This is a genomic window from Sphingobium sp. YBL2 (assembly GCF_000943805.1).
Classification (GTDB): domain Bacteria; phylum Pseudomonadota; class Alphaproteobacteria; order Sphingomonadales; family Sphingomonadaceae; genus Sphingobium; species Sphingobium fuliginis.
The window spans coordinates 2,873,871-2,985,541 of sequence record NZ_CP010954.1 but is presented as its reverse complement, the minus strand read 5'-3'; the positions used below and the strand labels follow the sequence as shown (position 1 = coordinate 2,985,541).

Genomic DNA, 111,671 nt, shown 5'->3' with positions numbered 1-111,671 from the left:
GATCCCATGGATGCGGCGGGCGGCGCGGGGGGTGAGGAAAGCGCGACGGGAGGAGCAGGCGGCGCAGGCGGCACGATCTCGGGCGTGGTCGCCACGGCCGGCGCCGGCGGCTGGGGCACTTTCACCAATGGCGGCGGCGCGACGATCTTGGTCTGCGGCGGGGGTGGCGGGGCCTCCGCGGATGGAGGCGGAGGAGGCGGTGGCATGAGGTTCACGACCGACAGGCGCGCCTCTCGCACGCGCTGCGCATGATGCCGGACCTGGACCAGCGCGGCGATAAGGACGGCATGAAGCAGGATGATAACAAGAATGGCTGGAACATTCGGCCCACGCCGCGCGCCGTAGCGGGCGGGAGCAGCCTCGAATCGAACGGGTGCGCTGGGGACGGAGAGCGGAACGGCGGGGGATGGGACGATCGCGTCATCCGCCGCCTCTTCAACATATCCATCTGCTACGCGAAGCATGCCAGATCCCCTTTGCCGCCCTGCCGGCGAAACCGGTCCATAACGCGAATCCTAATGCTACTCAATCGCATCTTTACCATGGGACCGTACGGGTGGCGACCCGAGGAGGATAGGAGTGCATCGCCACCCGCCCGTTTCCCCCGGCAAGGGACGAGTGCCGGGGGATAGGGATCGGTCAGAACATATAGTTGAGGCTGAACACCGCCGACCGGGTCGGGGCAGGCTGCGCCCAGCTGTTATTGATGTTGTTGCGCACCGTCGTCACATATTTCTCATTGGTGAAGTTCTGCACATTCACCTGCGCCTTCAGATTCTCCGTGATCGGGTAGGAGGCCATGAAACGGTGGATCGTGTAGCTTGGCACCCGGTAGCCGACATAGCTGTTGGCGACCAGTTGGGCGAGCGACGGCTGGTTCAGCAGGAAGCTGCCCTGATAGGTCAGGCCATAGCCCAGTTCCAGGCCGAAGCCGAAGCGGTAGGTCGTGAACAGACTGCCCGAATGCTTCGGGGTATTGGTCAGCGCGTAACCAGCCGTCGGATCAAGGAAGGTCGTGCTGTTGGCGCAGGTGCCGGCGGCCGGGTCGGTCGCGCCCGGATGAGCGAGGCAATAGTCGGAAACGCCCTGCTTGATCTTGCTCTTGAGATACATGTAGTTGGCGGAAATCGTCCAGTTGCTGGTGATGTTGCCCGACGCGCCGAAGGACACGCCCTCCACCCGCTGGCGGCCGTCCGTCGCCTGATCGGGCAGCAGCGGATCGCCCGACACCACCTTGATCTGGTTGCGGTCGTTGCGGAACAGCGCGAGTGTCAGCAGCAACTGCTTGTCGAACAGGTCGGCCTTGGCGCCGATCTCGTAATTCTTCGTGGTTTCCGGCCTGACATTGCAGGTGCCGCTGCCGCCCGCGGCATTGTCCGCGGTGCAGCTTCCGTCGACCGACGATTTGGACGGCAGCTTGGAGTTGCCGAAAGCGACATAAAGGCTGGTGTCCGGCGTCGGCTTCACGACCGCGCCGATGCGGAAGGAAAAGAGATTGTCGTCCACCTCCAGCCGAGTGCCGACCGTGCTGATCTGGCCAAGCTGCGCCGAACCGCCCGTCGTGTTGTAGGTGAAGGTGCGGTTGAAGCCCTTGACCTTCTCATAGCGGACGCCGCCGTTGATCTCGAACCAGTCGGTGAACTTCATCGTATCGAACAGATAGGCGGCATAGCTGGTCTGTTCCCCGACATTATGCGTGCCCAGGATGAAGTTGACCGGCCCGACATAATTGTTGCTGCCATAGACGCGGGCTAGGCCGGTGGTGGCCGCCGGGCCGACGATGCCGGACGACGGATCGGCGATGTTCACCAGCGGCAGGTAGAAACCAAGGCTGGCGGCGGCGCTATAGGCCGGATTGGCGGCGCCGGCGCCGGTGGCAGGCGCGGTGAAAGGCGCGGCATAGGGATCGAATCCGTTGGCGCTGCGGCCCAGGCTGCCCTGCAACTGGTCGTAGCGCTCCCACAGGGCCGAACCGCCGACGACCAGCGTATGGCCGATGCCGCCGGTGCCGAAATCGGCGCTGAGGTCGATCTGGTTATAGGCGGTTTCATTGGTGATGAAGCGCTGGTTGCCGCGGCCGCCGATCGGCAGGTAATAGCCGACCGGAATGGTGAGCGTTTCGCCGGCGGCGGTCGTGCCGATGCGCTGGGTGCATGCGCCGCCGGTGTCCGGATTGAAGCCGCCCGCCGTTCCGTTGTCGAGGCAGAAGACGCCGTTCGGCTGGCTGGTCACCGTATCCTGGCGGATATGTTCGTACCGCGTCAGGTTGCGGACCTTGACCGTATCGCTGAAGGCATGGCTGAAGATCGCCTGCAGCGACTTGGTCTTGCTGTCCTGGCGGTCGATATTGGCGAAGCCGTAATAGCCCGACCGGTCGAACTGGTCGACGATGCCCCCCAGCGCCGGGAAGTAGCGGATGCCATATTGCGGCATCGCCTTGTCATCCAGATATTCGCCCTGCAGCGTCAGGCTGGTGGGGCTGTCGATGCCGATGGTGATCGCGGGCGCCACGCCCCAGCGCTCATAATCCTCGACATCGCGGCCCGGCACATCGTTGCGGTGATAGACGGCGTTGAGGCGCACGGCGATCAGGTCGTTGACGCGCTTGTTCGCGTCGATGGTCGCCCGATAATAATTGTCCGTGCCGATCCCGGCGTTCAGGATCGTCTTGTCGTCGGCCAGCGGACGCTTCGTCACCAGGTTGATCGTGCCAGCGACCGAACCGCCGCCGTTCATGACCGAATTGGCGCCGTTGGTGACTTCGACCTGCTCGATATTATAGACTTCGTTGCGGTTCAGGAACGCGCCGGAACGCACGCCGTCGACCGTGACGTCGTTCTTCGCGTCCTGCCCGCGCAGGATGATGCGGTCGCCATAGCCGAAGCCGCCCTCGCCCGCGCCGAAGGTGATGCCGGGAACGGTCGACAGCACGTCGCGCAGGGTCAGCAGGTTCTGCTGCTGGATGGTTTCCTTGCCGATCACCGTGATGGTCTGCGGCGTATCGAGCAGCGGCCGGGTATATTTGGGCGATTCCGCCTTTTCGACCTTGATGGGCGATTCCTCGATCGCCGTGTCGGTGACCGTCATCCCGCCAAGCTTGGCGCCCTGCGCTGCATCCTGCGCCTGCGCCTGCGCCTGCGCCTGCGCCTGCGCGGACGAGGCAAAGGCAATCGCGCCGACGCAACTCAGCGCCAGGAAGGACGGTCGTGACAGTGCTTTGGACATGGAAACAGAACCCCTTTCTTGAACCTTGAGGGGTCTGCTATTGCGACTTGTTCGCAGAGTCAACGCTATTGCGAGTAATTATTATTTTATGATCGTATATTATCGTTGAAAAGCCAGCATCTTATCGCGCTCGCCAGATTGGGCGGATCGGCCGCAGCCATGCGCGCGACATCGATGCGCGCGATCAAGGCGTTGACGGGCAAACCCTCCCGCAGGGCGGCCGCGCGCAGGGCTTGCCAGAATATCGGTTCCAGGCTGATCGCGGTCTGATGGCCCGCAATCGTCACGCTGCGCTTGACGGGCGGAGCGAAGGGCGATGCCGCCGGCGCCGAAGCGTCAATGGAAGGCCCCTCGCCTTCCATCAGTACATATGCTGGCCGCCGTTGATCGACAGCGTGCTGCCGGTCACGAAGCCCGCCTCCTCGCTGCAGAAGAAGGCGACGCCGCGGGCGATCTCATCGGCATGGCCCAGACGGCCGACCGGGATCTTGGCGACGATCTTTTCCAGCACCGCCTGCGGCACCGCCGCGACCATGTCGGTGTCGATATAGCCCGGCGCGATCGCATTGACGGTGACGCCATATTTCGCGCCTTCCTGCGCCAGCGCCTTGGTGAAGCCATGGATGCCGGACTTGGCGGCCGCATAGTTGACCTGGCCATATTGGCCCGCCTGCCCGTTGATCGATCCGATATTGACGAAACGGCCCCAGCCGCGCTCCCGCATCCCGCCGAAGGTCGCCTTGGCCATGTTGAAGCAACCGCCCAGATTGATGCGCATCACCTCGTTCCAGTCGTCGAAGCTCATCTTCGCCAGCACGCCGTCGCGGGTGATGCCCGCATTGTTGACGACGACGTCGATCGGCCCCAGCGCCTCGGCCACCTGCGCGCAACCGTCCAGACAGGCCTGGTGATCGCCCACGTCCCATTTGAAGGACGCTATGCCCGTCTTGTCCGAAAAGGCCTGCGCCTTGGCGTCGTTGCCGGCATAGTTGGCGGCGACCGTGAACCCCATCTCCTTGAGCGCCAGGCTGATCGCCTCGCCAATTCCCCGCGTTCCGCCCGTGACGACTGCAACCTTGCTCATAGTGGCTCTCCTCAAAGAATATTGACGGGACGAAACTTACCTCTCCAACCAGCCGGCCAGTTCGCGACGGGCCAGAGTCTCGTACAGATTCATAGCGTCCGGGGAGGCGTTCAAACAACTCAAATGGACAAAATTATTGCCACCGGAAGCGATAAAATCCTCTTTGCCGCGAATGGCGATTTCCTCTAGGGTTTCCAGGCAATCCGCCGAGAAGCCGGGGGTCAGGACGGCAACATTCCGGACATTTTCCGAAGGGAGCTGCCGCAGCACCGCATCGGTTGCCGGGCCCAGCCATTTCGCGGGGCCGAAACGCGATTGGAAGGTGACCCGGACCTCCCGCCCCAGAGCCTCGCCCAGCAGCCTTGCGCTTTCGACGCACTGGTCGCGATAGGGATCGCCCAATTGCCGCGTTCGCTCCGGCATGCCGTGGAAGCTGGCGATCAGCAGGTCCGGCGCGAAATCCAGGTTGGCGAGCTGCGCCTGGGTCGATGCGCGCAGCGCCTCGATATAGGCGGGATCGGCATGATAGGGCGGCAGCGTGCGGATCGCCGGCTGCGCCCGCATCTTCGCCAGAGCCGCATAGGCGGCATCGAGCGCGGTGGCCGTCGTCGCCGCGCAATATTGGGGATAGAGCGGAGCCAGCAGGATGCGGTCGCACCCTGCGGCGACCATCGCCTCCAGCCGCGCGCCGATCGCCGGATTGCCATAGCGCATCGCCCAATCGACCATCGCGCCGGCGCCCATCCGCTCCTGAAGCCCGCGGGCGGCGTCGCGCGTATAGACGGCGAGCGGCGATCCCTCCTTCATCCACACCTGCCGATAGGCATGGGCGGATTTCTTCGGACGGGTCAGCAGGATCGGGCCGCGCAGGATCGGCTGCCACAGCAGTTGCGGAATTTCCACGACGCGCCGGTCGGAAAGGAATTCGGCCAGATAGCGCCGCACCGATGCCGGGTCGGGACCGTCGGGCGTGCCCAGATTGATGAGGAGAAGGCCGATCTTGCCCAAGAATTTCACCCTTCCATCAGCAGGGGCAGGGTGCGGAAACGCCGCCCCGCCGTGGTGAACAGCGCATTGGCGACGGCGGGCGCCACCAGCGGCGCGCCCAGGTCTGTCAGCCCGGCGGGAGGCGCGGTGCTGCGGATCAGTTCGACCGTCACTTCCCCGACATCGCCCAGCCGCGGCAGACCCATGCGGCCCAGCATCGCCCGCGTCGGCATGCCCTTCGCATAGGGGACGGACGCCCCCATGGCGAATGCCAGCCCATGGATCAGGCCGCTTTCGACCTGCTGCCGGGCAATGTCCGGATTGACCTGATCCCCGCCGTCCACCGCGGCGACGATCCGTGAGACCTGCAACTTGCCCTCCGCCATGCCCGCCTCCACCATCACGGCGATGAAGGCGCCGTTCATCACATGCGCCGCCAGTCCCTGCCCGCTTCCTTCTATGCCGCCCTGCCAGCCGCCCATGGCGCCGACGGTGGTCAGGCAATGCGCCAGCCGGGGATTGCCGCCCAGCATCTGGATACGAAAGGACATCGCCTCCATCTGCGCCTGATGCGCCAGCTCGTCCATGAAACTTTCGGTGAAGAAGGCGCCGTGCAGATGCGCGTTGCCACGTGCGAACCCCAGCGGCAGGCCGACATCGGCGGGGAAGTGATCGACCGCCCAGTTGGGCACCGCATAGGGCAGCTCCATGCCCGCCACCGCCAGCCGGGTGGACGTGCCTGACGCATCGGCGCCGGCCTCGTGCGGCAGCTTGCCATGGGCGATGCGCGCCCATGTCTGGGTCAGGGCGCAGGGGGCGGCGACCTTCGCGGACCAGCCTTCGATCGCGCCGTTGCGGCCCAGCTTGCCCGCCATGCGCGCATGGGCGGGGGCGCTGGGCCTGTCCTGGATCACATCCTCCAGCCGCGACCAGAGCAGTTGCACCGGCCGCCCCATCTCGCGGGAGAGGAGCGCGGCCTGCACGCCGGCCTCGAAATCCATGCGGCGGCCATAGCCTCCGCCGGCATGCAGCGGGTAGAGCGTCACCGCTTCCGCCGACAGCCCCAGCGCGCGGGCGATGGCGGCACGGGCCAGGCCGGGCGCCTGCGTCGCCATCCATATTTCCGCGCTGTCCTCGCCGATCCGGGCGGTGGCGCACATCGGCTCCAGCGCCAGATGCAGGCCCGGCCGCACCCGATATTCGCTGGCAAGGATGGTCGCATCCCCGAACAGCGGCTGCGGATCGCCCTGCGCATAGAGCCGTTCGCCGGAGCCGGAAAAGGCCTGCTCCAGCGCCGCCTCCATCCCGGTGCTGTCCACCGGCCTGCCGGAAAGCGCGAAGACCGGATCGGCCAGATCGAGCGCCTTGTTCGCCGCCCACCAGTTGCTGGCGACCGCCGCGACCCACCGGTCCCGCCGCACCAGCTTCAGGAAGCCGGTGACGGATTTCGCCGCGCCCTCGTTGACGCTTTTCAGCACGGCATCCCCGATCGGCCCCTGCCGGATGGAGGCGAAGACCATGTCGGGCAGGCGGATGTCGGCGGCGAAATTATGGCTGCCGTCGATCTTGGACGGGGTGTCCAGCCGGGGAAGCTCCTGCCCCGCCAGCCGGTCCACCTCCGCCTGGCGGAAGGGCAATATCTCGGGCAGGTCGAAGGTCGCGGCATCCTCCACCACCTCGCCCAGCTTCAACCGGCGCTGCCCGCCGTCGGAAATGATGCCGTTCTGGATGTCGCAGCTTTCCCAGGCGACGTCCCAGCGCGCCGCCGCCGCCTTGCACAGCAGCACCCGCGCCGCCGCGCCTGCCTCCCGATAGGGCTGGTGGAACATCGGCACCGACGTGCCCGCGCCCGTCAGCATCAGGGCGCGGCGGGTCGCATATTGATCGATGGTCCATTCGCCCGCCTCGCCCGCCAGCCGGCTCCAGTCATTGGCCAGCCATTCGCGCGCCAGCAGGATATTGGCGTAGAGCGGCCCGATCGGCGCGCTCTGCACGCCGACGGTCCGCCAGTCCGCGCCCAGTTCGTCGGCCAGTATCTGCGGCAGAAGGGTCGTGACCCCCTGCCCCATCTCGGTCTGGGGCACGATGACGACGACCTGGCCAGACCGGTCGATCTTCAGGAAAGCGTTGAACGCGGTCTCGCCCGGCGCGGTGTTGAGACTGGCGCGATAGGAGCGCGGCCATATGGCCCATGCCAGCAGCAGCCCCACCGTGGCACCCCCGCCGACCAGCAGGGTGCGCCGGTCCAAACCCTTTTTCGTCTGCTGACCCTGCTTCCGCGGTGCGCGCCCCATGCCATCGCTGATAGAGGGGCTTGGAAGCTCTGCAAAGCCCTATTGCGCCCGAAGGTTCAGGCGACGGGCCTGAGCTGGAGCCGGCGTATCTCGATGGCGGGGCAGCGATCCATCACCACCTTGAGCCCGGCCGCCTCGGCCCGGGCCGCCGCGGCCTCATCGACCACGGCCAACTGCATCCAGACCGCCTTGGCCCCTGCCGCTATGGCATCGTCCACGACCTCCCCCGCGGCGTCGCTTCGGCGGAAGATGTCGACCATGTCGATCGGCACGCCGATGTCGGACAGGCTGGCCCAGACGAATTCGCCATGGACATGCTCGCCCGCGATCTGCGGATTGACGGGCAGCACGCGATAGCCGTGATCCTGAAGGGTCTTCATCACGCCATAGCTCGGCCGGTCGGGCCGGTCGGAAATGCCGACCAGCGCTATGGTGCGGGTTTCGTTCAACAGATCGGCTATATCCTGCGCATCGGTAAGCGGCATGAGGGGTCCTCCATATTCGCGAGACATGGGAAGGACGCTGGAGAGGCGCAAGCCGTTCCCTCCAACCCCTTCATCCCCACGGAAGCCGGGATCTCAGGCGATAGGGCATGGAGTAGTCTCACGAGGTCCGGCTATCGCCGGGATGACGAAAGAAGGAACAGGGTGAAGACGTCAGCGCCCACCCCGCAGCCACGCAACGACCTTCTCCGCAATCGTGCGGAAAGCCACACCATGCGCGTCGTCCCCCGCCGCCGGAGGATCGCCCGCATCGGACCGGCGGCGAATGTCGATGGCGAGCGGTATCCGGCCAAGGAAGGGCATCCCCATTTCCCCGGCGGCCGCTTCCGCGCCGCCCTGACCGAAGGGGTCCGACACTTCCCCGCAATGGGGGCAGGCATAGCCCGCCATATTCTCGACCAGGCCGATCATCGGCACCTGCGTCTGCTCGAACAGGCTCACCGCGCGTACCGCGTCGATCAGCGCCAGGTCCTGCGGCGTCGAGACGATCACGGCCCCGGCCGGCTTGTGCTTCTGCACCATCGACAGCTGCACGTCGCCCGTGCCCGGCGGCATGTCGACGATCAGCAGCTCCGCATCGCCCCAATCCGCCTCGATCAGCTGGGCCAGCGCATTTCCCGCCATCGGCCCGCGCCAGGCGAGCGCCTTGCCCGGCTCGACCAGATGGCCCATGGAAAGCATCGGAACGCCAAAGGGGCTCTGCACCGGGATGAGCTGCTTGTCCTTCGCCTGCGGCTTCCTGTCCTCGCTGGCCATCAGCCGCGCCTGCGACGGGCCGTAAATATCGGCGTCGACCAGCCCGACCTTCACCCCCAGCCTTTGCAGCGCGACGGCGAGATTGGCCGACAGCGTGGATTTGCCCACCCCGCCCTTGCCCGATGCGACGGCGACGATCTTCAGCGGCCTGCGCTCGGCCGTCATGGCGATGCGCACATCCTCGACGCCGGGCACGGTCAGCGCGCCCTCCCGGATCGCGGCGGCCACGGCGTCGCGCTGATCGGACGACAGGCCCGCCACGTCCAGCACCAGCGACATCACCCCGTCCTTCAGGCGCGGCGCGCTGGCGCGGCCGTCGGTCAGCGTTTTGAGGCGAGCGGCGAAATCTTCAAGCTGGGTCATGGCAGGCCATCTAGGGACTTTCCCCGTCCGGCGAAACCGGCAGGCCGCCGTTTTTCTTGGCCATCGACATCATTCGAAACAATAATCGTTGCGAAGGGCACTGTTTTTCGCCGGAGAGCCTACCTATAGAGAAGGCATGAAGAGATTTTTCGGGTGGATGCCGGGCATAGCGAGCGCCATGGCCCAGGGTCCGTGGGGCGGCAAGAGCGACGGTCCGGACGGCAATGACGGCCAGGGCAAGGGCGGCGAAGGCAAGGGCAGCGACGGGCCGCGCAACCCGTGGACCCAGCCGGGACGCCCCGGCGCCAAGGGCCCTTCCGCGATCGAGGAACTGCTCCGCCGCAGCAAGGAAAGCTTCGGCCAGGGGGGTGGCGGCTTCGGCAATCTGCCGCCCCGCCCATCCGGCAAGGCGCTGTGGCCGGCCGCCATCGGCATATTGGTGGTGCTGTGGCTGGTCCTGACCTGCTTCCACCGGGTCGGCCCGCAGGAACGCGGCGTCGTCACCCTGCTGGGCAAATACAGCCGCACCCTGTCCCCCGGCATCAGCCTGACGCTGCCTGCCCCGCTGGAAAATGTGACGACCGTCGACGTCGAGGAAATCCGCACCATCGACATCGGCTCGACGCGGGCGGAGAGCGAGAATCTGGTCCTGACCGGCGACCAGAACATCATCGACCTCGCCTATTCCGTGCGCTGGAACATCCGCAGCCCGGAACTCTATCTGTTCCAGCTTTCCGACCCTGACTCATCGGTGCGCGAAGTCGCCGAAAGCGCGATGCGCTCCGTCGTCGCCAGCGTCAGCCTGGAGGATGCGCTGGGCGCCGGCCGCACGGAGATCGAGCAGCAGGTCGAACAACGAATGCAGGAGATATTGGACGGCTACCGCTCGGGCATCCGCGTGCAGGGCGTTGCGATCAAGCAGGCCGATCCGCCGACCGCCGTCAACGATGCGTTCAAGGCGGTGTCCGCGGCGCAGCAGACGGCCCAGACCTATCTCAACGAAGCCCGCGCCGCCGCGCAGCAAGTGACCGCCAAGGCGCAGGGCGAAGCCGCCGCCTTCGACAAGGTCTATGAGCAGTACAGGCTCGCGCCCGACGTCACCCGCCGCCGCATGTATTATGAAACCATGGAGGGTGTCCTGTCGAACGTCGACAAGACCATCGTCGAAAGCGGCAATGTCACGCCCTATCTGCCCCTTCCCGAACTCAAGCGCCGGGCGCAGGGCGGCACCGCGCAGGGCAGCGCGACCGTGGAGGGCCAGTGATGCAGAACCTCGTCCGCCATCCCGTCGCGCTGGCGCTGCTGGCCATCGCCGCGCTGCTGCTGATCGGCAGCACCATCGCCATCGTGCCTGAAACCAAGCAGGGCGTGATCGTGCGCTTCGGCGATCCCAAGAAGATCATCAACCGCTATCGCCCCAGCGAGGATTTCGGCAAGACGGGCGCGGGGATCATCCTGCGCTGGCCGTTCATCGACCAGATCGTCTGGATCGACAAGCGCGTCCTGTCGGTGGAGATGGAGCGGCAGCAGGTGCTGTCCACCGACCAGCTCCGGCTTCAGGTCGACGCCTTCGCCCGTTACCGCATCGTCGATCCGCTGCGCATGTATATCGCGGCGGGCAGCGAGGAGCGGGTGTCGGACGCCCTGCGCCCGATATTGGGCTCCGCGCTGCGCAACGAACTGGGCAAGCGGCCCTTCGCGGCGCTGCTCTCCCCCGAGCGGGGCCAAGTGATGGACAATATCGAGGCGGGCCTGAACCGCGTCGCCCGGCAATATGGCGCGCAGATCGTCGATGTGCGGATCAAGCGGGCCGACCTGCCCGACGGCGCGCCGCTGGAAAGCGCCTTCACCCGCATGCGCACGGCGCGGGAACAGGAAGCGCTCACCATCCGCGCTCAGGGCGCCAAGCAGGCGCAGATCATCCGCGCGGAGGCGGACGCCAACGCCGCCCGCATCTATTCGGAAAGCTTCGGCAAGGACGCCCAGTTCTACGATTTCTATCGCGCCATGCAGGCCTATCGCTATACTTTCGCTCCGGACCGGCAGGGGTCGACCACCATGGTCCTCTCCCGCGACAATGATTTCCTGAAGCAGTTCCAGGGGCGTTGATTTCATTACGGAACCAGCGTCATTCAATGAGGGTTAAGGCAAGACGGCGCATCCCGCTCATCGCAGAGTCCCGCCTTTCCTTCGCAAGTTCATGAGAGGACCGTCACGAGTGCGTTACGCTTATGCCATTACCGGCGCCCTGCTGCTCGGCGGCACGGCCATCGCCGTCACGACCAGTTCCAATGTCGGCGCGCAGGTCGCGCAGAATGAAGGCATGCAGGCCGCCGCCCCCGCCGGCGCCCCGGCAAGCCTGGCCGACATGGTCGAGAAGCTGCAACCGGCCGTGGTCAACATTTCCACCAAGCAGCGCGTGCAGGTGCAGAATCCCTTCGCCGGCACGCCCTTTGGCGACCTGTTCGGCGCTCCGGGCGGAAGGCCGCAGACCCGTCAGGCGCAATCGCTGGGGTCGGGCTTCATCATCTCCGCCGACGGCTATATCGTCACCAACAACCATGTGGTGTCCGCCGGCGCCGAAGGGGCCAGCGTCGATTCCATCACCGTCACGCTGACCAATAGCGAGGAATATCCCGCCAAGCTGGTGGGCCGCGATCCCGCGACCGACATCGCCGTGCTCAAGATCGAGCCGAGGAAAGCCCTGCCCTTCGTGAAGTTCGGGGACAGCACCAAGGCGCGCGTGGGCGACTGGGTGATCGCCATCGGCAATCCCTTCGCCCTGTCGGGCACGGTGACGGCCGGCATCATTTCCGCCGTGCATCGCGGCACCGGCGGCACCTACGACAAGTTCATCCAGACCGACGCGTCGATCAACCAGGGCAATAGCGGCGGCCCGATGTTCGACATGCGCGGCAATGTGATCGGCATCAACAGCCAGATCCTTTCGCCCTCGGGCGGCAATGTCGGCATCGGCTTCGCCATCCCGTCGGAACAGGCGGCGCCCATCGTCGACACGCTGCGCAAGGGCCAGGCCGTCAAGCGCGGCTATCTGGGCATTCAGATCAGCCCGCTGGGCGAGGATCTGGCCGATTCCCTTGGCCTCGCCAAGAATCGCGGCGAATTCGTGCAGGGCGTGGAGCCTGGCAAGGGCGCCGACAAGGCCGGGATCAAGGCGGGCGACGTGATCGTCAGCGTCGCCGGCCAGGAAGTGACGCCGGACCAGAATCTCTCGTCCATCGTCGCCAACCAGCCGATCGGCGGACGCGTGCCGATCGTGCTGCTGCGCAATGGGCAGCGGCAGACGGTGACGGCCGTCGTGGGCGAACGCCCGTCCGAAGACGAACTCAACGCCTTCGCCCAGAGCCAGGATGAGGATTTCAGCCAGCAGCAGGAGAACCCCTCCAATAATGGCCAGGCCAGCCAGCAATCGCTGGGCATTTCGGCCATTCCGCTGACCTCGACCATCATCCGCCAGCTCGGCATCGCCGCCGATACGCGGGGTATCGTGATCACCGCCGTCGACGGCTCGACCGATGCAGGCGCCAAGGGCCTGCGCCGCGGCGACGTCATCATCACCGCGAACAACCGGCCCGTCGCGACCCAGGCGGACCTCGACGCGCAGGTGAAGGCGGTGTCGGCGCAGGGCCGCAGCGCGATCCTGCTCCAGGTGCTGCGGCGCGGCCAGCCCGCCGTGTTCCTGCCAGTGCGGCTGCGCGACAAATAAGCGCGCGCGCCGCACGACAGGCCCAGAGCTGAAAACCAGCCGATCGTTACGGGTCGCGCTTGCCGGAAGCCCTGCCTCGCCTCTACAAAGGGGACGGCAGACTCCGGTGGGCGCGGCCCGTCACCTTTTTGGGAGAATGACGCGAGATGAGCGACGGCATTTTCATCGGCCTTGGCGCGCCCGACAAGGACGGCGGCATCCCCCAGACGCTGAACCTGCGCCGGGCCAATCGCCATGGCCTGATCGCCGGCGCGACCGGCACGGGCAAGACCGTGACGCTCCAGGGCATAGCCGAAAGCTTCTCCGCACTGGGCGTGCCCGTCTTCCTCGCCGACGTGAAGGGCGACCTGGCGGGCATTGCCATGGCCGGCTCCCCCACCGCCAAAAATGCGGACAAGCTGGTGGCGCGGGCCAGGGAGATCGGCCTCGACAATTACAGCTATGCCGACAATCCCGCCATCTTCTGGGACTTGTACGGCGAGCAGGGCCATCCCGTCCGCACCACCGTCAGCGAGATGGGGCCGCTGCTGCTTTCCCGGCTGATGGACCTCAACGAAACGCAGGAGGGCGTGCTCTCCATCGCCTTCAAATATGCCGATGAGGAAGGGCTGCTGCTGCTCGACCTGGGCGACCTGCAGGCGATGCTGGCTTATTGCGCCGAAAATGCCGACAGCCTGTCCGCGCGCTACGGCAATGTGACCAAGGCCAGCGTCGGCGCGATCCAGCGGCAATTGCTCCAGCTCGAAAGCCAGGGCGGCGACCATTTCTTCGGGGAACCCGCGCTCGACATTCACGACATGCTGAAGGTCGATGAGAAGGGGCGCGGCTATGTGAACGTCCTCGCCGCCGACAGGCTGATGCAGAGCCCCAAGCTCTACGCCACCTTCCTGCTCTGGCTGCTCTCCGAACTGTTCGAGACGCTGCCCGAGGTGGGCGATCCGGACAAGCCGGTCCTCGTCTTCTTCTTCGACGAGGCGCATCTCCTCTTCGACGATGCGCCCAAGGCGCTGACCGACAAGATCGAACAGGTGGTGCGCCTGATCCGTTCCAAGGGCGTCGGCGTCTATTTCGTGACGCAGAACCCGATCGACATTCCGGAAGATGTGGCGGGCCAGCTTGGCAATCGGGTCCAGCACGCCCTGCGCGCCTTCACCCCCCGCGACCAGAAGGCGATCAAGGCAGCGGCGGAAACCTTCCGCGTCAATCCGGACCTGAACGTCGAAACCGCGATCACCGAACTCAAGGTGGGCGAGGCGCTGGTGTCGCTGCTGCAGGAGGACGGCTCGCCCGGCATCGTCCAGCGCACGTTGATCGCCCCGCCCCGGTCGCGCCTGGGCCCGCTTGATGCCAGGGAACGGGCGATCATCCAGTCCATATCGCCCTGCGCGGGCAAATATGACGCGACCGTCGATCGGGAGTCGGCCGAGGAAATCCTCGCCGCCCGGGGTCAGGCCGCCGCCGCCGCCGCGCAGGCCGCCAAGGCGCAGGCCGAAGCGGACAAGGCGGCCGCCGCCCAGGCCAAAATAGAGGCCAAGCAGCGCGAGGCCCAGCTAAAGGAACAGGCGCGGCAGGAAGCCGCCGCCGCCCGCGAAGCCGCCAGGCCCTCCTCCTTCGACAAGGCGATCCAGTCCGCGACCAGTTCCGCCGCCTCGTCCGTCGGGCGTCAGGTCGCCAATGAAATCGGCCGGGCGGTCTTCGGCGGGTCCAGCCGCAGGTCCGGCGGCATTGCGGGGCAACTGGTGCGCGGCATATTGGGCAGCCTGTTCAAATAATCGGGGAGACATGCCATGCGAAAGAGGATCATCTTCACCTTAGGCATCTTCACACGGGGCACCTTCACCCTGGGCATCTGCACCCTGGGTCTGGCGCCTGCCCTGCCCGCCCATGCACAGGATTATCGCGACCTGCGCCGCGCCACGGACGCCGCCATCGCCAGCGACATCGCCCGCGACCGTCAGGCCGAACGCGATGCCAGACGCCAACCCTATGTGTCGCCCGGCTACGGCCCGATCCAGACCGCCACGGCAGCCCGCAATGCCTGCGCGGCCAAGGCGCGGGAAGAGGCAGGACCGGGCGCGAAGGTCCTGGGACGGATCGCCGCCAGCACCATGTCCACCGGTTGGGAAGTGGAAGGCGAAGTCGGTCCGTTCGACGGCCGGCGGTCGGTGCCCTTCGTCTGCTCGGTGCGCAATGGATCGGTAAGCGGCATCCTGTTGCAGCCGGATCGATAGGGTTCGACCCCACCGACACGGAAAGCCTGCCCAGCCGAAAGCCGCCATGCCCAAGCGCATGGGGAACAGGCCCGATCTCCTCTAAAGCCAGACCATCACCGCCCCAAATATTGCTGCGCCTTTTCTCTACCGCCGCGGTTGCGAGGATCATTGTGCAGGCGCTAAGGAGGGCGCATGCTTAGCCCCCCGGTTCCCGCCCATCCCCTGCGCTTCGGCAATTTCCGGGCCTATCTGCTGGGGCGGCTGGCGACGGTTCTGGCGCAATATAGCATGATGATCATATTGGGCTGGCAGGCCTATAATGTCGCCCGCGAAACGATGAGCACCGCCGCCGCCTCGGCCCAGCTCGGCCTGATCGGGCTGGCGCAGTTCCTGCCCCTCTTCTTCCTGACGCCCGTGACGGGATGGGTGGCCGACCATTTCGACCGGCGCCTGATCACCCGTTTCACCCTGCTGCTGCTGGTGCTGGCGTCGGCCGTCCTCGCCTTCGCCACCTATGAGGGCTGGGTCAGCCTGCCGCTGATCTTCGGCATCGCCGCCCTGGTCGGCGTCGCGCGTGCATTCAATGGCCCGGCCTATAGCGCGCTCGCCCCCAATCTGGTCCCGCGCGAACTGCTGCCCAACGCGATCGCCATTTCCAGCGTCGTGTGGCAGGCGGGCATGATCGCGGGCCCGGCGCTGGGCGGCTATGCCTATGCGATGCAGCCTTGGGGGGCCTATGCGCTGGCGTCGGGGCTGTTTACGGTCGCCCTGCTCTGCATGATGCTGATCGGCCCGGTGCCTCAGCCGCCGCGCGACACCAGCCGGCACCCGGTGCGCCAGATGATCGACGGCCTCACCTATGTCCGCACCAACCGGCTGGTTCTGGCGACCATCACGCTCGACCTGTTCGCGGTGCTGCTGGCGGGCGCGACGGCGCTGCTCCCGGTCTATGCCCGCGACATATTGCATGTGGGTTCGGCCGGCCTCGGCCATCTCGCCGCTTCCCCCGGCATCGGCGCGGGGGTCACGGCCCTTTTCTTCTCCTTCCGGCCGATGAAGACGGAAGTCGGACTCAAGATGCTGGGCGCCGTCATCCTCTTCGGCATCGCCACGATCGTCTTCGGCTCGACCGCCTTCCTGCCCCGCGCCATCGCGCCGGAAGTCGGCATCGGCGCGCTGATCCTGCTGGGATCGGCCGACATGGTGTCCGTCTATGTCCGCCAGTCGCTGATCCAGCTTCACACCCCCGACGAGATGCGCGGCCGCGTATCCAGCCTGTCGCAGCTCACCATTTCCGCCTCCAACGAACTGGGCGAGGCGGAGTCCGGCTTCCTCGCCGCGCTGGTCGGGCCGGTCGCGGCGGTGATCGGCGGCGGGATCGGCGCCATCGTGATAACCCTTATCTGGGCGAAGCTCTTTCCAGAACTCCGCCTTGCCCGTACCTTCGACCCACCCGAAACAAGGGCGGCCGAGCCCACGCAGGAGAAAGTGCAATGAAGGCATCCAGTATCTTGGAAACCATCGGCAACACGCCGCATATCCGCGTCAACCGGCTGTTCGGTGATGCGGAGGTGTGGATCAAGTCCGAACGGTCCAACCCCGGCGGGTCGATCAAGGACCGAATCGCCCTGTCGATGATCGAGGCGGCGGAGGCGTCGGGCGATCTCAAGCCCGGCGGCACCATCATCGAACCGACATCCGGCAATACCGGCGTCGGCCTGGCCATGGTCGCGGCGGTCAAGGGCTACAGGCTGATCCTGGTCATGCCCGAGAGCATGAGCCTGGAACGCCGCCGGCTGATGCTGGCCTATGGCGCCAGCTTCGACCTGACGCCGCGCGAAAAGGGCATGAAGGGCGCGATCGAGCGTGCGCTGGAACTGGTCGAGCAGACCCCCGGTTCCTGGATGCCGCAACAGTTCGAGAACCCCGCCAATATCGACGTGCATGTCCGCACCACGGCGCAGGAAATCGCCACGGATTTTGCCGACTCGCCGCTTGACGCGCTGATTACCGGCGTCGGCACCGGCGGCCACATCACCGGCGTCGCGCAGGTGCTCAAGCAGCTCTGGCCCCATCTGAAGGTCTATGCGGTCGAACCGACCCTGTCCCATGTCATCAGCGGCGGCCAGCCCGGTCCTCACCCGATCCAGGGGATCGGCGCGGGCTTCATCCCCGCCAACCTCCACACCCAGTTGCTGGACGGCGTGATCCAGGTCGATCCGGCCGACGCCAAGGAATTTGCCCGCCGCGCCGCGCGGGAGGAAGGCGTGCTGGTCGGCATCTCCTCCGGCGCGACGCTGGCCGCCATCCATCAGAAGCTGCCGGAACTCCCGGCGGGCAGCCGCGTTCTGGGCTTCAACTATGACACCGGCGAACGCTATCTGTCGGTGCCCGACTTCCTGCCCGAATAAGGCCAGACACAGGCTAGAGCCGGAACGGGCATGACCGACGCAAACCCCACCAGCCAGCCGCATCGTTCGATGTGGCTGCTCTGGCTCGTGCTGTTCGTCGGCCTGCCCGCTATGGTTTCCGCCTGGGAGGCGCGGGTGCCTCCCGGCAGGCCGCGCCCGGAAGCCGTCGCCGCCGCCCGGCTCACGCGCCCCGCCACGCCGCCGCCGGCAGTCGCGCCGGTGGAGGTCTATGCGCTGGAGCGCGATCAGGCGCGGGCCTTCAACGCCGCCATTCCCTTCTCCCGCCTGCCCAATCCGGCGGCGCGGCCATTCCTCTTCTCAGGATCGCCCATCGACCTCGCCCGCGCCACGGACTGCCTGGCCGCCGCGCAGCTTTACGAGGCGGGCGACGATGCCGTGGGCGAGCGGGCCGTCGCGCAGGTGGTGCTGAACCGCGTGCGGCATCCCGCCTTTCCCAAGACGGTCTGCGGCGTCGTCTTCCAGGGGCAGGAACGGGCGACGGGGTGCCAGTTCACCTTCACCTGCGACGGCGCGCTCGCCCGCACGCCGACACAGGCGGCCTGGGAAAGGGCGCGGGACATCGCGCGGGCGGCCCTGGCGGGCAAGGTGTACAAGCCGGTCGGCTACGCCACCCATTATCATACCGATTGGGTCGTGCCCTATTGGAGCGGCAGCCTGGACAAGATCACGTCCGTGGGCACCCATCTCTTCTTTCGCTGGCGGGGCTGGTGGGGCACGCCCCCCGCCTTCCGCCGCGCGGGCGAAAGCGGCGAGCCGCTGGTGCAGCGCATCGCGCGCCTGTCCGCCGCGCACCAGGGCGATCCGGATGCGCCCGCCGGTCTGTCCCCGCCTGCCCTGACCGGCGGCACGCTGGCCGACCTCGCCGCCCGGCCGCAGCAGGCGATAGGGGCGGATTCGCTGGGCCGGACGATGGCCGGCGTCCGGCTCATCGCCATCGCGCCGGGGGCCAGGAGTTTCCTGGTCGAACTGGGGCGCGCCATCTCCCCCGACAGTTGGCCGACCATGGCCCAGACCTTCTGCGCCGGGCGCCCGGAATGCCGGATCATGGCCTGGCGAGCGGGAACCGCGCCGGGCGGCCTGCCTCTGTCGGGCGACCAGATGGAAAGCATGGCCTTCGCCTATATCCACAACAGCGCCACGGGATTGCAGCGCTCGCTCTGGAACTGCTTCCAGACGCCGCGCGGCAACAAGGATGAATGCATGCTCCAGCGGAACCCCAGGGCGGCAGCCCCGCCGCCGCCCGCCGCCGCGCCGGAACTGGCGGGCGTGCGCCGCAAGGAACGCTTCGAAGTGGTGAAGATCGCGCCGCCGTCGCCGGCCGTGACGGCGCCCGCCCAACCCTGAAGGGCGCTCCGCCTCGCCTGCTATTCCATGTCCTCGAACCCGCTCAGGCGCGGCAGCGCGCCGATGCGGGCGACCAGTTCGGACTGGCGGCTGCAATCCAGCTTCACATAGATATTCTTGATCTGCGTCCGCACGGTGTTGAGCGCCACGCCGCGTTCCTGCGACAGGTCTTCCAGGCCCCGTCCCTGGCAAAGCGCTTCGGCCACCTCCGCCTCCGCCCTGGTGAGGCCGTAAAGCGATCGGATGCGGCTGGCGAGGCTCTGGTCCCGGTCCGCGGGATCGGTGGCGATCGCGACGATCTGCCGCTCCATGCCGACCCGCACCGCGGCGATCGACAGCACATAGGGCGCGCCCCGTTCGCGATGGACGAAGATCGCGCTCGCCTGTCCACCCTGCCGGGCCGTCGCGGCCCTGAAGGCGGCCTGCAACGCTTCGTCGTCGCGGGGATCGCGCGCCTTCAACTGCCGCTGACGCAAGCTCAGCGCATCACCCCGGCGCAGCAGCGCGTCCGCCATCCGGTTGCAGTCGATCAGCGCGCCGTTGGCGCGCAGGGTGAAGACGGCATGGCCCACCATGTCGAGCGTGGCGTGCAGCGAACGGCCATAATGGTTGGCGCGGTCCAGCTTGCTGCGGATCGCGAACATGCGGCCGATATGATCGATGCTGTCCTGCATCGCCCGCACTTCGTCCTCGTTGAACGGCTTTTGCGCGCGGCCCCGATGCAGGCCGATATGGCCGGTCGTCCCGTCCTTCCGGATCACGCCGCCCAGGCAACGGAAAGTATCGTCGCCCATGCCCTTGATCCACTCATTGTAGATGCGGCTGCCTTCATAGGCATGGGTCGGTACGAGCGCTTCGACATTCCAGACGCGATTGACCGCCTCTGCCCGGTCCAGCGCAACGCCCCAAATGTCGTCGTCCTGAAACTCCTCGTCGTAAAGCGCCATTTGCGCATCGGTGAAATAGCCGGAGTAGGAGATTTCCGCGACATGCTGGGGCGTGCGGCCCCAATGCAGAACGCCCGAGCGCGCGCCGACCGCGTCGGCCAGCGTCGAAGCCAGCCGGTCGAACGCGCCGTCGTCGGTCGCCGCGTCGTAAATATCCTCCGTCCGGATCACAGCTTTGCCCCGATCTCTCCACGTCCCCATGCGGAATATACGCAATTGCGCCCTGCCGCATTGCACAAATCGGACACCGATCCATTCAAATTGCTGGAAAAACGGATAAAGCTGCCGTCGTGCCGCGTCCCTTGCTCCTCCTCCCCCGCTTTTCCGCAGACGGGGCCTGGCTTCCGGTCCTCGCCCTGTCGGCCATGACGCTGCTGGTCCAGGGGTGCACGCTGATGTCGCTGGGCGTGCTCCTGCCCGGGATCGCGGCCGATTTCGGGGGGCAGGCGGGCGGCGGCGCCACCGCGTTCCTGCTGGCGATGAGCCTTGCCAGCCTGGCGGTCGGCTCGTCCATGGGAAAAGCCGGCGTCCGGCCGGTGCTGCTGATCGGCGTTCTGCTCAGTGCGGCCGGCTTCGCGCTCGCCGCCATCGCGCAGCAGCGAACGGCCTTGATGGCGGGCATGGCGCTGTCGGGCTTCGGCGCGGGCGCATCGACCATCGTGCCCGGCATCGCCGTCATCACGCGGCATCATGTGGCGCGGCGAGGCCTGGCGCTTGCGGTCTTTCTGGGCGCCGCCGTCGTCGCGGGCGCCGTCGTACCGCCATTTGTCGCGGCGGCCATGACCTTCTGGACCTGGCGCATGGCCATGCTGTTCTGCTCGGCGGCGATCGTGCTGGCCTGCCCCCTGCTGGTGCTGCTCGTCCCCGGGGACCGGACGGATGCCGGGCCGATGCCGGTGGAGCGGACCGCGCTCCCGGCAGCCATCCGGACGGGGAATTTCCTCCGGATCGTGCTGGCCATGACCCTGTTGCAGCTCGCGATCAACGGCGTGCTGTTCGCGGCGGTGGACAGCCTGATGGCGGAGGGCCTGAGCCAATCCACGGCGGTCCTCGCCTATAGCAGCGCCAATCTGCTCGGCCTGCCCGCCCTGTTGATGGGCGGCATGCTGGCCGACCGGCTCGGCGCGCGGCACAGCCTGACCGCGACGGCGCTGCTGCTGGCCGCGGGGACCATGGCGCTGCTGGGCGTCCGCATGATGGACATGGCCGGGGTCTGGCTGTTCGTCCTGCTCTGGGGCGTTGCGAGCGCGCTGCCGGGCCAGTCGGGATCGATGCTGCTGGCCGACGCGGTGGAGGCGGAGGTGTTCCCCCGGCTGCTCGGCCTCAACACCGCGATCATCAGCCTGGTTGGCGCGCTGGCGCCGCTCTGGACAGACCAGATGCGCGCGGCGGGCGGCGGTTACGGCTTGCCCGTCTCGGTCTATGCGGCACTCGCGCTGGCCGCCGCGCCGCTTATCGCATCGGTTCGTTCGTCACAGGCCGAAGCTGGCTGACAGACCGACAGTGCGCGGCCGTTGCGCCATTTCGCGCAGCGGCGATCCGGTTACCGGCACTAGCTCCGCATTGCGGTAGAGCAGCGCGCGGCTGTTCAGCAGATTGTCGGCAAAGGCGGACAACTGCCAGCCATCGCGGCCAAGCCCCATGCGCAGGAACAGCAGTTCGCTTCCCTCGCCCGAATAGACACGCGGATCATAGGCCACCGACCGGGTCGAAGGTGCGCGGCGATAGCGCCCTGCCTGCCGCCATTCGGTCCGCACGAAACCGTCCAGCCGCCCCGGCAGCGTAAAGCCATATTCCGCCGCCAGCGTCCCCGACCATCGCGGTACATAGGGTATCCGGTCGCCCGCCGCGACGATAGTCGAGCCTGGAAGCCCAACATCGCGGCGGAAACGCGCATCCACGAAGCCGAACGAGAAATCCAGCACCAGCCGCCGCAGCGGCTCGCTCCGTAACGCCAGCTCGACACCCTGATTGCGAGCCGCCCCCAGGTTGTCGACATAGGAAAAGCCGCAATTGGGCAAGGTGACGGACTGCTGTATGCGTCGCCAGTCGATGCGGAAAGCGGCCAACGACAAGTGAAGCCGCCGAGCGGGCAATCCCGCCTTTACGCCCACCTCATAACTCCAGAGCGAGTCGGAGCCATAGCTGTCCGGTGCGGCAGCGCGGCCCAGCGCCGAAAGATCGGCCGCGCAACTGTTCGCCGGCACCGCTCCATTGGTCCCCCCGCCGCGAAAACCCTTGCCGGCGCTCAGATAGACAAGACTGTCGCCCCCCGGTCGCCAGGACAGCCCGGCATAGGGAATGAGGGGCGTATCGCTTTGTCCCCGGGGCCCGACCGCGTTGCTGCCGCCCGCAAAAGGCCCCTCCGACATCAAGCGGAAGCGCAATGGATTATAGGACAGACGCAGGCCTCCCGTCACTTCCCAACGGGGCGCGAAGGTCCAGTTTGCCTGCCCGAAAACCGCCAGCGTGCGCTCGCGAATTTGCTGCCGGCTTTGATAGCTCAGCCCGCCGGGCAGCAACGGCAGGCCGAAAATCTCCTCGATCGACAGGCCCAGTTGCGACTGCGCGAGATCGGCGATCCCAGGCTCGACCACATGCTGTTCCATGGCGATCCGCGATCGGCTGTAGAAGCCGCCGACGAGCCAGCGGACGGACGCACGAGGATCGGCGGATGCAATGCGCAACTCCTGCGTGAAAACCGTTTGATCGACCGTCGTCCGGCTATAGCTGCCGCCGGGCGTACGGATTCCCGGGACCATGCCACCCAATATGATCTCTCCGAAATATCCCGAATAATCCACTATCTGGCGGTTGCGGCGGTCCAACCAGGCGGTGACGCCGGTGAGCACGGCGCCGCCCAGGTCCAGCCGCGCAGTGAGGCCGGGCAAAAGGAAACGATCATGGCCCGGCTGGCGGAGGCTGGCGGTCTGACGGAAGAGACCCAGGCTGCTTTCGTAAAAGGGCAGGTCGCCCCGCTTCGCCCTCTGGAAGAAAAGCGACGGCGTCAACTCCAGGCGCTCGCCAAGAGCCGCCTTCAACGCGAAGCGCAGACCCAGCGCCGCGTCGTGATCGATATTCTTCGTCAACAGCCCGCCGGAAACAGGGCCGAACCGGTCGATAACGCCGGCATCGCGGCGATAATAAGCGCTGACGCGCATGCCGATCTGGCCGGGCAATATGGCGCCGCCCAGGGCCGCCTGCATTTCGCGGCTGAATCCCCCTCTCCCGACCAACGCAAACTCGCCGCTGGCCTGCCCATCCAAGCCTTCCAGTTGAGGCTGCCGGGTCAGGGTGCGGATGGTGCCGCCCATGGAATCCGCGCCGAACAGCGTGCCCTGCGGCCCGCGCAGCACCTCGACGCGGTCGAGGTCGAAACGGCGCAGGTCGGGATTGCCCGCCACCTCCAGCGACCGGATCTGAATAGGCACGTCATCGACATAGAGGCCAATCGTGGATGCGCCGATGGGAGAAAAGACGCCGCGCATGATCGGCTGCTGCGCACCAAAGGCACCTATGGTCGGCATGGTGAGATTAGGCACGACGCCAGCCAGATCGGCCAGCCTGGCAATACCGCGCCGTTCCAGATCGGCCGCATCAAGGCGGTCAAGACTGATCGGCACCCTCTCCTGCGCTTCGGCCACGCGACGGGCGGTGACGAAGACGGCATGCTCGCCGGCGGAAGGTTCCCCGGCTTCATCGTCCTCCTGCCCATAGGCAGGCGCCGCCATGGCCAGTGCGAAAGCGCAACACAGACGCGCCCATGGCTTCACGACAGACGAGCAGACGGCAGAAGAGGTTGAATCCCGGCAAAAGCCATCCCATCTCTCTACAGCAACGACCTGACGCGGCAACCAGCCAGAATCAACAGACCTGCCCCCTTCACAAGAGCGGGCATAGAGCCTATATGGGTCTTTCAAATCCGGCTCTTGCACTGCCCTCGGGCGTGCGGGAACCGTCCCCCGGATCGCCCGGGGACCGGCTTCGTTTAGCGCACGGGACCGGCGGGATTGGGCGAAAACGGCGGGTCACAAGACGCTGACAGTGCGGATCGGACAGTCCCGGCCCGCACTTTTTTGCGTGGCGGTGGAGGGGCGAATCACCCCTGAAACCGACAGGCCAGGCTGAATTTTCGCTGCGATGCGAAAAAATGCGACGAACAACCAGGCAGGATACGCAATGGCGACCAAAGCTCTCCCCACGATCAGCAATACCGGCGCGAAGAAGCGCATCAGAAAGGTATTCGGCGACATCCACGAAGTGGTGCAGATGCCGAACCTGATCGAAGTCCAGCGGGAGAGCTATGAGCAGTTCCTCCGTTCCGATCCGTCGATCGGCTATGTCTCCGGCCTGGAAAAGACCCTGCGCTCGGTCTTCCCGATCCGCGATTTCGCCGGCACCGCCGAAATGGACTTCGTCCATTACGAGCTGGAAGACCCGAAATATGACGTCGAGGAATGCCGTCAGCGCGGCATCACCTATGCGGCGCCGATGCGCGTCACGCTGCGCCTGATCGTGTTCGAGGTGGATGCCGACACCGAAACCCGCTCCGTTTTGGACATCAAGGAGCAGGACGTTTACATGGGCGACATGCCGCTCATGACGCAGAACGGCACCTTCATCGTCAACGGCACGGAGCGCGTCATCGTGTCGCAGATGCACCGCTCGCCGGGCGTCCTGTTCGACCATGACCGGGGCAAGACCCACTCTTCGGGCAAATATCTGTTCGCCGCCCGCGTGATCCCCTATCGCGGTTCGTGGCTCGACTTCGAATTCGACGCCAAGGACATCGTCAACGTCCGCATCGACCGCAAGCGCAAGCTGCCGGTCACGGCGTTGCTCTATGCGCTCGGCCTCAATGCCGAGGACATTCTGGGCTATTTCTACAACAAGGTGACCTTCCTGCGCGGCGAAGGCGGCTGGCAGATTCCCTACACCGCCGAAGCCTGGCGCGGCCAGAAGCCCGCCTTCGACATCGTCGACGCCAAGTCGGGCGAGGTGGTGTTCGCCGCCGGTCACAAGATTTCGCCCCGCGCCGCCAACAAGGCGGAGAAGGACGGCCTTGAAACCCTTCTGATCCCGACCGAGGAAGTCTATGGCCGCTACAGCGCCTATGACCTCATCAACGAGTCGACCGGCGAAATCTACATCGAGGCCGGGGACGAAGTATCGCCGGAAAATCTGGAGAAGCTGGACAAGGCGGGCATCGACCGCCTCGAACTGCTCGACATCGACCATGTCACCACCGGCCCGTGGATCCGCAACACGCTGAAGGCCGACAAGGCCGAGGAGCGGGACCAGGCGCTGGCCGACATCTATCGCGTGATGCGCCCCGGCGAACCGCCGACGAAGGAAACCGCCGAAGCCCTCTTCGCCGGCCTCTTCTTCGATCCGGAACGCTACGACCTGTCGGCCGTGGGCCGCGTCAAGCTCAACATGCGCCTCGACCTCGACGCCGAGGATACCGTCACCACCCTGCGGACCGAGGACATCCTTGCGGTCGTCAAGGAACTGGTGAACCTGAAGGACGGCAAGGGCGAGATCGACGACATCGACAATCTCGGCAACCGCCGCGTCCGCTCGGTGGGCGAACTGCTGGAAAACCAGTATCGCGTCGGGCTTCTCCGCATGGAGCGCGCCGTCAAGGAACGCATGTCGAGCGTCGACGTGTCGACCGTGATGCCGAACGACCTCATCAACGCCAAGCCCGCCGTGGCCGCCGTGCGTGAGTTCTTCGGCTCCTCGCAGCTTTCGCAGTTCATGGACCAGACCAACCCGCTGTCGGAAGTCACCCACAAGCGCCGCGTGTCGGCGCTTGGGCCGGGCGGCCTGACCCGCGAGCGCGCCGGCTTCGAAGTCCGCGACGTTCACCCGACCCATTATGGCCGCATCTGCCCGATCGAAACGCCGGAAGGCCCGAACATCGGCCTGATCAACAGCCTCGCGACCTTCAGCCGCGTGAACAAATACGGCTTCATCGAAACGCCCTACCGCAAGGTGATCGACGGCAAGGTAACGAACGAGGTCGTCTATCTGTCGGCGATGGAAGAAGCCAAGCACACGATCGCGCAGGCCAACGCCGAGCTGACCGAAGAGGGCACGCTGGCCGAAGACCTGATCTCGGCGCGTGAAGCGGGCGAATTCCTGATGGCGCCCAAGGACCACATCACCCTGATGGACGTCAGCCCCAAGCAGCTGGTGTCGGTCGCGGCCTCGCTCATCCCGTTCCTGGAAAATGACGACGCCAACCGCGCGCTCATGGGATCGAACATGCAGCGTCAGGCCGTGCCGCTGGTCCGTGCCGAGGCGCCGTTCGTCGGCACCGGCATGGAAGGCACGGTTGCGCGTGACTCGGGCGCCGCCATCGCGGCGCGTCGCGCGGGCATCATCGATCAGGTCGACGCGACCCGCATCGTGATCCGCGCCACCGGCGACATCGAACCCGGCCAGTCGGGCGTCGACATCTACACGCTGCAGAAGTTCCAGCGCTCCAACCAGGACACCTGCATCAACCAGCGCCCGCTGGTGAAGGTGGGCGACCTGATCGAAGCCGGCGACGTCATCGCGGACGGCCCGTCGACCGAGTTCGGCGAGCTGGCGCTGGGCCGCAACACGCTGGTCGCGTTCATGCCCTGGAACGGCTACAACTACGAGGACTCCATCCTGATCTCCGAGCGGATCGTGAAGGATGACGTCTTCACCTCGATCCATATCGAGGAGTTCGAGGTCATGGCCCGCGACACCAAGCTGGGTCCGGAAGACATCACCCGCGACATTCCGAACGTCGGCGAGGAAGCGCTGCGCAACCTCGACGAGGCGGGCATCGTCTATATCGGCGCCGAAGTGGAGCCGGGCGACATCCTGGTCGGCAAGATCACCCCCAAGGGCGAATCGCCGATGACCCCGGAAGAAAAGCTGCTCCGCGCCATCTTCGGTGAAAAGGCGAGCGACGTGCGCGACACCTCGCTGCGTCTGCCGCCGGGCGTGGCCGGCACGGTCGTGGAAGTCCGCGTCTTCAACCGCCACGGCATCGACAAGGATGAGCGCGCCATGGCAATCGAGCGGGAGGAAATCGACCGCCTCGCCAAGGACCGCGAGGACGAACGCGCCATCCTGAACCGCGCGACCTTCAACCGCCTCCAGGAAATGCTGCTGGGCCAGACCGCCACGGCCGCTCCCAAGGGCGTGCGCAAGGGCGTGGAAATCGACGAAGCCCTGCTGGCTGAGGTCGAGCGTCATGAATGGTGGAAGTTCGCCGTTGCGGACGACGCCCGCCAGGCCGGCATCGAAGCCGTCAAGGCGCAATATGACGAAGCGGTGAAGCTGATCGTCGAGAAGTTCGAGGACCGCGTCGACAAGCTGCAGCGCGGCGACGAACTGCCCCCGGGCGTGCTCAAGATGGTGAAGGTCTTCGTCGCGGTGAAGCGCAAGCTGCAGCCGGGCGACAAGATGGCCGGCCGTCACGGCAACAAGGGCGTCATCTCGCGCATCCTGCCGATCGAGGACATGCCGTTCCTGGAGGACGGCACCCATGTCGACATCGTGCTGAACCCGCTGGGCGTGCCGTCGCGCATGAACGTCGGGCAGATCTTCGAAACGCACCTCGGCTGGGCCGCGCGCGGCCTGGGCCAGCAGCTCAAGCATGCGCTGGAGGAATGGCGCGAAGCCAACCCGAACGCGCAGGGCGGTGAGATGCCGGATGCGGTGAAGACCCGCCTGCTCGAAACCTATGGGCCGCAATATGCCGACCAGATCGAAGGCCGCACGGCCGACCAGATCGTGGACCTGGCCGAACATCTCGCACGCGGCGTGCCGATGGCGACCCCGGTGTTCGACGGAGCCCGCGAAGCGGACGTGTCGGCGATGCTGGAACTGGCGGGCCTGCACTCGTCGGGGCAGTCGGACCTGTTCGATGGTCGCACGGGCGACAAGTTCGACCGCAAGGTGACTGTCGGCATCATCTACATGCTGAAGCTGCACCACCTGGTCGACGACAAGATCCACGCACGCTCCATCGGCCCCTACAGCCTCGTCACTCAGCAGCCGCTGGGCGGCAAGGCGCAGTTCGGCGGCCAGCGCTTCGGTGAGATGGAGGTGTGGGCGCTCCAGGCCTATGGCGCCGCCTACACGCTGCAGGAAATGCTGACGGTGAAGTCGGACGACGTGGTCGGCCGCACCAAGGTCTATGAGGCGATCGTCAAGGGCGACGACACGTTCGAGGCCGGCATTCCCGAAAGCTTCAACGTGCTGGTCAAGGAAATGCGCTCGCTGGGCCTCAATGTCGAACTCGCGTCGATGGACGAGATCGAGGACGATGACGGCTTCGCGCAGGCGGCGGAATAAAGGGAACTCCGGAGCGCTGTCTCCCGAAGACGGCGCTCCCTCCCTGCCCCGCCCCGAACAATTTACCCTCTAGAGGGACTGAAAAATGAACGAACTGACGAACTTCGCCAATCCGATCCAGAAGCCGGAAACCTTCGACCAGATCCAGATCGGCCTTGCCTCTCCGGAGCGCATCCGCAGCTGGTCCTTCGGCGAGATCAAGAAGCCGGAAACCATCAACTACCGCACGTTCAAGCCGGAACGTGACGGCCTGTTCTGCGCCCGCATCTTCGGTCCGATCAAGGACTATGAATGCCTGTGCGGCAAGTACAAGCGCATGAAGTACAAGGGCATCGTCTGCGAAAAATGCGGTGTCGAAGTCACGGTGTCGAAGGTCCGCCGCGAACGGATGGGCCATATCGAACTGGCCGCGCCCGTCGCGCACATCTGGTTCCTGAAGTCGCTGCCCTCGCGCATCGGCCTGCTGCTCGACATGCAGCTCAAGCAGCTTGAGCGCGTCCTGTATTTCGAAAGCTACATCGTCACCGAGCCGGGCCTGACCCCGCTGGAGAAGTATCAGCTCCTGACCGAGGACGAACTGCTCGACGCGCAGGACGAATATGGCGAAGACGCCTTCTCCGCCGGCATCGGCGCGGAAGCGGTCAAGCAGATGCTGATGGACCTCGACCTTGAGGGCGAGAAGCAGGCGCTGCTGGACGAACTGGCCGTCACCAAGTCGGAACTGAAGCCCAAGAAGATCATCAAGCGGCTGAAGGTCGTCGAGTCCTTCCTGGAATCGGGCAACCGGCCGGAGTGGATGATCCTGGACGTCGTGCCGGTCATCCCGCCGGAACTGCGCCCGCTTGTTCCCCTGGACGGCGGCCGCTTCGCGACCTCGGACCTGAACGACCTCTATCGCCGCGTCATCAACCGCAACAACCGCCTGAAGCGGCTGATGGAACTGCGCGCGCCGGACATCATCGTCCGCAACGAAAAGCGCATGCTGCAGGAGGCCGTCGACGCCCTGTTCGACAATGGCCGCCGCGGCCGCGTCATCACCGGCGCGAACAAGCGTCCGCTGAAGTCGCTGTCCGACATGCTGAAGGGCAAGCAGGGCCGCTTCCGTCAGAACCTGCTCGGCAAGCGCGTCGACTATTCGGGCCGCTCGGTCATCGTGACCGGCCCGGAACTCAAGCTGCACCAGTGCGGCCTGCCCAAGAAGATGGCGCTCGAACTGTTCAAGCCCTTCATCTACGCCCGCCTCGACGCCAAGGGTCTCTCCATGACCCTGAAGCAGGCCAAGAAGTGGGTCGAGAAGGAGCGCAAGGAAGTCTGGGACATTCTCGACGAAGTCATTCGCGAGCACCCGGTCATGCTGAACCGCGCGCCGACGCTCCACCGCCTCGGCATCCAGGCGTTCGAACCCGTGCTGATCGAGGGCAAGGCGATCCAGCTTCACCCGCTGGTCTGCTCGGCCTTCAACGCCGACTTCGACGGCGACCAGATGGCCGTCCACGTGCCGCTGTCGCTGGAAGCCCAGCTTGAAGCCCGCGTGCTGATGATGTCGACCAACAACATCCTCAGCCCCGCGAACGGCAAGCCGATCATCGTCCCCTCGCAGGACATGGTGCTGGGCATCTATTATCTGTCGATGGAACGCGAAGGCGAGCCGGGCGAAGGCATGCTGCTGGCCGACATGCAGGAGGTCCATCAGGCCCTCTATGCCAAGGCCGTCACCCTGCACTCGAAGATCATCAGCCGCGTGCCGCAGACCGACGAAGCCGGCAATCAGTATATGAAGCGCTTCGAGACCACGCCGGGCCGCATGCTGCTGGGCGAATGCCTGCCCAAGTCGCACAAGGTGCCCTTCGACGTCGTCAACCGCCTTCTCACCAAGAAGGAAATCGGGGACGTCATCGACCAGGTCTATCGCCACACCGGCCAGAAGGACACGGTGCTGTTCGCCGACGCCATCATGGCGCTGGGCTTCCGCCACGCGTTCCAGGCGGGCATCAGCTTCGGCAAGGACGACATGGTGATCCCGGATTCGAAGACCGCGATGGTCGACGAAACCAAGGCGCTGGTGGCCGACTATGAGCAGCAATATCAGGACGGTCTGATCACCCAGCAGGAAAAGTACAACAAGGTGATCGACGCCTGGAGCCGTTGCGGCGACCAGGTCGCGAACGCCATGATGGACGAAATCCGCGCCCAGCCCAAGGACCCGAATACGGGCCGCATGGCGCCGATCAACTCCATCTACATGATGGCGCATTCCGGTGCCCGTGGTTCGCAGGCGCAGATGAAGCAGCTTGCCGGCATGCGCGGCCTGATGGCCAAGCCGTCGGGTGAGATCATCGAAACGCCGATCATCTCGAACTTCAAGGAAGGTCTCACCGTCCTTGAATATTTCAACTCCACCCACGGCGCCCGCAAGGGTCTGGCCGACACCGCGCTCAAGACGGCGAACTCGGGTTACCTGACCCGCCGTCTGGTCGACGTCAGCCAGGACTGCACCGTCGTCGAGGAGGATTGCGGCACCGACAAGGCGCTGGAGATGAAGGCCATCGTGCAGGGCGGCTCGGTCATCGCTTCGCTCGGCGAACGAATTCTGGGCCGCACCACGGCGCAGGACATCGTCGACAGCAAGGACGGTTCGGTCATCGTGCCGATCGGCACGCTGCTCGACGAAGCGCTGGTCGCGCAGATCGAGGCCATCGGCACGCAGGCCGTGAAGATCCGCAGCCCGCTGATCTGCGAAAGCAAGATGGGCGTCTGTGGCAAGTGCTACGGCCGTGACCTCGCCCGTGGTACGCCGGTCAATATCGGTGAAGCGGTCGGCGTCATCGCGGCGCAGTCCATCGGCGAGCCGGGCACGCAGCTTACCATGCGGACCTTCCACATCGGCGGCGCGGCGAACTTCAACGAAACGTCGAACCTGGAAGCCATGTCGGACGGCACGATCGAGCTGCGCGACATGCCGACCATCACCGACAAGAATGGCCGCCGCCTGTCGCTCGCCCGCAATGGCGAGATCGCGATCATCGACAGCGAGGGCCGCGAGCGCGAAACGCACCGCCTGCCTTACGGCGCCACCATCCTGTTCGCGGATGGCGACACCGTGAAGAAGGGCGATCGCTTCGCTGAGTGGGACCCCTTCACCATGCCGGTGATCACCGAAAAGCCGGGCATCGTGAAGTATCAGGACCTGATCGACGGCAAGACGCTGACCGAACAGACCGACGAAGCGACCGGCATCGCGCAGCGCGTCGTGACCGAGCATCGTGGGTCCGCCCGCACCAAGGAAGACCTTCGTCCGCGCCTCACCCTGCTCGACGACCAGTCGGGCGAAGCCGCACGCTATATGCTGGCGGTGGGGGCGACCCTGTCGGTGGACGACGGCGCGCAGGTGCAGGCCGGTGACGTGCTGGCGCGTGTCAGCCGCGAAGCGGCCAAGACCCGCGACATCACCGGCGGTCTGCCGCGCGTCGCCGAACTGTTCGAAGCCCGCAAGCCCAAGGACAATGCCATCATTGCCAAGGTGTCGGGCCGCGTCCAGTTCCTCAAGGATTACAAGGCGAAGCGCAAGATCGCCATCAATCCGGAGGATGGCGGCGAGCCGGTCGAATACCTCATCCCCAAGAGCAAGGTGATCGACGTTCAGGAAGGCGACTATGTGAAGCGCGGCGACAACCTGATCGGTGGTTCGCCCGACCCGCACGATATTCTCGAAGTGCTCGGCATCGAGCCGCTGGCCGAATATCTGGTTGCCGAAATCCAGGAAGTCTATCGACTGCAGGGCGTGAAGATCAACGACAAGCACATCGAAACGATCGTTCGTCAGATGCTGCAAAAGGTCGAGATCACCGTGTCCGGCGACACCACGCTGCTGGTGGGCGAGCAGGTCGACCGCGAGGAGATGGAGGAGATCAACGCCAAGCTCCAGCCCGGCTTCCAGCCGGCAGAGGGCAAGCCGGTGCTGCTCGGCATCACCAAGGCGTCGCTCCAGACGCGCAGCTTCATCTCGGCGGCCTCCTTCCAGGAAACCACCCGCGTCCTCACGGAAGCGGCGGTCCAGGGCAAGAAGGACACGCTGGTCGGGCTCAAGGAGAATGTCATCGTCGGCCGCCTGATCCCGGCGGGCACCGGCGCCGGCATGAACCGCATGCGCGTCGCCGCCTCGTCGCGTGACGCGGCGATGCGGGCGGCGCTGCGGGCCTCCAGCCAGGTCGACCTGATCGCGCCCAAGACGGCTGCCGAAGAGCATGCCGCCGAACTGCGCCAGGGTCCGGAAGCCGCCATTGGCGACGATCCGCTGGCCGTCGTCCAGGGTGAGGATTTCACCACCGAGGACATGGAATAAGCGCTTTGAAATAATGGGGTCCGCTTCCTATCTCGGGAAGCGGCTCCCAGCCTTCGTACCCCATCGGGGATCGATGAAGAGCCCGCCGGAAGCGACAGCCTGTCCGGCGGGTTTTCTTTTATGGTTGCGCCGGGCAGGGCATGAAATTGTCCGGCAGGCCTGTCGCAAAACTCTTGACCAATCCGGAATCGCCGCCTATTTGCGCCTCTCCGGTGAGCCGCTGGCTCATCCTGATGCCCGATCCTCTAATGGTAAGAGAGCGGACTCTGACTCCGTCAATCAAGGTTCGAATCCTTGTCGGGCATCCACACTTTCCACGAAATCACGGGACCCACGGCAAGGCCGGGGGCGCTTTGGGCTCCAAGAATGCCGCGCCCGATCACCGCCTTGTCAGGAAACGGCATTCCCTGGCCAGCCGGCGCCCCATGTCCCATGCCGGCCTATAGACGGCCATGCCCTTGCGAAGCTGTTCGCACGACATGTTGAGCCCACCGGCATAGACGATGGCCACGGTGCGCCCATACGCGTCGCGCGCCACGGGGACGATGGTGATGGGATCGCGCAAAGCGTGCTTCAGGCTTTCCTTGCTCCGGCGCGAACTGTCCTCCGGGCAGGCCTTGCCCTTGCGGCAACGGCCGACAATGTCGGGGGCTTCGATGCCGATCAGCCGGATCGGCTCGCCATTCACGCGCAGCATGCCGCCATCGACCACCGTCAGGGCGGACGCCAGGAACAGGGCGCCGATCATTCCCTCAACCTCGGACCGGGAAGGGAAACGCCCAGGCTAGCAATCATGTCCTCTCCCCATCGTCCTTGCCCCGCGCGGGACAGTGGCCCCATCGCCCGGAGCCGTTGCGGGAACCTGCGGGGGAAATGGTGCCAGAATCCCGCCGTCCACGACCTTGGGAAAGCTGGCGCTGGCACGGGAGCGACCTCTACGGGCCCCTCACCGACTGCCTCCATTCTCCACCGGAGACCTGTCCCCATTGCGTATGTTTACGCATTCATAATTGATCCTCCAACCTATTTTGCCTTTCCCCGCGAATATGTATCGCTTTGATACAGAATGGTAAAATATCCGATCCGACGCCATATGACTTCCGACATATAGGGCGGCCCGGGCATGCAGATGTCATGGCGCATCGCCGCCACCGGGGATTTTCGCCGGCGCGTCGGGGCAGGGCGCGATACAGGATATAGATCGTCCGCTATTGGACGCAGTTGCCAATGCAATAAGCAATAATGGGCAAGCATTACCCATTTTCGCAAATTGTCCCCCATGGCCGGTCCAGATTAAATTCCCGCGATGAGATCAAGCGCCCATGCAAAGCCTGCAATGGGCGCAGTCTGTCGGGGAGGAGAGGATGCGCCCTGCATGGACATTCCTGCCGCTCCCCTGGGCTCTCTGCATCGCCCTGACGCCGGCGGATGCGCAAGACGTCCGCCCGGATGAAGCGGTCCAAACGGCCCTGCTGGCAACACCTTTCGACCTCCGCGCCATGACGCCGGAACCGCCCGAGACCGGCAACAGGGTCCAGGGGCCGGCCGATCCGCGCATCCCGCCTCCTCCCGATCCCGTCATGGAAGGGCGTTACCATTCGCTGGGCAGCCGCATCGGCGCCGCCAGATGGGAGACTATCGGCCTGTTCGCCTATATCACCGCGACGCAGGCCTATTGGACCGACGGCACGACCCATTTCCATTTCAAGGATGAGGGCTGGTTCGGCAAGAACACCCATAATCTGGGCATCGACAAGCTGACCCACGCCTTCAATGCCTATCTCTTCGCTGAATTTCTGGGCGCGCGGATCGCCCGCAGGACTCATGACCGGGCGCGGGCGGCGGCGCCCGCGGCGCTGCTTTCCATGGGCCTCATGCTCTATGGCGAGCTGTGGGACGCGCATAAGAAGGACAGCGGCTTTTCGATACAGGACGTGGTCTTCAACAGCGGCGGCGCGGCCTTCTCGGTGCTCCGCCACACCGTGCCGGGGCTGGAGGAGAAGCTCGATTTCCGCCTGCTGATGATGCCCAATTCAGAGGTCTACAGCTTCAAGGGAAAGCGTCATTATGAGCAGCAGCGCTTCCTTCTGGCGCTCGAACTCTCCGGTTTCAGGGGATTGCGCGACAGCCCGCTGCGCTTCGTCGAACTGCAGGTCGGCTATCGCGGCAGGAATTTCACCAATGCCGACCGCGCCGCCGGAAGAGAGCCGGAGCGCGACATCTTCTTCGGCGTCGGCCTCAACATCAAGCAGCTGTTCTTCCGCGACAGCCGCTCGCGCCTGGGCCGGGCGATCGGCAGCGGGCTCAACTATTTCCAGCTTCCCTATACCGCCGCCTATTTCCATTGACGGGCAAGGGAAGCTGGAAGAGCGAACGGGGCGGATGCGCGCAGGCTGACCCGCGCCGCATCGAACCGCCCGGCCGCTCCTCCAGACTCCGCATCGCGCAACGCCGTCCGGGGGGAAGGACGGCGCTCAGCGCGACGCAATCAGGACCGGCCTGTCGCCGTCGGCCTGCGCCATCGTCCGGGCGCGGTGGTCGGTGCGCAGCCGGCGCAACATGGCGTCGCGTTCCAGCGCGTCGCTGGCGACGACGATCCAGGCTTCGAACCGGGACGAGGCGGCGATCTGCGGCGGCAGGGGCGTCAGCCGCCCCATCCGCTTCACCGCCCGCAGGGATATGCTGTCGACGGCGGGCGACGATGAAGGCTGGGCCAGCGAGACGGCTTGCGGCCGCCCCTCCCCGTCCAGACGGAATTCGACGCGGGTATAGCCGGTCGCATCCCGGTCGAAATTCTGATCGGCGGCGCGGCGGATGCTGCCGGTCAGCCGGGTCGCGGTCCGGCTCTGCCATTTTTCAAGGGTCATCTCCTTTTCGGGAGACGCAATGACGGTCAGCTGGTCGCCGGGCTGTCTGGCGCTAACCCCTGTCGACAGCAGCAGGGACGAGCAAAGCACCAAATATCTGGCACGCATAAGGGCCTCCTCTGCCAGGATAATGATGTCGTGGATTGCGGCTGCGGCTGTGTCTGACTGGCCGAAAGCAGCGCGAAGCTATATATTACAAAATCGATCCTGCTGGTAATGAATATAAACCAGCAATCTCATCGACATGCATAATATTTCACGATTGTGCCTTTGCGCCGGCGTGGCCGCATGGCTGCCGGGCGCGCGGCGGGGATGGCGGCCAACCCGTTGTCGTTGATCGGTTTTGGTGAACGGGACCGAAGCTCGCGGCGGCGACTCGGCCTTTCCCCGGACGTCCCGTCACCCCGAGCCGCTCCACAATATCCGTCCAGCCCGCCATCGCCCTCTCCAGGCTGAACGCTTCGATCCTGTTGCCCGGCAGGATGGCGCTGGCGGGTTCGATCTGGCCCAGCAGCGCATCCGCCATGGCCGTCGCATCCGCCGGGTCGACCAGCCGCCCGAACCGCCCGCCATCCAGCAGATCGGCCGCATTGCCCGCCGTGCGGGAGGCGACCACGGGAACGCCCACGGCCATCGCCTCCAGCAGCACATTGGGCGATCCTTCCCACCAGCTCGGCAGGACGAAGGCGTCGGCATGCGCCAGCCAGGGAAAGACGTTCGCCACCACGCCGGGCAGCGCCAGATCGTCCGCCATGCCCAGCCTGCGCGCCTGCTCCATCAGCCGGTCGCGCATCCGGTCCCGGCTCTCGCCCAGGATGATGAGCCGCGCCCGCCGGCTTTGCCGCAAGGTGGCGAAGGCGCGCAGCAGCGTCTCGAAATTCTTCTGCTTCGCCAGCCGGCCGATGGCGAGGATGACCGGCGCATCCTCGGTCATCCAGCCATGGGGCGCCGGACCTTCCGCCCTTGCGCGCGCCGCGGCGGCGTCGATGCCGTTGGGAATGACCGCGACCCGCCCCTCGCGCGCCGCCGCCGCGAAGGCCGGCGCGGCGGCCAGCGTCGGCGACACCAGCACGACCCGGTCGGCGTCGGCGGCGATCAGGCGGGTCATGATCCGCCGCTCCCACCCCGCCGATCCGCCATGCGGGGCGCCCGGAACGGCACGCACCATGTCGTTGCTGATGCGATAGACGCGGCGCAGGCCGCCAAGCCCCCTGCTGGCCGCCCAGGCGACGAAATGACCGTGATTGCCGGCGGAGATCAGCAGGCCCGGCGCGCGCCGCCGCAAATGGCGGTGCAGCGCGTGGATCGCGATCAGCTTTTCGATCAGGCGGGAGGCATGGCTTTGCTGGAGCAGCGCATGGTGGCGCACGCCCGGAACGCCCTCCCCACCGGGCGCGGCCGTCACCAGTTCCACCTGATGGCCGCGCTCCGCCAGGGCGGCCGCCAACAGCCGCGCATTGCGCACCACGCCGGTCGCCGCCAGGGCGTGGACGTAGAGGACGATCACCGCCGCGCCTCCGTTTCGATGGCGCGGGCCGTGCGCCAGCGTTGATCGGGCAAACGGTCGAGATGATGGCGGTATAATGCGCCCATGCGTCCGGTCCCGACGCCTCGCCCGCTGACAAGTTGCACAATGTCCGTGCCGGGGTTCCAGTTCCCCTCGATCAGCGCCGGTCCCTGCGCGGTCAGGCCGATGTCCCAGCCGATGACCGCGAAGCCCTCGCGAAAGCGCCGGTGCGCGGCCAGCGCCAGGGCCTCCGCCGCATCCCGGTCGGGAAGCATCATGCCTTCCAGCATCGCACCGGTGGCGGGGTGCCGGCCCGGACGAACCCGTCCCATGCCTCCGCGCCACGCAGCGCCGCAGCGCCCCGCATCGTCCACCGCCAGCACCAGATTGCCCGCATTGAAATTGTCGACCGGCCGCCCCTCCCCCGCCGACAGGCGCAAGGCCAGCGCGCAGGCCTCCGGCGCGCCCCGCTCATCAAGGACGGTCACGACCCGCAGGGTCGGCAGCGCGCCGGGCGACACCGGCTCCAGCGCCGGATGGGTGGCCAGCCGCTGCTGGATGACGCCGCCCCGCGCCCATTGCCGATGCAGCCGGGCGAGCAGCGCCGTTTCGGACAGGCGGCGATGGCCGCCGCGCCAGCGGTCCCCGTCCCGGACGAAACGCTCCACGCCCCGCCCCCTGGACGTGTAGCTGGGCTTGGCGATGATGTCATGATGGCGGCCCAGCCATTGCGCCAGCGCCTCCCGCTCCGGATCGTGGCTGTCCGGCGCGGGCAGGCCCGCCTCCCGCACCAGCCGGGCGAACAGGCGCTTGTTCTTGAGCGGGTTGGCGGCAAGCGGAAAGGCGCCCGGATTGAGCAGCCGGTGCAGCCCCTTGCGGTCGCGCATCGACAGGCCCTGGGCGCGCGTTGCTTCGCTCAGCATCGCCCGCTCGGCGCGGCTCCAGCCGCCCTGCCCCGCCTCCGCCAACAACCGCGCAAGGACCCATCGGCTCAGGCTCCAATGGCTGCGCAGCCCCCGGTGATAGGCGGCCATCAGCTCATTGTCGCCCGATCCGGCGGGCAGGGCGCGCAGGGTGAACAAGGCGGCTACTCCGCCGCCTGCGCCACCGCCATGCGGGCGTTCAGCAGTTCCGCCGCGACGGCGCGGGTGCGGCTGTTGTCGACGTCGATGGCGACCGCGCCGTCGCTCAGGATCACCGGCGCGATGGTCATGCCGAACCGCCGGGAAAAGCGGGCGAAGGTCTCCGCCAGCGTGCCGATGCCAAGGCGGAGACGGACGAGGTTCAGGAAACCGAAGGCGTTGACGATGCGCATCGGATGCTTGACGAACTGACCCCCCGACCGGAATGTCTCCGCAGCCGTCAGGGCTGCGCGGTCCTTCAGCCAATAGCTGTTGCAGTTGGAATAGCTGCCCTCGGCAAAGCGGTAGAATTTGCGCTGCCCCTCCGGATGGGCGGCCAGCACGGACTCGCGCCGGGCGAAGGCGACCGCCGCGTCGGTTCCCGGCGTCCCGCATTGGCCCAGCATGTCGGCCACCGCTTCGGGCGTCAGCAGCACATTGTCGGCGGTGGTGATGAACAGCGGGAACTGCGCGCCCTGCGCGGCGGCAAGGATGCTGTCGACCAGATTGGGCCGCGCGGCCACCGGCATCATCCGGCCGCTGTCGAGCAGGCGGCGCAGCAGCGGTACGCCCGCCAGCACTTCGGGATCTTCGATGGCGACGCGGATCTCCCCGATCCCGTCGCTTGCCGCCAGTGCCGCGGCCACATGGGTCAGCATCGGGCTGCCGGCGACGGGCGCCAGGCATTTGTGCGACACGCCCGCTTCCAGCGCCAGCGGATCGGTCAGGCCGTCGCGCCTGCCCGCCAGGATCAATGCCGTCGTCATGCCGCCGCCCGGTCCGGCACGTCGGCCGACAGCCCCTGCCGCAACAGCCCCTGCCGCAACAGGCTGTGCGCGACGATGGTCTCGACCAGCGCGGGATGATCCACGCCCAGCGAACGGGCGGAACGCGAAATGGTCTTCTTCGACCAGAGATTGCAGGACAGGTTCAGTTCCATGAACAGCAGCGCATCGGTCGCCGGATCGTAGCGGAACTCGAACCGGCCATAGTCGAACGGCCAGAATTCGGGCAGCAGGCGGCGGGTCAAATCCTCCAGCCGCTCGCGCAGGTCGCGATCCTCGACCAGCACCAGCGGATCGTCGCCCGCATCCACCAGGCCGCGCTTTTCCTCATAGCTGCGCTCGCGATGCGGGTCGGCGGGGACGTACATCATCGGCGGCAGCACCCAGGGGGCGTTGCCGCTGCCGCCCACCACCGGCACCGCCACGTCCAGCAGCGGAGCCCAGGCCTCCACCAGCACGTCATGGCCCAGGTCGAACAGACGATCGGCATGGACCAGCGCCTCGGCCCAGCCGTCGACCATGGCCAGCCCCCAGGAGGCGGAGGATGCGTTCGGCTTCACCACCAGCCGCTCGGCCGCGAAAGCGGGGCCGCCGGGCAGGCCGCCGCGCCGGAAGAGCTGCGCCTTCATGGTCGGCACGCCGCGGGCGCGCGCGATCAGCTTGCTCAGATATTTGTCGTCCGACACGCCGCGCACGATCGGGCTGGCGCCCAGAAAGGGGACGTCGCGCCACGACAGCAGCAGGGGCGCCAGCATCTCGCTGTTCTGGAAGCCGCCGCGATTGAGCAGGGTGACGACGAAATCGGCATCGGGCCGTTCGAACAGGGCATCATAGCGGCTGGCGGCGGCGACATGGAGGCCGATGCCCTCCAGCGTGGAGCGCATCTCATGATGGTAGATGGCGTGATTGCCGTCCACTGCGTCCGGCCGCCCGCCCGCGCAGGCATGTTTGGCAAGGAAAAGGACGCGCAGCCGCGCCTTGTCGGCGGCCGGAATGCGCATGCAGCGGTCGGGGCTGGTCGTCATGCCACGACTGCTAACGCGGCTGCATGACGGCGCCTTGACGCTGGAGTTACGGCAGAGCGTCGGTCAGGAGACGACGGGATGACGGGCGCATGACCGCTTTGTTTCACCCCGCCAAAGCGGCAGGTCGCGCATGGCTGCGCAATCGGGAAGGTGCGACGTCATGTCGCCGCGATGCCCAGCCCCACCGCTTCCGCCACCTTGATGCCGTCGATGGCCGCGGAAAGGATGCCGCCCGCATAGCCTGCCCCCTCGCCCGCCGGATAAAGCCCCGCGACATTCAGGCTCTGGAAATCCCTGCCCCGCGTGATGCGGATGGGGGAGGAGGTGCGCGTCTCCACCCCCGTCATCACAGCGTCCGGATGGTCGTAGCGCGCGATCTGCCGGCCGAAGACCGGGATAGCCTCGCGGAACGCCTCCAGCACGAATTCGGGAAGGCAGCGCGACAGGTCGGTCAGGGTGACGCCCGGCTTGTAGGAAGGGACGACCTCCCCCAACCCGGTCGAGGCGCGGCCGGCAAGGAAATCGCCCACCTTCTGCCCCGGCGCATGATAGCTTTCGCCGCCCGCGACGAAGGCCATGCTTTCCCAATGGCGCTGCAATTCGATCCCCGCCAGCGGCCCGCCGGGATAGTCCCGTTCCGGATCGATGCCGACGACCAGCCCTGAATTGGCGTTGAACTCGGCCCGCGAATATTGGCTCATGCCGTTGGTGACGACGCGCCCCTCCTCGGACGTCGCGGCCACCACCCGCCCGCCGGGGCACATGCAGAAGCTGTAGACCGTCCGCCCGTTGGCGCAATGATGGGCCAGGCTGTAGGCCGCCGCCCCCAGCACCGGATGCCCCGCGCAACTGCCATAGCGCGCCCGGTCGATCCAGCTTTGCGGATGCTCGATCCGCACGCCGATGGAAAAGGGCTTCGCCTCGATATGCACGCCCCGGCGGTGGAGCATCTCGAAGGTGGGCCGGGCGCTGTGGCCCACCGCCAGCACGACATGGTCCGCCTCGATGAAGCCGCCATCCGCCAGATGCAGCCCGCGCAGCTTTTGCGTGCCGTCCGCCTGCCGCTCCAGCTCCAGTTCGTCGACCCGGTGCTGCCATCGATATTCGCCGCCCAGCCCCTCGATCTGCCGCCGCATCGCTTCCACCATGGAAACCAGCCGGAAGGTGCCGATATGCGGATGCGCCTCGGTCAGGATGTCGTCGGGCGCACCGGCAGCGACGAATTCCTCCAGCACCTTGCGGCCCAGGAAGCGCGGGTCCTTGACGCGGCAATAAAGCTTGCCGTCGGAAAAGGTGCCGGCCCCGCCCTCTCCGAACTGCACATTGCTGTCGGGGTTGAGTTCGGCCCGCCGCCAGAGGCCCCAGGTATCCTTGGTCCGTTCCCGCACCACCTTGCCCCGGTCGAGGATGATCGGCCGGAATCCCATTTGCGCGAGGATGAGGCCGGCGAACAGCCCGCACGGACCCGCGCCGATCACGATGGGGCGCTTGCCCGACCAGCCCGGCGGCGCACTGGCCACGAATTTATAACCGGTGTCCGGGCGCGGGCGGACGTCATGATCCTTCGCGAAGCGCGCCAGCACGCCCGCCTCGTCGGCCAGTTCGACATCGACGGTATAGACGAGCTGGATCGCATTCTTCCGCCGCGCATCATTGCCCCGGCGCACGACGACATGGGCCAGCAATTCCTGCGGTTCGAGGCCCAGCCGCTCGCAAATGGCGGCGGGCATAGCCCCGGCGGGATGGTCGAGGGGCAGTTTCAGTCCGGAAAGGCGCAACATCCGCCTGCCCCTAAACCTATTACCGAGTCGGCTCCAGTGCTGTTAGAAGCGGGCCCTTAGCCCGCCATAAAGAGCCCGCCTTTCGATCGGATAGAAGATCGCCCGGCTCGCAGGCGTCAGCTTCGAATAGTCGACCACGGCGCTGATGTCCCCGACCGCCCGCTCGCCGGTCAGGTTGCGCGCATCGAGGAACAGGGTCAGCCCCTTCCGCACTTCCGCCTGCGCTCCCAGGTTCAGCGTCGCGTAATCGCCCACCCGCTTCGTGTTGGCATAGTCCACCCAGGCACCCTGCGGCAGCCACTCGACGGCGGGCGAAATGCTCAGCCGCTCCGTCCCCAGCTTCAGTTCCGCCCGGTAGAAATGGCGCGGCGCCACCGGCAGGCGGTTGTTCCCGAACTGCGCATCGCCCCGGAAGCGGAAATCGCTATATTGATAGACTTGCCGCAGCGTCGCCCAAGGCGTCAGCGTCAGGTCCAGTCCTGCCTCGACGCCCTGATGGCGCGTGCGGCCCGCATTGAAGGTCGCCGCCGGAATGGCGCTGTCGCCCGCGCCATATTGCAGCATCTCGCCGCGAAGATCGGCCCGGTAGATGCCGATGTCCCAACGGGCTATGCCCAGCGTCCCGCGAGTGCCGACCTCCGCTGTCCATGCCTTTTGCGGCTGGAGCGGGACGAAGCCGACGGCCAGCGTATCGAACTGCGTCTGGCCAAGCTCGATAAAGCCGGGCAGTTCCACCGACCGGCTATAGTTCGCATAGAATTGCACCGCCTGCGCCGGCTCGACCAACAGCCCGAATTTCGGCGCGAAGGCGTCAAAGGACGCATCCCCGCTCCGCGCCGGAGCGAAGCGGTTGTCCAGCCGCCGCTCGCCATGGGTGTAGATGCCGCCCGCGATCAGCCAGAGCCCCGCAAGCGGCGCGATCCGCGCCTCGCCATAGCTGTTGATCGTCTGCGCCCGCGCCTTCTGATAGGATGTCGGCGCCCCCGCCCTGCCGTTCGCATTGACGAACTGCCGGAACCGGCCCTGCCCGAAACGCGCCTGCGTGCCCAGCGTCAGCCCGACCGGAATCCCGCCAAGGTCACCAGCCAGGTCGAGGCTGGCAAAGACCCCGCGATCCTCCGATTTCTGGTCCACGACCTGATAGATCGGATGATCCAGCGCCTTGGCGTTATAATAGACGCCGAACGCCAGCTCCCCGCCATCCAGCGCCACCGTGGTGCGGTTCTGCAAGCGGATCGAATCGATGTTGCGCGCCTGATCGCCAGTAAAATTGCCCTTCGCCGGATGATCCAGCGCGTCGCTTTCATTAAGCGCGCCGGACAACTTCTGCCGGATCGTCTGCACGCTGGCACAGAAGCGCGTTTCGACCCGCTCACTGAGTTTCAGCCCGACATTGCCGTTGAAGCGCAGCGCCCTGCGCCGTCCATGGTCGCGGTCGCCGTCGGACCGGTCGGCGGTCACCGCGGCCCAGGCGTCGCCCCGCGCGTCGGCATGGCCATAGGCCGCCTTCGCCCGCAACGTGTCGAACGACCCGCCGTCGACCCGCATCTCCACGCCCGGCGCCGTGCGCCCGGTCGGCGTCACCGCATTGATCGCCCCGCCCAGCGTCGACCCGCCCAGCCGCAGCGCGTTGCCGCCGCGATAGACCTCCAGATGCTGGAAGACCTGCGGGTCCAGTTCCTGGAAGTCGCCATTGTCGTCGGCCATGTTGATCGGAATGCCATCCTGCAACAGCGTCAGCCCGCGCATATGATAGCCGCGCGACAGGCCCGACCCGCGAATGGAGATGCGCACCTCTTGTCCGAAGCGCGGCTGGGTGTAGACGCCGGGCGAGAAGCTCAGCGCATCGCGCAGGGAGATGGCGAGCCTGTCCTCGAAATCCCCGGCCGACACCACGTCGACGCCGCCGGGGGTGCGGACGACTTTCGCCGCGGCTTCCTCCACCACGGGGCTGGCGGTGACGATGATCCGGCTCTGCTCGGCCTCCTCGGCCAAAGCGGGAGCGGACAGGGAACAGGCAAGCGCGCACAGCGAGACGCCGCGCGAAACGGAAAAGACTGGCATGAAATGATAACCTTACTGAAAAATCGCGGAAAAATGGCGGATTTTCAGAAGGCGGGCGGCCCCGAGGAGGGCGGCGGCGGCGCGGCCAGCCGCGCGATCAGCCCGGTCTTGAGCGCGAAGGCGATGGGCCCGAAACCAAGCTGCCAGGCGGGCAGGGGCAGATCGGCCAGAGCCAGCGGCGGAACCAGCGGCTGCACCGATGCGGCAAAGGGGCAATGCTGCTGCCCCGGCGCACCGTCGTCCGGACGATGCCGGCCCGACTCGCCATGCCGGTCGAAGGCGCCCCGGTCGACCACGACATTGACCGCGCCCTGCCCGGTGCAGAGCGTCACGACGACGCCCCGTTCGGTCCGCACCGGCATGAAGCCCGAAGGCGCGACAAGCTGGATCGCGAGGACGAGCAGGGCCAGCGCAGCCAGCAGGCCCCTTGCCGATTCCGATCGTCTGACTGCCCCCATCATGGCCCAGGCCCTAGCGGCGGCGGCCCGCCCTGTCACTAGGACAAAAGGGCCAGGGGCCGCACACTCACCTTGACGTAAACGTAAAGCACCGTTACATCAGCCGGCATGGACAAACACACCAGTATCGCCGGTATCGAACTGCCCGATCACAGCGACCGGCAGTCTTATACCATCACCGACCTGTCGGAAGAATTCGGCGTCACCGCCCGCGCCCTGCGCTTCTACGAGGATGAAGGGCTGATCGCCCCGGAACGGCAGGGCCTCGCCCGCATCTATTCGCGCCGCGACCGCGCCCGCCTGGCCTGGATATTGCGCGGCAAGCGGGTCGGCTTCAGCCTGTCCGACATACGCGAGATGATCGACCTCTATGACGCCGACGAGGAGCATGAGGAACAGCGCCGCGTCACCATAGAAAAGTGCAGGGCGCGCATCGACCTGCTCACGCGGCAGAAGGACGACATCGACGCCGCCATAGCGGAACTCTCGCAGTTCGTGACCGTCCTCGACAGATAATCCCCCACCAGAACAGAACCGTCCGGAGAAGATCATGCCCAGCTATACCGCCCCCGTCCGCGACACCCGCTTCGTGCTCGATCACATCGTGGGGCTGGACCGCTACACCAACCTCCCCGGCTTCGAAAATGCGTCGGCGGACCTGGTCGACGCGATCCTGACCGAAGGCGGCAGGATCGCCGCCGAAGTCCTCTTCCCCCTGAACGCCGTGGGCGACAGGGAAGGCTGCACCCGCCACCCCGACGGCAGCGTCACCACCCCGACCGGCTTCAAGGCGGCCTATGACGCCTATGTCGAGGGCGGCTGGACCACGCTGCACGCGCCGGCCGAATATGGCGGCCAGGGCCTGCCCCATGTCGTCGCCACGGCGGTCAGCGAATATATCCTCTCGGCCAATCACAGCTTCGAAATGTATCATGGCCTGACCAGCGGGGCGGTGGCCGCCCTGCTCGCCAAGGGCAGCGAGGAACAGAAGCGGAAATATCTGCCCAATATGGTGTCGGGCAAATGGACCGGGACGATGAACCTGACGGAGCCGCATGCCGGCACCGACCTTGGCCTCATCAAGACCAAGGCGGTTCCGAACGCCGACGGCAGCTACGCGATCAGCGGCACCAAGATCTTCATTTCCGCGGGCGAGCATGACCTTGCCGAAAACATCATCCACCTCGTCCTTGCCAAGACCCCCGGCGCGCCGGACAGCAGCAAGGGGATTTCGCTGTTCGTGGTGCCCAAGTTGCTGGTGAACGAGGATGGATCGCTGGGGCAGCGCAACGCGGTCTCCTGCGGATCGCTCGAACACAAGATGGGCATTCACGGCAACGCCACCTGCGTCATGAACTATGACGGGGCCACCGGATGGCTGGTGGGCGAGGAGAACAAGGGCCTGGCCGCCATGTTCATCATGATGAACGCGGCGCGGCTGGGCGTCGGCCTCCAGGGCCTGGGACAGGCGGAGATCGCCTATCAGAACGCCGCCCATTATGCCCATGACCGCCGTCAGGGCCGCGCCCTGACCGGCCCCAGGGACCTGGAGGAAAAGGCCGACACGCTGTTCGTCCATCCCGACGTCCGCCGCATGCTGATGGAGGCGAAGGCGCTGACCGAAGGGCTGCGCGCGCTGATGCTCTGGGGCGCGCTCCAGGTCGACCTTTCCCATCAGGCCGCCACCGAAGAGGAACGCCAGGCCGCCGACGATCTGGTGCAATTGCTGACCCCCGTGATCAAGGGCTATGGCACGGACAAGGGCTTCGACGTCACCGTCATGGCGCAGCAGGTGTTCGGCGGCCATGGCTACATCTGGGAAAATGGCGTCGAACAATATGTCCGCGACGTCCGCATCGCCCAGATCTACGAAGGCACCAACGGCGTGCAGGCGATGGATTTGGTCGGGCGCAAGCTGCCGATGAACGGCGGCCGCGCGCTTCAGGCCTTCCTGAAGATCGTCGCGGATGAAGTGGCGCAGGCCAAGGGTGACGAGAAGCTCGCCGGCCTTGCGGAGGCGCTGGAAAAGGCGAGCGGCCAGCTTGGCGCGGCGACCATGTGGCTGATGCAGAATGCGATGAAGAACCCCGACAATGCCGGGGCGGGGGCGGTGCACTATATGCACATATTGGGCATCGTCGCGACCGGCCTGATGTGGCTTCGCATGGGCAAGGCCGCGGCGGCCCTGCTCGCGGCGGGGGAAGGCGACGCGAAATTCCTGGAAGCCAAGCTGGTGACCGCCCGCTTCTTCGCGGAACGCATCATGCCCGACGCCGGCGCGCTCCGCCGCAAGATCGAGGGCGGCGCCGACAGCCTGATGGCGCTCGACCCGGATATGTTCCTGGCGGCCTGACCGCCGGGGCAGGCAAGGCGCTCCATCCGGCCCAAGCCGGACGGAGCGTCCCTGCGTTTCAGGCGGCGAGGGGCAGTCGTTCGGCCGGACGCCGCGCCGCCGGGGCGGCAGGGCGGGCTTCGGCCCTGGCCAGTCCGGCGACATAGCGCTCGGCAACGACGACATCGCGGCGATAGGCAAAATATAGCGACAACAGGGAGAACATGGCGACCTCTTGATAAAAGGATTGCTGCGTTGCAGCATCGACGCCCATCTGGGGTCAGCGGGAAAAATCCGCAAATGCAATGGCTTCGAACGCGATTGCAGAAAGCTCATCCTCATGACCGCGCGCATCATGGCTGGATTTTGAGCGGCGCGATCCCGCTTGCAGGCCGATGCTCCCGCTTTCGGCAAACCGTCCCAGTCAATCCAGCGAAGGCGGAAAAGCCGCGCCCTGCCTTCGCAGGCGCCCGTCGCGCATAGCGCCCGCAACGGACCGTCCACCGCCCCCCTTCATCGCCACCGACCATTGACCCATTGCGCGCGGCGCGGCATGGGCCCATCAAACGGGACATGATGCAGCGAGCCGCTTCGTGAACGGGCCAGTGCCGGCAAGCCGCACGCTCGGCCTGCCCGCCTGCATTGCGCTGGTGATGGGCAACATGATCGGGTCCGGCGTGTTCCTGCTGCCCGCCTCGCTCGCGCCGTTCGGCTGGGATGCGGTGGCGGGCTGGATATTCACCATCGCCGGCTCCCTCCTCCTTGCCTATGTCATCGCCCGGCTGACGGTGCGGATGCCCGACGCCGGCGGCACGGCGCAGTTCATCACCCGCGCCTATGGCCCGTCCGCCGGCTTCGCGATCGGGTGGATATACTGGATTTCGGTGATCTTCACCAATGTCACCATCGCCGTCGCCGCCACCGCCAATCTCAGCAGCATCCTGCCCGCGCTGCACCGACCCGGAATGGGGGCGCTCCTTTCCATCGGTTTCCTCTGGGCGACGACCGGCATCAACCTGGTCGGCGCACGCGCCGCGGGCGCGACCCAGCTCGCCACCACCGCGATCAAGCTGATCCCGATAGCGGTCGTCTTCGTCCTGCTCGCCCTGACCTTGGGCCATGGCCGGGCGCAGGTCGCGCCATTCCCCGCGCAAGGCTTCACCAGCGCCGGCATCACCGCCTCGGCCGCGCTGACGCTCTGGGCGCTGCTCGGCTTCGAATCGGCCAGCGTCGCCGCCGACAAGGTGCGCGATCCCGCCCGGACAATCCCGCGCGCCACGCTGATCGGCACGGCAGTCACCGGCCTCATCTACCTGCTGGTCTGCTCCGGCATCGCCCTCACCCTGCCGGCGGAGGAAAGCCGGTCCGGCTCCCCCTTCGCCGCCTTCGTCGCGCATTACTGGTCGCCCGGCCCGGCGGGGCTCATCGCGGTCTTCGCCACGATCAGTTGCCTGGGGGCGCTCAATGGCTGGACATTGTTGCAGGGTGAAGTGCCGCTTGCCATGGCGCGGGGCGGCGAATTGCCGCGCTGGCTGGCCGGGACCAACGGTCGCGGCACGCCGGTCCGCGCGCTGCTGCTGTCCTGCCTGCTCGGAACGCTGATGCTGATCGCCAACAGCCTGCAGGGGCTGGTGGCGCTGTTCACGGCGATGGCGCTGCTGTCGACCTCGGCCACGCTCTGGCTCTATGTCGGCTGCGCGCTGGCGGCGCTCAGGTTCCAGCTGGCGGTGCCCGCCGCTCTGCTGGGGCTCTGCTATGCGCTCTGGACATTATGGGGCGCGGGGCTGGTGCCCAGCGGAGCAAGCTTCCTGCTGATGGCGGGGGGATTTCCCTTTTACGCCTGGGCGCGGCGGGACCGAAAGTCCCTGCCCTGTCGCCATTCAGGCTGAGCCCGGCGAAGCCCTTCCCTTCTCCTCGAAGAAAGAAAAGCCCCTCCACCAGCTCGGGGCGAACGAAGGCAGGGAAGACCATCCGAAGGGTGGAGGGAAAATCAGTCCCCCCACAATTCCTTGAGCTTGCTGAAGAAGCCGGTCGATTGCGGGCATTCCTCGCCGGTTTCCGTCTCGCGAAAGGCTTCCAGCAGTTCGCGCTGCTTGGCGCTCAGCTTGGTCGGCGTCTCGACGTCGACCTGGATCACCAGATCGCCCTGCCCACGCCCGTTCAGCACAGGCATGCCCGCGCCGCGCTGGCGAATCTGCTTGCCCGACTGGATGCCGCTCGGAATCTTGATCTCATGCCGCCGGCCATCCAGCCCCGGCACCTCGATGACCCCACCCAGGGCGGCGGTCGTGAAGCTGACCGGCGCGCGCGCGAACAGGGTCGTGCCGTCCCGTTCGAAGATCGCATGCCGCTTCACATGCAGGAAGATGTAGAGATCGCCGGCCGGCGCGCCCCGCGCCCCCGCCTCGCCCTCACCCGACAGGCGGATGCGCGTGCCTTCGTCGACGCCGGCGGGGATGTTGACGGAAAGCGTCTTGGGCTTGTCCACCCGCCCCTCGCCCCGGCAGCTACGGCAGGGGCTTTCGATCACCTGACCCGCGCCATGGCAGGACGGGCAGGTCCGCTCGACCACGAAAAAGCCCTGCTGCGCCCGCACCTGGCCATGGCCATGGCAGGTGCCGCAGCTCTTGACCCCGGTGCCCGGCTGCGCGCCCGAGCCGTCGCAACTTTCGCAAGGGGCCGAAACCTCGATCTCGATCTCGGTCTTCTTGCCGTGATAGGCGTCGTCCAGCGTGATTTCCATGTCGTAGCGCAGGTCCGCCCCGCGCCGCTGCGCCTGCCGCCCGCCGCCGAAGCCGCCCGCCGCCTGACCGAAGATCGTCTCGAAAATATCGCCCAGATCGGAAAAGCCGCCCGCGCCGCCGCGCCCGCCGCCGAAACCGCCGCCATTCTGGAACGCCGCATGGCCGAACCGGTCATAGGCCGCGCGCTTCTGCGGGTCCTTCAAACATTCATAGGCTTCCGAAACGGCCTTGAACTTGGCCTCGCTGTCGGTGCAGCCCCCGGTCTTGTCCGGGTGATATTTCATCGCCAGCTTGCGATAGGCGCTTTTGATCGTGGCGGCGTCCGCCGTGCGCTCGACTTCGAGCAGTTCGTAATAGTCGATTTCGGTGCTCATCTCGCCCCCGGCGTCCCTGCCCCGTCAAGGCCATAACAGTCCTGACGGGGCAAGCACATCAGCTTACGCCTTGTTATCGTCCACTTCGGAGAATTCGGCATCGACGACATCGTCATCCGCCTTCGGCGCGTCCGCGCCCGGAGCAGCCGCAGCCGCCTGCTCCTTCTCGTAAATGGCCTGCCCCAGCTTCATCGCGACCGTGGCGAGTTCCTGCGCCTTCGCCTTCATGGCTTCCGCATCGCCGCCCTCGACCGCAGACTTGGTGGCCGCGATCGCGGTCTCGATCTCCGACTTCAGGCCAGCATCGACCTTGTCGCCATGCTCGGAAAGCTGCTGCTCGGTGGTGTGGATCAGGCTTTCGGCATTGTTCTTCGCCTCGGCCGCCTCGCGCTTCTTCTTGTCTTCCTCGGCAAAGCGCTCGGCATCCTTGACCATCTGGTCGATGTCGGCGTCCGACAGGCCGCCCGAAGCCTGAATGCGGATCTGCTGTTCCTTGCCCGTGCCCTTGTCCTTGGCATGGACATTGACCAGACCGTTGGCGTCGATGTCGAACGTCACCTCGATCTGCGGCACGCCGCGCGGCGCAGGCGGGATGCCGACCAGATCGAACTGGCCGAGCAGCTTGTTGTCCGCCGCCATCTCACGCTCGCCCTGGAACACGCGGATCGTCACCGCCTGCTGATTGTCGTCGGCGGTCGAATAGACCTGGCTCTTCTTGGCCGGGATGGTGGTGTTGCGGTCGATCATGCGGGTGAACACGCCGCCCAGCGTCTCGATGCCGAGGCTCAGCGGGGTCACGTCCAGCAGCAGCACGTCCTTGACATCGCCCTGCAGCACGCCCGCCTGGATGGCGGCGCCCATGGCGACGACTTCGTCCGGGTTGACGCCGGTGTGCGGTTCCTTGCCGAAAAATTCCTTCACGGCCTCGCGCACCTTGGGCATGCGGGTCATGCCGCCCACCAGCACGACTTCGCTGATCTCGCTCGCGCTCACGCCCGCATCGGCCAGGGCCTTCTTGCAGGGATCCATGGTCCGCTTGATGAGGTCAGCGACCAGCCGCTCCAGATCGGCGCGGGTGATGGTCTTGACGAGGTGCTTGGGACCGTTCTGGTCCGCGGTGATGAAGGGCAGGTTCACTTCGGTCGACTGCGCCGAGGACAGCTCGATCTTGGCCTTTTCGGCCGCTTCCTTCAGACGCTGCAGCGCCAGCTTGTCCTTGGTGAGGTCGATGCCCTCATCCTTCTGGAAGCCCGAAGCCAGGAACTCCACCAGCTTGGCGTCGAAATCCTCGCCGCCCAGGAAGGTATCGCCATTGGTCGACTTCACCTCGAACACGCCGTCGCCGATCTCCAGGATCGAGATGTCGAACGTGCCGCCGCCAAGATCATAGACCGCGATGGTCTTGCCGTCCTGCTTCTCCAGCCCGTAGGCGAGCGCGGCCGCGGTCGGCTCGTTGATGATGCGCAGCACTTCCAGACCGGCGATCTGGCCGGCGTCCTTGGTCGCCTGACGCTGGGCGTCGTTGAAATAGGCGGGCACGGTGATGACCGCCTGCGTCACCGTCTCGCCCAGATAGCTCTCGGCGGTTTCCTTCATCTTCTGCAGGATGAAGGCGGAAATCTGCGAAGGCGAATAATCCTTGCCGCCGGCATTGACCCAGGCGTCGCCATTGGGACCCTTGGCGATGCTGTAGGGCACCAGCTCCATGTCCTTCTTGGTCATCGGATCGTCGAAGCGGCGGCCGATCAGGCGCTTCACGGCGAAGATGGTGTTGTCCGGATTGGTCACGGCCTGACGCTTGGCAGGCTGGCCGATCAGGCGCTCGCCGTCCTTGGTGAAGGCGACGATGGAGGGCGTCGTCCGCGCGCCTTCCGCATTTTCGATCACCTTGGGCTTGCCGCCGTCCATCACAGCGACACAGCTGTTGGTGGTGCCCAGGTCGATACCGATTACTTTTGCCATTGTGTCCTCTTTGAACCCCAAATCATATTCAGCGGTTGACGGCCCCATACCTCACGAAAGCGCCAAGGCAAGGGCGTTTGCGCAAGGGATATAGGCGTGCTTTCGCTTGGCACAAGAAGCTGTGACGATTACCTCCAGGAAACGATCGGAAACGGGACATTGAGGAAGCCTTTGCCCATGCGCGCATTTTACCCCCTAATCGCCCTTGCCGGCCCGCTTGCGCTCACGGCGTGCGGCGATCCCGCGCCCACCTATGTCGATCAGGCCTGGGTGCGGCTCAGCCCCAACAAGGACATGCCGTCCTCCGGCTATTTCATCGCCCATGGCGGCGACGCGGACACGGCGCTGCGCGGCGTGCTCACCGACTATGCGCTGAAGGTGGAGATGCACGAGAGCATGAGCGAGGGCGGCAGGATGACGATGAAGCCGCTCGACAGCGTCCCCATCCCCGCCAGGTCCACGGTCGCCTTCGCGCCGGGCGGCAAGCATCTGATGCTCTGGGGCGTCAACGACACGGCGATCGGCCGCGGCAGGATGACGCTCACCTTCCTGCTCGCCAATGGCGACCGCCTGCTGGTCGACGCCATCATCCAGAAGCCCGGCGCGGCCGCTCCCGTTCCCCCGCAAAAGGAGCATGAGGCGCATTGACCGGACGTCCGCTGACCGAGGCTGAAACCGCCCTGGCCCGGTCGGTGTTCGCCGCCGCCATCGATTATCGGCGGGTGCGGGTGCATAATCGCAAATGGTGGCCGTTCCAGCCGCGGCAAGTCACCATGGCGCCCGACGGCGACCTCTGGTTTCATCCGGAAAGCGCCCTGTTCTGCCCTGATTTCTGCGACAGCCCCCTGCACGTCCAGGGACATTTCATCCATGAAATGACCCATGTCTGGCAGGCGCAGCGGGGCGGCAGATGGTATCTGCCGCTGATGCGCCATCCCTTCTGCCGCTACGGCTATGAGATCGTGCCGGGAAAGCCGTTCCGCCGCTATGGCCTGGAGCAGCAGGCGGAGATCGTGCGGCATGCGTTCCTGTTGCGCCGCGGGGTTTCCGTGCACGGCAAGCCGCCGCTTCCGGTCTATGAGGAGCTGCTGCCCTTCGCCGGCCGGCAAGGGGTCGACGACGGACCGTGATTCGCGCCATGTTCCGGCGAAGGCGCTCCAGCGAGACGGGCGGCCCGGTGCGATGGACCGCCCGGCGACCCTCGCGCTTTCCAGAAGAAAAGCCCGGCGATCCTCGACCGCCGGGCAAAGGGGCATGGCTGGGAGCCGCCCTGAGGAAAGCCGCTCAGCCCTTCTTCTCGGGCGGCAGCGTGATCTTCACATTCTCGCCATTCTGGCCCGGAAAGCCGGTGAACATCGCATCGATCAGGTTCGGCACCAGATAGGTCAGCTTGTTGGAAAGCGACTGGGCCTGCGCCTTGCCCTCGAACAGGCGGCGATTGTCGGCGGCGCGGTCGATCTTCATGCTGAGGTCGCCGGTATAGACGGTGTAGCTGGTCACGTCATTATAACCGCCGGGCCCGAACAGCCACGGGTCATAGAAGCCATAGCCCCAGGGGCGGCCCCAGCGGCCCCGCCAGCCCCAACCGCCGTAGAAGAACGGGTCGGGATTGCCGAATCCGGTCGATCGCACCTTTTCGCGCCCATTGTCGACGCCATAGGCCACGCGCACGATCAGGTCGGCCCGCGCTGGATCGCCGGCGGCGACATAGCCGGTTTGCGTCAGACGCTGGCTGACGAGGTCCGCATAATGCGAAAATTCAAGGCCGCCCGCCAGGCGCGGATCGTCCGCGACAACGGTGAAGCTCTGGCCGGCGGGTGCCGGAAGCTGCTGAAAGCGCGCCACATCCGCCTTGAAGGAACTCGCGCAGCCTGACAGCGCCACAAGCGCCAAAGCGGGCGCCGCGAGGAAGCCGATCTTTTTGAAACGGGTCATTTTTCTTGCGTCCTGTACCAGGCACTTCGCCTGCCAAACATCTTGCGTCCTGCCATGGCAAAACGCAACTGAACATCGTTTGAACGCACGTAACGGGCGAACGGGCGCAAACCATGTCCTGCCATCCGTATGACGCCGCGGCATGGATTATTCCGTCACGAACCGGAAAGGGCCGCCGCTTTGGCGACCCCTGCGGCATCAGCGCATCAGTCCCATCGCGTCATAGGCCGCCCGCAAAGTGGGCGCGGCCGCCGCCGACGCCTTGGCCGCCCCCTTTTCCAGGATGGCGTCCAACGCGGCGTCGTCGGTGCGCAATTCCATGAACCGCGCACGGATGGGGCGGAGCGTTTCCACCAGCAGTTCGCCCAGGGCCGGCTTGAACGCGCCGAAGCCCTTGCCGGCGAATTCGGCACAGACCGCGTCCACGCTCATGCCCGACAGCGTCGCATAGATGCCGAGAAGATTGTTCGCCTCCGGACGCCCGGCCAGCCTCCCGGCATTGTCCGGCAGCGGTTCGGGATCGGTCTTGGCCTTCTTCACCTTCTGCATGATCGCATCGTCATCGTCGGTCAGGTTGATGCGGCTCATGTCGGACGGGTCGGACTTGGACATCTTCGCCGTGCCGTCGCGCAGCGACATGATGCGCGCCGATTCCCTGGGGATGATCGGATCGGGCAGGGTGAACAGCTCCACGCCGAAATCGGTGTTGAACTTCGTGGCGATGTCGCGGGCCAGCTCCAGATGCTGCTTCTGGTCCTCCCCCACCGGCACATGGGTGGCGTTGTAGACCAGGATGTCGGCGGCCTGGAGCACCGGATAGACGAACAGGCCGATGGAGGCGCCCTCGCGGTCCTTGCCCACCTTGTCCTTGAACTGGGTCATGCGGTTGAGCCAGCCGATCCGCGCCGTGCCGTTCAGCAGCCAGCACAGTTCCGCATGGGCGGGCACCCGCGCCTGGTTGAAGAGGACGGAGCGGTCCGGGTCGATCCCGGCGGCGACCAGCGCGGCGGCCATGTCGCGGACATTGCGGATACGCTGTTCGCGCCCTTCATGCACGGTGATCGAATGCATGTCGGCCAGGAAGAAGAAGCACTGGCTCCCGCTGTCCATCTCGTCCTGCATCCGCACCCAGTTGCGGATCGCGCCCAGATAATTGCCCAGGTGCAGATTGCCGGTCGGCTGGATGCCGGAAAGGACGCGCATTCTTCTATCCGTTCTCTGTCTTGGTTGCACTTTTGCGCCGCATCAGCGCCTTCAGGTCCGAGAGCCGATAGGCGCCCGTAAGGAAGCAGGCCACCCCGTACAGCGCGATTCCCGCGCCGACAAGCACCGCCAGCGCCACATAGCGCTGGACCATCACCCCGCCGAGCCATGGATCGAGCAGCCCTTCGCCGGCATAGAGCGCCCCGCCCATCACGACCGCCGCCACGGCGAGGCGGGGCAGGCGCCGCCGCAACTGCCCGTCGGCGGCGAAATGGCCGCGCTTCACCAGCGTCGAATAGAGCATCGCCACATTGACGGTGGAGGACAGCGCCGTCGCCAGCGGCGGCCCGACATGGCCCATCAGCGGGATCAGGACGATGTTCCCGACGATGTTGATGAGGATCGACAGCATCGCATAGCGGACCGGCGTCCTGGTGTCCCCGCGCGCATAATAGCCGGGCGTCAGCACCTTCACGAGGACATAGGATGGCAGGCCGATGGAAAAGGCGGACAGCGCCCAGCCGCAGCGCTCCGCATCCAGCGCGGTGAAGCGGCCATATTGGAACAGGCCCCGCACGATCGGTTCCGCCACGGTGATGAAGGCGACGGTCGCGGGCAGGGTCAGGAACAGCGCCAGTTCGATGCCGCGGTTCTGCGTGTCCATGGCCACCTGCTCCTGGCCCGTCGACAGCAGGCGGGAAATGGTCGGCAGCAATATGGTGCCAAGGCCGATCCCGATCAGCCCCAGCGGCAACTGGTTCAGCCGGTCGGCATAATAGATATAGGTGATGGAGCCTGAGGCGAGCAGCCAGCCGGACAGGGCGGTGGAGATCAGCAGGTTGATCTGCGAAGCCCCGGCCCCCGCCGCCGCCGGCACGATCAGGCGGAGCAGTTCCTTCACATCCGCGTCCAGTCGCGGGCGCTTGAGCTTCATCGACACGCCCGCCCGGCGGCAGGCCCAGATCAGCCACAGCAATTGCAGCGCCCCGCCCACGGTGACGGAAATCGCCTGCACCTGCGCGGTTTCATATTCGTCGGCGCCGTGGAACAGCCACAGCCCCGCGATCATGGCGATGTTGAGCAGGATCGGCGCGGCGGCATTCACCCAGAATTTGTCGAGCGAATTCAATATGCCGCCCAGCAGGGAGGCAAGGCTGATCAGCGCCAGATAGGGCAAGGTGATCCGCGAGAGCGTCACCGCGAAGGCGAATTGCTCCGGCGTCGGGTTCTGGCGGGAGAAGCCGCCGGAGAGCGCCCATGTGATCGGCCAGGCCGCCGCGATCAGCAGCGCGGTGAAGACGACCAGCACCGGCAGCAACACGGCCAGCGCCCGCTCAGCGAAGCGATAGCCGTCCGCGACCCCACCCGGCCCCGCCGCCTTGCGGTTGAACATGGGGATGAAGGCGGCGGAAAAGGCGCCCTCGGCAAAGAGGGCGCGGAACATGTTGGGCAGGCGGAAGGCGACGCCGTTGAAGGCGTCCGACGCGAATCCCGCGCCGACATAGCGCGCCGCCAGCGAATCACGGACAAGGGCCAGCACCCGGCTGGCGAGCGTCAGCCCGCCCACGGAACCAAGGGCCCTGGCGAGTTTCATGGCAAACCCCCTCCTCCCGTTCGCCCTTGGCTTGTCGAAGGGCTGCACTTCTTCTTCATCGGAAGAAAGTGGCGGGCTTCGACACGCTCAGCCCGAACGGGGGGATGGATCATTCCCGGACTCAGGCGTGGCCGGCCGGCTCGCCTGCGGTCTGCGCCATGGCCTGCGCCTGCTGGACATAGAGGCCGCCGAAATCGATGGGATCGAGCAGCAGCGGCGGGAAGCCGCCGTCGCGGATCGCGTCGGCCAGCACGCGGCGGGCGAAGGGGAAGAGAAGGCGCGGCGCTTCGGCCAGCATGAAGGGCTGCATCTGGTCCTCGGGCACGTTCCGCATGCCGAAGATCGCGGCATAGACCAGTTCCACGGCAAAGGCGGTGCCCTGCGGCGCGGTGGCCTTGACCTCGATCTTCAGGGATACTTCGACGACTTCCTCGCCCACCTTGTCGGCGCCGATGTTGAACTGCACGTCGATCTGCGGCTGGTCCTGCCACTGATAGACGGCGGGCGCATTGGGATTTTCGAAGGACATGTCCTTCACATATTGGCTGATCAGCGCGATCTGGGGGCCATTGTCGGCGCCATTGCCGGTGGTCTGAATGGTATCGGCTTCCTCGGCCATCTCATTTCCCTGGTTTTTAAGGTTTGCCTGGCGGGCGGAATGTCCGCGCATGTCGATCCGCGCGCTTAGCAGGGGCGGCAGGAGGGGGCAATGCGGCACATGAAAAGCGGCCATTTGAATATGCGGGGAAACATGCCTATGTTGGTTGCGTTACAGTTTCAGATTCAGTCCAAAGGGTGCCTGACCCCGTGTATGTGATCGTCATCCTCGCCATGATTGCCGGCTTTCTGGCGTTGCGGCTTTATTCGGTGCTCGGCAAGCGGACCGGGCATGAGCAGGAGCCTGCGCTTCGCCCGGCGGAGGAACGCGCCAAGGTGACGATCGTGCAGCCGCGCCCGGTTCCGGAAATGGCGGGCGATTCGGTGCGGCTGTCGGACGGGCTGATCGCTCCCGGCGGCGAAGCGGGCGTCCGCGCGCTGATCGCGGCCGACCGCAGCTTCGACGTGCCCCAGTTCGTGGAGGGCGCCAAGGCCGCCTACAAGATGGTGCTGGAGGCGTTCTGGCGCGGCGACCGGCAGGAACTGGAATGGCTTTGCGATGCCGATGTTCTCGCCTCCTTCGAGGAAGCGATCGCGGCGCGGGAGGCGGAGGGCCATGTCCTCGACAACCGCCTGGTCCGCATGGAAAAGGTGCAGATCGTCGATGCGGGCGTCACTGGCCGCATGGCGGAGATTTCCCTGCGTTTCGAGGCGGACATCGCCGCCGTCACCCGCGACCGCGACGGCAATGTCGTCGCCGGTTCGCTGACCGACGCTGTCGGCACCAACGACATCTGGACCTTCACGCGCGACCTGCGCAGCACCGATCCCAACTGGAAGCTCAGCGAGACCGACGAGGCGGCATGAGCCTTCGTCAGTCGTGGGGCGCGCTGGCCGCGGCTTTGCTGCTGTCCGCTTGCGCCGGCGGCGTGATTCCGCCCGGCGCGGGTGGGCCTGCCCCCTCAAGGCCGCCTCGCGGCGCTGAGACCGCAACCCGCCCCGTTCCCGCCACTCCCCGTCCGCCCGTGGCGGTCACGCCTCCCGCGACCGCGCCGGCCGATACAGCCAATGCCGTCAGCGCCGGAATCGCCCCCGGCCCGGCCATCACCGACCTCATTCCGTCGGGCGAGCGTTCGCGCAAGGCGTTGCAGGCGTTCCGCCTCTCCTGCCCTTCGCTGATGCGGCGGGGCGACCAGAGCGGACTGACGCGCGGCACGGACTGGAACAGCGCCTGCGCCGCCGCGTCGAGCTGGCCGGAGGCGTCGGCCGGCGAATTTTTCGCCCGCTATTTCGAAGCGGTGCAGGTGGGCGACGGAAAGGCCTTCGTCACCGGCTATTATGAGCCGGAAATCGCGGGGTCGCGCACGCGGCAGCCGGGTTACGAGGTGCCGATCTACCGCCGCCCGCCCACGCTCATCGACGTCAATCTGGGCCAGTTCAGCGACAGCCTGAAGGGCAGGACCATTCGCGGCAAGGTGGACGGCAGCAATCTGGTGCCGTTCGACGAACGGTCGCAGATCGTTTCGGGGTCGCTCGCCGGCAAGGGGCTGGAACTGGCATGGGCCGCCGATCCGGTGGAATTCTTCTTCCTCCAGGTGCAGGGCAGCGGCCGCCTGCTGCTGCCCGACGGCGGCGTGATGCGGATCGGCTATGACGGGCAGAATGGCCGCGACTATACCGGCATCGGCAAGCTGATGAAGGATCGCGGCCTCATCCAGGCCGGGTCGATGCAGGACATCATGCAATATCTGCGCGCCCATCCGGCCGAGGGCGCGGCGATCATGAACGAGAACAAGAGCTTCGTCTTCTTCCGGGAACTGACCGGCGCCGGCCCGCTGGGCGCGATGGGCGTCGCCGTGACGCCCGAAGCGACGGTGGCGGCCGATCCCCGCTATGTGCCGCTGGGCGCGCCGGTGCTGCTCTCGCTGGACCGGGCGGAACCCAATGGCATCTGGATCGCGCAGGATACCGGCGGCGCGATCAAGGGCGCAAACCGCTTCGACAGCTTCTGGGGCGCCGGCAGCAATGCGCGCAGCATCGCGGGCGGCATGTCGGCGCGGGGCAGCGCGCTGATCCTGCTGCCGCTCGGGTCGGCGGCGCGCCTGGGTCAGCAGCCCTGACATCATGCTGCGATGCCCCGACGCGGTCTCACCTCCGATGAACAGGCGCTCTGGACGGCGCTGACCCGCTCCGTAAGGCCGCTGAGGCCGGGCGCGCGCATCTCTTCCCTTCCGACGCCGCCAACCCCCGCAAAGGACGGGACAGGGTTAACGGCTCCGTCCGTTCAGGCAGTCGCGACGGCCCCGGCGCACACTCCCGCAGCCACTCTGGATTCTGGCTGGGAGCGCCGAATCCGTAGCGGAAATCTGACCCCGGACATGACCATAGACCTGCACGGCCACAGCCTGTCGGCGGCCCATTCGCGGCTTAACCAGGCGCTGGCCTCGGCCTGGGCCAGGGACGTGCGAATATTGCTGGTGGTCACCGGGAAACCGCCGAAAAGCCCCTCCGCCAGCGGCGGTTCGCGGCGGGGCGCCATCCGTGGCGAGATCGGTCACTGGCTGGAAACCAGCAGCTATGCCGACCGCATCGCCAGCGTGCGGATCGCGCATCGGCGCCATGGCGGCGACGGCGCGCTCTACGTCATCCTGCGGCGCAAAAAATAAGCCTTTCGGACTGATTCACTGACCTTTTCTTAACCACTGTCCTTCATATCCCACTGATCCAGTCCAACGCCGGACTGGCGGGGGTAGGGAGACTCATGCAGGGCGTGACATTGACGAGCCGCGCCACTGCCTTCGCCTGCGCCGCGGGGGCGCTGGTGTTCATCCTGTCGCTGGTCCTTGGGCAGGGGCAGGCGACCGACATGGACGGCATCGGCCGCTCCCTCATCATCGCGATCCTGTGCGGCACGCTCAGCTGGGCCTCCGCCCGCCGTACCGTGGCCACCACCGCCAGCGCCATCGACGGTGCGACCGAACGCCTGCTGGCGGCGGCCCATGGCGACCTGCAATCCGCCGTGCCGCGGGACATAGGCCGGGAATTGCCCGACCTGTCCGTGGCGATGGAAAGCCTGTTCAGTCAGGTCCGCACGAACCTGGACCATGTGCAGGCGCTCGCGCTGTTCGATCAGGTGACCGGCCTTCCCAACCGCGCCAGCTTCTGCCGGCAGGTCGAACGGCTGCTGGCGGAACGCAGCGAAGAAGGGCTTGCGGCCCTGTTCTTCATCGACCTGGACGGGTTCAAGGGCGTGAACGACACGCTGGGCCATGCGGCGGGCGACCAGTTGCTGGCGCGCGTTGCCGGCCGCCTGCGCGAAGTCGCCATGGCGCAGGCCAGCGCGGGCGCGGGCGATTGCCTGATCGGCCGCCTGGCGGGCGATGAATTCACCCTGTTCGTCCCCAGCATGCCCGATCTCGACACGGCCGGCCGCATTGCCCGCGCCATCCAGTTCGCGCTGCGCGAACGCTTCGACCTCGGCAGCCAGCATATCGACCTGGGCGCGTCCATCGGCGTCGCCTGCTATCCCGAACATGGCGACACGCTGCCCGCGCTGCTGCGATCGGCGGACATCGCCATGTATCATGCCAAGCATCAGGGCCGTAACCGGGCCGAGATGTTCACCACCGAACTGGCGCTGGAAGCCGCCGACCGCGCGGAGCTGGAGCGCGACCTGCTGCTGGGCCTGCAACGGGACGAGTTCCTCCTCGAATTCCAGCCGCAGATCGAAATTTCCAGCGGCCGGGCGATCGGCGCCGAAGCGCTGATCCGCTGGGTGCATCCGGAACGCGATCTGGTGATGCCCGGCTCCTTCGTGCCGATTGCGGAGGAAAGCGGCGCCATCGTGGCGCTGGGCGACTGGGTCATGAGCCGCGTGTGCGAAACGGCGGCGCGCTGGGCGCAGGCCGGGGTAAGGCAGCGGATCGCGATCAACATCTCCTCCCGCGAACTGGGGCAGGCCGACTTCTTCATGCGCCTGCGCCATGCGATAGACGCGCATCGGGCGCCGGCGATCATGCTGGAACTGGAGATCACGGAATCGCTCGCGATGGAGATGAAGTCGCGGACGCTGGACCAGATCCGCGCCCTGCGGCGCGACGGCGTGCGCATCGCCATCGACGATTTCGGGACCGGCTATTCCAACCTCTCGCGGCTGCGCGAACTGCCGGTCGACCGGGTGAAGATCGACCGGTCGCTCGTCCGCGACATCGCCGTTTCGGCTGAAGCGCGCACGATCTGCAGCGCCGTCGTCGGGCTGATCCAGGGACTGGGCATGGAAGTGGTGGTCGAGGGGGTGGAGACAGAGGCGCAGATGGAAATGCTGCGCGTGATCGGCTGCACGCTGTTCCAGGGCTATCATCTGGCCCGGCCCATGGGGGAGGAGGATTATCTCGCCCGCTTCGCCGCGCCCGCGCCGCTGGTCCGGCATCGCTCCGTCTGAAGCGGATGGCCATGCGCATCCCGCTCCTCATGGGGCGGGATTTCATTCCCTTCCGTCATGACCGGGTTCCTGCCCTTCGACAGGACCGGGACAGGCCGTTCCGCGCAACGCTCCAAGCTTTTGTTGCCGCATCCTTTTAGGCGCAAAACCGGTTCCCACTTTTGCGCACGATGCCCTAGCTCGCCAGCGCCTTCGCCGTAACCAGCCGGTAGATTTCGGTGAGGTCGCGCAGGTCGGCCAGCGCCACCGCCTCGTCCAGCTTGTGCATGGTCGCATTGTTGAGGCCGAATTCCACCACCGGGCACAGGCGCGAGAGGAAGCGCGCGTCGGACGTGCCGCCGGTGGTCGACAGGTCCGCCTCCACCCCCGTCACGTCCCGGATCGCGCCCGCGACCATGTCCGACAGCATGCCCGGCTCGGTCAGAAAGGGTTCGCCGCTGATCTTCGCTTCCACCCTGCCCCCTTCGGCCGCGGCGATGGCGGTGATGCGGTCGACCAGTTCCGCGCCGCCATGTTCATTGTTGAAACGGATCGAGATGCGCGCCTGCGCCGCGGCGGGGATGACGTTGGTCGTCGGATTGCCGACATCCAGATTGGTGATCTCGATATTGCTCGCCTGGAACCAGTCATTGCCCTCGTCCAGCACCAGCGCATCGATGGCGGACAGGATGCGGATCAGGCGCGGGATCGGATTGTCGGCCAGATGCGGATAGGCGACATGGCCCTGCACGCCGTCGACATGGATCCACATGTTGACCGATCCGCGCCGGCCGATCTTGATGACATCGCCCAACCGCTGCGAGGAGGTCGGCTCGCCCACCAGGCAAAGGTCGGGACGCAGCCCATGGGCGGCCATCCGCTCCATCAGGGCCAGCGTGCCATGCACAGCCGCGCCTTCCTCATCGCCGGTGATGATCAGGCTGATCGTGCCGGGCAGGTCTTCGGGCAGGTGGTGCAGGGCGGCGACATAGGCGGCGATGGCGCCCTTCATGTCGACGGCGCCGCGCCCGTAGAGCAACTCGCCGCGCACCTCCGGCCGGAAGGGATCGCTCGCCCAGCCATTGCCCGGCGGGACCACATCCAGATGCCCGGCAAAGGCGAAATGCCTGCCCGGCCCCGTCGTCCGCCATGCCAGCAGATTTTCCACCGGGCCGTCCGGCGCCTCCCCCGCCAGGAAGCGGTCGACGGTAAAGCCCAGCGGTTTCAGCATCGCCTCCAGCACGGCGAAGACATCTCCCGTGGCCGGTGTGACGGAGGGACAGGCGATCAGCTTCTCGGCTATGTCGATCGGGTTTGCATCGGCGCTGGTCTTGTTCATGGGGTTGCGTTAGAGCATTTTGAAGCTGGCCGAAACAGTCAGCGGCTCGCAAAATGCGTGCAGCCGACGTGCATTTTGAAGCTGGCTGAAACAGTCAGCGGCTCGCAAAATGCGGTGGCGCACAGCGCGCATTTTGAAGCTGGCGGGACCGCCGGCGCCGACGCCGGCAGGAGGATATGTCATGCCCAGGATCGACCTTGCCGCCATCGAACAGACCAATCGGACGGGCTATCCGCCCGAATATGCGGATGCGGTGGCGGGGCGATGGGTGCGCAGGCTGGGACCGGCGACCGGCCTTTCCGATTTCGGCATCAGCCATGTGGTACTGAAGCCCGGCGCCGCATCCTCCCAACGGCACTGGCATGAGGATGAGGACGAATTCCTCGTCATGCTGAGCGGCGAAGCGATGCTGATCGAGGAAGGAAGCCGAACGGCCCTGCACGGCGGCGACATGGCCTCCTTCCCGAAGGGCGATCCCAATGGCCATCATCTGGTGAATGAAAGCGGCGAGGATTGCGCCTTCCTGGTCGTCGGGCGCGTTCCGCTGGGCGATGCGCATTATCCCGACATCGACATGCAGTGGGTCGAGGGCAGCTACCGCCGCAAGAATGGAAGCAGTTTTTGAGGCTGGACCGGCGGGCATTGATGGCCGCGCTGGGCGCTGCGATGGCGGCTCCCGGGCTTTCGGCCGCGCCCCTTGCGGGCGTGGTGAAGCCGCCCCGGCTGCGCCCCGGCGACAGCGTGGGCCTGATCGAGCCGGCGGGCTTTACCGACGACAGCTTCGACCTCGATCTGGTCAAGGAAACTATCGTCGCCATGGGGCTGGTGCCCAGGCCCGCCCGGCATCTGGTCGAACGCTACGGCTATCTGGCCGGGACGGATGCCGACCGCGCAGCCGACGTCAACGCCATGTTCGCCGATCAGCAGGTGCGCGCCGTCTTCGCCACCCGGGGCGGATGGGGCTGCGCGCGCATCCTGCCCTATCTGGACTTCGCGAAGATCAGGGCCAATCCCAAGCTGCTGATCGGCTTTTCCGACATCACCGCGCTGCATCTCGCCTTCGCGGCGCGGGCTGGCTTCGTCACCATCCACGGGCCCAATGCGGCCAGCAGTTGGCCGCGCTTTTCCTGGGATGCCTTCCGCGCCGTCGCCTTCGATGGAGCAACGCCGCTGATGACCAATCCGGACGGGCATGAGGACCGGCTGGTGCAGCGCAGCGGGCGCATCCTGACCTTCCGGGGCGGAAAGGCCAGCGGGCGGCTGCTGGGCGGAAACCTGACCGTGCTTTCGACGCTGATGGGAACCCCGTGGCTGCCGGATTTCGACGGCGCGATCCTGTTCATCGAGGATGTGAGCGAGCAGCCCTATCGGATCGACCGGATGCTGACCCAATTGGCGCTGGCCGGCCTTCTGGGCAGGGTGGCGGGCGTGGTGTTCGGGCAATGCACCGATTGCGGTCCCAGCGGCGCCTCCTATGGCGGGTTCACCCTGGCGGAGGTGTTGCGGCAGCATCTGGCGCCCCTTGGCGTCCCCGCTTTCCAGGGCGCGCTGTTCGGGCATGTCGCCAGCCAGTTCAGCCTGCCGGTGGGCTGCCGGGCGGAAATCGACGCCGACGCGGGAACGATCCGCCTGCTGGAACCGGCGGTCCGCTAGGGAGCATCGTGCAGAAAGGCCTGGCCCGACCCCGGCTAAGGGCGGGAACCGGTTGCCCCTGAAAGGATGCAACGACAGGAACCCGGAGCGCGCGACCGGCGCCCGCTTCAACGCAGCGCCCCCTGAAGAACGGCCGACATGCAGTCGGGGTCAGTCCCTGTCGTCGGCGGGCCTGACATAGGCGCCGCGGCCATCGGGCGGGACGAGCGACCGGTCCTCGACTTTCAGGACAAGCGTTCGGAAGCCGGGTTCGGGCACGTCCTTCGTCCTTTCGGCAGTGAGGATGACGGCCCCGTCCCTCTCGGCCCACCGCCCCTCCGCGAACAGGTCCAGCGCGCCATAGACCAGATACCATTGGAAGCGGCCGTCCGGATGGAGCATCAGTTCGGACCCCGTCTCCATCACGCCGCGCAGATAATAATGCCCCGCCCGCTCGGAGGCTTGCGCCCAGACCGGTCCGGCAAGGAAGGCCGCAAGGGGGAGGAGTGCCGTGAGGACGCGCATCCCACGATGCTATCGCAAGCGGCCTCGGCAGAACAGGCCTACCAGGCGCGGGGGCTGTGCCCGACGCGATGGGAGACCTGCTGCTCGATCTCGTTGAGCTGGGCCTGGCTGAGCACGCCGGAATGAAGCAGCTTGCGCATCAGTTCATCGACCAGCGCCGCGAGGAAGTGAAGCTCCGCCCGTTCGGACGGGGTGTCGTTGCTGTCGACCTGCATGGCTTGCTCTCCGCAAAAAGCTGAATCTTAAAGGGGAAAGCGGCAAGGCATAGAGCCGACCGCGCAGGGCATCCCTCATTGGAGGCGGCCCGGCGAATATGGTTAACGATGCAGCGGCATCGGGCCAGCCGCGCTGCCGCAAGAGCAGGAGCCCGGCTCAGGCGGCGCGATTTTCCAACAGGGACAGGACTCGTCCCGAACAAGCCATGCCCCATCATTCGCCTTCCGCCCTCCATCATCCGCTCTCAGGGCCAGCGTCAGGGCCAAGGTCAGCGTCAGGGAAGACGGCGCGCCGTCAGGATCGTTACCGGCTGCTCCAGCATCTGCCCCTTCATCACGCCCTCGCCGGCCGTGGGGGATTTGGGGGCGGCGAGGATCGTCTTCACGACATCCATTCCCTCGATCACATGGGCGAAGACGGCGAAGCCCTGATTGTCGCCCGCCGCTTCGGGATGCGCGTCCATGCCGGGCATCTTGCCCAGCACGATGAAGAAATCCCCGGTCGCGCTGCCGGGCGCATAGCGGGCCATGGAGAGCGCGCCATCATCATGGGTAAGGCCGGTCTGGCTGGTCGGCTCATGCTTGACCGGCGGCAGGATGCGCTTGGGATCGTTCTGCGCCCCGCCCTGCACGAAGCCATAGTCGGCCGAACCGACGCCCCGGTAGAAGCTGGCGCCGTCCAGCCGCTTCTGATCGACATAGCGCAGGAAATTCGCCGCCGTCGCCGGCGCCTGCGCCACATGCACCGCGATCAGGATGCGGCCCGCGCCGGTGTCGAGCGCAACCCGCACATCGGCAGGCGGCGGCGCAGCAGCAGGGCTCTGGGCAAGGGCGGGAGCAAGGGAGAAGAGGGCGGCCAGGAACAGGGCGAGTTGTCGGATCATGGCGCGAAGCCTAGAGCCAATCGACATTCAGCCCTGACGGCCTGCAAATGACGCTTTTCCGTGCTTCCGGTGCTCACATACCTTGAGTACGCTGCGCTCCGGGTCACGGAAAAACACCATTTTCGGCTCGTCATCATCTGAATGTCGATTGGCTCTAATCCAAAGCCGCCCGCCTGTCAGCCTTCCAACTGGCGCTGCAGGGCGCGGATGTCCGCGTCTATGTCCGGATTGCTCTGCCGCAATTCCTCGATCGTGCGCACCGCGTGGATCACGGTGCTATGGTCGCGCCCGCCGAAGATACGGCCGATTTCGGGCAGGGAACGCGGCGTCATCTTCTTGGCCAGATACATCGCCACCTGGCGCGGACGGGCGACCGCCCTCGCCCGGCGCTTGGAACGCATTTCCGCCGCGTCGATCTTGTAATGCGCGGCACAGGCCTTCTGGATCTCGTCGACGGTGATGCGGCGGGCATTGGCCCGCACCGCGTCCGCCAGCATCGCCTGCGCGAACTCCAGGTCGATCGATCGGCCGGTGAGCTGGCCATAGGCGATGAGCTTGTTGAAGGCGCCTTCCAACTCGCGCACATTGGAACGGATCGACCGCGCCAGGAAATCGACCACCGCGTCCGGAACCGGCGGGTCGCCCGCAATGGCGCGCTTAGCCTCCAGGATCGCGAGGCGCAGGTCGAGCCCGGCGGGACGGATGTCGGCCACCAGCCCGCCGGCGAGGCGCGAGAGGATGCGCGCATCGATCGCGTCCAGCATCTGCGGCGCACGGTCGGCGGTCACGACGATGCGGGCGCCCGAATCGATCAGGTCGTTGATCGTGTGAAGAAACTCTTCCTGCGTCGAACCCTTGCCGGCGATGAACTGGATGTCGTCGATCAGCAGCAGCCGCGCCGCGCGCAGCCGCGCCTTGAACATCATCGTTTCGTTCGCCCGCATCGCGTTCACGAATTCCATCATGAACCGCTCGGCCGACATGTAGAGCACGGGGGCCGAGGGCGAATGCGCGGAGAAGCCCTGCGCGATGGCATGGAGCAGATGGGTCTTGCCCTGCCCGGTGCCGCCATGGATGAAAAGCGGGCTGAACCGCGGCTGGCTCCTGCCCGCCATGGCCTGCGCGGCGGAGAAGGCGAGATGATTGGTCTCGCCGGTCACGAACTGGTCGAAGCTGTGGCGCGGCTGGAAATTGGATGCGGGGGCCTGATCGTCCGCCACCCCGCCGTCGTTCACGGCAAGGGCCTCGGCCGGCGGCAGTTCCAGAACCCGGGGGCCCACCGCATTGGGGGCGCGGCGCAGGCGCACCTCGCGCACGCCGGCGCCGGCGCAGCGCCATGCCATGCGCAGCCGATCCCCGAACTGGCCCGACACGAAATTGGCCGTGAAGTCGGAAGCGAACAACAGGTCCAGCGTCTGCGATTCGGGGCAATAATCGCCCAGTTGCGCGGCCTTCAGCCACTGGTCGAACATGCGCGCGCCGATGTCGCGGCGCAGCCCGGCGCGAATGGTCGCCCAGGCAGTCTCCAGGCGCGCATTCTGCTGCGTGTCGAGACCGCTCAAACTTCCAATCACTGCCGTAATATCCTTCATAAACAGTCGACCCCCATCAACTGCACCCCATAGGCAGGGGCGATGCGACGCAGAGACCCGTTCCGGAAAAGCCCCGCCTTCCCGAATCTCGTGCATCAACCAACCATCTGATGACCGCCGGAAATTCGATTCGAGTGGCGGCCGGAGGATCAAAATAGACAGGCCTGCTTCGCCGGATCAAGGGCGCTGCCAGTCAAAAATGTGAAATAAAGCCGTTGACTCGGCAAACCCCGCAGAAAAGGCCGGTTTGAAAAATTATCCAGCAATTTCAATATATTATTACCTTCTCCGAACCGTCGCCCCTCTCGAATCGAAGGAGAATCGCCGGAAATCGGGGCTTCCTCCAGAATGACCTTTTGGTGAATGAAACATGAAAAAGCCCGCCCCGCATCGACTGCGGGGCGGGCCTGTTCTGACCGACGAGCTGGAAAGTGGCTGGGTCTTAGCCGAGCGCGCTGACGCGCTTCGTCAGGCGGCCGAACTTGCGGGCCGCGGTGTTCTTGTGCAGCACGCCGCGGGCGACGCCGCGGGCGAGTTCCGGCTGGACCGACTGAAGCGCCGTGGTCGCGGCAGCCTTGTCGCCGGCGGCGAGGGCGGTTTCGACCTTCTTCACCAGGGTGCGAATCCGGCTGATGCGGGCGCCGTTGATCTCGGCGCGGCGGGCGTTGCGGCGGATGCGCTTCTTGGCTTGCGGCGTATTGGCCATTTACTGTCCTCGGTTCTCGTCAAATCTCGTGAAGGAGCCCGTCGGAATCCCCAACCGGCTCTCGTGAAGGTGCGCCCCTTACAGGGGAACAGGGGTTGCGTCAACCGCTGAGCGCCCCGCTATTTCTGGCATTTCGGGCAGAAAAAGGTCGATCTGCCCCCATCCACGCGGCGCCTGACGGGCGTGCCGCAATGGCAGGCTTCCCCCTCCCGGCCATAGACCCGCCATTGCTTGGAGAAATAACCCAGTTCGCCGTCGGGCCGGGCATAGTCGCGCAGCGTCGATCCGCCCGCGGCGATGGCGGCGGTCAGCACCTCCCGAATCGCGTCGACCAGCAGGGCGAGGCGGGCGCGGCCGATCCGGCCCGCTTCGCGCGTCGGGGCGATGCCGGCCATGTGGAGCGCCTCGCAGACATAGATATTGCCCAGCCCGGCTACGATGCGCTGGTCGAGCAGCGCGGCCTTGATCGACGTCGCCTTGCCCTTCAGCGCGGCGGCCAGCGCATCGGCCGTGAAATCCGGCCCCAGCGGCTCGGGTCCCATGCGGGTGAAGGGGTTATGGGCCTCCCACGCCTCGCTGCGGACCAGGTCGAGCGAGCCGAAGCGGCGCGGGTCGTTGAGCGACAGAAGCCGCCCTCCCCCGGTCCCGATCAACAGATGGTCATGCGGCCCGATCTCCGCCGGATCGATTCGCCAGCGGCCCGACATGCCGAGGTGGAAGATCAGCGTGTCGCCGCGGTCGGTGTCGATCAGGCCGTATTTGGCGCGGCGCGACAGGCCGGTGACGGTGGCGCCGGTCAGCCGCTGGCGCAGGTCGACGGGTATCGGAAAGCGCAGGTCGGCGCGGCGCGGCTCGACCCGCGTCAGGAGCGAGCCCTGCAGGACCGATCGCAGGCCCGCGACGGTGGTTTCGACTTCGGGAAGTTCGGGCATGGCCCTCTATGGAGCGCCCCGGACCGCCCGGCAACAGGCCACTTGCCGCATGGGGCGCGCCATGGACATTTTACCCGATCTCGGAGGTTTCCTCTCCCCGGAAAAATGCTCTAGAGCGTGCGCCCATGAGTGAAACCGCTTCCTTTGGCTATCGCGATGTCGAAGCCGCCGAAAAACAGGGGATGGTCCGCGCCGTCTTCTCCAATGTGGCGTCCAAATATGATCTGATGAACGACGCCATGTCGGGCGGCGCGCATCGGCTCTGGAAGGACCAGTTCGTCAGCCGGGTGAAGCCGCGCCGGGATGAGCTTATCCTGGACATGGCGGGCGGCACCGGGGACATCGCCTTCCGCATGCATCGCCATGGCGCGCGGGTGACGGTTTCCGACATCAATCCCGAAATGCTGGCCGTGGGCGTCGATCGGGCGAGGAAGAAGGGGCTGGAAGGCCTCATCTGGTCGGAGCAGAATGCCGAGGAGCTGAGCTTCGCGGACCGGGCGTTCGACGCCTATACGATCGCCTTCGGCATCCGCAACGTGACCCATGTCGACAGGGCGCTGCGCGAGGCGCATCGGGTGCTGAAGTTCGGCGGGCGCTTCTTCTGCCTGGAATTTTCCACCACGACATGGCCGGGCTTTTCCGACGTCTATGACGTCTATTCGCACCGGCTGGTGCCCAGGCTCGGCAAGCTGCTGGCCGACGATGAGGACAGCTATCGCTATCTGATCGAATCGATCCGCCGCTTCCCCCCCATGCCGGCGTTCGAGCGGATGATCCGCGACGCCGGCTTCGTGCAGACGAAGGTGGAACCGATCCTGGGCGGGCTGGTGGCGATCCATAGCGGGTGGAAAATCTGATGGGGCGCCCGTCACGTCCTTCTCCCGCAGGGGAAGGGCATAAATAGCGATGCCTTCCCACCTCACGCATATCTGGCGGCTGCTGAAATGGGGCCGCACCCTGGCGCGGCATGGCGCGCTGACCGGGATCGAGCGCGATCCGCTGACGCCGACGCCGGTGCGGCGGCTGGTGCGGGTGGCGCGGCTGGGCGCGCGGGTGCCCCGGCAGCCGCGCTATGCCGACGCCTTCCAGTCCATCGGCCCGGCGGCGATCAAGCTGGGCCAGACGCTGGCGACGCGTCCCGACCTGGTGGGGGAGGATGCGGCGAACGACCTGCTGCGCCTGCAGGACGCCCTGCCCCCCGTGCCGTTCGCCACCATCCGCGCGCAGATGGAGCAGAGCTTCGGGCGGCCGCTGGAAACGCTCTACAGCCGCTTCGACGAGGTGCCGGTGGGCGCCGCCTCCATCGCGCAGGTGCACCGCGCGGTGACGACGGACGGGCGCGATGTCGCGGTGAAGGTGATCCGCCCCGGCGTCATCGACCAGTTCAACCGCGACATCCAGACCTATGAATGGGCCGCCGCCCATGTCGAGATGCTGGGCGGCGAAGTGGCCCGCCTCCGCCCCCGCCTCGTCATCGCCAACATGAAGCGCTGGACCGCGCGCGAACTCGACCTGCGGCGGGAGGCGGCCTCGGCTTCGGAACTGGGCGAGGCGATGGAGGCCATGCCCGGCTATCGCGTGCCCGCCATCGACTGGGATCGCACGACCGGCAAGGTCATGACGATGGAGTGGATCGACGGGGTCAAGATCTCCGACCGGGACGCGCTGATCGCCGCCGGCCATGATGTGAAGGAAATCGCGGCAAGGCTGGTCAACGCCTTCCTGCGCCAGGCGATCGCCGAAGGCTTCTTCCATGCCGACATGCATCAGGGGAACCTGTTCGTCACCGCCAATGGCGACATCGTCGCGATCGACTTCGGCATCATGGGCCGCATCGACCGGCGCGCGCGCATGTGGCTGGCGGAAATCCTCTACGGCCTCATCACCGGCAATTACCGCCGCGTGGCGGAAATTCATTTCGAGGCGCAATATGTGCCAGGCCATCACAATGTAGAGGAATTCGCCACCGCGCTCAGAGCCGTGGGCGAACCGATGCGGGGCAAGCCGGTGCGCGAACTGTCGGTCGGCGGCATGCTGGACGGCCTGTTCGCCATCACCCGCGATTTCGACATGCAGACCCAGCCGCACCTGCTGCTGCTCCAGAAGACGATGGTGATGGTGGAGGGCGTCGCGACCGCGCTCGACCCCGACATCAACCTGTGGGAGACGAGCGGCCCCTATGTGAAGGAATGGCTGCGCGCCGAACTGGGGCCGGAGGCGAAGGCCGCCGACGCGCTGATCGAGAATGTCCGGATCTTGCAGCGCCTGCCGGGCCTTGTGAAGCGGATCGAGGAAGCCTTTCCGGAAAAGGGCGGCGCCCCCCCTCCGCCGCCCCTGACGGAGGTCAGGCTGATCCGGGTGGGCAGCGGCTGGCGCTATATGCTCGTGGCCTTGCTGGCGGGGATGGCCGGCGCGGGCGCGATGGCGGCGGCTACGACCTTTTGGTGACGGCCGGCTCCTGGTTGCGAGCCCGCCGTCGGGCACGGCCTCGACGCGAACCCGCTACCTTATGCCATTCCGACGCCTCGAACCCGCCCGAAATGGGTGCTGAGCTTAGGGCCTGAACTTCAGCGTGGCCGCCGGCGCCTCGCCGGTCAGCGGCGTGATCTTCCAGACGATCCGTTTCCCCTGCGCCACGTCCTGCGCGCCGTCTTCCTGGTTCTGGCTGACGATCTCCGCATCGGTGGTGAGGGTGAAGGTGCCGTCCAGCGCCTTGGCGGCATCGTCGCCGCCATTGCCGCCCATCGGGTTCTGGCTCTTGTCATAGCCGTTGGAATAGCCCGGCGCCTTCACCCGCGCCCGGTCTTCCCCACGCAGTTCCACCGCCACGAAGGGCAGCACGATCTGCGCGTCGCTGTTGAAGGGAAAAAGGAAGGCGTGGGTCAGCCGGCCGCTGATCGCATAGTCGATCTCGAACCGGCGATTGCCCATGTAGCGGGCCGACCGAAAGCCCTTCTCCTTCGACAGCGCCGCCGCGATCGCCTGCATCTGCTGCTCGTCGCCCTTGTCGTCCTTGACGTCGAAACGCTCCTCGGCCTTGCCCTGCGTCCCGGACCGGAGCGCCGTGCGCAGGCTGCTCTGCTGGTCCCTGGGCGTCGCGCCGTTGATCGGATCGTCATTGCCCGGCATCGAACCCAGGCCCTTGCCCATGTCCGATGCCAGTATCTCGCCCTTATAGGTAAAGCTGAAGCTCCGGTCGGCGCGGATGTCGAGCGTGGAATCGAACCTGCCCGGCGTCACCAGGCAGCCGGAGAGCAGCAGACTGGCCGCCAGCACGGCGCCCGAGCGTAGAAAGACCGTCACGATCGAACCCCCTGTCGTCCGTGGCCCCGGCCGCTACCGGCTGGCAGCCGCGTAGAGGGCGATCGCCGCCGCATTGGAGACGTTCAGGCTCTCCATGCGCGGGCTGATCGGCAGTTTAGCCAAAATGTCGCAATGCGCCATGCTGTTGTGGCGCAGCCCTTCGCCCTCGGCCCCCAGCACCAGCGCGACGCGGGACGTGCCGATGGCCTCGCCCAGCGTCTGCTCCGCCTCGCCGTCCAGCCCGATGCGCCAGTAACCGGCTTCCGCGATCTCATCCAGCGCCCGGGCAAGGTTCACGACCCGCACCCAGGGCACGATCTCCAGCGCGCCCGACGCGGCGCGCGCCAGCACCCCCGATTCGGGCGGCGCATGGCGGTCCTGCGTCACGATGCACAACGCGTCGAACGCCGCGGCGGACCGCAGGATCGCGCCGACATTATGCGGGTCCGTCACCTGGTCCAGCACCAGCACGGGCCTGTTATCGTCCTGCCCCGCCTCCAGCACGTCGCCCAGCCAGACATCGTCCAGCGGCTCCACCTCCGCGACGATCCCCTGATGCGGCGCGTCCGACGGCACCATGCGGCCCAGATCGGCGCCATCGGCATAGACGATGGGCAAGACGGGCGGCAGGTCGAGCGCGTTCAGCGCCTCCCTCGTCCCCCATATCTTGCGCACCACCCGGTCCGGATTGGCGAGCGCGGCGATGACGGCATGCCGTCCATAGAAGCGGGGAAAGGTCCCTTTGGCCTTTCCGGTGCGATTTCCTCTTTTCATGGGAAGCGCTCTTTTCACATTGGGCCATTGACAGGCAAGTCTCCTTTCGCCATTGGAGCGCCCTCCAGCCGGTCGGGGCACCCTCCGACGCCGGTTAGGCGACTGGACAGGTGGCCGAGTGGTTAAAGGCAGCAGACTGTAAATCTGCCCGGGTTTCCCGTACGCTGGTTCGAATCCAGCCCTGTCCACCATATGTTCTTCCAGAACAGCCCAAGAACGTCTATAAGAACCCCGCACTTAGCGGGGTTTTTCATATGTGGGCTGTCTCAGACGTTCTCTCTTTGTTTACGGTCAGCAGGCGCGGTTTTGGGGTATCCGTGGGGGTATCGACCCCTCATACCCCCTGCGATACCCCCAAATCGGGTCTGGTCGCATGCTGACGGACGTTCAGTGCCGGAAGGCCAAGGGCGCCGACAAGCCCTACAAGCTCAGCGATGCCCAGGGGTTGTTCCTCTATGTGACGACGAACGGCTATCGCTCATGGCGGCTGAAGTACCGAACCATGGCCGGAAAGGAGAAGCTGCTGACGCTCGGCAGCTATCCCGAGGTCTCCCTGGTCGAGGCGCGCGACGCGCGCGATGAGGCCCGCAAGGCCATCCGCGCCGGCCGTGATCCAGCGCTGGAAAAGAAGCAGGCCGCTGTCGTCGCCCGCACGGACGCGGAGAACAGCTTCGAGGCTGTCGCCCGGGCGTGGCATGCGCTCCATGTCCCGCGCTGGAGCAAGCATCACGCTCGGAACGTGATCGAAAGCCTGGAGGATGATCTCTTCCCGGAGATCGGTCGTCTGCCGATTCGCGACGTCACGGAGGCTCTGTTGCTGGACGCTCTGCGCAAGGTTGAGCGTCGCGGCGCGATCGAGACGGCCCATCGGATTCGGCAGCGCGCGGGCGAGGTGTTCGCCTATGCCGCGGCAAACGGAATGCGCACCGGCGACCCGGCAGCCGTCATCAAGACGCTGCTGAAACCAAAGCCCAAGGCCGCGAAACAGCCTGCCCTGACGACGCTCGCCGAGGTCAAGGAAATGATCCATGACATCGACCATGAAGAGGCCCAACCGATCACGAAGCTGGCGAACCGCTTCATCGGGCTGACGACGGTGCGCTCTGCGGTGCAGCGCCACGCGAAATGGACCCAGATGGAGGGATTGGACGGTCCGGAGCCGCTATGGCGTATTCCTCCATCTGCGATGAAGCTGGCGCTGCGACTGAAGGATGAGGAGGCCTATGAGCATCTTGTCCCGCTATCCCGGCAGGCCGTCGAAGTGCTGGAGGCCATCCGGCCGCTGACCGGCGCGAGAGAGTACATCTTTCCGAATGCCTGGCGCGGCACGCTCCCGATGTCCGAGAACGCCGTCCGCGCGCTGATCATCCGGGCCAACGGCGGGAAATATCATCGCCGGCATTGCCCGCACGGCTATCGCTCATCCTTCTCGACCATCATGAATGAGTGGCGGCGCCAGCACGGCAGGCCCGACGATCGCGAGGTCATCGATTTGATGCTCGGGCACGTCGCTGTCGACAAGGTGGAAGGCGCTTATAACCGGGCCGCACATATGGAGCGGCGGCGCGAGCTGGCGCAGATATGGGCCGACATGCTGCTGGAGGACGCCATGCGTGCCAAGGACCTGCTTTTCCGAGTCAGTGATTAAGGGGAAGATGAAGGCTAACTTTCTCGGGATGTGCTGGCCGCCGCGTGCCGCACGGCCGGCAAGCATCCTTCGGCACCATCATCTGACGCGGCGGCGCGAGCTGATACAGGAGAGGGCCGATCTGCTGATTGAAGGGCTGCCTCCCGCTGCGGCTCTGTTGGACAGCCCCGACGCTTAGTTCATCGACTGTTTACGAATATTGGCGAGATGTAATCCAGGCTGGTTGAATTCGCTCTTGGCAGGTGAATGTGCGCTCACTAGAGCGCAAGTTGGGCTAAGCTCGAGGGGGGAAAATGCAGGTTTCGCAGAATAGCCAAGCGTTTACGGTCGACATCGCGACCCGAATTCTTGAGCCATCCGAAGACATTTTCATACTCCAGCCGGGCCAAGGCTACTGGCTCTACGACGTTTTTAAGCGCTCAAACCATATATTCCTCGACTTTCCGGGCATGCCACTTGAGTTCAGCACGCCTGCGCCGGACGATAGGACGCTACGCCAGATGGCGGTGCGATCGATCGCTTTGCGCGATTGGTATGACGAAAATATGGTGGGAAAGAGACCTTCCGACAACCTTGCGGACTATGTCGGGAAGGACACTCGTAAGCGCTTGGGGCGATATGTGGGGGCAATTAAGCGCCTGTATTGGGACCTCGAACCTGGCGCAATTATCGTGGTTCCCGGCCCGCACTTCTCTGATGATGTGCTCATCGGACAGATCACGGGTAAGCCCACCGTTTATTCCAGCAAGCAAATCTACGAGGGGAGCGCGCTCCCTGCTCGTCGGGTCAAATGGCTGAGATCGAAGCCCCGAGCCTCATTTTCGAAGGAGGTGCGCGAAAAATTTGGGAAGCCAAATCCGATCACGCAACTGGACCGGTCCCTCCGTGCCGAGATCATGCGTGCTGGTTTCGACCAATTCGTTATCGATGACGAAATTTCGGTTCGACTCAACACGACGGCAGACGATTTCAACACCCTGGACGATTTCAATATCCAGACGTTCGTCAATTACGTCGCCGGCGTGCTCGTCGCCGTGGACCTTGGTATCCAACATGAGGTGAGCTTCGATGAGGCGATAAAGCTGCTCCGCGCGCACCCCGATATGGTCCCGGACCTGAAGCAGAACATCAACTCGATCGGCTTTCAGCGCATCGTTTCTGAAACTGTTAAGCCCTTGGTCATCGCAACAATGCTCTCGTTGGCGACGGCGCCGGTTGCTCCGGGCATGGCGGCCGACTCAGTCCCCGTAGCAGCTCAGGTCGTTAACTCAGCCGCGCCAGCAGGCGACAGCTGCACCATAAAGGTCTCGGCGCGCGTTGAAGCGGCTATGAAATTAATGAAGCTTGATGAATGGAAGCGGGTCTGCGAGAGTGCTCGCGACGCTAATGCGTCGACAGGCCTGTCGACGACAATGAAGGTTGGTCATTCACGGAAGGCTAATCCATGAGCGCATCAGCATCGAGCCCGACACGGACCCGCGGGTGGAGCGCAAAAGCTCTCGTCATCACGAGCGCTGCTGCTTCCGCCTTCGGCGCATCTCTGCTGTCTGTCGGCGGCGCTGCCGCTCTGTGGAATTATCAGACCCATCGCACCGAGCGGGCTACTGAGGTGACCAAGTTCATCGAGGTCTCGCAGGAATTTGATCGTGACGTCACCGCCTTTATGACTCTTTATTTAAAAGGGCGCGATGCCACATCTGAGCGGCTAGCGCTGCATAAGAATATCCAGGATCAATTCCTCGCCCTCGAGCGCGCCGGCACCAGCTTGGGCGGCTCTGCTTTGCAAGAAGCCGAACTTCATCAGAAGCGGTTGGTGAAGGTGGGGGAGGAGCTTGATCGTGAAGTCCCCGCTGCGAAGGCTCGGGATTTGATGCAGGCGATCGCCGATGCCCGTGATTCGGGGATCTGCGTAACCTACCGCCTGCGCGACCGCGTGGGTATGGACACGACGGCTGAAGACCAGGAATATTGCTCCCAGCCTCGGTAAGACTGCGGTGAGGATTTGGCTTATAAACTCGCTTTAGCGCGCGCCGTGCGCTGTGCGAACTGGACGGTAACATTCCCGGCGCCACTTTGGACGGCAAGCCGCCGTGGCAGGATTATCTGACTCAAGTACGCGCGGTGATCGCTGCTATTCGGGAGCCCAGCGGAGAAATGCTCGCGCATCGCCAGAAGACCAAACCCGCCCAATTTTTGCAGGGATATCTGCACCGCTATAATTGACGTACTGGAGGGCCGGCCGTGAAGTTCGACTACCATAGAGAGATGGCGGAGGCGGCCGCCGCACGAGCCTCGGCGGAACTGGATCGCCTCGAGTGGGTCATGACAAAAGAGCACATCACTGCGCTGCGCCAGCATCTGGTTGAAGATCTTGGGGTAGATGATCGCGCCGACAGGATGTTCGGCATCCCTGTTGTCGTAGGGATGCCCAAGGATGGCGCACCCTTCGAATTGCGGCGTCGCGCTTAGCCGGCCGCTCGCGCTGGAAAGATGTCGCAGAATTCGTCCGCCGGCTCTGGGACCGGCTCAACCTTCCACTTGGGCTTGGGTGCGGGCAACGTTGGCGCGCTACCGTCGAAGGTAGCCCGAGCAACGGCGCCAAAGCTATCCTCCCGCTCAAAGATCGTGCGGGCGATCGACACCAGCCCGGCGACCCGGTCGGCTTGGGCAGGCAGCACATAGCCGATCTCGATGCCTCGCGCCGAATAGACGCCTACCACGCGCTTGCCCGCCCTGGTTCCCCTCTCCCGCCGCAGTTCCAACGGCTCACCCGGCCGGCAAGCTGCGATCTCCGCCCGGCGCTTCGCGGCGCGGGCGTTGGGAAGGTCGGCGCCGACTATCGCTATCGAGGACGGCCCGGGCAAAATCATCGCAGCGCCCCCGATGCTTTAAGCTGGAGCCTGATCCCGTTATAGCCCGCGGTCATGCTGGCGCTGCGGCCCAGATCGTTCTCGCTGATGGAGCCGTCCCAAAAGGTAAATAACGGCCAGCGCTCCGGACAATGAGGCATGAGACAGCGGAGCGCCAGGCGCACCTCAGCTGTGCCCATCTTCTCCTTAGGCGCGCGCTGCAAGGCGTTTTCCAGCACCTGGAGAGAAAGGGTGATGATCTCGCGTTGATTCTTGTCCACAGGAGTGAACATAAAGCGAACAATGGGTGAGTCGCTAGAGGGCTTGTGCATGCATGCGCCGGCGGGAGAAGGCCAGGCTATGCAGGGGGTTGCGGAGACTTATCCTTTTCGTCCATCGGGAGGGACAGGCGCTTTCCTGGGGGCGCCTCGCGCTATCCACATTGCATTTTTGAGAGCGACGGAGGGTTCATGCCCGGCCCTGATCGCTATATTGACGAAGGCCCGGTGAAGGGCTTCGCCTCGGTTGGTTGTTCCGAGATAGTCGGTCCCGTGCTGGTAGGCGGCACGCCAGAAATCATCATAAATTTCACGGTCGCCATTCTCATCTACTGACCAGAGAAAGGCGAGCGCGAAGCGTAGGGAGGCGGACGGATTGACTAAAGGCGCCGGTCGGGCCTGCGCGGCCACTTCATCAAGGACGCAAAGGGCTTTGAAGCGCATATGTTCTAGGGCGAGTCGCATAACGAGAACATAATGCGAACAAAGCCGACGCGGCAGCCCGATTTATGATCTTCGGCCGCCTTGACGATTGCGCAAAATATTGCGCAATTTCGCTTGCACCATGGTTCAGACGTGTGTATATATTTGCGCATGGAACGGGACAGCAAAAAGATCGTCAGGCGGCTTCTGGAAGAGGGCTATGAACAGGTTTCGGTGAAGGGCTCTCACCACAAATTCAGGAAGGGCGACCGGACGATCATCGTGCCCCACCCGAAGAAAGACCTGCCGCTGGGAACGGCGCGAAGCATAGCAAAGATGGCGGGGTGGCTGTGAGCCGCCCCGGAAAGGCAAAGTCATGAAATATTTTTACGCCATCGTTCACAAGGATGCGGACAGCGCTTTTGGTGTCAGCTTTCCCGATCTGCCGGGTTGCTTCTCGGCGGCCGACCGTCAGGAAGACGTACTCCCCAATGCGGTGGAGGCGCTGGAACTGTGGTTCGAAGATGCGGAGGAAATTGATCCTCGCCCGGTCGATCAGGTGCGCGAAGCGGTGAAAGAGGATCTGGCGCAGGGCGCCTTCCTTCTTGCCGTTCCGCGCATCACATCGGCCAACAAGCTGGCCCGCGTCAATCTGTCGCTGGATCGGGGCATGCTCGACGCCATCGATCAGGCGGCAGCGCTTCGGAAGCTGACCCGCAGCGCGTTCATGGCCGAGGCGGCCCGGAACGAAATCGAAGGCCGCCATTGATCCTCGGGAGCGGCTTCAGGAGTTCGAGCTATGACGTCGATCGACATGATCCCGATTGAGCGCGCTTCCCGCGCCATTATCGATGCTGCCCAGGAGCAAGGCGCGTACGTGGGCGGCGAACCGGACAACCTTCGCTCTGTGCCTATCAATGGCGTGATCGATGCAAAGGCGATGGTGCGTGCCGTCCTCGCAGCGATCCGGGAGCCGAGTGAAGCCATGATCTATGCCAGCAGCGAAGGCGGCCTCGGGTTCAACGACAAGGTCATTGAAGATTGGCAATCGATGATCGACGCCATGCTGGACGAAGGCGACGAGAAGCCGGCCGGAACCTGATTACGGCCCTGTGCGTAATCGCGATGCCTCGCCCCGGCTTTCAGCCACGCAAACCTATGGGGCGAGGCGACCAGCCTGACAATTCAGAAAAACGGCCCGGCAGCATCAGCCACCGGGCCAGGAGAAGGCTGAGTTAAGAGCCTTCGGGTCGCACGCTTCAAATGTGCCCCGACAGGATCCGATTCGGATTGGAAAAATTGGACAGAGGCGGAAAAACCGGGGGGCGTTGCTTGAGGCAGGCAGGCACCCGTTGGGCGACCCCATGCTACGCCAAGCACCACGGAGCCGCCCTCCGCCCCCTTTGGACAGAAGCGGCGGCATATCAAGGGTTAATCTCTGAGCCAAGCCCTGTGGCCGGTTCCGGCTCCACCTTCACCGCCGCCTGCTCTGCTGCCCATTCCCGAAGTTTGATCAGGTTCCACGCCTGCCGCTCGGCTATCCGGAGCTTGGCAAGAAGTCCGTCACAACTGGTTCCTCCATAAGCTCGGCAGGTGGCTTCGCTGGCGACGGACACGGGGGCTGTTTCGGAACTGCGGAGATCGGTTCGGGCGGCAAGCGCTGCCCGCACGCGCTCATAGCGAGCATCAACAGCGGCATAACGAGCCTGAAGGTCATTGATCTTCCTTTCGGTGATGGCGGCCTGTTCGGCCTTGACGCGCTTCACATTCTCCGCCGCCTGGCGCAGCGCTTCGGCGCTGGCGGCGCGATAGTTGGCGACGGTCTGCTTGTGGGCCTGTTGTTCGGCGCTGAGGTCGGTCCGGGCCTTGTCCCGCTCGGCCGTGCGGACATCGACCTTCATCGATGTCAGGGCGAGGGCTACCACAAGGCCGATGAGGACGGGCACCCACCAGAGGCGGCGGGCGAGCCCCAATGCTGTGGCCCAGCTCATGCCGCCCTCCGCTTCGCATAGGCAGCGGCGAGCCGCTCATCATATTTGTTCTCGCGGTAGGCGGTGCCGTTGTACCCCTTCGCGAAAGCGGCCCAATCACGGCGCTGGAGGGCGCCGACCAGCCCCTTCCCCCTCACGAACCGGATGAAGGCGTCAAGCTGATCGCCTTCGGTCCGGGACTGCCGCCACGCGAAGGACCATGGGTCCGGCGCATCGCAGGTGGCGAAGTTCTCGCCCAGGATCTGGAACGCGCCATAGCTGGCGGACATGAACCCCGCGTCGACGTCGAGCGCGACCATGTCCATCAGCATTTCCCAGCGCGCCGCCTGGCTGCCGGGATAGAGCTTCCGGTTCCATGTCCGGGAAGAGATGCGCGGATGGCTCGCGTCATAGCGATGCCCGGTCGACCGGCTGAACCGATGCGGCTCCGGCAGGATCGTGGGCCGCCCGCCGATGAAGGCATCACCCGCAGCCTCGACGTCATAGATGGTCCAGATCGTCGCCGGTTCGACCTTGATGTCGCGGGCAGCGGCTGCGACGTCATCGGCAGTGATCTCGTAATCGGGACCGTCGGTCAGCGCCTTGAGGGTGGCGGCGCGGGTCGGCGCATCGAAGGTGCCGTTGATGGCGCCTTTATAGACGCCCAACGAGAAGAGGCGGCGCTGAAGTTGCGCGTGATCCATGTCTTTCTCCCATGAAAAAGGGCGCTCGTAAGCGCCCGCGTGGAGTTGGTGTTTTCCCGGATATTCCTGTGCTCTGGATTGCCCTATTCAGGGTCTACTCCGCTCCGGCACGGTCGCCCCCCCTTTTGTCCCTCCCGGAGCGGGGACCATCCTTCTTCACTCGTCTCCGATCGGGCGCTTCCCCTTCGCGATGTCGTTCACCACGCGCGCGCCGCTGAGTTCTGTCTGCACCTCTTCCCGGATCGCCGCCTTGCGCTGCACGACCGTCTCCATGAGGGCGGCGTCCACCTGGCGCAGGAACCTGTCGGTATAGAGCTTGACGACGCGGTCGGCCCCGACGGTTGCAGCCGCAGTGAGGAGCGCCGCCCCTTCCCCGTCCACGCCCGCCTGCTTGACGATCCAGAACGCTATCAGGGCGACCATCGGCAGCAGCAGAATGTCTGCGATGACCAGCCACGCCTTGATCTTCACTCCGCGCTTGATCAGCAGCGCATATTTCGCGGCCAGCCCAAAGGTCAGGCCAACCCAGATCCATCCATATTTGGCGATCAACGCCTCAACCCCTGGCGTCATTGCCGATGTTCCTTGTTGTGTGAGACTGGCGCCGTGCATCGGTTACGCCTCGGGGTCACCCGGCGGGACGGTCATTGCTTCGACCCGCGCAACCTCGCGGTCGAAGAAGTCGGTGACATTGCGCATGACGGTAATCACGCCCATCGCCTGGTTGAAGGGCGAGCCGAGTTCCGACGCGGGCGCGAGCTGGGGCAGGATCGCTTCCAGATCGGCGGCGAGCGTACCCGCCTTGCCAGCCTTGAGCGCGGCCTGCATCGCTTTGAGGCCCGCCAGATTGGCGAGAGCGATCTGCCGGTCGAGCTCGTCGCGCTGGGCGAGCAGTTCGGCGGGGGTGGGGGCGGATTCTGACATCGTTATTCTCCAGCAGTGAGGGCGGGCTTGTTGGCGGGCTTCACCTTGCGCGCCGACTTCCGCGGTTCCCGCTCGACGCCGTCCATTTCATCGAACGTATCCGCGACGCTGATCGCCATGGGCTTGCCGAGCAGGTCGACAAACAGCTTCGCGTTGACGCCATGCTGATCGCCCACGACCTCGCGACGCCCGATGATCCGGGCGCGCGAGAAGAACATGCGGCCCTCCTTGAAGCCGATCATCGCGTCGTCGCCCTCGCCGATTTGAACCGGCTCCAGAATGCGGACCTCAATCGGGTTCACCATTGCCATGCTGTCGACAGCGGCCTTCTTCACGAAGCCGTACTGGTCCGCGAGCTGGTCGACCTGCGGACCGTCGCCCATGTCGAAGATGATCGCCGCGGGGTTCACGCCGTCGCAGGGGCGCATGACGGCGATTATGGCGAACGGGGGGATTTCCAGCCGCTCGCCGGCGGCTGTTTTCAGATGCAGCATAGGGTGCTCCTTTTGGAAGTCGGAATGGGGGCGTCGGGTTGGCTGATCATGATCGCGTCGGTCAGCGGGGCGTGTTGAGATAGACGGGCAGCGGATTTGCGCTCTCGCGTTTCCAAGTGGTGAAGAACTGACCGGGGTGGATAACGACGATGCGGGTCGTGATCCCCTGCTCCCGCTCGATCCTACGCGCAATGCGCTCCGCCTGGCGCTCAGCGTCCTGACGTTTGTGATAGGCGAGGCGCGCCGGGCCGCAGACTTCGCTGTTGTCGACGATGATCAACTGCTCACGCGGGGCGCCGGCATTGGACGTCGACGCACACAGCGCTCCAATGGCGATGGCGGCAAACAAGATAGCTCGCATGGTAATCTCCTGGGCTGACATCATTTCTTGAACTCGGTGACGGCAATGGTCGCGAGGACGGTGCTGGGCTCGCCCGTCGGCGGCGCAGGGGTGACCAACTGGTTGCGGCCCTCAACGGTGAAGGTCTGCTCGCCAGTGATTCCGGAGAGGATCGCAAAGTAGGAGAAGTTCGCGGCAACGCCCTGACCGGTTGCCGCTTTGAATTCCGGCACAATTACGTTCGCGCCGCGTCTGACGCGAATGTAGCCATATTGCGTACCGCCGGTCGCCCCCAGCCCTGTCTGGAAAACACCAGCGATGTCGACCTTCAGCACCGATGTTCCGGCCACCGGTGTCATGGTAACGGAGGCCACGACCGCATAGCCGGTGGTCATTGTGTTGGTGCCCGTCGAGTAGGTAATATTCGTGATGGCGCCGTTAGCGACCTTCAGCGTGTCGATCGTCGCGTCACCTATTGCGGCCGTTTTGATGCGCGTAACCCCGCCCACGACTTCGAACGGATATGCGGTGCCGGAACCAGATGACGACGTCACGGCAAACCGGTCTGCACGCACAATGAAGTCTGACCGGCTGCCGTTGTTGTTCAGCGTCACGCCGCTCACATAGCCGTTGACGTCAATCTCGACGCCCCAGCGCCCGAAGAGCGTCGTGATGTTCCCATTGATCGTGGTGATCGCCGTCTGCTGACTGGTGATCGTCACGCCCTGGGTGCTGACGGTGCTGGAGAGGGAGGCGTATTGGGTAGTTAGGGTGGAGAGGGCTTGGAAAGACTGCGAGATTGCAGCGTCAGATGTGTAGATCGATGGATCTCCCTGCTCGAACTTGAGCATTCTGGCGCCGTGTTGGGAACCCGTAACGCGGGTCGCAATAACGCGCCCCTTCGCATTGACAGCCCCCGCCGGAGCGACTTCCGTTACAGATGTTCTGGAGACGCCAAAGTCTTGGTTTGGCGTTTTGGCAACATTAGCACCATCAAGAATGAGAGTTCCGGATGAGTTGTACCACAATATGTCGATAGACATCGCTGATCCAGCAGCGGAGAAGTACGATAAATCTGCGGACCACGAATACGTTACGCCAGCTGTTACTGGAATATCGGAGGTCGCTAAAGCATATGTGCCGTTCACATTCGCTAAGAAGAAGCTGCCCCAGCCATAGCCGCTCGTGAGAGTCCAGTTTGATGCATCAATATATCCGGCGGTTCCATTGTCTGGGCCGCCGTTGTTCCAAAGGTTTTTACCTGCCCTTACGGTGGTTGTCAGCGTCGCAAGATTGCCCTGCAACGTCGTGATCGCCGTCTGCATCGTGGTGATGGACGAACCTTGCGTGCTGACCGTCGTTTCGAGCGTGGCAGTGCGGGTCGTCAGATTGGTGATCGCCGTCTGCTGGCTGGTGATCGTGGCGCCCTGGGTGCTTACAGTCGTGGTCAGAGATGCCAGCGACCCTTCAGCGGTGGTGAGTGCGACGAAGCTCTGTGCGACGGATGCTTCGTTGCTGTAATCAGACCACGCCGAACCCGTTTCTAGTTTGATCCTCCTTATGCGGACGCGGTCTGAAGCGGCTGACTTTTCACCCACCAGCCGAACCCAGATGTAGGAGGTACCAGCGGGTGCGGTGAAGGTGAATGCGCGGGCCGCGCGGTCGCCCCACGACGAGGAGCCGATGATCGCATTTTGCCCTCCGTCCAAGATGAGGGCTCCACCGGCATCGAAGCAGAGAACGTCGCAATAGGCGCTGGGATTGCCGGTGTTGCTGGTTTCGTAGGAGAGCGTATAGGTGCCGGCCCCCAGCGGAATGTTGCTGCTGGCCAGGACGAATGTACCGGTGCTCGGTCCTCCGAGAAGGAAGTAGGAACCATTGGGATTGGTCGCCACATAGGTCCAATCGGCAGGTCCGCTGAACCCGCGCAACCCGGCCTCTGCACTGCCATTCGGAAGCAGGTTCGGGCGGTTGGTGGAGAGCCGCAGCTGATATTCTGCCAGATTGCCGGTGAGGGTTGTGATCGCCGTGCTGTTCGCGATGATCGTGGCACCCTGCGTGCTGACGGTGCTGGTCAGCGTCGAGAGCTGCCCCGCATGGTTGCTGACGGTCGTTTGCAGGCTGGTGATCGAAGCGCCCTGGTTGCCGAGCGTCGTCTCGATCGTGGCGATGTCGCCGCCCTGGGCGAGAATGTCATCCTGCGCCGCAAGGATGTCGTTCTGAGCCTGTGTCAGCGCCGCCTGCACCGCCGCCGCGTCGGCCTGCATGTTGGTGATGGTGGTCTGGGCGGCGGCAATCGCGACTTGCGCGGCGGCGGTATCACTTTCGAGCTGGGCAAAGGCGACAGCCTCCGCATCCGTCATGCCAACGGTCGCGCCATCCTCCGGCTTGGGATGCTCCGGATCATCGTCCAGAACCCCGGTCCACGGGATTTCATCTGTTTTGATGACCTCGGCAGCGATGACGTCCTTGTCTTCGGTCGCCGCGAGTGCTGGCGCCGGCGGCGCGGTGCCGGTCCGGCCGAGCGCGAAATCATGCTTGCCCGGCGTCTCGGTTTCGAGGGTCAAGGTGACCTTCATCGAACCCGGATCGACGCTGCGCTTCAGGATGACAGCATCCATGCCGCTCAGCGCGTGGTCGGCGCCCAGGTTGAGCGTGATCATGTCGCCGGGGCCAAAGGCACGCATGTGCGGCTTGCAGACGAGCGTGATCGGCCCGATCTCGCGGCCATTCACCAGCCGGTAGGCAGCGAGTTTCGCGACCTGATCCTTGTTCTGGACCAGGTCCCACTGCAACTCCTCGAACTTCTCTTCGCCGTCATCCGCGATGTACGACGGGACGGATACGAGGTCGGAAGAGACATAGGTCCACTTGTTCGCTTCGGACCTGTACTTCGGTCGGATGCCGTTACGGCGTTCGCGCCACGTCTTGGCTGCCGGGATTTCCGCGTCATCCTCAGTGAGATCACCGGCCGTCAGGTCATAGATCGAAACGCGCGGCGCATTGATGCGCAGGCCGAGCTTCCCACCGATGAACAGCGGTTCCGCGCCGCCCGCCTCAAGAATGCGCTTGAGATTGGCCCAGCGGTCGCCGGGCTCATAGATGACGCCGCCGACCTTCCAGTCGTTCGCCTGGCAGACGTTGGACAGTTCAACGAAATGCTCGATGATGATGCCCTCGACGGGCAGGCCGACGCCGAACACCTTCTTGCCGTTGCGGAATCTGCCCAGCGCATAGGCGAGCGCGTGCTGGCCCGGATCTTCCGAATATTCCCAGGTGCCCTCATCATTGATGCGGTGGGAGCCGGACCCGCCGGGATAGGTGCTGTCCTTCCGAGCATCATAGGTCTTGACGCCGCGCCAGACGGCGCCGGTCGCGGGCCAGCCGGACGCGAACCGCTTGCCGTCCTTGTCGAACTTGCCGTTGAGCAGGATCGCCGCCTTGCTCGACAGCTTGTGGTTCGCGGTCCAGTTGGGCATTCCCGCGAAATGCGGGGTCAGTGCGGTTTCAGTCGCCAGCCCGACGCGAACGTCACGATAGAGATAGCCGTTATAATAGCCGGTCGCCGCACCACCGGAGAACGGCACGATGGTATAGTCGACATAAGTATTTTCCAGCCCGTCGCAGGGGCCGGCAACCGAATATTCGATCACCTGGCCGCGATAGGGGTTCGGCACCTTCTTGAGCGTCGCACCGTACCCGACGTCGTGACGCAGAACGCCGCCGGAATAGGTCCGGCCCATCAGGTAGGGTGCTGGCGGCTCGGCCGAGATGATGACCTCGTTGACCGTGCCGCGCGCCGGCGGCTTCTTCGCCGTGATCTGTGCGCCGATCGAGGCGGCCATGCCGACAGCGGACGCGACGGTCGCGACGGTCGTCAAGGTTGCCGCAGAAACACCCGCCACAGTCGCAGTCCCGGCCATACCGGCCGGAGCCAATGCTCCGAGAGCGGCACCGCCCGTAGCGGCAACGATCGCTACCGCGCCAGCAATTACCGCTACAGTTCGAAGCGTCTTGGACATAAGGTGGCGGCCCCATGGGAGGATTTATGAAGAGATTCGGGATTTTTATGGCGGGCTGCGCGCTGACATCTTGCGCGACGGTCGGTGAATTAAGAGATCGCCCGCCAGTCGTTGATGTTCAGTCCAGCAAAACAGTAAATCAGGTCGCCGGCTGCGTGTCTGAGGTATGGAGCAGACAGAAAAGCGCCACAGTTAATACTATGGTAATTGAGAATGGTTTGGTCGTTTCAGTCGGATGGTATTATTATTCAAATCCTGTCACTGAAGCGGTCATGGAAGTTAAGGACGAAGGAGAATACAGGCGGGTAAAATTCTTTTCTCGCGCCAAGAAGCGTACCCAGAAGGACATCGAAGCATACAATACAATGCTTCGCCCATGCGTTCAGTAGCGAGGGCTGATAGCTTACGCCCGCCACGCGGCAGGGAGCGGGACCAGCGCCATCAGCGGCTTAACGCCGTCTGGCGCATCCTCGTTATAGCCGATCAGCTTCCCCCCTGCCGAAATGACGATACCCTCCATCCCTTCGTCTCCGGGCAGAATGGCAATATCGCCCACCAGCATTTCGGCAGGAGCGATGCGCGGGAGCAGGCTGTCGAGCAGCGCCGTCAGGCTGTCGAACCCGGTTTTCGCCAACGCGCGGCGGGCGCCGACGGCCGAGCGGAAATCGGGTACCGACGGCGGCTTGTGCCCCATGTTGCGCAAATGGCTGCGCGCCATGTGGATGCAGGTCGAACGGGTCTTCCAGTCGAACGGGCGGGCTCGATATTTGTTGATGGTGCGGCGGGTTGCCTCCGCCCGTCGGATTAGTTCGCTCATGGCTAAAAACGATCCCTGATAGACCCCGCGTTAGAGATCTGGGCCGCGATGTTCGACCAGACCGTTTGCGAGTTTCCGCCTGGCTGGGCTTCGGCACCCCAAGCCACTCCGACGCCAAGGCCTGTAGCGTTGTCCTCGCCCAACTCACCGGGATAGACGGACTTGTGAAACGCGGCCGACAAAGTGTTCCCCTCCACAATCGTGAACAGCCGTTCGGAGGTCGATACGAACTCGATGTCGAGTTCGCGCTTCCGGACGCCCACGCGCAGGACCGTGCGGTCGATCATCCCGTCAAATTGCAGATCGGGCGTCCCGATGATCAGGCCGCTGTCGGGGTTGATCTCCGCGATCCAAATCCTGACGCGCGATCCCTGCATGCCCGGCGCGGACAGGTCCGCCGCCGCCGCCGTGCTGACCGGGAGAAAGGTAATCTGGAAGGCGGGGACCTCGTCGCCCACACCCTCCTCCATCGCCTGCATCGCTCCGATCATGCCGAACTGCGTGTCGGAGGATCGGTAGATTTCCTCGCCCCACAGCACGAATCCGCCGTCGCAGAGGCGGATGATGCGCCCATCGCGCAATTCGATCTTCATGAGGCCGGAAAGGAGGACGCGGTCCATCAGCCCATTTCCTCGATCGTGAAGGCGAGCCCCGTGATCCGACCGCCGCGAACAATCTGCCAGCTTTGCTCGTTGCCGCTGATCTCGCCTTCGATCATCGGCTGGGCGAGGAAGACCGCCGCACCGTCCGCAAAGGCATAGCGGAGCATGGGATTGATCGGCAGGGCGAGAAGGCCGCCTGCATTCGCCGTCGCTTCCGCGCTGACGTTGTGCAGGAAATGTTGGCCTGCCGTATTGACGATGGAAACCCAGAACCCCTTGCGGGCGACATAGCCCGGCGTCAGGCCGCGCAGGTTGAGCGTCTTGCCAGCCTGGGCCGCGCCGTCGACCACAGGGGCGCCGGGATTGCCCTGATCCACCCCCTGGAGGGGGTAGGCCATGCGCAGACCTTCCTCCTTCGCGGCGATCAGGTCCGCGATCAGGCTGGCGGCATTGTCCGCCCGGCTGAGCGGCATCGTCACGGCGGCGCGGAAGTGGTTGCCGAGACGATTGAGGCGCAGGCCCTTCGAATTGGTGGCGCTCCGCATGGTGCCGCCGTTATCGATGAAGGAGGGCGTGACGCTCGCCGGCAGGGTCGTGGGCGAAAGAACGATCATGCAAGCCGCCTATTCGCGCGGCGCTGCATCGCCGCCTGAGCGCCTTGACTGCTGCCGTTGGCAATGATCGGCGCGGCCTGGGCGACGCGGACGTCTGAAATCACGGCAACCTCCGCATTGAACACATCGCCTTTCAGCGGTCGGACCTCGAACGTCACGTGCGGCGCGCTCTGCTCAGACATCCGGCGCGTGTCGTTGGCGGTGAAGATCCTAGACCCGCGCGGAAGGTCGACCAGCTCGCGCCCATGCTCCCCGACATAGGTCATGCCCCCGGACCAATAGGGGGTGCCGACCGCATTGTTGCCGGGCTTCTTCCCAAAAGAGCCAAGAACCGATCCCAGCGTGGGCAGGCTGTCACCGAAGAGGAAATTCTTGATCGGGTTGACGATCGCGAGCTTCATCATTTCGTCCTGAAGCTCGCGCAGGATGGTCTTGCCCGCGCCGCCCCAGCTATCCCATGTCGATGGAGACAGGACGGTATCGACGAACCCGCGCCCAAATTCGCTAACCTCCTGCCAGTCCCGACCGAAGTCTTCGAGCAGCCGGTTCATTTCGATCTGGCTCTTTTTCGCCGCGAGCAACTCCGCGACCTGGGCGGCGGTCGCGTCGGGAAACTGTCGAGCGATGTCGAGGCGATACCGCTCAAGCTCCAGCATGTCGGCGGCAATATCGCGGCTTTTGCCCCGCAACTGCCATTCGATGTTCAGAAGCGCGGTGCCGCTGGATATGTCGGCGCGCATCTCCGCCATGGCGCGCCGGTTTTCGGCAAGTCGCTCGCCCTCCTGGCCAAGGGCGGCAGCCGCGCCTTCGCCCACATGCTGACCCTGCTCGTTCAGCCATTCATTGCGCTGCTTTTCCAGCGCCAACGACTTGCGGACCTCTTCCGCGATCAACTGGCCCATGATCCGGGCGCTGTCCATCTGCCCTTTGCCGCCCGCCCAGGCGACATGGAAATGATCGTTGTGATCCTTGTCGCCGGGGCCCAGCAACTCCTTGATCTGGAGCCCCGCGCCTTCCAGCACGGTGCGGATTTGCTCCTTGCTGATCGCGCCCATGCCGCCAGTCGGCACGAAATCCACCGCCTGCCCCCGATAGTGGTAGGAGCCCTTCACATGCTGGCCGCCAGTGGTGGAGGTGATCGTCCCGCCGAATGCCTCCAACAGCAATTTGCTGACCTGGCTCGGTGTCGCGGTGTCACCGTCGCGACGGGCATTTGCGCTCTTGCGCAAGGCGTCCGCCTGCTCATCGATGCGCTTCAGTTCCGCGGCGCGCGCGGCCTCCAGCCGGTTGATCGCTGCGGCCTGCCTGTTCGCGTCCCCGCCCGCCTTGATGATGGCGTTGACCTGCTGGTCATACTGCTGATTGACCCGCCCGGCCGGCGTTCTCATGTCGCGCAGGATCTGCGCGATATACTGACCCTGCGCGATATTGGCGGTTTCGGTCTGCTGCTTGAGAGCCGCCTGGTTATCGGCAAGCAGCTTGGCGAGGCGCTCGACCTCGCGCGACGCGCTGACGAAGCCGGGGTTAACGACGTCGCCGCGCGCCGTGATCTTGACGTCGTCGCGCTTCTGCTCAGCCTTCAGCTTTGCTTGTTCCAGCAATGCCTGCGTAGTGTTGCGGGTCGCCAGCGCCATGAGACGCTGGCTCTCGGCGTCAACAAAGGTGGCGCGCGCCCGGTCCTGTGCCGTCAGGATCGAATCACGCATCGCCTTGTTAAGCGCCTCGACCGCGTCGCGATGCTTGTCGATTGCCTTCTGCGCCTCCTTGGCGGCGTCACCACCATCAAGTAGCTTTTCCGCCAACATGGCGGCAGCCGGGATGGCGATGCCCAGGGCGACGCCCCAGGGGCCGCCCAGCAGGCTCATGAAGGATGCGAACCTGCCTTTGCTGCTATCGGCATTGTACCCCATCGACTGTAGCGCGCCGATGAACTGCGGAGCCTGCATGGAGAAGGCGCGCAGCGCGCCCGTCCCGCCATTGACCTGCACAAGGAAGTCCTGGACCTGAAACCCCACCGATTGCAGGCCCGCTCTCATCGCATTCGAAGACGTCGCAATGCGGCCCTGGCTGCCGCTCGCCGCCTCCAGCGCCTGCTGCTCCTGCCAGAGCTTCTTCGAATATTCGTCGAGGGAGATCGCGCCGTTGGCGAGGAGGGTGCGGGCTTCCGTGATCTCCGCATTGAAGCGCTGCTGGGCGGCGAAGGCGGGATCGAGCGCCGCGCGAAGCCGGGTGGCGCCGCGCTCATATTCTTCCTGCGCCGCCAATGCTTCCCGAAACGCGGCGGCCGAAACCCGCGCCGAACCTTCATTCAGCGTCGATCCGGTGCCCACCACGTCATTGATGCGCATCTGGGTCGCGGTCTGGGGCATGATGGCGGCGATCTTCGCCGCTGCGGCTGCCTGCCGGCGCTGCGCTGCCTCGATGTCGGCCGATGCCTTGTCCCAAGCCGAGCGGGCGCGATTGGCCGCCGCTTCGTTCGCCGTGCCGACGCTCTCGACGTCGCGCCGGACATCGGCCGCGCCCTCTGTCCCGAGGCGGATGGCGATATTAGGCCTCGGCATCCCCGTCTTCCTTATCGAACTGCGCCAGGACGACCGCTTCCACATAGGGGAGCGTTTCGGCCAGCATCTTCATGTCTGCCTGTTGGGCCTGACCCATGGTCAGGACGGCACTGAAATCGAGCGCGAAAGGTCCGCCCATGTGCGCGCGCAACTGGCGGCCGCAGCCGGATATGACGTCCCAAACGCTCGCACCCGCCTCAGTCTGCACTTCGTTCTCGGCATAGGGGCAACCCTTTACCCCTTCGGCTTCGTCCGCTTCGCACCGGCCTTCCTTGTGCGCTTGGCAGATGTCGCGGCAATAGGCGTCGCCCCCACCGAACTTCCATTCGGCAAGGGCGATAATCCGTTTTTTTCCAGTTCCCTCGTCACGAAGGGCTGCACATAGGCCTTGTCGAGCCGTTCGAACCGCATCGGGTCGGCCAGGAACTGGCGAAGCCGATCCGGGGTGACCTCGACGGGGGTATCGCCCACGCCCACGCCTTCCCAGGCCTTGATGCCAGCCATCAGCAGGCATTCGCTGAGAGCGTCGCCCGCCATCTCGATCAGGTCGGCCGGAACCGGCGCATTCTCGTCATCCGGAAGGTCGGCATCCAACACCACCTCGCCAGCGGCGCGGCGCGCTGCCCGAAGGGCGATGCGCCCGATGGGATCGAACAACACCCGCACGGCCGGGCGGCAATCCTCTTCCTTCTCCGCTTCGATTGCGGGGTAGAGGGTAAACCACCAAGGCTTGGACCGGTCCTGTTCAGCTTCAAGATCAATGACGACGGTCATTCGGCCGGCACCCCTTCCACCCATTCGAAGCGGATGGACCGATCTTCGGTGATCGTGACGAAACGGTCATCCTTGCGGACAAGGTTACCGTTTTCCACGGCGAAGCGGGTCACCTGGCCGGCGACGACATCCGCGGCGATGACCTTTCCGATGGTCTCGCCGGTTTCCGCGTCGACCAGCTTCACGCGGGCACGCAGGTCGACCGGCGTGCGGGTGTCGATCGACGTGGGCAGCGGTTCGGGTTCGGGGGCGACGACAGGATCGGGCAGCGCGTCAGTGACGGGCTTCTGATCCTGCGCCGTACCGGCCGGGTCTGTCGCTTTCGACGTGTCGGCGGCGGGCTTCGCCGCCTTCGTATTTCCAGCCATGGGGCGCTCCTCAGTAGGTGGCGGTGGTGTTGATCAGCGTCGCGGTGACCTTGTGGCCGCCGGCGCCGGACGCCTGGGCGGTGAAGTCGGCCATGATGCCGCGCGGGCCTTCGATGGGCTTCTTCGGGCGCGGCAGGAACACGCGGGGCAGTGCGAACTTGAGGGAGTTCGCACCCGCTACCCAGCCGACCTCCAGCGCGATCGGCGTCTGGTTCGTCGCATCGTTGAAAAGCTGGAGGCTGTTGAAGCGGGTGCGCAGGGTGAGCGTGGCCGCGAGAACGCCGGGAACGACGCCATCGATGCGGCCATCTTCCCGGATGACCTCGATCTTGTCGAGCCCGTTGCTGATCGCCAGTTCGGCGGAAACGACCGCGCCAAGGGCCACCCCGCCGCGCTTGATCGACCCGGTTGCCTGCGCATAGCGGGTGCCGGTCAGCGCCGTCGGCGTGCCTGCCGCCGATGCGTCGTCTTCGGCGGTCTCGCCCTGGCACATGAGACCGATCGTGGCATTCAGCATGCCGCTGCGCGCCATGGCGATGCGCATCTGGTTCGCGACCGCGCCATAGTGCGTCGAGAAGGACGGCACGTCCGGATTGCCGATCTCCAGCGACATGGACGGGAGCGAAGCCGCGCCCGACTCGAACACATGGGTATAGGGGCCGGTGCCCGTGGTGACCGGAGCGCCGAACATGGCACGCAGCCAGAACCCGATTGCGGCTTGGTCGACCGGGACGACAATGTCGCCGTCGTTGGTCGCAACGTCATAGGAAGGATCGAGCCCTTCCCGCCCGAAGCCAAGCTGATCGTCCTCGATCAGCGGGCGCTCCTCGCCCAGCGTCGAACTGACGAACGGCAGCTTCTTGAAGCCGCTGGCGGGCGAAACGCCGTAGGTGCTCTCGAATACGCCGCTGCAAACGGCATTGATACCTTGACCGTAGCCCAATTTCTTTCTCCTTGGATGTTAGCCGACAGAAGGAAGGTGTGACCACCGTTGACCGCGACGAATGCGATGGACGTGCGGCTGAGAAATGCCGTGCCGTATTGCGACTTCAGCTTGTTTGCCCTCAGATCGGATGATTTCGGCGACTTGGATTGGTGTCAGCTTTGAGCGTCCATGATGTTCGCCGCGAACGACAGTGCCATGCCTCCGCTTGTCTTCCGCGTTCTCTTTCGGCGTCTTCCAAGACAAGTTGGAAGCACGACAATTTGATTTCACGCCATCGCTGTGCGCTGCCTCTTTTCCTGCTGGTCGAGGCCCATGGAAGGCGGAGCAGATGAGCACATGGATGGAATGGTCCCGCGCAATGCGATCGATGTACAATCGCACTTGGGAATAGCCTGAAGGATGAGGGCGCGGCTTCAGTATACGTCCTCGACACATGCGATGCCCGCGCTGCTGGTCCAGAGAACGAACGCGCCCAAGGGAGGAGGCCTCATAGAACCCCTCATACCCGGGCACAGAGAGCCATTTTTCCATGTCCATCTCTTTTAGCCCAGGGGGCTGCTGGTGCTGTAGGAAGCGATGATTTCGAACTGGCCGACCAACTGGCTCGACCCACCGGGAACGACCGCCTCGACAATCTCCAGCGCGGTCACGTCGATGAAGGTGCACAGGCCGCCGAGGAATGGGTCGGCGGCGATCTCTGCGCCGATCGCGCCCGCGCGCTGGTCCAGCCGCTCGCGCATATCGACGTTCGGGCTCGCCAGCGTCATCAGTTCGACCGGGATGCTATGATCATAATGGTAAGCGGGCGGGCAAAGATCGATCGCAGGCTCGCCCGGATCGCCGTCGCGCATGACGATCGTGTCTAGCGGAGAAATCCGGAGGGGCCGGTCCGCGTCATTGGTGAGCCCGACAATTTCGCATGTCGGCAGCGCATTGGTGATGACCGCCTTCACGGCGGCCAGGACTTGAAGTCGATGCGACATTTTACCTCCAGCGCGCCTCGAACAGCGCGGGCAACTTCGCGGCCCAGCGCTCGGCCACGCTTTCGATCTCGAACCGGCGCGGCAGCTTCACCGTCTTGCGCAGCACGAACATCAGCACGGGGCGAGAGCGGCGGCCCTGCGCCCGACGTCCGGCCGTGTCGCGGCGCCACGCGGCGCGCTTGGCGTTCAGCCCGGCGGTCAGGTCCATGAATGCGAGGAGTGAACCGGCCCGGCCGGGGCGAACAATGAACTCGGTGTTGAAATGCAGTTCGCATTCCTCCGGAGACATGGCGCTCCCGCCACCGGAGCGGCGGCTCAGGTTGGAGCGATAGCTGCCAGCGCGGCGATGCTTCGGAACGTTCTTGGTCGGTATCCAGAGATACTTCGCGCCGTTCACCGGTCGCAGGGTCGCGCCGCGCGCGAACGCATCAATGATCAGCGGGGCATTCGACCGGACGACGCCGGCCGGGTTGATGCTCTTGCGGCCATAGACCGATGGATAGACGTCGGCCCGCCAGGTGTTTGCAAGGCGCTGGCCCATGCCAGCCTCCAGCACCTGACCGCGCAATTCATTCTTGAGCCCCGCCACGGCGTCGCCCATCGCAGCGGTCGCGACAGAGGCGATGGACAGTTCGATATTCTTGAGATCGTCCTTGATCGAGCCGAAGCTCGCCGCGATCTTCACGGCGCGATCAGTTCCGCGCCACAGGACCATGTCAGGCCCTCGACATCGCTCAGGGGCTCATCGACCAGTTGATAGCTTGCCGAAACATTCAGAACGCCATCAGCATCGCGCTCGCCCACCCGCACAACCGCAGAGTGGGCCGGGCTGGGAACTTCGGAGCGCCGCATGTCGATGATCATGGTCGCGGTGACGATCTGCTGGCCGGCGCCCGCAAGCACGTCAGGCTGGCTCAGGATCACGCGAATGGGCAGGACAGAAAGCCCGTCATCATAGTCCGCCGCCGCAGATCCGGGAGCGTTGAATTGCGCGTCCAGAGCTGCGGCGTGGATAGCAGACACGATCAGGCGACCGTGCCGTTCAGCTTGGCGCGGCCGGTCGTGTCGGCCGATGCCTGGTTCTGCACGGCTACCCCGACATAGGTGTTGCCGGCCGACGTGCTGGTCAGGCGCTTGTTGGTGTTGTCCCAATAGACCTTGGTCGTATAGGCAACCCAAGCCTCCCCGGCTGCCTTGGGCAGGTCCCAGACGCCAACGACCCGGCCCTCGACCGGAGCACCGAGCGCAGCGGCGTTGAGGGCGACGGCAAAAACAGCGCCGACGAGCATGCCCGCGCCCGAGGCGACGGCATAGGGGGCCGTGAAGGTGAGCGTGTCACCCGGCTGAACAAAATTGCGTGCCATTGGCGCTTACTCCTGATTATCGGCAGCGGCGGGCTTGGCCGCATTCTTGCCGGTGGTGATGGTGTCCTTCGGGGCGGCCTTGGCCAGCTCTTCATCGAAGTCGGCGGTGACATCGTCAGCGCTTTCGTTCTCGAACAGACGTTCGGCCTCCTCGTTGGTGACATGCAGCACACCCTCGTCGGGGTGCCGAAGAACGCCGTTCACATGGGCCGACGTCCGCAGCTTCACGAACTTCATTGCAATTCTCCTTCCAGAAACAGGAAGGGCGGCCCGTGCCGCCCATCCTGATCAGTCGACGAGATCGCTAGGCGATCAGGCCCCCGGCTGCTTGTAACCCGAGCGCCAGTTCACTGCGCCGACGCCGTAATCGTGGCGCACCTTCCACTCGACGCCATCCACGCGCCAGCCTTCCTGGCTGTCCGTGAAGGGTTCGGTGACGCCGTTCAGGAACACCACCTCGATTGCCGGCGCGACCTGCGGGTCGGCGAAGGCGTAATAGGCGGTGCCAGTCAGGCGCGGCGAAGCCACGATGTCGCTGAACAGACCCTTCACGATATTCGGCTTCTGCAGCTTACTGACCGCATCCGGGTCATATTCGCTGTTGTTCACCGTGATCGCGGCGCCGCGCAGGCCGCGCGGAACGAGCAGCACGGACGGAGCGATTTCGAGGAACTCATTACCGCTGATGTCCTTCTGCTGCGCCATGGCGACATCGATCGCGTCGAACGCCGCCACGGACGGAGCCGCGCCCACGGCGGCGAGGTTGCCATGGTTCGCATGGAACAACGGGGTGCCGTCATTCATCAGCGGATTCGAGTTCAGCAGCGCATAGACGTCGATTTCGATCGTCAGCTTCGCAGCACGGCCCAGGTCAACCGCCAGCCCGGAGAACACCTGCATATCGTCGTTGACGATCGCCTGGCGGCTCAGATTGATGATGTTACCCTTGGTCGTTGCGCTGATCTGCTCCTTCGCCAGGTCGGGGATCGGCTTGTTCTTGAACTCGCCGGCCTCGTTGACGTTGTCCAGCGCGCCAAAGCTACCGCGCAGATAGCGAGTATGCGGACGGAAGTCGGTTACCGATCCAATGCCGGCGAACCGCGACCAGGTGTCCGGAGTCACCGCATAGGCTGCCTGCAGCGTCCGATGGATCGCATTTTCAAACAGGATCGGGAAATCGCCCGTGGTCTGGGTGATGATGGCGCTGCGCGCCGTCATGGCTTCGCGGACGATGACGTCCGGATCGCGCGACTGGCAATTGATGCCCATGTTCGACAGGGCTTCGCGCGCCAGATCGACGTTGCGGACGCCGCGGAACTCACCCGGATCGATCCGGACAGTTTCACCACGGGCCGCCGCCGCCTTTTCAACCAGATTGGCGACGCCCGCCTTCACGATGATCCAGTTGGTTGCGCCCTCGATAAACTTGTCGCGGGCGTCCTGCGTGACGCGAGCGGGGCTATTGTGCCCGATGTTCGCGCTGTCGCCAGCCTCCGCCAGCTTATCGAGGATCTTCTCGCGGGCAGCATCCAGCGTGGTATCGCTGGAGATCAGCTCCTCAATGAATGCATCCTCCATGCCGTGCTTTTTGCCGAGCGCGCGAATGCCGCTGGTGCGAGTGCGCTCCGCCGCGACGGCGTTCTGCACGTCAGCGCTCGTGAGGCCAGTCACCGCCGGAGCGGGCTGGGGCGAGAGCGCAAGCGCGCCGGTGGCAGGAAGAGCGTCCTTTGCGTCGAGCGCGAGCGCAGAGGCACGGATCTTGTCGATCTCCTCCTGGGTTCCGCCGTCCTTCTGGAACGCAGCGATTGCGGCAACCAGCGCCGCGCGGGTCTGATAAAGGTTCATGAGGTTTTCCTTGGTCTTTGGCGCGGGCGCCGTCGGGGTGGTGCGCGCCATCGCCATTGCGGAGATGAGCGGGCTATCGGGCGCATGCTTGAACCCGAATGGCTTGACGTAAGACGCGGACACGGTGACCGCGTCCTCCGTCGACGTAATGAAGTTTTGCGCCAGTGCCTCGACGGCGGTCATCCACGTCTCGGCATCGAGCATCGCGATCAAAGCTTCGGCATCGATGCCCGTCTGCTTCGCGTAGATGCCGACGATCTGATCGCGGATCATGTCGAGCTTGTCCGCCGCGCGGCGCAGGTCCGCGGCGTCGCCGCACGCGCAATCCCAGGGATTGTGGATCATCATGAGCGCGTTGTCGGCCATGACAATATCGTCGCCCGCCATGGCAATGACTGAACCCATGGAAGCGGCCAAACCGTCGATATGGGTGGTCACCTTACGGCCCTTGGCCTTCTGGCGGATGATGGCGTTATAGATCGCCAGCCCCTCCATGACGTAGCCGCCGGGGCTATTGATCCGGACATCGAGGTCGTCATCGCCTTCCGAGATCATCGGGACGAGCGTGTTGGCGTCGAGACCGTCCCAGCTGTCGCCGACGATCCCGTACATCAGGATTTCTGTCATTTTACGGGGTTCCTCTGGTCCGCGTTGGGGATTTGGACCGCATTGCCCACCTGCGTGACGCGCCGCGGGTCGCAATCCAGAATCAGGCCGAGAGCGTCGAGCTTTTCGAGATCTTGGGCATATTCAGCCCAGAAGGTGTCGGGATCGTCCCCATTTTCGCGAATAACCTGACTGGGCGTCTTCTGGCCCGCGCGCACAGCATCGCGATTGGCAGGCACCTCGCTTGCCGGATCAAGCATCTCCTGCTTCGGCGGCGTCCAGCGCATCGTCACGCCGCTGATGTCATGGCCCATCAGTTCGGCGGCTTCGAGGAACCACTGCTCCACGGTCGTGCAGAACTTCGGAATAAACATCAGCCACTGCCATGTGGCGAGGGAGCGGTTAAAGGTCAGCCGGCCGAAGCGACCCGAGATGAAGCTGACCTGCGATAGGTCGCCGGTCAGCAACTCATAAGGAACGCCCAAACCCGCCGCAATCGCGCGCTGCGACACGCGTGAATAGTCCATATAGCCGTCGACAGACGGCGGCGTCGGGAATGTGATCTGCTCGCCCGGTCGCAGATACTGGATGGTGCCGGATTCAACGAAGTCGAGAGGCTCGCGGTCGGCGGGGTCTTCGCCGTCGGCATCGTTGCCGATGCCCGGGAACTGTCCGTCATCATCGCCATGAACGAAGCCGGCGAATGCGGACGCGATCTTCTGCCGCGTGAGTTGAGCATCCTCGTAATCACCGAAGTCCTTCAGCCGGAGAATGACCGGCGCGAACCAGGATGCCCCATGCTCTTGTTCAGGACGATCTGCCCGGAAGATGTGCGCGACGTCGCGCGCCATGACAAAGGTGGACGAAGTGTCGAGAGGCTTCGCTGAGCCTGGATGCGAATTGTACAGCCAGTAGCCCTCGCGGCGGCCGAGCGGCGAAAACTGGATACCGTGAACATAGTAGCCGCCATTGACGCCAGGGGCGGAAGCCATCGGTCCGTTGCGCGACATGTCAATATAGTCGGGTTCGAGCAGTTGAAGCTGCATGGGAAGCGGCAGTTTGTCGCCTTTCCGGCGCCACCGGCGACGGAGAAGGACGCCTCCGCTGACGACGATCGTGCGGGCCGCAACCAGTTGCAAACCGTACAGGTCATGTCCGCCCGTCGCGTCGCAGGCCTTTGTGTCGAAATGCTCGCGGGCCAGCCTGTTTAGGACGTCATCGACCTTTCCGTTCCTGTAGACCTGAAACGTGATGCCAGTGCCGACCATGTGTTCGGCGATCTTGTTCGCGCCCGCCGTAGCCCACGGATTGTTGCGGTCGAGGTCGCGCGCGATAGCGCGCAACGCGATCTGCACCGCAGGCGACAATTCACCGTTGGCATCAAGGCGGGTGCGCCTCCAGCCAGCCGCGCGTCGCCCGACCGTGGCTCCGTCGTATTCGGCGCGAGCGCCGCGACGAATGCTCTGGCGAGCAGGCGCGGGCGGCGTTGATGCCGAGCGGCCGAGCAGGCGATCAAGAAAACCCACGATCAGAGGCCGCTCTTGTAGTATGGAGTGCGGCGGCGATTGATACCGCTCATGGCCTGAGCTTCCATTTTGAGGGCGGCGGCGATCACGCGTTCGGCGGCGAGCAGCTGATCCAGGGACTGATACTCAGTCTTCCGGCCGTCGGCGAAGGTCACGGACCGGACTCCGCTCGCTATCGCCGAGCGGACAGCCTGAAGGTCCGTTTGCGTCCAAGTCGTCATCATCGCCTCCTGGACGTGTATGGGTTGGGCGGCCGCACCTTCTTGCCGCGCGGCTTGGGGGCGGGCGTGGCTTGAATCTGCTCAGGTTCAGCCATATCGGCAGGCGCAAGTGCCGGCGCGCCTGAGAAGGCCGGCGGCGGCGTTAGTTCGCCAAGGGCGCGCTGCCACTGCCTGGGCTTCCACTCATCGACGTGCAGGCTGATGGCAACGGCCCTAGCGTAGATAGCATTGTCCAAGGCCTCGTTGCGGTCGCGGGTCTTGTGCCACTCTCGCCTAACACCGCCATTTCGAAGCCGGACAAATCGCAGCTCCTCCGCCACCAACTGCTTGATCCATTCATCGCCGGTGCCGTTCGGCAGATAGATGTATCCGTCGGGATACTCTTCGCCGTCGACGGGCTTCTCCATGCCAAGCTGGCCGTAGAGCTCCATCTTGAGCATGGAGGTACCGACATTCCATAGACGGACGCCCTTCTTCAGTTTCCGGCCGTTCACCGTCACGTCCTGCCAGTTTGGAGATCCGATGGCCTGTTGAGCGGCTATGCTCTCGCGGCCCTTCACCGCCATGGCAAAGCCTGGGTGCCGGCGCGCCCAGCGGTAGACCTCCATCGTGTTCTCACCGTCACCGGAATCGATGGCAACCCGAGCAAGTCTCAACGCTCGACCGTCTTCCGTGACCCAGCTGCGAGCCACCTCCTCGTCGAGCTTCTGCCAGGTCTTCTTGTCGGCGATTGCGCCAAACACCTCGACGCGCTCGACAAACGCCCGCTTGCGCCCCGGGCCGAAGGCCCAAATGTCCATATCAATGCGCCCGCCGCCACCGCGTTGGACGTCCGCGGCGCCGATCAGCAGCCCAGCCCATGATGGCGGCGTTCCAAGCTGCATACCCGTCTCGCGCCGGTCATAGAGCCGCTGCCATTCCGGAGCTTCGCCACGTTCCGCCCAGGCTTCGCCCAGCACCTGATTGACAAAGGTTCGCAGCAAGTTCGGATCCTTGCGGACCTCCATGAACTCGCGCGCGATTTCCAGCCATGCAGCGCCGGGATGCTGGCTATAGGCCGCCCAGATATGGAAGGAGCGATGGCGGGGAAAGGCGCCGGGATTGTGTGCGCGCCACTCGCCATTCTCGTCCATCCACGGCTTTTCAGCCTCATCGATGTCACAGCCGTTTTCGCACCTATACCAGGCGCGGGTTGGATTCTCCTTGGGTTCCCAGCGAATGCCGGGGCCGGTACCGTCGCCGAACACCAGCGTTTGCATGTGCCCGCAGTGGGGGCAGGGAACGTAACGAAATTCCTGACTGCCCTGCTCGAACAAGGCGTCGATCCGGCTGAACCCCTTGACCTTTGGGGTCGATCCGGCCGCACTGAAACGCCGCGGCGACGTAAGGTTGCGCTTGAACGCAAGTCGGGCGGGGTCACCTTCCTCCTTCGATGCCCAGGGATAACCGTCGCATTCCTCAAGGAACACGTCATCCGAGGTGACGCGCCGGAATTCCTTCGGGCTGTTCGCCCCCTTAATCTGTATCCAGCCGCCTTTGTATCGCTTGGCACGGATCTGATTGTCCGAATGCCGCGGCTTGAAGGTGGCGACCGAGCGGACCACGGACCATTGCAGGACGGGGTCGAGATCGTCGCGGCTGAACTTCTCAGCATCATCGATCGTCGGCTGATAGATCAGCGTGCGCGCCGGATCGTACTTGATGCGCCAGGCAACGAAACTCTGGAGGATTGTCGAATAGCCGATGCGGCTGCTCTTCCGAACCGAAACCTGAGCGGTCTCAGGGTCGGTGAAACTGTCCGCAATGTCCGCCTGAAATGGGAACGGTCGAATCTTCGCGCCATCGTCCGAACGAGCATAGTCGCACATGAACTGCGACAGCTTCGGCCGGATCTTCGGCGCGAAAGCTGCAAGCCACTGCTGCGCGACTATCGCCCCGTTCGCGCTGGTGACCTGCAGAACCTCAGTCGTCTTCGTCTCCAGGGGCGTCTTCGTCATCCAAGCCCCCGCCTACCGCCTCCTCGATGCGCGTCATGCTCAGGTCGGTCAGCACGTCATTGATGGCGGTTTCGATTCTTTTGCGCAGCTTCGTGTCGCCTTGGGCGACCTGCGCGCCGACCTGCTGAAGCCGGGCAACCGCCATGATGATGACGCCGGCACCAGCCGCGATCATGTCGGTGCGGGATGCCAATTCCCTCCGGCGCTCGGCATTGTCCATCGCCTTGGCATCAGCCTGCTCTTTCGCCAGGCGCGCGCGCTCTGCTTCGAGGTCCAGACTATCCGGATCGTACCGACCGATCTTGATGTTCACATAGGCTTCGAGGTTTTCCGCCCAGCTCGCACCATCGGCGGGAAGATCACCCTTCGAACGAAGTTCGCCAATCCATCGGCTGGATACGCCGAATAGTGCGGCCAATTGCGGTCGACTTGGCTCGTTCAGGTCAATGTCCATGCACTTCCCTGTCCGATTACTGTGAAACCCGCAGAAATCCGTCGTTTATTACTTGAGGGAGGAAGAACTAAGGCGGAGTTTGTGGCTAGCGAGCTTCTGCGCCTTTGCCCCCCTCACTGGCAGGTTTCCCGGAAGGACCCGCGACGGGGGACCGATCGTTGCTGGTCCGCGCAACAATGTTGCGCTGGCCTCATCGGCTCGGCCGGCTCGGTGGCGTAGTCGGCCTCTCGGCCCAATAGGTGGCATCTGGGCCGCACCGGTCGCGGCGGTGGAATATGCCAGCCTTACCCGGCCGCCTCTCCTTGAGCGCCTGGGCATCAAGGAGGACAACCTGTTCGCCGTGAACAGGATCGGTCGTTGTCCCGGTGGGGCGCATGCAACGGTCATGATACTGCATGATAGATCGCAGCAGCATGCCGGGGCGGAAGTGGCGGCAGGTGATGCAGGTCTTCATTGCTGCTCTCCTGCGGCACGGGGTCGCGTTGGTGCGGACTCCTTGCCATTGCCGCACTCTGCGCACCATCGGCGCCAGTGCCCGTCGCCGGTGACCCATTCATGCCGGCCGAAGGCGCAGCGGATGCGGGACACGATGCCCTGCGTCCGCCGCCATGGTGCACCCGTCTGCGTCGTGGGTTCAGGAGCCTTCGCCATGCATCCTCCTGAAACGACAAATCCGCCCGGCGCATGTGCATCGGGCGGATTTATCCAAGGCCGTTTTTGGAACATTTCGGGGCCACTTGCAAGCCAAAAAGTGAACTCCGCCTACGCTGCCTCGTCTTCCACCGCGCCGAAACGCGCCCGGATAATGTCCGCTATGTCGCTCCATTCCTTCAACAATCCGCGCTCGTCCAAGAACTCAGGGTCGATGTCATAGAGGTGGCGCGTCGTGATCTGCTCATCCGCACTCTCCAGAGCATCGACGACGTGCTGCTCAGCCTTCACAGCGCCGCGGCGCGCCGGTCCGGCCAGCCACCCCGGCATGACCTTCTGCCCAGCGTTGAGAGCTGCAACGGTCCCCCGGTCCACCATAGAGAAGGCGTGCGCCACGCACATGGGCCAGCGGTTCAGCGCGTCGAGCAGGAAGCGCTTGGCCTTGCGCTTGTGAACGCGATAGCGATGCGCGGCGACGGAATAGCCGATCGTGTCGCCGACGACCATGTCGAGCACCATCTGCTTGGGCAGCGGCAGCATGTCACGCCAATAGCCATAGGCGAGATGCATGCGGACGCGATAGACGCTCTCCGCCGCCTGCCCGCCGAGCCGCTTCGATTGGTCGACGCGCGCCTCCAGACTGGCGACCTTGACTGCAACGTCCGCCTCCAGGCTGCGATAGACATTCGCGATTTGGGCTGCCCATTCGAGCTGATCCTTGTCGATGGTGCCGTTGCGGTGCAGTTGCACCAGCGAGCCATCATGCGTGCGTGTGGAGCGGTCCCAGGTCTCCGGCGTACCATAGGCCTTGTGATCCCACGCCTCCCGGATCTGCACCGCCTCCTCGATGCCCGGCTCCAGCCGCACAGGACGATCGATCATCTTCGGCTTGCGGCGCCCCTTGCGCTTACCCTCCGTCACCCGCTCCATCGGACGCGGCCGGCCCAGGACAAGATGCTCGATCCGCTGGCGCTCGCGCTTGCGGGCGGCATCCATGCGCGCCAGGCGGGCATTCAGCGCCGTCACCTTCTCAGGGCAGCGGGCCGCGTCGTCAATCAACGCCTGCCGAGCCGCCGCAATCATGGCCGCACGCGCTGCGCTGGGCGTGTCGCCCTCGAACACCTCGCCCAGCCGATTTACGATTTCAAACTTCGGCTTGTCCGCCATGCCCGTAAACTCCGTTCTCTTCTTGTTCTACTGATGCGCGGTGCCGATGGCCAGCGGCTGGTCGAGGTCGGCCAGGTTCACGCCCAGCCGAGTGAGGCACTGCTCGATCGCGATCACGCGCCGCTCGGTCGGGAAGCGGGTTCCCCGTTCGTAGCGCTTGAGCGTACCCACGCTGACGCCCACGGCAGACGCGAAGCGCGCCCTGGTCAGACCGGACAGCCTGCGCGCGGTCCTGATGTTCATGCCGCCTCTCCTGCCTTATGGCCCATCGGATCGGCGAGGATGCTGCCCAACTGCCTCACCTCGTCCGCCGTCAGCGGTTCTCCCGAAGGCCGCCATTCGCGTTGATGCTTCATCAGCAGCAGACGGGCGGCGACGAGACGGCGCGTGCGGCGGCCACGGATGGGCGCGACGGCGGCTTCGATTTCGGCGATGGTGGGGAAGAACTTGCAGGTACGCAGCAGCGTCATGAACGCCTGCTGGAGATCCGGGAGGGCATGCCGTTTCAGCGCCTGCCAATAGAGGTCGAGGCGCTCGTTCGCTTCCTCGTCCGACATCTCCCGCTTCGGCAACGCGATCGACAGCTTTCCCATCATGGTTTCGATCTGGCCAAGCTGCGGCGCGGGCGGCACGCTGGCGTCGACATATGCCTGGAGGTGACCAGCGCTGATCGGACCGACGACGGGCATTTCAGAAAGGCTCAGGCCTTGCCCCACCAGCGCGTCGAGCTTGGCGGGCAACGACGGCTCGCACCAGCGGGTCACGGATGTCGTCGGAGGTGTGGCGGCGGTTATCGCGGTTTGAACGGTCATTGCGGTTTCCGAACTCCTCTGCGTTGGTGATCCAGGTCCGCCATGCGGCCTGCCAGTCGTGCTTGCGGGCTTTGCTCCCGCTCGCGGCTGCCCAGTGATCCCGGAAACGGGACAGCTCCCGCTCCAGCCGCCCAGGCTCCCACCGGCTCACGATGTCGAATGACACAGTGCCGGGGCGAAGCATGTCAGGCTGCCAATCTTCCGGCAGGCGCGTCGCACGCTTCCCCGAAGATGCGTCAGCATCTGAGGGAATGGTTCTTGACGGTTTGTCCGAAGCGGCTTCGGGGGTTCCCGTCGTTCCCTTCGGGGGGAAATCCTTTCGGGGCGAAGCGGCTTCGGGGCGAAGCGGCTTCGGGGGTGAAGTCTTTTCGGGGCATGCAACAGGGTGGACGCTGTAGCGGCAGCCACGGCCCGGAACTTCGGTGCGCGTTACATGGCCAGCCGCTACCAGGCTCTTCATGGCCGCTTGCACCGTCCGGTCGGTCTTGCTGCACTTCTTTGCCAGCGTCGCCATGGACGGCCAGCATTGCCCCTCATCGTTGGCGCAGTCGGCCAGCGCGAGAAGGACGATCTTCTCGCTGTCGGGAAGGTTGATTTCCCAGACCAGGGACATGACGCGGATGCTCACCGGATCCACCCCCATTCGCGGATGGCGGCCACGGCCTCTTCCGGCAGGCGGATCATCGCCCAAGGGAAGCCCCACGCGATCAGATCATCGCGCCAGTCCTCTTGATCCTCCGAAAGGTCATTGCCGATCTCGCGTTTCACTTCGAGAAAGCCGACCTGAAGCTGCACCTTGCGGTTGAACAGGATCAGGTCGGGGAAGCCGGGGCGAAGACCATCCTTCCGAAGCGCGGCCATCTGCTTGATGCGCGCCAGCTTGTCGCCCGCCAAATGCGTACCGTTCGGCACGTGGACGGCTTCGACACCATGCATGGCGAGCAGGCGAATGGCGCCGCGCTGCACGGGGCGCTCGGCCATGCCATCGGCACGCTTGCCGCTGCCTGACCGCCTCTTGCCCGCCGTGCGCTTCCGGGCCTCCTGCATGAACCAGGGCGCCGCCATCAGATCATCCCCGAGGCGACGCCGCCCAGCGTGTAAGGGCCTGTGTCCGTCGACGGCGTGAACTTCGCCACGACCGATGCCTTACCCTCCCGGATGCGAGCGATCTGTTCATCGAAGGAGAGACGCTGAGCCTTCGCGGCCCGGGCGCGCTGCTTTTGGGCGTCGTCCTTGATCTGCGCTTCGATGACAGCGCGTGCGTCGGCAGCGCGCAGCCTCTTCGAGTGGATCAGGCGGCGATATTCGTCCCTATACTCAAGCGGGCACCAGCCGAGCATCGTCTCGGTCCGGGTCGCGGCCGCCTTCATGCGCGCGGGCGAGCCCTTCGGGTGCTTGTTGTGCATCGCATTCGATTTGCCCAGCGCGCGCCCTACTTCCTGCCACCGGGCTCGGAACTCAGGATCCTCCGCCAGCTTCCGCCGGCGTCCCTCCTGGGCGATGCGCAGGGTCTCAGCGCGAACCGCCGGATCCGCGAGCCGACGGAGCATCGCCGCGCGGTTCTTCTCGTTCTTCTTGGGATTGCGCCCGTTCGCACTGAGCGAACACGGATAGCAAAGCGTCGTCTTCCGGCCCTTGAACGGCTCGTACGACCGGCCACAGCCATTAGAGCAGGGCACCAAAGCCGCGGTGGATTTCCGGCGGCCCATCAGTCGCGCGCCTCCCCGCGAAGCTGGGCGGCTTTCGCCATGATGGCCGCATGGTCGCGGCGCTTGGTCGAAACGACGGCCTTGTTCGCCACGCGGCGCCGCTCGCGCATGGCGACGACCGCGGGGTGCGGGAAGATCCGGCGATAGGCGTTCACCAGCCGGGCGCGGATATAGAGCGCGCCCATGATCAGAACGCCCACTTGGCGCTGATGGCGCCCATCTGCTTCTTGAGGTTGGCGATCTCTGCCACGAAGGAGGCGGACGATTCCTGATGCAGCTTTTCCAGCGCGGCGATGTCGCTCCGCAGCGCCGTGATTTCCGCCGGCTCCTTCAGCTTGCCGAAGCAGGCTTCCCGGAACTCGATGACGACGGTTTCCGACAGGCCCGTGTCGGCGGCAACACGCTTGTCGTCCCATCCTTGGGCGAAAGCGCCCTTGTTCGGGTCGAAATGGGTCTGCAACAGGTGAAACATCTGGCCCTGGGCGCGCATGGCGTCGGGCGAAGGCTTGGCCGACATGGCTTTCCTCTCATTGCTGGCCTGGGTGCGGCAGCCGGGGCAGATGTGCGGATCGAGCGCCCAGCCAGCCTGCGTGAATTTCTTGTCGATCTGCTCCGGGGGCATCCGCGCACGCAGGTTCCGCGAGCCTTCCGTTGGGCACTTCGTGCATTTCACGAACGCGACCATCGTCGGGCTGCCGATGCCAGGGCGGATGGAAATCCTCCGCCCGTGCACGCCTTTGTGATACGAATGCTCCCGGTGCTTCATCGGATTATTCCGGCTTGCCGAAGAACAGGGGAAGCTCGGTTTCGACCTCCGCGCGCTCGCACGACTCCTTGAAGGCATGATCGAAAACGCGATCGGTGCGCCACAGGTCATACCAGAACACCACGCCAGTCGGCGTCTTGCGGTACCGGAGCCGGGCGGCGATCCGGTAGATCGGGCCGTTGCGGAAGACGGGGATGCCGATCAGGAACAGGCCCGGGATGCGCAGCGGTTCGCCGTTGGCGTCCGTGTGCTCCGAGGTGAAGCTGATCTGGGCCTCGCCGGTCGACAGGTTGCGAACTTCCCGCACCGCCGAGCTTTCATGCACCTGAAGGCCGCGCGCCAGTTCGACAAGGCGCTGGGGCGTCGCGATCGTAGCTTCGCCGCCGCCCGCATTGATGAACTTCTTCAGGTCGTCGGAAAGCTCGTCCTCTTCGGGGATGACATAGAGGACGTCGATGATCCGGTCTTCGAGGAATTCGGCGAACTCGACCATGCGCATCTGCTGGCCGTCCTGCTCGGTCCATGCCGTCCACTCGTCCGACAGCGGAAACGCGAAGTGGGCGCGGTGCTGGCCGAAGCGCGGGTCGCTGTCCGCGCCGATGCGGTGATAATCGAGCACGACGGTCAGCGACGGAGCCTTGCGGTCGTCGTTGGCGAAGATCGCGCTGTCCTCATCCTTGAAGCGCAGGGCGTGGGCAATGATGCTATCGAGCGAGGTGAGGTGCGCGACGCCAATGCGGCGGACGGGCTGGGGGCGATAGTCGTCGAACGCCTTGGCAGGGATCACATGCGCGCCGCTCGGCGTCATCGCGAACGGAGCCACGACGCCGCCGGTCGGGTCGCTGATGCTCGTCAGGACGGGCTTGATATAAGCCTCAACCAGTTCGCGGGCCTCGCCAATCGGGCCCTTCAGATCGTCAATTTCCATGGTCATTTTCTCCTGTGGTGGATCAGTAGTCGCGGGGGCGCTCGGCCGGTCCGCTCACGTCGCGGATGCCGAAAAGCTGCTGCTGGTTGGGCTGGGTGCGGGTGAAGCGGTTGTCTTCCGTCCGCCACATCACCGACTTGGCGCGGTGATCCTCGGGCTTCGTCACCTTGAACTTGGCCTTGATCTCGGTCAGGCCGCCGTCCTGGGTGAAGTCGATCGTCAGGGTCACCTTGCCCTTGGCTTTGCCGCCATTGCGCCAGGCGTGTTCGGCCAGCGCCGCCGACAGATCCTTGACCTCTTCGTAGCAATCGGCGTCGAACTGGCCGTCTTCGAGCGAGCGGATGAACTCGCCCATCGTATTGCAGGCGCCGGGCACATGCCCGCCGTCAGCGGCGCGGCGCGGTCCATTCGGATCGCCCGCCATCATAGCGTCGGTCACTTCTTTTCTCCTTGAGCAGGCGTGTTGGTGGAAAGGTGCAGGCCCTGCTCGACCTGCTCGACAAAGGCTGCCAGCCGGGAGGACAGGAGCGAGCCGCTTTCGGCATCGACCCGCCCGGCGGCGATGAGGTTGGCGACGGCGGCGATCTGCCAGCGGCCGAACTGCGCGACTTGGGCGCGTTCGTCAGCGCGCGCCTGCGCGGTGACCTCGGCGAAGGTGCGGCGGCGGTAGCGGCGGCTCACTTCGACGCCTCCGCGAAGAGGCTGCCCTGCGCCGCCTCTTCGCCTGCCATAGCTGCAGCGTGCTGGATGCGAGCCGCCGCGATCGGCATATAATCAGCGGTCAGCTCACAGCCGATGAAGCCGAAGCCCTCCAGCATAGCCGCCTTGCCCGTGCTACCGCTGCCCATAAACGGATCGAGCACCACGCCCGCCGGCGGGGTGATGAGACGGACGAGCCAGCGCATCAGCGCCGTCGGCTTCACCGTCGGGTGAGTGTTGCGGTACTCTGTGTCCCGCCCTTCGCTGATGCTGCTGGCTTTGCCGCTCGTGCCGTTCGCGGTCTGGAAGGCCACGAATTCTTTCGGCTCAAACTGATCGAGCCCTTCGTCCCGATCAGCCTTGCCTGCCTTGGCGCAGTAGAAGAAACGGGCGGCCGTTCCGGAGTCTCGGCGCGCGGGGTGATCCAGTGCCGGACGCATCCCGCCGAAGATGCCATTAGGAGACTGCCTGCAGTTCGCGTGCGATTTGAGGTCGCCTTGCTGGCCCGGTGCATCTGGAAAAGCAGCAACCACTTCGTCACTGCCATCGTGAACGACGTTCGCGGGCCAGCGGCCGCGCGCAACGCCGCCGCGCGGACCGGGGGTGGCTGCAAAGTTGGTTGCGCCCCGATCGCTATAGCGGTGACCTGCACTCGCTTCGCCCGCACGGCCGCGGGGAACGTCTGGTTCGTGGCGCACTGGGATGATTCCAGCACCTGCCCGAAGCTTATCGTCCGTCGGTACCCGGCAGCCGTCAATGTTGATGGCTCCGGTGCCGTGTGCGGCAACGTTCGCCGCGACGCTGCCGATCAATGGTTTACGAGCGAGTACGATGGGCTCGTGGGCCGGCTTGAGCGCGGTACCCCAACCTTGACGGTCTCCGTCCAAATTGCGAGACTTGGGGAATCCCGAGCCATAGATCCACATGATCTGGTCGCGGATTTCGAAGCCCGCATCTTCGATCGCACAGGCCATCCGGTGATAGGTGCGAGCGTGGGAGAAGGCGATCAGGTGGCCGCCCGGCTTGAGCACGCGGAGGGCCGCCTTCCACATATCGACGTCGAAGGCTATGCCGGTACGATCCCATGACCGGCCCATGAAATCCAATTCATAGGGCGCATCGGTCACGACACTGTCGATCGAGTCTGCCGGAAGCATCGCCAGCGTCGCCCGGCAATCCCCCAGATACAAAGTGGCATTGCCGACGATGGAAGCCGTCGGGACTGCAGGCAAAGAAAGAGCGTTCGCGGAACCGGCATCCGCCAGCGCCGCGCTAGTTGCGCAGGTCATGGTTCACTCCAGGGCGATCAGCGCCCGCTCTGTTTCAGCTTCAGACGGCCCGCAGGCGGACCTCGTTACGGCGGCGCTCCAGCACGCTGGCCGCCTTGATGAATTCATCGATCACGCCCGCCGCTTCGAGCTTGCGGACGTCGCTGTCACAGCAGACGCCATCGGAAAGCAGCGCGATCAACAGAGGCAGGGCCTCCGCGATCTTCAGCGGGATATGGCCGACATTGTCGCAGCACAGCGCGTCCGCAGGGACCGCCTTCGCGCCGATCAGCGACAGCACCGTGTTCAGGCTCTCCGGGCCGAACGCCTTGCCGATGCTCAACATGGCCACGGCGCTCAGGTCGCCCTTCTTGTTCCGGGCGTTGCCGACTGACGCGGCGGAGTTGCCGAGCAGATCGGCCATGTCCTGATCGGTCAGCCCGCCTTCGGCGCGGGCAAGATCGATCAGCGTCGCGCTGACGGCCTCCCGATAAGAATTCTGTGTGAGTCGGGGCGCCTTGCCCAACACGCTGGGCGCGCCTGCGCGTAGAGAAGTTCCATGATCACAGCACACAGACATTACGCAGCTTCCTTCCGGACCTTGGGCCCGACGCCGAAGAAATCGTTCGGCGTGACCTTGCCCTTGGTGGTCTGGACGATCAGCGGCATGGTCTCACGATCAGGGATGCGGTCGCCATTCACGTAACGGCGCACAGCTTCCGGGCTTCTTTCAATCATCTCGGCGAACCGCGAAACGGACATACGCTTCGAGGCCAGCCACTCCTTGAGTGTCATGCCATGAACTCCTTGCAACACCAATATGGTGTCGGTGACACCGACTTGTCAACACCAATTTGGCGTATGGGCGATGCGCACCATTTTGGTGCAAAAGAGGGCATGGCTTTGGTGAACAACATTGCGAAACTGCGTGAAGCGAAAGGTTGGGCCCGGCCGGAGCTGGCAAAGCGCATGGGGACATCGGCCCAGCAGGTGGAGCGTCTTGAAAAAGGGATGCGCACGCTGAAACCGGACTGGATCGAGAAGGCGGCGCGAGCTCTGGGCGTTCCCCCCACCGACATCATCACCCCGCTCGACGGTGAGGTGAGCGCG

Annotated in this window: 113 protein-coding genes and 2 tRNA genes (2 of these 115 cut by a window edge); 38 read left to right on the top strand and 77 right to left on the bottom strand. The window is 65.2% G+C overall.

Going from position 1 to position 111,671, the window contains the following annotated elements:
• The 8 genes from TZ53_RS13755 to TZ53_RS13720 all read right to left on the bottom strand — a co-directional run.
• A protein-coding gene (locus TZ53_RS13755; RefSeq protein WP_044661652.1) for an energy transducer TonB crosses the window boundary here: on the bottom strand, window positions 1-464 show its 5' portion. It extends 301 nt beyond the left edge of the window; 464 of the gene's 765 nt are visible here — the first part of the coding sequence; the start codon lies at window positions 462-464; its stop codon lies off the left edge, out of view.
• 175 nt (window positions 465-639) lie between these two features.
• Entirely contained in the window at window positions 640-3,225 is a 2,586-nt protein-coding gene (locus TZ53_RS13750) for a TonB-dependent receptor (protein WP_044661651.1), read from the bottom strand.
• An 86-nt stretch (window positions 3,226-3,311) separates the two neighbouring features.
• Window positions 3,312-3,587 carry a ribbon-helix-helix domain-containing protein gene (locus TZ53_RS13745; protein ID WP_044661650.1) on the bottom strand — a complete coding sequence of 92 codons (276 nt, stop codon included), beginning with the start codon at window positions 3,585-3,587 and terminating at the stop codon, window positions 3,312-3,314.
• Complete coding sequence (phbB, locus tag TZ53_RS13740; protein WP_025548750.1) at window positions 3,587-4,309, bottom strand: acetoacetyl-CoA reductase; 723 nt, start codon at window positions 4,307-4,309, stop codon at window positions 3,587-3,589. Before phbB ends, TZ53_RS13745 begins: the two co-directional genes overlap by 1 nt.
• A 36-nt stretch (window positions 4,310-4,345) precedes the next feature.
• Complete coding sequence (gene hemH, locus TZ53_RS13735) at window positions 4,346-5,317, bottom strand: ferrochelatase (protein ID WP_044661649.1); 972 nt, start codon at window positions 5,315-5,317, stop codon at window positions 4,346-4,348.
• A 5-nt stretch (window positions 5,318-5,322) separates the two neighbouring features.
• Window positions 5,323-7,590: a molybdopterin cofactor-binding domain-containing protein gene (locus tag TZ53_RS13730; protein ID WP_044661648.1), complete on the bottom strand. Its 2,268-nt coding sequence runs from the start codon at window positions 7,588-7,590 to the stop codon at window positions 5,323-5,325.
• 56 nt (window positions 7,591-7,646) lie between these two features.
• Entirely contained in the window at window positions 7,647-8,075 is a 429-nt protein-coding gene (locus tag TZ53_RS13725; RefSeq protein WP_025548752.1) for a CoA-binding protein, read from the bottom strand.
• A gap of 171 nt (window positions 8,076-8,246) precedes the next feature.
• Window positions 8,247-9,014, bottom strand: a complete 768-nt coding sequence (locus TZ53_RS13720; RefSeq protein WP_226869663.1) for an Mrp/NBP35 family ATP-binding protein — start codon at window positions 9,012-9,014, stop codon at window positions 8,247-8,249.
• Window positions 9,015-9,348: 334 nt separating this feature from the next.
• On the opposite strand from TZ53_RS13720, the gene hflK reads away from it, so the two are divergent.
• The 8 genes from hflK (at window position 9,349) to TZ53_RS13680 (ending at window position 18,928) form a co-directional block, all read left to right on the top strand.
• The gene (gene hflK, locus TZ53_RS13715) at window positions 9,349-10,476 is read left to right on the top strand and encodes an FtsH protease activity modulator HflK (protein WP_025548756.1); all 1,128 of its coding nucleotides are present in this window, start codon (window positions 9,349-9,351) and stop codon (window positions 10,474-10,476) included.
• Window positions 10,476-11,321, top strand: a complete 846-nt coding sequence (gene hflC, locus TZ53_RS13710; protein WP_044661646.1) for a protease modulator HflC — start codon at window positions 10,476-10,478, stop codon at window positions 11,319-11,321. Before hflK ends, hflC begins: the two co-directional genes overlap by 1 nt.
• Before the next feature lie 109 nt (window positions 11,322-11,430).
• Window positions 11,431-12,939, top strand: a complete 1,509-nt coding sequence (locus TZ53_RS13705) for a Do family serine endopeptidase (RefSeq protein WP_025548759.1) — start codon at window positions 11,431-11,433, stop codon at window positions 12,937-12,939.
• Window positions 12,940-13,085: 146 nt separating this feature from the next.
• Complete coding sequence (locus TZ53_RS13700; RefSeq protein WP_044661645.1) at window positions 13,086-14,711, top strand: helicase HerA-like domain-containing protein; 1,626 nt, start codon at window positions 13,086-13,088, stop codon at window positions 14,709-14,711.
• 15 nt (window positions 14,712-14,726) lie between these two features.
• On the top strand, window positions 14,727-15,170 hold the full coding sequence (locus TZ53_RS13695; RefSeq protein WP_044661644.1) for a hypothetical protein: 444 nt from the start codon (window positions 14,727-14,729) through the stop codon (window positions 15,168-15,170).
• Window positions 15,171-15,344: 174 nt separating this feature from the next.
• Complete coding sequence (locus tag TZ53_RS13690; RefSeq protein ID WP_044661643.1) at window positions 15,345-16,649, top strand: MFS transporter; 1,305 nt, start codon at window positions 15,345-15,347, stop codon at window positions 16,647-16,649.
• A complete protein-coding gene (cysK, locus tag TZ53_RS13685) occupies window positions 16,646-17,563 on the top strand; it encodes a cysteine synthase A (RefSeq protein WP_044661642.1) in 918 nt (305 codons plus the stop codon). The genes TZ53_RS13690 and cysK overlap by 4 nt, the downstream gene beginning before the upstream one ends.
• Before the next feature lie 30 nt (window positions 17,564-17,593).
• The gene (locus TZ53_RS13680) at window positions 17,594-18,928 is read left to right on the top strand and encodes a cell wall hydrolase (RefSeq protein ID WP_044661641.1); all 1,335 of its coding nucleotides are present in this window, start codon (window positions 17,594-17,596) and stop codon (window positions 18,926-18,928) included.
• 20 nt (window positions 18,929-18,948) lie between these two features.
• Here the strand turns inward: TZ53_RS13680 and TZ53_RS13675 are convergent, their stop codons facing one another.
• On the bottom strand, window positions 18,949-20,046 hold the full coding sequence (locus TZ53_RS13675; protein WP_229742467.1) for a helix-turn-helix transcriptional regulator: 1,098 nt from the start codon (window positions 20,044-20,046) through the stop codon (window positions 18,949-18,951).
• A gap of 119 nt (window positions 20,047-20,165) precedes the next feature.
• On the opposite strand from TZ53_RS13675, the gene TZ53_RS13670 reads away from it, so the two are divergent.
• Window positions 20,166-21,368: an MFS transporter gene (locus TZ53_RS13670; protein ID WP_229742469.1), complete on the top strand. Its 1,203-nt coding sequence runs from the start codon at window positions 20,166-20,168 to the stop codon at window positions 21,366-21,368.
• Here the strand turns inward: TZ53_RS13670 and TZ53_RS13665 are convergent.
• Window positions 21,348-23,606, bottom strand: coding sequence for a TonB-dependent receptor (locus TZ53_RS13665; RefSeq protein ID WP_044661638.1), 2,259 nt, complete (start codon window positions 23,604-23,606; stop codon window positions 21,348-21,350). The genes TZ53_RS13670 and TZ53_RS13665 overlap by 21 nt on opposite strands.
• Before the next feature lie 448 nt (window positions 23,607-24,054).
• Here TZ53_RS13665 and rpoB point away from each other — a divergent pair, with 448 nt between their 5' ends.
• From rpoB to TZ53_RS13650, 3 genes are all read left to right on the top strand, one after another.
• On the top strand, window positions 24,055-28,218 hold the full coding sequence (rpoB, locus tag TZ53_RS13660; protein ID WP_044661637.1) for a DNA-directed RNA polymerase subunit beta: 4,164 nt from the start codon (window positions 24,055-24,057) through the stop codon (window positions 28,216-28,218).
• A gap of 85 nt (window positions 28,219-28,303) precedes the next feature.
• The gene (gene rpoC, locus TZ53_RS13655) at window positions 28,304-32,560 is read left to right on the top strand and encodes a DNA-directed RNA polymerase subunit beta' (RefSeq protein WP_037482269.1); all 4,257 of its coding nucleotides are present in this window, start codon (window positions 28,304-28,306) and stop codon (window positions 32,558-32,560) included.
• 234 nt (window positions 32,561-32,794) lie between these two features.
• Window positions 32,795-32,868: transfer RNA gene (locus tag TZ53_RS13650), tRNA-Gln, on the top strand.
• A 71-nt stretch (window positions 32,869-32,939) separates the two neighbouring features.
• Here TZ53_RS13650 and TZ53_RS13645 read toward each other — a convergent pair.
• Window positions 32,940-33,308, bottom strand: a complete 369-nt coding sequence (locus TZ53_RS13645; protein WP_044661636.1) for a thermonuclease family protein — start codon at window positions 33,306-33,308, stop codon at window positions 32,940-32,942.
• A 574-nt stretch (window positions 33,309-33,882) separates the two neighbouring features.
• Here TZ53_RS13645 and TZ53_RS13640 point away from each other — a divergent pair.
• Window positions 33,883-34,908 carry a DUF2279 domain-containing protein gene (locus tag TZ53_RS13640; RefSeq protein ID WP_229742478.1) on the top strand — a complete coding sequence of 342 codons (1,026 nt, stop codon included), beginning with the start codon at window positions 33,883-33,885 and terminating at the stop codon, window positions 34,906-34,908.
• A gap of 126 nt (window positions 34,909-35,034) precedes the next feature.
• Here TZ53_RS13640 and TZ53_RS13635 read toward each other — a convergent pair whose 3' ends face one another.
• The 8 genes from TZ53_RS13635 to TZ53_RS13600 all read right to left on the bottom strand — a co-directional run bounded on the left by TZ53_RS13635 (window position 35,035) and on the right by TZ53_RS13600 (window position 44,171).
• Entirely contained in the window at window positions 35,035-35,535 is a 501-nt protein-coding gene (locus TZ53_RS13635; RefSeq protein ID WP_025548772.1) for an energy transducer TonB family protein, read from the bottom strand.
• Between the two features lie 148 nt (window positions 35,536-35,683).
• Window positions 35,684-36,934, bottom strand: coding sequence for a glycosyltransferase (locus tag TZ53_RS13630; protein WP_084694378.1), 1,251 nt, complete (start codon window positions 36,932-36,934; stop codon window positions 35,684-35,686).
• The gene (locus TZ53_RS13625; RefSeq protein ID WP_044661635.1) at window positions 36,931-38,016 is read right to left on the bottom strand and encodes a sugar-transfer associated ATP-grasp domain-containing protein; all 1,086 of its coding nucleotides are present in this window, start codon (window positions 38,014-38,016) and stop codon (window positions 36,931-36,933) included. The genes TZ53_RS13630 and TZ53_RS13625 overlap by 4 nt, the downstream gene beginning before the upstream one ends.
• A gap of 5 nt (window positions 38,017-38,021) precedes the next feature.
• Window positions 38,022-38,822 carry a nucleotidyltransferase family protein gene (locus TZ53_RS13620; RefSeq protein ID WP_044661634.1) on the bottom strand — a complete coding sequence of 267 codons (801 nt, stop codon included), beginning with the start codon at window positions 38,820-38,822 and terminating at the stop codon, window positions 38,022-38,024.
• Complete coding sequence (locus tag TZ53_RS13615) at window positions 38,819-39,865, bottom strand: phosphoribosylglycinamide synthetase (RefSeq protein WP_025548776.1); 1,047 nt, start codon at window positions 39,863-39,865, stop codon at window positions 38,819-38,821. Before TZ53_RS13615 ends, TZ53_RS13620 begins: the two co-directional genes overlap by 4 nt.
• Before the next feature lie 158 nt (window positions 39,866-40,023).
• Complete coding sequence (locus TZ53_RS13610) at window positions 40,024-41,646, bottom strand: NAD(P)/FAD-dependent oxidoreductase (RefSeq protein ID WP_044661633.1); 1,623 nt, start codon at window positions 41,644-41,646, stop codon at window positions 40,024-40,026.
• A 42-nt stretch (window positions 41,647-41,688) separates the two neighbouring features.
• Window positions 41,689-43,710 (bottom strand): TonB-dependent receptor family protein, encoded by a 2,022-nt coding sequence (locus TZ53_RS13605; RefSeq protein WP_044661632.1) that lies wholly within the window; start codon window positions 43,708-43,710, stop codon window positions 41,689-41,691.
• A 44-nt stretch (window positions 43,711-43,754) separates the two neighbouring features.
• Window positions 43,755-44,171 (bottom strand): hypothetical protein, encoded by a 417-nt coding sequence (locus TZ53_RS13600; protein ID WP_044661631.1) that lies wholly within the window; start codon window positions 44,169-44,171, stop codon window positions 43,755-43,757.
• Between the two features lie 105 nt (window positions 44,172-44,276).
• Between TZ53_RS13600 and TZ53_RS13595 the strand changes: the two genes are divergently transcribed.
• The gene (locus TZ53_RS13595) at window positions 44,277-44,684 is read left to right on the top strand and encodes a MerR family transcriptional regulator (RefSeq protein WP_025548781.1); all 408 of its coding nucleotides are present in this window, start codon (window positions 44,277-44,279) and stop codon (window positions 44,682-44,684) included.
• Between the two features lie 34 nt (window positions 44,685-44,718).
• Window positions 44,719-46,521: an acyl-CoA dehydrogenase C-terminal domain-containing protein gene (locus TZ53_RS13590; RefSeq protein ID WP_044661630.1), complete on the top strand. Its 1,803-nt coding sequence runs from the start codon at window positions 44,719-44,721 to the stop codon at window positions 46,519-46,521.
• A gap of 58 nt (window positions 46,522-46,579) precedes the next feature.
• Here TZ53_RS13590 and TZ53_RS26845 read toward each other — a convergent pair whose 3' ends face one another.
• The gene (locus TZ53_RS26845) at window positions 46,580-46,774 is read right to left on the bottom strand and encodes a hypothetical protein (RefSeq protein ID WP_037482272.1); all 195 of its coding nucleotides are present in this window, start codon (window positions 46,772-46,774) and stop codon (window positions 46,580-46,582) included.
• 379 nt (window positions 46,775-47,153) lie between these two features.
• Between TZ53_RS26845 and TZ53_RS13585 the strand changes: the two genes are divergently transcribed.
• Window positions 47,154-48,389 (top strand): amino acid permease, encoded by a 1,236-nt coding sequence (locus tag TZ53_RS13585; protein WP_229742510.1) that lies wholly within the window; start codon window positions 47,154-47,156, stop codon window positions 48,387-48,389.
• 101 nt (window positions 48,390-48,490) lie between these two features.
• Here TZ53_RS13585 and dnaJ read toward each other — a convergent pair whose 3' ends face one another.
• Window positions 48,491-49,618, bottom strand: a complete 1,128-nt coding sequence (gene dnaJ, locus TZ53_RS13580) for a molecular chaperone DnaJ (RefSeq protein WP_044661628.1) — start codon at window positions 49,616-49,618, stop codon at window positions 48,491-48,493.
• 63 nt (window positions 49,619-49,681) lie between these two features.
• Complete coding sequence (gene dnaK, locus TZ53_RS13575; RefSeq protein WP_044661627.1) at window positions 49,682-51,580, bottom strand: molecular chaperone DnaK; 1,899 nt, start codon at window positions 51,578-51,580, stop codon at window positions 49,682-49,684.
• Window positions 51,581-51,757: 177 nt separating this feature from the next.
• On the opposite strand from dnaK, the gene TZ53_RS13570 reads away from it, so the two are divergent.
• Both TZ53_RS13570 and TZ53_RS13565 read left to right on the top strand, forming a co-directional pair.
• Window positions 51,758-52,228: a copper chaperone PCu(A)C gene (locus TZ53_RS13570; protein ID WP_044661626.1), complete on the top strand. Its 471-nt coding sequence runs from the start codon at window positions 51,758-51,760 to the stop codon at window positions 52,226-52,228.
• Entirely contained in the window at window positions 52,225-52,710 is a 486-nt protein-coding gene (locus TZ53_RS13565; protein ID WP_044661625.1) for a hypothetical protein, read from the top strand. Before TZ53_RS13570 ends, TZ53_RS13565 begins: the two co-directional genes overlap by 4 nt.
• Window positions 52,711-52,864: 154 nt before the next feature.
• Here TZ53_RS13565 and TZ53_RS13560 read toward each other — a convergent pair whose 3' ends face one another.
• From TZ53_RS13560 to secB, 4 genes are all read right to left on the bottom strand, one after another.
• Entirely contained in the window at window positions 52,865-53,515 is a 651-nt protein-coding gene (locus TZ53_RS13560) for a DUF4136 domain-containing protein (protein WP_025551911.1), read from the bottom strand.
• Window positions 53,516-53,713: 198 nt separating this feature from the next.
• Entirely contained in the window at window positions 53,714-54,718 is a 1,005-nt protein-coding gene (gene trpS / locus TZ53_RS13555; RefSeq protein WP_044661624.1) for a tryptophan--tRNA ligase, read from the bottom strand.
• A gap of 4 nt (window positions 54,719-54,722) precedes the next feature.
• Complete coding sequence (gene murJ, locus TZ53_RS13550; RefSeq protein WP_044661623.1) at window positions 54,723-56,312, bottom strand: murein biosynthesis integral membrane protein MurJ; 1,590 nt, start codon at window positions 56,310-56,312, stop codon at window positions 54,723-54,725.
• A gap of 121 nt (window positions 56,313-56,433) precedes the next feature.
• The gene (gene secB / locus TZ53_RS13545; RefSeq protein WP_025551907.1) at window positions 56,434-56,931 is read right to left on the bottom strand and encodes a protein-export chaperone SecB; all 498 of its coding nucleotides are present in this window, start codon (window positions 56,929-56,931) and stop codon (window positions 56,434-56,436) included.
• A gap of 188 nt (window positions 56,932-57,119) precedes the next feature.
• Between secB and TZ53_RS13540 the strand changes: the two genes are divergently transcribed.
• The 4 genes from TZ53_RS13540 to TZ53_RS13525 all read left to right on the top strand — a co-directional run bounded on the left by TZ53_RS13540 (window position 57,120) and on the right by TZ53_RS13525 (window position 61,350).
• Complete coding sequence (locus TZ53_RS13540; RefSeq protein ID WP_044661622.1) at window positions 57,120-57,776, top strand: Tim44/TimA family putative adaptor protein; 657 nt, start codon at window positions 57,120-57,122, stop codon at window positions 57,774-57,776.
• Entirely contained in the window at window positions 57,773-59,029 is a 1,257-nt protein-coding gene (locus tag TZ53_RS13535) for a murein transglycosylase A (protein WP_044661621.1), read from the top strand. The genes TZ53_RS13540 and TZ53_RS13535 overlap by 4 nt, the downstream gene beginning before the upstream one ends.
• 12 nt (window positions 59,030-59,041) lie before the next feature.
• Window positions 59,042-59,575, top strand: coding sequence for a Smr/MutS family protein (locus TZ53_RS13530; protein WP_044661620.1), 534 nt, complete (start codon window positions 59,042-59,044; stop codon window positions 59,573-59,575).
• Window positions 59,576-59,670: 95 nt separating this feature from the next.
• Window positions 59,671-61,350 (top strand): putative bifunctional diguanylate cyclase/phosphodiesterase, encoded by a 1,680-nt coding sequence (locus tag TZ53_RS13525; protein WP_044661619.1) that lies wholly within the window; start codon window positions 59,671-59,673, stop codon window positions 61,348-61,350.
• 175 nt (window positions 61,351-61,525) lie between these two features.
• Here the strand turns inward: TZ53_RS13525 and dapE are convergent, their stop codons facing one another.
• Window positions 61,526-62,668, bottom strand: a complete 1,143-nt coding sequence (gene dapE / locus TZ53_RS13520) for a succinyl-diaminopimelate desuccinylase (protein WP_025552008.1) — start codon at window positions 62,666-62,668, stop codon at window positions 61,526-61,528.
• A gap of 181 nt (window positions 62,669-62,849) precedes the next feature.
• Between dapE and TZ53_RS13515 the strand changes: the two genes are divergently transcribed.
• On the top strand, window positions 62,850-63,293 hold the full coding sequence (locus TZ53_RS13515; protein ID WP_025552009.1) for a cupin domain-containing protein: 444 nt from the start codon (window positions 62,850-62,852) through the stop codon (window positions 63,291-63,293).
• 20 nt (window positions 63,294-63,313) lie between these two features.
• Window positions 63,314-64,321, top strand: coding sequence for a S66 peptidase family protein (locus TZ53_RS13510; RefSeq protein WP_044661618.1), 1,008 nt, complete (start codon window positions 63,314-63,316; stop codon window positions 64,319-64,321).
• A gap of 150 nt (window positions 64,322-64,471) precedes the next feature.
• On the opposite strand, the gene TZ53_RS13505 is transcribed toward TZ53_RS13510, so the two are convergent.
• From TZ53_RS13505 to mutM, 6 genes are all read right to left on the bottom strand, one after another.
• Complete coding sequence (locus TZ53_RS13505; RefSeq protein ID WP_044661617.1) at window positions 64,472-64,825, bottom strand: hypothetical protein; 354 nt, start codon at window positions 64,823-64,825, stop codon at window positions 64,472-64,474.
• 38 nt (window positions 64,826-64,863) lie between these two features.
• Window positions 64,864-65,040: a hypothetical protein gene (locus tag TZ53_RS27170; RefSeq protein WP_172668326.1), complete on the bottom strand. Its 177-nt coding sequence runs from the start codon at window positions 65,038-65,040 to the stop codon at window positions 64,864-64,866.
• A gap of 275 nt (window positions 65,041-65,315) precedes the next feature.
• Entirely contained in the window at window positions 65,316-65,924 is a 609-nt protein-coding gene (locus tag TZ53_RS13500; protein ID WP_044661616.1) for a peptidylprolyl isomerase, read from the bottom strand.
• A gap of 176 nt (window positions 65,925-66,100) precedes the next feature.
• Window positions 66,101-67,516, bottom strand: a complete 1,416-nt coding sequence (gene dnaA, locus TZ53_RS13495; protein WP_025551638.1) for a chromosomal replication initiator protein DnaA — start codon at window positions 67,514-67,516, stop codon at window positions 66,101-66,103.
• Between the two features lie 442 nt (window positions 67,517-67,958).
• Window positions 67,959-68,222 (bottom strand): 30S ribosomal protein S20, encoded by a 264-nt coding sequence (gene rpsT, locus TZ53_RS13490; protein ID WP_007687699.1) that lies wholly within the window; start codon window positions 68,220-68,222, stop codon window positions 67,959-67,961.
• 119 nt (window positions 68,223-68,341) lie between these two features.
• Window positions 68,342-69,154: a bifunctional DNA-formamidopyrimidine glycosylase/DNA-(apurinic or apyrimidinic site) lyase gene (gene mutM / locus TZ53_RS13485; protein WP_044661615.1), complete on the bottom strand. Its 813-nt coding sequence runs from the start codon at window positions 69,152-69,154 to the stop codon at window positions 68,342-68,344.
• A 125-nt stretch (window positions 69,155-69,279) separates the two neighbouring features.
• Between mutM and TZ53_RS13480 the strand changes: the two genes are divergently transcribed.
• Together TZ53_RS13480 and ubiB are read left to right on the top strand one after the other, a co-directional pair.
• The gene (locus TZ53_RS13480; protein ID WP_025551633.1) at window positions 69,280-70,011 is read left to right on the top strand and encodes a class I SAM-dependent methyltransferase; all 732 of its coding nucleotides are present in this window, start codon (window positions 69,280-69,282) and stop codon (window positions 70,009-70,011) included.
• 49 nt (window positions 70,012-70,060) lie between these two features.
• The gene (gene ubiB / locus TZ53_RS13475; RefSeq protein WP_044661614.1) at window positions 70,061-71,602 is read left to right on the top strand and encodes a 2-polyprenylphenol 6-hydroxylase; all 1,542 of its coding nucleotides are present in this window, start codon (window positions 70,061-70,063) and stop codon (window positions 71,600-71,602) included.
• Between the two features lie 105 nt (window positions 71,603-71,707).
• On the opposite strand, the gene TZ53_RS13470 is transcribed toward ubiB, so the two are convergent.
• Window positions 71,708-72,457, bottom strand: coding sequence for a hypothetical protein (locus tag TZ53_RS13470; RefSeq protein ID WP_044661613.1), 750 nt, complete (start codon window positions 72,455-72,457; stop codon window positions 71,708-71,710).
• A gap of 33 nt (window positions 72,458-72,490) precedes the next feature.
• Complete coding sequence (gene rlmB, locus TZ53_RS13465; protein WP_025551629.1) at window positions 72,491-73,231, bottom strand: 23S rRNA (guanosine(2251)-2'-O)-methyltransferase RlmB; 741 nt, start codon at window positions 73,229-73,231, stop codon at window positions 72,491-72,493.
• A gap of 104 nt (window positions 73,232-73,335) precedes the next feature.
• On the opposite strand from rlmB, the gene TZ53_RS13460 reads away from it, so the two are divergent.
• The 6 genes from TZ53_RS13460 to TZ53_RS13440 all read left to right on the top strand — a co-directional run bounded on the left by TZ53_RS13460 (window position 73,336) and on the right by TZ53_RS13440 (window position 77,348).
• Window positions 73,336-73,422: transfer RNA gene (locus tag TZ53_RS13460), tRNA-Tyr, on the top strand.
• Between the two features lie 182 nt (window positions 73,423-73,604).
• Window positions 73,605-74,879 (top strand): tyrosine-type recombinase/integrase, encoded by a 1,275-nt coding sequence (locus TZ53_RS13455; RefSeq protein ID WP_044661612.1) that lies wholly within the window; start codon window positions 73,605-73,607, stop codon window positions 74,877-74,879.
• 293 nt (window positions 74,880-75,172) lie between these two features.
• On the top strand, window positions 75,173-76,327 hold the full coding sequence (locus TZ53_RS13450) for a hypothetical protein (protein WP_044661611.1): 1,155 nt from the start codon (window positions 75,173-75,175) through the stop codon (window positions 76,325-76,327).
• Window positions 76,324-76,866, top strand: coding sequence for a hypothetical protein (locus TZ53_RS13445; RefSeq protein ID WP_044661610.1), 543 nt, complete (start codon window positions 76,324-76,326; stop codon window positions 76,864-76,866). Before TZ53_RS13450 ends, TZ53_RS13445 begins: the two co-directional genes overlap by 4 nt.
• 86 nt (window positions 76,867-76,952) lie before the next feature.
• On the top strand, window positions 76,953-77,102 hold the full coding sequence (locus TZ53_RS26840; protein ID WP_157009823.1) for a hypothetical protein: 150 nt from the start codon (window positions 76,953-76,955) through the stop codon (window positions 77,100-77,102).
• 18 nt (window positions 77,103-77,120) lie between these two features.
• A complete protein-coding gene (locus TZ53_RS13440; protein ID WP_044661609.1) occupies window positions 77,121-77,348 on the top strand; it encodes a hypothetical protein in 228 nt (75 codons plus the stop codon).
• Here the strand turns inward: TZ53_RS13440 and TZ53_RS13435 are convergent.
• Together TZ53_RS13435 and TZ53_RS13430 are read right to left on the bottom strand one after the other, a co-directional pair.
• Window positions 77,345-77,749: a hypothetical protein gene (locus TZ53_RS13435; protein ID WP_044661608.1), complete on the bottom strand. Its 405-nt coding sequence runs from the start codon at window positions 77,747-77,749 to the stop codon at window positions 77,345-77,347. The two genes, TZ53_RS13440 and TZ53_RS13435, sit on opposite strands and share 4 nt — an antisense overlap.
• Window positions 77,746-78,021 (bottom strand): hypothetical protein, encoded by a 276-nt coding sequence (locus TZ53_RS13430; protein ID WP_044661607.1) that lies wholly within the window; start codon window positions 78,019-78,021, stop codon window positions 77,746-77,748. Before TZ53_RS13430 ends, TZ53_RS13435 begins: the two co-directional genes overlap by 4 nt.
• Window positions 78,022-78,198: 177 nt before the next feature.
• Between TZ53_RS13430 and TZ53_RS26835 the strand changes: the two genes are divergently transcribed.
• The 4 genes from TZ53_RS26835 (at window position 78,199) to TZ53_RS13415 (ending at window position 79,531) form a co-directional block, all read left to right on the top strand.
• The gene (locus TZ53_RS26835) at window positions 78,199-78,342 is read left to right on the top strand and encodes a hypothetical protein (protein ID WP_157009821.1); all 144 of its coding nucleotides are present in this window, start codon (window positions 78,199-78,201) and stop codon (window positions 78,340-78,342) included.
• 258 nt (window positions 78,343-78,600) lie between these two features.
• Window positions 78,601-78,783 (top strand): type II toxin-antitoxin system HicA family toxin, encoded by a 183-nt coding sequence (locus TZ53_RS13425; RefSeq protein ID WP_025547159.1) that lies wholly within the window; start codon window positions 78,601-78,603, stop codon window positions 78,781-78,783.
• A gap of 22 nt (window positions 78,784-78,805) precedes the next feature.
• The gene (locus tag TZ53_RS13420) at window positions 78,806-79,198 is read left to right on the top strand and encodes a type II toxin-antitoxin system HicB family antitoxin (protein ID WP_044661606.1); all 393 of its coding nucleotides are present in this window, start codon (window positions 78,806-78,808) and stop codon (window positions 79,196-79,198) included.
• Between the two features lie 30 nt (window positions 79,199-79,228).
• Window positions 79,229-79,531, top strand: a complete 303-nt coding sequence (locus TZ53_RS13415; RefSeq protein ID WP_044661605.1) for a hypothetical protein — start codon at window positions 79,229-79,231, stop codon at window positions 79,529-79,531.
• Window positions 79,532-79,853: 322 nt separating this feature from the next.
• Here TZ53_RS13415 and TZ53_RS13410 read toward each other — a convergent pair whose 3' ends face one another.
• The 7 genes from TZ53_RS13410 to TZ53_RS25720 form a co-directional block, all read right to left on the bottom strand.
• Entirely contained in the window at window positions 79,854-80,420 is a 567-nt protein-coding gene (locus TZ53_RS13410; protein ID WP_157009820.1) for a hypothetical protein, read from the bottom strand.
• On the bottom strand, window positions 80,417-81,103 hold the full coding sequence (locus TZ53_RS13405) for an N-acetylmuramidase domain-containing protein (RefSeq protein ID WP_044661603.1): 687 nt from the start codon (window positions 81,101-81,103) through the stop codon (window positions 80,417-80,419). Before TZ53_RS13405 ends, TZ53_RS13410 begins: the two co-directional genes overlap by 4 nt.
• A 156-nt stretch (window positions 81,104-81,259) precedes the next feature.
• Complete coding sequence (locus TZ53_RS13400) at window positions 81,260-81,676, bottom strand: hypothetical protein (RefSeq protein ID WP_157009819.1); 417 nt, start codon at window positions 81,674-81,676, stop codon at window positions 81,260-81,262.
• Window positions 81,677-81,718: 42 nt separating this feature from the next.
• Complete coding sequence (locus tag TZ53_RS13395; protein ID WP_044661601.1) at window positions 81,719-82,027, bottom strand: hypothetical protein; 309 nt, start codon at window positions 82,025-82,027, stop codon at window positions 81,719-81,721.
• 2 nt (window positions 82,028-82,029) lie between these two features.
• Window positions 82,030-82,521, bottom strand: coding sequence for a hypothetical protein (locus TZ53_RS13390; protein ID WP_044661600.1), 492 nt, complete (start codon window positions 82,519-82,521; stop codon window positions 82,030-82,032).
• A 61-nt stretch (window positions 82,522-82,582) separates the two neighbouring features.
• On the bottom strand, window positions 82,583-82,882 hold the full coding sequence (locus TZ53_RS13385) for a hypothetical protein (RefSeq protein ID WP_157009818.1): 300 nt from the start codon (window positions 82,880-82,882) through the stop codon (window positions 82,583-82,585).
• 20 nt (window positions 82,883-82,902) lie between these two features.
• Window positions 82,903-86,706, bottom strand: coding sequence for a phage tail tip fiber protein (locus tag TZ53_RS25720; RefSeq protein WP_172668325.1), 3,804 nt, complete (start codon window positions 86,704-86,706; stop codon window positions 82,903-82,905).
• 203 nt (window positions 86,707-86,909) lie between these two features.
• Between TZ53_RS25720 and TZ53_RS26830 the strand changes: the two genes are divergently transcribed.
• Window positions 86,910-87,272, top strand: a complete 363-nt coding sequence (locus TZ53_RS26830; protein WP_172668324.1) for a hypothetical protein — start codon at window positions 86,910-86,912, stop codon at window positions 87,270-87,272.
• 14 nt (window positions 87,273-87,286) lie between these two features.
• Here the strand turns inward: TZ53_RS26830 and TZ53_RS13375 are convergent, their stop codons facing one another.
• From TZ53_RS13375 to TZ53_RS13210, 33 genes are all read right to left on the bottom strand, one after another.
• A complete protein-coding gene (locus tag TZ53_RS13375) occupies window positions 87,287-87,700 on the bottom strand; it encodes a DUF6950 family protein (protein ID WP_044661598.1) in 414 nt (137 codons plus the stop codon).
• A gap of 2 nt (window positions 87,701-87,702) precedes the next feature.
• Window positions 87,703-88,320: a hypothetical protein gene (locus tag TZ53_RS13370; protein ID WP_044661597.1), complete on the bottom strand. Its 618-nt coding sequence runs from the start codon at window positions 88,318-88,320 to the stop codon at window positions 87,703-87,705.
• A complete protein-coding gene (locus tag TZ53_RS13365; RefSeq protein WP_044661596.1) occupies window positions 88,320-88,916 on the bottom strand; it encodes a hypothetical protein in 597 nt (198 codons plus the stop codon). Before TZ53_RS13365 ends, TZ53_RS13370 begins: the two co-directional genes overlap by 1 nt.
• Window positions 88,913-91,477, bottom strand: coding sequence for a hypothetical protein (locus tag TZ53_RS25715; RefSeq protein WP_052628209.1), 2,565 nt, complete (start codon window positions 91,475-91,477; stop codon window positions 88,913-88,915). Before TZ53_RS25715 ends, TZ53_RS13365 begins: the two co-directional genes overlap by 4 nt.
• Window positions 91,464-91,685: a DUF7697 family protein gene (locus TZ53_RS13355; protein WP_044661595.1), complete on the bottom strand. Its 222-nt coding sequence runs from the start codon at window positions 91,683-91,685 to the stop codon at window positions 91,464-91,466. Before TZ53_RS13355 ends, TZ53_RS25715 begins: the two co-directional genes overlap by 14 nt.
• Before the next feature lie 26 nt (window positions 91,686-91,711).
• The gene (locus TZ53_RS25710; RefSeq protein ID WP_052628208.1) at window positions 91,712-92,251 is read right to left on the bottom strand and encodes a hypothetical protein; all 540 of its coding nucleotides are present in this window, start codon (window positions 92,249-92,251) and stop codon (window positions 91,712-91,714) included.
• Window positions 92,248-92,619 (bottom strand): hypothetical protein, encoded by a 372-nt coding sequence (locus TZ53_RS13345; protein ID WP_044661594.1) that lies wholly within the window; start codon window positions 92,617-92,619, stop codon window positions 92,248-92,250. The genes TZ53_RS25710 and TZ53_RS13345 overlap by 4 nt, the downstream gene beginning before the upstream one ends.
• A 10-nt stretch (window positions 92,620-92,629) precedes the next feature.
• Window positions 92,630-93,562, bottom strand: a complete 933-nt coding sequence (locus TZ53_RS13340; protein WP_044661593.1) for a phage tail tube protein — start codon at window positions 93,560-93,562, stop codon at window positions 92,630-92,632.
• A gap of 18 nt (window positions 93,563-93,580) precedes the next feature.
• The gene (locus TZ53_RS27940) at window positions 93,581-94,096 is read right to left on the bottom strand and encodes an NUMOD4 motif-containing HNH endonuclease (RefSeq protein ID WP_172668323.1); all 516 of its coding nucleotides are present in this window, start codon (window positions 94,094-94,096) and stop codon (window positions 93,581-93,583) included.
• An 11-nt stretch (window positions 94,097-94,107) separates the two neighbouring features.
• Complete coding sequence (locus TZ53_RS13330) at window positions 94,108-94,548, bottom strand: hypothetical protein (RefSeq protein WP_052628207.1); 441 nt, start codon at window positions 94,546-94,548, stop codon at window positions 94,108-94,110.
• A 1-nt stretch (window position 94,549) separates the two neighbouring features.
• Window positions 94,550-95,233, bottom strand: a complete 684-nt coding sequence (locus TZ53_RS13325) for a DUF6441 family protein (RefSeq protein ID WP_044661591.1) — start codon at window positions 95,231-95,233, stop codon at window positions 94,550-94,552.
• Window positions 95,230-95,571: a head-tail joining protein gene (locus TZ53_RS13320; RefSeq protein WP_044661590.1), complete on the bottom strand. Its 342-nt coding sequence runs from the start codon at window positions 95,569-95,571 to the stop codon at window positions 95,230-95,232. Before TZ53_RS13320 ends, TZ53_RS13325 begins: the two co-directional genes overlap by 4 nt.
• Before the next feature lie 2 nt (window positions 95,572-95,573).
• Window positions 95,574-95,912 (bottom strand): DUF2190 family protein, encoded by a 339-nt coding sequence (locus tag TZ53_RS13315; RefSeq protein WP_044661589.1) that lies wholly within the window; start codon window positions 95,910-95,912, stop codon window positions 95,574-95,576.
• A 6-nt stretch (window positions 95,913-95,918) separates the two neighbouring features.
• A complete protein-coding gene (locus TZ53_RS13310) occupies window positions 95,919-96,149 on the bottom strand; it encodes a hypothetical protein (protein ID WP_044661588.1) in 231 nt (76 codons plus the stop codon).
• 75 nt (window positions 96,150-96,224) lie between these two features.
• The gene (locus TZ53_RS13305; protein WP_044661587.1) at window positions 96,225-98,384 is read right to left on the bottom strand and encodes a ClpP-like prohead protease/major capsid protein fusion protein; all 2,160 of its coding nucleotides are present in this window, start codon (window positions 98,382-98,384) and stop codon (window positions 96,225-96,227) included.
• Entirely contained in the window at window positions 98,381-99,889 is a 1,509-nt protein-coding gene (locus TZ53_RS13300) for a phage portal protein (RefSeq protein WP_084694375.1), read from the bottom strand. Before TZ53_RS13300 ends, TZ53_RS13305 begins: the two co-directional genes overlap by 4 nt.
• A gap of 2 nt (window positions 99,890-99,891) precedes the next feature.
• Window positions 99,892-100,044, bottom strand: coding sequence for a hypothetical protein (locus TZ53_RS13295; protein ID WP_238320059.1), 153 nt, complete (start codon window positions 100,042-100,044; stop codon window positions 99,892-99,894).
• Window positions 100,045-100,109: 65 nt separating this feature from the next.
• A complete protein-coding gene (locus TZ53_RS13290; RefSeq protein ID WP_044661584.1) occupies window positions 100,110-102,107 on the bottom strand; it encodes a phage terminase large subunit family protein in 1,998 nt (665 codons plus the stop codon).
• Entirely contained in the window at window positions 102,073-102,561 is a 489-nt protein-coding gene (locus tag TZ53_RS13285) for a terminase (RefSeq protein WP_044661583.1), read from the bottom strand. Before TZ53_RS13285 ends, TZ53_RS13290 begins: the two co-directional genes overlap by 35 nt.
• Before the next feature lie 762 nt (window positions 102,562-103,323).
• Window positions 103,324-104,379 carry a hypothetical protein gene (locus tag TZ53_RS13275; RefSeq protein ID WP_238320058.1) on the bottom strand — a complete coding sequence of 352 codons (1,056 nt, stop codon included), beginning with the start codon at window positions 104,377-104,379 and terminating at the stop codon, window positions 103,324-103,326.
• 27 nt (window positions 104,380-104,406) lie between these two features.
• On the bottom strand, window positions 104,407-104,622 hold the full coding sequence (locus tag TZ53_RS13270; protein ID WP_044661581.1) for a helix-turn-helix domain-containing protein: 216 nt from the start codon (window positions 104,620-104,622) through the stop codon (window positions 104,407-104,409).
• On the bottom strand, window positions 104,619-105,068 hold the full coding sequence (locus TZ53_RS13265) for a hypothetical protein (protein ID WP_044661580.1): 450 nt from the start codon (window positions 105,066-105,068) through the stop codon (window positions 104,619-104,621). Before TZ53_RS13265 ends, TZ53_RS13270 begins: the two co-directional genes overlap by 4 nt.
• Window position 105,069: 1 nt before the next feature.
• The gene (locus tag TZ53_RS25705) at window positions 105,070-105,819 is read right to left on the bottom strand and encodes a helix-turn-helix domain-containing protein (protein WP_172668322.1); all 750 of its coding nucleotides are present in this window, start codon (window positions 105,817-105,819) and stop codon (window positions 105,070-105,072) included.
• On the bottom strand, window positions 105,816-106,157 hold the full coding sequence (locus tag TZ53_RS13255; protein WP_172668321.1) for a VRR-NUC domain-containing protein: 342 nt from the start codon (window positions 106,155-106,157) through the stop codon (window positions 105,816-105,818). Before TZ53_RS13255 ends, TZ53_RS25705 begins: the two co-directional genes overlap by 4 nt.
• A gap of 98 nt (window positions 106,158-106,255) precedes the next feature.
• Window positions 106,256-106,900, bottom strand: a complete 645-nt coding sequence (locus TZ53_RS13250) for a hypothetical protein (RefSeq protein ID WP_044661578.1) — start codon at window positions 106,898-106,900, stop codon at window positions 106,256-106,258.
• On the bottom strand, window positions 106,900-107,100 hold the full coding sequence (locus TZ53_RS13245) for a hypothetical protein (RefSeq protein WP_044661577.1): 201 nt from the start codon (window positions 107,098-107,100) through the stop codon (window positions 106,900-106,902). The genes TZ53_RS13250 and TZ53_RS13245 overlap by 1 nt, the downstream gene beginning before the upstream one ends.
• Window positions 107,088-107,522 (bottom strand): hypothetical protein, encoded by a 435-nt coding sequence (locus TZ53_RS13240; RefSeq protein ID WP_172668320.1) that lies wholly within the window; start codon window positions 107,520-107,522, stop codon window positions 107,088-107,090. The genes TZ53_RS13245 and TZ53_RS13240 overlap by 13 nt, the downstream gene beginning before the upstream one ends.
• Window positions 107,523-107,670: 148 nt before the next feature.
• Window positions 107,671-108,600, bottom strand: a complete 930-nt coding sequence (locus TZ53_RS13235; RefSeq protein WP_044661575.1) for a DUF2303 family protein — start codon at window positions 108,598-108,600, stop codon at window positions 107,671-107,673.
• Window positions 108,601-108,616: 16 nt separating this feature from the next.
• Window positions 108,617-109,033, bottom strand: coding sequence for a hypothetical protein (locus tag TZ53_RS13230; protein ID WP_048577779.1), 417 nt, complete (start codon window positions 109,031-109,033; stop codon window positions 108,617-108,619).
• The gene (locus TZ53_RS13225; protein ID WP_044661573.1) at window positions 109,030-109,275 is read right to left on the bottom strand and encodes a hypothetical protein; all 246 of its coding nucleotides are present in this window, start codon (window positions 109,273-109,275) and stop codon (window positions 109,030-109,032) included. Before TZ53_RS13225 ends, TZ53_RS13230 begins: the two co-directional genes overlap by 4 nt.
• Window positions 109,272-110,582, bottom strand: coding sequence for a DNA-methyltransferase (locus tag TZ53_RS13220; RefSeq protein WP_157009814.1), 1,311 nt, complete (start codon window positions 110,580-110,582; stop codon window positions 109,272-109,274). The genes TZ53_RS13225 and TZ53_RS13220 overlap by 4 nt, the downstream gene beginning before the upstream one ends.
• A 40-nt stretch (window positions 110,583-110,622) precedes the next feature.
• Complete coding sequence (locus tag TZ53_RS25700; protein ID WP_157009813.1) at window positions 110,623-110,985, bottom strand: hypothetical protein; 363 nt, start codon at window positions 110,983-110,985, stop codon at window positions 110,623-110,625.
• Between the two features lie 155 nt (window positions 110,986-111,140).
• A complete protein-coding gene (locus TZ53_RS13210) occupies window positions 111,141-111,356 on the bottom strand; it encodes a helix-turn-helix domain-containing protein (protein ID WP_044661572.1) in 216 nt (71 codons plus the stop codon).
• Between the two features lie 66 nt (window positions 111,357-111,422).
• Here TZ53_RS13210 and TZ53_RS13205 point away from each other — a divergent pair, with 66 nt between their 5' ends.
• On the top strand, window positions 111,423-111,671 hold the 5' portion of the coding sequence (locus tag TZ53_RS13205; RefSeq protein WP_172668319.1) for an XRE family transcriptional regulator. Its footprint extends 459 nt past the window's final position; 249 of the gene's 708 nt are visible here — the first part of the coding sequence; it begins with the start codon at window positions 111,423-111,425; its stop codon lies beyond the right edge, outside the window.

Excerpts from the sequence above, each read along its gene's own strand:
- TZ53_RS13750 (WP_044661651.1), bottom strand. The coding sequence starts at position 3,225 with ATGTCCAAAGCACTGTCACGACCGTCCTTCCTGGCGCTGAGTTGCGTC.
- TZ53_RS13745 (WP_044661650.1), bottom strand. The coding sequence starts at position 3,587 with ATGGAAGGCGAGGGGCCTTCCATTGACGCTTCGGCGCCGGCGGCATCG.
- phbB (WP_025548750.1), bottom strand. The coding sequence starts at position 4,309 with ATGAGCAAGGTTGCAGTCGTCACGGGCGGAACGCGGGGAATTGGCGAG.
- TZ53_RS13730 (WP_044661648.1), bottom strand. The coding sequence starts at position 7,590 with ATGGGGCGCGCACCGCGGAAGCAGGGTCAGCAGACGAAAAAGGGTTTG.
- TZ53_RS13725 (WP_025548752.1), bottom strand. The coding sequence starts at position 8,075 with ATGCCGCTTACCGATGCGCAGGATATAGCCGATCTGTTGAACGAAACC.
- TZ53_RS13720 (WP_226869663.1), bottom strand. The coding sequence starts at position 9,014 with ATGACGGCCGAGCGCAGGCCGCTGAAGATCGTCGCCGTCGCATCGGGC.
- hflK (WP_025548756.1), top strand. The coding sequence starts at position 9,349 with ATGAAGAGATTTTTCGGGTGGATGCCGGGCATAGCGAGCGCCATGGCC.
- hflC (WP_044661646.1), top strand. The coding sequence starts at position 10,476 with ATGCAGAACCTCGTCCGCCATCCCGTCGCGCTGGCGCTGCTGGCCATC.
- TZ53_RS13700 (WP_044661645.1), top strand. The coding sequence starts at position 13,086 with ATGAGCGACGGCATTTTCATCGGCCTTGGCGCGCCCGACAAGGACGGC.
- TZ53_RS13695 (WP_044661644.1), top strand. The coding sequence starts at position 14,727 with ATGCGAAAGAGGATCATCTTCACCTTAGGCATCTTCACACGGGGCACC.
- TZ53_RS13690 (WP_044661643.1), top strand. The coding sequence starts at position 15,345 with ATGCTTAGCCCCCCGGTTCCCGCCCATCCCCTGCGCTTCGGCAATTTC.
- cysK (WP_044661642.1), top strand. The coding sequence starts at position 16,646 with ATGAAGGCATCCAGTATCTTGGAAACCATCGGCAACACGCCGCATATC.
- TZ53_RS13680 (WP_044661641.1), top strand. The coding sequence starts at position 17,594 with ATGACCGACGCAAACCCCACCAGCCAGCCGCATCGTTCGATGTGGCTG.
- TZ53_RS13665 (WP_044661638.1), bottom strand. The coding sequence starts at position 23,606 with ATGGCGGCGCCTGCCTATGGGCAGGAGGACGATGAAGCCGGGGAACCT.
- rpoB (WP_044661637.1), top strand. The coding sequence starts at position 24,055 with ATGGCGACCAAAGCTCTCCCCACGATCAGCAATACCGGCGCGAAGAAG.
- rpoC (WP_037482269.1), top strand. The coding sequence starts at position 28,304 with ATGAACGAACTGACGAACTTCGCCAATCCGATCCAGAAGCCGGAAACC.
- TZ53_RS13645 (WP_044661636.1), bottom strand. The coding sequence starts at position 33,308 with ATGATCGGCGCCCTGTTCCTGGCGTCCGCCCTGACGGTGGTCGATGGC.
- TZ53_RS13640 (WP_229742478.1), top strand. The coding sequence starts at position 33,883 with ATGCAAAGCCTGCAATGGGCGCAGTCTGTCGGGGAGGAGAGGATGCGC.
- TZ53_RS13635 (WP_025548772.1), bottom strand. The coding sequence starts at position 35,535 with ATGCGTGCCAGATATTTGGTGCTTTGCTCGTCCCTGCTGCTGTCGACA.
- TZ53_RS13620 (WP_044661634.1), bottom strand. The coding sequence starts at position 38,822 with ATGACGACGGCATTGATCCTGGCGGGCAGGCGCGACGGCCTGACCGAT.
- TZ53_RS13615 (WP_025548776.1), bottom strand. The coding sequence starts at position 39,865 with ATGACGACCAGCCCCGACCGCTGCATGCGCATTCCGGCCGCCGACAAG.
- TZ53_RS13610 (WP_044661633.1), bottom strand. The coding sequence starts at position 41,646 with ATGTTGCGCCTTTCCGGACTGAAACTGCCCCTCGACCATCCCGCCGGG.
- TZ53_RS13605 (WP_044661632.1), bottom strand. The coding sequence starts at position 43,710 with ATGCCAGTCTTTTCCGTTTCGCGCGGCGTCTCGCTGTGCGCGCTTGCC.
- TZ53_RS13600 (WP_044661631.1), bottom strand. The coding sequence starts at position 44,171 with ATGATGGGGGCAGTCAGACGATCGGAATCGGCAAGGGGCCTGCTGGCT.
- TZ53_RS13595 (WP_025548781.1), top strand. The coding sequence starts at position 44,277 with ATGGACAAACACACCAGTATCGCCGGTATCGAACTGCCCGATCACAGC.
- TZ53_RS13590 (WP_044661630.1), top strand. The coding sequence starts at position 44,719 with ATGCCCAGCTATACCGCCCCCGTCCGCGACACCCGCTTCGTGCTCGAT.
- TZ53_RS26845 (WP_037482272.1), bottom strand. The coding sequence starts at position 46,774 with ATGGGCGTCGATGCTGCAACGCAGCAATCCTTTTATCAAGAGGTCGCC.
- TZ53_RS13585 (WP_229742510.1), top strand. The coding sequence starts at position 47,154 with ATGGGCAACATGATCGGGTCCGGCGTGTTCCTGCTGCCCGCCTCGCTC.
- dnaJ (WP_044661628.1), bottom strand. The coding sequence starts at position 49,618 with ATGAGCACCGAAATCGACTATTACGAACTGCTCGAAGTCGAGCGCACG.
- dnaK (WP_044661627.1), bottom strand. The coding sequence starts at position 51,580 with ATGGCAAAAGTAATCGGTATCGACCTGGGCACCACCAACAGCTGTGTC.
- TZ53_RS13570 (WP_044661626.1), top strand. The coding sequence starts at position 51,758 with ATGCGCGCATTTTACCCCCTAATCGCCCTTGCCGGCCCGCTTGCGCTC.
- TZ53_RS13560 (WP_025551911.1), bottom strand. The coding sequence starts at position 53,515 with ATGACCCGTTTCAAAAAGATCGGCTTCCTCGCGGCGCCCGCTTTGGCG.
- trpS (WP_044661624.1), bottom strand. The coding sequence starts at position 54,718 with ATGCGCGTCCTTTCCGGCATCCAGCCGACCGGCAATCTGCACCTGGGC.
- murJ (WP_044661623.1), bottom strand. The coding sequence starts at position 56,312 with ATGAAACTCGCCAGGGCCCTTGGTTCCGTGGGCGGGCTGACGCTCGCC.
- secB (WP_025551907.1), bottom strand. The coding sequence starts at position 56,931 with ATGGCCGAGGAAGCCGATACCATTCAGACCACCGGCAATGGCGCCGAC.
- TZ53_RS13535 (WP_044661621.1), top strand. The coding sequence starts at position 57,773 with ATGAGCCTTCGTCAGTCGTGGGGCGCGCTGGCCGCGGCTTTGCTGCTG.
- TZ53_RS13530 (WP_044661620.1), top strand. The coding sequence starts at position 59,042 with ATGCCCCGACGCGGTCTCACCTCCGATGAACAGGCGCTCTGGACGGCG.
- TZ53_RS13525 (WP_044661619.1), top strand. The coding sequence starts at position 59,671 with ATGCAGGGCGTGACATTGACGAGCCGCGCCACTGCCTTCGCCTGCGCC.
- dapE (WP_025552008.1), bottom strand. The coding sequence starts at position 62,668 with ATGAACAAGACCAGCGCCGATGCAAACCCGATCGACATAGCCGAGAAG.
- TZ53_RS13515 (WP_025552009.1), top strand. The coding sequence starts at position 62,850 with ATGCCCAGGATCGACCTTGCCGCCATCGAACAGACCAATCGGACGGGC.
- TZ53_RS13510 (WP_044661618.1), top strand. The coding sequence starts at position 63,314 with ATGGCCGCGCTGGGCGCTGCGATGGCGGCTCCCGGGCTTTCGGCCGCG.
- TZ53_RS13505 (WP_044661617.1), bottom strand. The coding sequence starts at position 64,825 with ATGCGCGTCCTCACGGCACTCCTCCCCCTTGCGGCCTTCCTTGCCGGA.
- TZ53_RS27170 (WP_172668326.1), bottom strand. The coding sequence starts at position 65,040 with ATGCAGGTCGACAGCAACGACACCCCGTCCGAACGGGCGGAGCTTCAC.
- TZ53_RS13500 (WP_044661616.1), bottom strand. The coding sequence starts at position 65,924 with ATGATCCGACAACTCGCCCTGTTCCTGGCCGCCCTCTTCTCCCTTGCT.
- dnaA (WP_025551638.1), bottom strand. The coding sequence starts at position 67,516 with ATGAAGGATATTACGGCAGTGATTGGAAGTTTGAGCGGTCTCGACACG.
- rpsT (WP_007687699.1), bottom strand. The coding sequence starts at position 68,222 with ATGGCCAATACGCCGCAAGCCAAGAAGCGCATCCGCCGCAACGCCCGC.
- mutM (WP_044661615.1), bottom strand. The coding sequence starts at position 69,154 with ATGCCCGAACTTCCCGAAGTCGAAACCACCGTCGCGGGCCTGCGATCG.
- TZ53_RS13480 (WP_025551633.1), top strand. The coding sequence starts at position 69,280 with ATGAGTGAAACCGCTTCCTTTGGCTATCGCGATGTCGAAGCCGCCGAA.
- ubiB (WP_044661614.1), top strand. The coding sequence starts at position 70,061 with ATGCCTTCCCACCTCACGCATATCTGGCGGCTGCTGAAATGGGGCCGC.
- rlmB (WP_025551629.1), bottom strand. The coding sequence starts at position 73,231 with ATGAAAAGAGGAAATCGCACCGGAAAGGCCAAAGGGACCTTTCCCCGC.
- TZ53_RS13455 (WP_044661612.1), top strand. The coding sequence starts at position 73,605 with ATGCTGACGGACGTTCAGTGCCGGAAGGCCAAGGGCGCCGACAAGCCC.
- TZ53_RS13450 (WP_044661611.1), top strand. The coding sequence starts at position 75,173 with ATGCAGGTTTCGCAGAATAGCCAAGCGTTTACGGTCGACATCGCGACC.
- TZ53_RS13445 (WP_044661610.1), top strand. The coding sequence starts at position 76,324 with ATGAGCGCATCAGCATCGAGCCCGACACGGACCCGCGGGTGGAGCGCA.
- TZ53_RS13435 (WP_044661608.1), bottom strand. The coding sequence starts at position 77,749 with ATGATTTTGCCCGGGCCGTCCTCGATAGCGATAGTCGGCGCCGACCTT.
- TZ53_RS13430 (WP_044661607.1), bottom strand. The coding sequence starts at position 78,021 with ATGTTCACTCCTGTGGACAAGAATCAACGCGAGATCATCACCCTTTCT.
- TZ53_RS26835 (WP_157009821.1), top strand. The coding sequence starts at position 78,199 with ATGCCCGGCCCTGATCGCTATATTGACGAAGGCCCGGTGAAGGGCTTC.
- TZ53_RS13425 (WP_025547159.1), top strand. The coding sequence starts at position 78,601 with ATGGAACGGGACAGCAAAAAGATCGTCAGGCGGCTTCTGGAAGAGGGC.
- TZ53_RS13420 (WP_044661606.1), top strand. The coding sequence starts at position 78,806 with ATGAAATATTTTTACGCCATCGTTCACAAGGATGCGGACAGCGCTTTT.
- TZ53_RS13415 (WP_044661605.1), top strand. The coding sequence starts at position 79,229 with ATGACGTCGATCGACATGATCCCGATTGAGCGCGCTTCCCGCGCCATT.
- TZ53_RS13410 (WP_157009820.1), bottom strand. The coding sequence starts at position 80,420 with ATGAGCTGGGCCACAGCATTGGGGCTCGCCCGCCGCCTCTGGTGGGTG.
- TZ53_RS13405 (WP_044661603.1), bottom strand. The coding sequence starts at position 81,103 with ATGGATCACGCGCAACTTCAGCGCCGCCTCTTCTCGTTGGGCGTCTAT.
- TZ53_RS13400 (WP_157009819.1), bottom strand. The coding sequence starts at position 81,676 with ATGACGCCAGGGGTTGAGGCGTTGATCGCCAAATATGGATGGATCTGG.
- TZ53_RS13395 (WP_044661601.1), bottom strand. The coding sequence starts at position 82,027 with ATGTCAGAATCCGCCCCCACCCCCGCCGAACTGCTCGCCCAGCGCGAC.
- TZ53_RS13390 (WP_044661600.1), bottom strand. The coding sequence starts at position 82,521 with ATGCTGCATCTGAAAACAGCCGCCGGCGAGCGGCTGGAAATCCCCCCG.
- TZ53_RS13385 (WP_157009818.1), bottom strand. The coding sequence starts at position 82,882 with ATGCGAGCTATCTTGTTTGCCGCCATCGCCATTGGAGCGCTGTGTGCG.
- TZ53_RS25720 (WP_172668325.1), bottom strand. The coding sequence starts at position 86,706 with ATGGCCGCCTCGATCGGCGCACAGATCACGGCGAAGAAGCCGCCGGCG.
- TZ53_RS26830 (WP_172668324.1), top strand. The coding sequence starts at position 86,910 with ATGAAGAGATTCGGGATTTTTATGGCGGGCTGCGCGCTGACATCTTGC.
- TZ53_RS13375 (WP_044661598.1), bottom strand. The coding sequence starts at position 87,700 with ATGAGCGAACTAATCCGACGGGCGGAGGCAACCCGCCGCACCATCAAC.
- TZ53_RS13370 (WP_044661597.1), bottom strand. The coding sequence starts at position 88,320 with ATGGACCGCGTCCTCCTTTCCGGCCTCATGAAGATCGAATTGCGCGAT.
- TZ53_RS13365 (WP_044661596.1), bottom strand. The coding sequence starts at position 88,916 with ATGATCGTTCTTTCGCCCACGACCCTGCCGGCGAGCGTCACGCCCTCC.
- TZ53_RS25715 (WP_052628209.1), bottom strand. The coding sequence starts at position 91,477 with ATGCCGAGGCCTAATATCGCCATCCGCCTCGGGACAGAGGGCGCGGCC.
- TZ53_RS25710 (WP_052628208.1), bottom strand. The coding sequence starts at position 92,251 with ATGACCGTCGTCATTGATCTTGAAGCTGAACAGGACCGGTCCAAGCCT.
- TZ53_RS13345 (WP_044661594.1), bottom strand. The coding sequence starts at position 92,619 with ATGGCTGGAAATACGAAGGCGGCGAAGCCCGCCGCCGACACGTCGAAA.
- TZ53_RS27940 (WP_172668323.1), bottom strand. The coding sequence starts at position 94,096 with ATGGAAAAATGGCTCTCTGTGCCCGGGTATGAGGGGTTCTATGAGGCC.
- TZ53_RS13330 (WP_052628207.1), bottom strand. The coding sequence starts at position 94,548 with ATGTCGCATCGACTTCAAGTCCTGGCCGCCGTGAAGGCGGTCATCACC.
- TZ53_RS13315 (WP_044661589.1), bottom strand. The coding sequence starts at position 95,912 with ATGGCACGCAATTTTGTTCAGCCGGGTGACACGCTCACCTTCACGGCC.
- TZ53_RS13310 (WP_044661588.1), bottom strand. The coding sequence starts at position 96,149 with ATGAAGTTCGTGAAGCTGCGGACGTCGGCCCATGTGAACGGCGTTCTT.
- TZ53_RS13305 (WP_044661587.1), bottom strand. The coding sequence starts at position 98,384 with ATGACAGAAATCCTGATGTACGGGATCGTCGGCGACAGCTGGGACGGT.
- TZ53_RS13290 (WP_044661584.1), bottom strand. The coding sequence starts at position 102,107 with ATGACGAAGACGCCCCTGGAGACGAAGACGACTGAGGTTCTGCAGGTC.
- TZ53_RS13285 (WP_044661583.1), bottom strand. The coding sequence starts at position 102,561 with ATGGACATTGACCTGAACGAGCCAAGTCGACCGCAATTGGCCGCACTA.
- TZ53_RS13275 (WP_238320058.1), bottom strand. The coding sequence starts at position 104,379 with ATGGCGGACAAGCCGAAGTTTGAAATCGTAAATCGGCTGGGCGAGGTG.
- TZ53_RS13270 (WP_044661581.1), bottom strand. The coding sequence starts at position 104,622 with ATGAACATCAGGACCGCGCGCAGGCTGTCCGGTCTGACCAGGGCGCGC.
- TZ53_RS13265 (WP_044661580.1), bottom strand. The coding sequence starts at position 105,068 with ATGCCCGTCGTCGGTCCGATCAGCGCTGGTCACCTCCAGGCATATGTC.
- TZ53_RS13250 (WP_044661578.1), bottom strand. The coding sequence starts at position 106,900 with ATGGGCCGCCGGAAATCCACCGCGGCTTTGGTGCCCTGCTCTAATGGC.
- TZ53_RS13240 (WP_172668320.1), bottom strand. The coding sequence starts at position 107,522 with ATGCCCCCGGAGCAGATCGACAAGAAATTCACGCAGGCTGGCTGGGCG.
- TZ53_RS13235 (WP_044661575.1), bottom strand. The coding sequence starts at position 108,600 with ATGACCATGGAAATTGACGATCTGAAGGGCCCGATTGGCGAGGCCCGC.
- TZ53_RS13220 (WP_157009814.1), bottom strand. The coding sequence starts at position 110,582 with ATGACCTGCGCAACTAGCGCGGCGCTGGCGGATGCCGGTTCCGCGAAC.
- TZ53_RS25700 (WP_157009813.1), bottom strand. The coding sequence starts at position 110,985 with ATGGCCGATCTGCTCGGCAACTCCGCCGCGTCAGTCGGCAACGCCCGG.
- TZ53_RS13210 (WP_044661572.1), bottom strand. The coding sequence starts at position 111,356 with ATGACACTCAAGGAGTGGCTGGCCTCGAAGCGTATGTCCGTTTCGCGG.